Genomic DNA, 98244 nt, shown 5'->3' with positions numbered 1-98244 from the left:
AAAACGCTCGGCTGGGACACCCCAGCCGAGCGCCTCGCTAAGCTCCTAACCGTCACCGACTAACCACCGTGTTGCAACGACCCCTGGAATCCGCCGCGATAACAAGGGGCCCTTCCTTACATCTCAGGGGTGGGTCATGCGGAGGACGTCGAGGGCCTGGTCGAGTTGTTCCTCGGTGAGTTTTCCGGCATCGACGTGGCCCCGGGCGAGCACCACGGACTTGATGGTCGACTCGGTCGCCAGCGCCTCCTTGGCGATCGAGGCCGCCTCGTCGTACCCGAGGTAGCGGTTGAGTGGGGTGACCACCGAGGGCGAGCCTTCGGCGTACGCCAGGGCCACCTCCGCGTTCGCGACCAGGCCGGCCACGCAGCGGTCGGCCAGCAGGCGGCTCGCCGCAGCCAACAACCGGATGGATTCCAGCAGGTTGCGGCCCATCACCGGGAGCATCACGTTGAGTTCGAAGTCGCCCTGCGACCCGGCGAAGCCGACCGTGGCGTCGTTGCCGATCACCTGTGCGCTGACCTGGCGGACCGCCTCGCAGACCACCGGGTTGACCTTGCCGGGCATGATCGACGAGCCGGGCTGGAGGTCGGGGATCTGCAACTCGCGCAGCCCGGCCCGGGGGCCGGAGCCCATCCACCGGATGTCATTGGCGATCTTGTAAAGGCCGACCGCGATCGTACGAAGCTGCCCGGACGCCTCCACCAGCGCGTCCCGCGCTCCCTGCGCCTCGAAGTGGTTGCCCGCCTCCGTCACCGGCACACCGGTCTGCTCACGCAGCTTCGCGATCACCGCCGGGGCGAACCCGACCGGGGTGTTGATCCCGGTGCCGACCGCCGTACCGCCGAGCGGCAGCTCAGCCAGCCGGGGCAGGACCGACCGCATCCGCTCGACGCCGTACCGGACCTGGGCGGCGTAACCGGAGAACTCCTGGCCCATGGTGATCGGGGTGGCGTCCATCAGGTGGGTACGACCGGCCTTCACCACGGTCGAGAACTCCTCCACCTTGGAACGCAGCGTCTGCTCCAGGTGCTCCAGTGCCGGCAGCAGGTCCTGGAGCACCGACTGGGTCGCGGCCAGGTGGATCGACGAGGGGAAGACGTCGTTGCTGGACTGGGAGGCGTTCACGTCGTCGTTGGGGTGGACGTCGCGACCCAACTCACGGGTGGCGAGGGTGGCGATCACCTCGTTGGTGTTCATGTTCGACGAGGTGCCGGACCCGGTCTGGAAGACGTCCACCGGGAACTGGTCGTCGTAACCACCGTCGGCCACGTGCGCCGCCGCGACCGCGATCGCCGCGGCGACCTCGGCGTCGATCACGCCAAGATCCGCGTTGACCTGGGCCGCCGCACCCTTGATCTGGGCCAGGGCGCGGATGTGTGCCGGCTCCAGTCCCCGCCCCGAGATGGGGAAGTTCTGCACCGCCCGCTGGGTCTGGGCCCGCCACAACGCCTCGGCGGGGACCTCGACCTCGCCCATGGAATCCCGCTCGACGCGGAAACCCGCTGTCCCTGGTGTGCTCACGTATCCCATCCTGCACCGCGATGCGACGTCCCGCAGGAAGGAGCCACAGTTGGCGCGGTCACAGAAGAGAAGCCGGGGGGTGCCGACCCCAAGTCGGACCGACTTGTTGGGCGCAAGGAAGGAAGGTAGGGTAAAACCGCCAGGAGCAGTAGTTCCTTGGAAGTGAGCCCGGCAGCCTTCCGGACGGTAGGTGGGCCGGGTTTCGCGTATCAACGACCAGAGAGCCTCAGACCTCTCGTACGTCCGTGACGATCTGGTTCACGGTCGCACGCCATCGGCCGCCTTTCGCCCAGCACCAGGCCACCGCATCAGGTATCGCCAGCAGTTCCTCCTCATGGGCACGTAGGTGGTAGTACCGGAACGGCTCGACCATGCCCGCCATTCGTACCTGACAGAACAGCAACTGCCGGTCGGCATCGAGAGTCGAGTCGTCACGTTCCAGCACTAGGCGTGCTGCGTTGATTTTCGCGAGATCGGCCACCAACTCGACCAAGCACGCATCCCTCGCAGCCTTGGTATTCCGTTGACCGGTCGCGTCGTAGACGACGGCTCGAACACCCAGTTCGACGACAGCAGCCAGAATCTGTCGCCGCCGCGCGTCGCTTTCCTTGTGGAAATGGATCCTGCGCTGCCCCGGCAGGACCAGTCGTTGGATCGCCTGGCGGGCGGGGGCAAGGTCGGCGGGCAGCACCACGGCGGCGGCGACCAGCAGCCCTCGCTGCTTCGTCTCATCCACGAACACATGCGCGTGCAGGCGACTCCCCCCTTTCAAGGTCATCTGTGCCGATCGCGACGGGTCTCCCACCTCGCGGTCCGACGGGTCACGACGCGCGGTGCCGCAGGCTCTGCAATGACGCTCCGGTCGCGCTCACCAGGAAGAAGGCCCAGCCGTTGCGGTGCGGACTGACGCCAGGGTTGTAGTGCGCGACGATCGCCCGGGCGGCTTCGCTGGGAGTCCGGAACGCGCGGTCGGCCAACGGACCCGAGGTGATCTCGATCCGGTTCGGCCCCGGGATGAAGAGCGCCTGTGTGCGGTGGCCGGCGTAGTCGGCGTGGACCCGCACCGGGTTCGGTTCTCCGTCGGCGACGGCTGGTGGCAGGGCGGCTGCCGGTTGGCTCTGCTCCACCAACCGGGCCACTACCTGCCCCTTGCTCAACCCGGCGATGCTGGCCGCGAACTCCAGCAGCCGATCCGTGGCGTCGTCAATCTCGATCTGCGGCACGCCATCACCCCCTCGTCGGACATGACGATACCAGCCTTGAGCATCTACACAAGCAACAAGTCTGCCAAGATCTCTCAACTCCCAAGTTCTTGGGAAACTTTGGAGAATCAGCGCCGACCGACGGTGAGGACCGGCTTGGTGACCTCGGCGAAGAAGTCGTTGCCCTTGTCGTCGACGACGATGAAGGCGGGGAAATCCTCGACCTCGATCCGCCAGATCGCCTCCATGCCCAGCTCCGGGTATTCCAGCACCTCGACATGCTTGATGCAGTCCTGAGCGAGTCGGGCGGCCGGGCCGCCGATCGAGCCGAGGTAGAAGCCGCCGTGCTCGTGACAGGAGCGGGTGACCTGGCCAGACCGGTTGCCCTTGGCGAGCATCACCTGCGAACCACCAGCCGCCTGGAACCGCTCCACGTAGGCGTCCATCCGGCCGGCCGTAGTCGGCCCGAACGAACCGGAGGCGTAGCCCTCGGGGGTCTTCGCCGGACCGGCGTAGTAGACCGCGTGATCGCGCAGGTACTGCGGCATCGGCTCACCGGCGTCCAACCGCTCGGCGATCTTCGCGTGGGCGATGTCCCGGGCGACCACCAGCGGACCGGAGAGCGAGAGCCGGGTTTTCACCGGGTACTTCGACAGCTCGGCCCGGATCTCGTCCATCGGCCGGTTGAGGTCGATCCGAACCACATCGGCGCCGGCTTCGAGCTGGGTGTCGGTGACGTCGGGCAGGAACCGCGCCGGGTCGGTCTCCAGCCGCTCCAGCCAGACCCCGGAGGGCGTGATCTTGGCGACCGCCTGCCGGTCCGCCGAGCAGGAGACCGCGATCGCCACCGGGCAGGAGGCGCCATGCCGGGGCAGCCGGACCACCCGTACGTCGTGGCAGAAGTAGCGGCCACCGAACTGGGCGCCGATGCCGAACTGGCGGGTCAGCTCCAGCACCTCCGCCTCCAGCTCAACGTCACGGAACCCGTGCGCGAGCATCGAGCCCTCGGTGGGGAGCGCGTCCAGGTACTTCGCCGAGGCCAGCTTCGCGGTCTTGAGCGCGTACTCGGCCGAGGTGCCGCCGATCACGATCGCCAGGTGGTACGGGGGGCAGGCGGCGGTGCCGATCAGCCGCAGCTTCTCCTCCAGGAACTGCATCATCCGGGTCGGATTGAGCAGCGCCTTCGTCTCCTGGTAGAGGTACGACTTGTTGGCCGAGCCACCGCCCTTGGCCATGAAGAGAAACTTGTACGCGTCCGGGTGCCCGTCCGGGTCCTCGGCGTAGATCTCGACCTGGGCCGGCAGGTTGCTGCCGGTGTTGCGCTCTTCCCACATGGTGAGCGGGGCGAGCTGGGAGTAGCGCAGGTTCAGCCGGGTGTACGCCTGGTAGACGCCCCGGGAGACCGCCTCGTGGTCCGAGCCGTCGGTCAGCACATGCCGGCCGCGCTTGCCCATCACGATCGCGGTGCCGGTGTCCTGGCACATCGGCAGCACCCCGCCGGCCGCGATGTTCGCGTTGCGCAGCAGGTCGAGCGCGACGAAGCGGTCGTTCGGCGAGGCGGCCGGGTCGTCGATGATGGCCCGTAGCTGGGCCAGGTGTGCGGGGCGGAGAAAGTGGGCGATGTCGTGCATCGCCTCGGCGGTCAACGCGGTCAGCGCGGCGGGCTCCACGGTCAGGAATCGCCGGCCACCCGGCCCGTGTACCACGTCGACGCCCTCGTCGGTGATCAGCCGATATTCGGTCTGGTCGGCGCCGACGGGGAGCAAGGGAGCGTAGGAGAACGCGGCGGCACTGCTCATGAGCGGAAAGCCTAGGCCAGTGGACCGGAACCGTCCTAGCCGCCGGTCACCTCCCGCATCGTCCGGGTCGTCCGTCGTGCGCTTTCCACGCTCCGGGCGGGGGCTGACCGGCTCAACCGTCCTTGCCGGAGCCGGCCGGTCCGCACTCTTCCATCTTCGGTCCACCGCAGGTCGGGCCCGTGTCGCCGGGACCGGCACCCGGCCCCGGGGAGGTTCCGGGAGCACCCGGGCCGGGTCCGGGTACACCGGCCGCCGAGCCGAACTGGACATAACCGATGTCTCTGCCGTCGCCAATCACCAATCCGGCGGGACCGACCGCGAGCACCTTCGCCGACGTGGCGAGGTCGAGCAGTTCGCGTCCACTGAGCGGATCGAGCGCGAGCACCCGGTTCGGTTTCTCGTCGACCAGCAGCGCGGCGGCGCGGGTGAGCATGGCGCCCCCCTCTGGGCCCAGCGGGCGGTTCCAACGTGGCGCGTCCCGGGCCAGTTCCCGCCCGATGAGGGACTGGTGGTCGGCGGAACGCACCAACGCGTACCGGTCGTCGACGGCGAGCAGCTTTTCACCTTCGGCACCGGACCAGAGCAGCCGTCCGTCGTACCCGTCGATGACCGTTTCCCGGCCGTCCGGGCCGACGCCGACCAGGACGCTCTGCCCGCCCTGCGGGTCGTCGCGCTGTACGCAACCGCCCGCGTTGGCGGTGCGCAGGTTGATGCCGGACCGTCGCCACACCTCCTGCCCGGTGATCGGATCCCGGGCCAGCACGGTGAAGTAGCAGCTTCCGTCCTCGGCGCGGGCCTCGATCCGCAGCATCCGACCGCCGACCACCACCAGCCGGTCGGCCCGGCCCGGCTGTACGTCGCGGAGCACCCGTCCGGTAGCGGTGTCCACGATGTGCACCCGACCGTCGACCGGGAAGCCGAGCAGGGACGGCATGGTCTCCGGTCCGCTCGCGTCGTCGGCGACGTGTGTGGTGGTCAACCGTCGGGTGCCGAGCACCTCGGGGTTGTCGGCGAAGAGGCCGGTGCCGACTCCGGGCAGGAAGGCGGTCCAGACCGGTTTGGTGCCGCGCGGGTCCCACCGGCTCAGGGTGCACTCGCGCGGGTCGCGACAGTGGACGTCGAGCAGCGCGTTGCGGTACGTCCAGACCCCGCTGGCCTCGGTGTCGCGGCGCCGTACCGCCCCGGTTTCGGGGTCGATCAGCTCGTACCCCTTGGTCAGCAGTTTGCCGGTGGCGACGACCGGGTCGGTCTCGCTCCCGGCGACCGCCGCCCAGTCGGCCTTGCGTTCCCAGAGCTTGCCGCCGGTGGCGAGGCTGCGCGACTCGACGAACGTACGTTGCTCGACCACGACGGTGCTGCCGGCGACGGTCACGCTCTTCGGGGTGCCGCCGACCCGCTGTTGCCAGACCACGTCCGGCTCGGAGAGGGGCTGGCTGCGGTTGACCCAGGCGAGCACGTTGGGGAAGGGGTTCCAGATCCCGGTGGCCGAAAGCACGATGACCGCGACCAGCATGAAGGCGAGGAACCACTTCGCGCTCCGCCCGGCGCTCCCCTTCGCCATCGGGCTACCGTAACGACGCGCGGGGGTCAAACGCGGGAGGGCTCGCCGCCGGGATCTTCCGGAGTTGCCCGCGTCACGCCGACTGCCGCCGACCGGACCAGCGGCAGCACCCGGTACGGGATCTGTTCGGCGAGCGCGATGATGGTCGAGGCGCGGGCGATTCCGTCGTACGACACGATCTCGTCGATCACCCGTTGCAGGTCCGCGTTGGAGCGGGCGACGATCCGGCAGAGCATGTCGCCGGTGCCGGTGATCGTGTGTGCCTCCAGCACTTCGGGGATCGCCCGCAGGTGCGCCGCGACCGGGTCGTGGCCGTGCCGCTGGCTGATCTCCAGAGTGACGAAGGAGGTGACGCCGAATCCGATCGCGGCCGGCGCGAGTTCCGGACCGAAGCCACGGACGACTCCCCGGGCGACCAGTTTGTCGAGCCGGGCCTGGACCGTGCCCCGGGCCACCCGGAGCCGGCGGGAGCACTCCAGTACGCCGATCCTCGGCTCCTCGGCGAGCAGCTCGATCAGCCGAGCGTCAAGCCGGTCGAGCTGTACAGCCTGTACATCAGTCACGGTGGTTGACCATACCGAATGTGCAAGCTGACCAGCCAAACATCTGACAGTTGCCCAGCCGGGGCGGAGACGAGATCCTCGCCACAGGACCGCCGCCGAGCAGACGGGCGGCCGGCACGGAGGGAGTTCGACCATGACCCAGGCGATTGACCGACCGTCGCCCGACACCACCGACGTCGACGTCGACGTTCTGGTGGGCGCGGTCGACCACGACATCTCGGCCGACCCGTTCCCGGTCCGGGGCATCGACCACATTCAGTTCATGGTCGGCAACGCGAAGCAGGCGGCGCACTACTACTCGACCGCCTTCGGCATGACCTGCGTCGCCTACCGGGGTCCGGAGCAGGGTTTCCGCGACCACGCCGAGTACGTGCTCACCAGCGGCTCGGCCCGGTTCGTGCTGACCGGTGCGGTGCACGCGGGAGCCGCCGGCAGCGAGCACGTGGCCAAGCACAACGACGGGGTGCAGGACATCGCCCTGGAGGTGCCGGACGTGGACGCGGCGTACGCACACGCCCTCACCCAGGGTGCGACCGCGATCGTCGGCCCGTACGACGTGACCGACGAGCACGGCACCGTCCGGATGGCGAGCATCGCCACCTACGGCGACACCCGGCACACCCTGGTCGACCGGTCGAAGTACGCCGGCCCGTTCCTGCCCGGCTTCGTGGCGCGCGGTCCGATCGTGGACCGGCAGCCGATGATCGACGCCGGGGTCCAGCCGAAGCGGTTCTTCCAGGCTGTCGACCACGTGGTGGGCAACGTGGAGCTGGGCAGGATGGACGAGTGGGTCGAGTTCTACCGGCGGGTGATGGGCTTCACCAACATGGCCGAGTTCATCGGCGACGACATCGCCACCGACTACTCGGCGCTGATGTCGAAGGTGGTGGCGAGCGGCACCCGCAAGGTCAAGTTCCCGCTGAACGAGCCGGCGGTGGCGAAGCGCAAGTCGCAGATCGACGAGTACCTGGAGTTCTACGGTGGTCCCGGCCCGCAGCACATCGCGGTGGCGACCAACGACATCCTGCGCAGCGTGGACGCGATGCGGGCGGCCGGGGTGGAGTTCCTGGACACGCCGGACTCGTACTACGACGACCCGGAGCTGCGGGCTCGGATCGGCGAGGTACGCGCGCCGATCGAGGAGCTGAAGGCGCGCAAGATCCTGGTCGACCGCGACGAGGACGGCTACCTGTTGCAGATCTTCACGAAGCCGGTGCAGGACCGGCCGACCGTCTTCTTCGAACTGATCGAGCGGCACGGATCGCTCGGTTTCGGCAAGGGCAACTTCAAGGCGCTGTTCGAGGCGATCGAGCGGGAGCAGGAAGCGCGCGGGAACCTGTAACACTGTCCGCGTGACCGAGCCGCCCCCGCACTCGACGCCGCCGCCCGGCGGGCCCGTGACCCCCAACCCCCAGGGGCCGGTCCCGCCGGGCGGCCACCTCCCGGCCCAGGCCGGGCCGCATCCCGGACCTCCGCTCTGGTACGCCGGACCTCCCGCCCAGGTACGGCCGGGTGGCTTCCCGGACGCACCGCCGCCCGGTTGGCGACCGGGTTACCCGCCACCGCCGCCGCTGAGCCCGGCGGGTCAGCCACTGGCCGAGTTCTCCGACCGGTTCCTCGCCGGCCTGGTGGACCACGGGATCTATCTCCTGGTCAGCCTGGTGTTCACGGTGCCGGCGATGATCTACTACTTCACCCGGGTCCTGCCGGACATGTTCGTGCTGACGCCGGACGGCACCCTGCGGGAGCCGGACTTCCTCGCCGTCATGGTCCCGATGTTGCTGTTGCAGTTCGGCCTCATGGTGGTGCTCCTGGCCGTTCTGTACGTCTACCACGTGGAGATGATGTTCCGAACCGGGCAGACACCGGGCAAGCGGATCATGAAGATCCGGGTGGTGCCGCTCGACCCGTACGCCACCCTCACCCGTGGTGCCACGGTCAAGCGTTACCTGGTGCAGTTCGCCGCTGGCGCGCTCGTACCCGGCCTCAACTACCTGGACGGGCTCTGGCAGCTTTGGGACAGGCCGTTCCAGCAGTGCCTCCACGACAAAGCCGCCCGTACCGTGGTCGTTAAGGTTCCCAGGGTGAACGAACTGAGGTTGGCGCCATGACGGTGCAACCGGGCTGGTACACCGACCCTGCCGAGCCGAGCACCCAGCGCTACTGGGACGGCGACGGTTGGATCGGCGCGCCACTGCCCGCCGACACCACCCCGCCCCCGGGGCCACCGCCCGCCGAGCCGGAGCCGTCCAGCGCTCCGCCGGCCGTGCTGTCGGCGCCGCAGGGTTCCGGGACGACCACCACGGCCACGTCGCCGACCAGCCCGTCCGGCGGGTTGCCGGGTCTGCCGGGCGCCCCGGTCCCACCCGGATCTCCCGGGGCTCCGCCGGCCAACGGCGTACCTCCCTGGCCGGGCGCGACGGGTCCGATGCAGCCCGGTCAGGCCGGTCTGCCGTCCCCGGGTCCGGTGCCGCCGGCCTGGGGTTACCCGCCGTACCCGTTCCCGCCGGGCGAGCCCCGGCCGCATGGCAAGGCGTTGGCCCCGCTCGGTACCCGGATCGCCGCCCGCCTGATCGACATCGGCGCGGTCCTGCTGCTCAACGTGGTCGTCAACGGCTGGTTCGTCTGGCGGTACGCGCAGGAGGTCGGCCCGGTCTACCGGGAGATCGTGCGCCGGTCGGTGGAGGGCAACTCGTCCACCGAGGGGTTGCCACCGGTCAGTCCGCAGGCCGACTGGCTGCTCCTGGTCATCCTGGTGATCGCCGCCGCGCTCTGGTTCGCGTACGAGGTGCCGGCGATGGCGAACACCGGGCAGACGTTCGGCAAGCGGCTGCTTGGCCTCCAGGTGGTCTCGCTCGGTGACAGCGAGCACCTCGGCTTCGGCCGCGCCGCCCGGCGCTGGAACACCCTTGGCCTGCCCACCTTCTTCTGGTACTGCTGTGGTCTCGGTTTCCTGCTGCAACTCGTCGACTGCGCGTTCGCGCTCTTCGACCGCCCGCTGCGGCAGGCGTTGCACGACAAACGCGCGCAGACCGTGGTGGTACGCCTCGACCGGAAGACCAGTACAGCGTCGGTGCCGCCCACCGCGGGCGACCGATCGGACACCTCAGGAGGGCCCACGTAATGACCGGCCGCGACCGCAGCCAGCCCAACCGGCTGACCCGACCCGACCTGGCCTCGCTGCCGAGCTACGTACCGGGGCGCAATCCCGCTGACCTGGCCCGTGAGCTTGGCATGGCCGAGGCGATCAAGTTGGCCAGCAACGAGGTGCCGTTCGGCCCGTTGCCGGGTGTGGTGGAGGCGGTCGCGGAGGCCGCCGCGCTGGCGCATCGCTACCCGGACCCGGCGGCGACTGCCCTGCGTGCGGCCCTCTCCGAGCAGTACGGCATCTCCGCCGACCGGATCGCGACCGGCTGTGGCTCGGTCGCGCTCGCCGAGCATCTGGCCCGGGTCACGAGCCTGCCCGGCGACGAGATCGTCTACTCGTGGCGCTCGTTCGAGGCGTACCCGATCATCACGGCGACCAACGGCGCGACCAGCGTACGGGTGCCGAACACCGCCGGGCATGGCCACGACCTGACGGCGATGGCGGAGGCGGTGACCGACCAGACCCGGTTGGTGCTGGTCTGCAATCCGAACAACCCGACCGGCACCAGCGTGCGCCGGGCCGAGCTGGACCGGTTCATCGACGCGGTCCCGGACGACGTGCTGGTGGTGCTGGACGAGGCGTACCGGGAGTTCGTGACCGACCCCGGGGTGCCGGACGGGCTGACCGCCTACGGTGACCGGCCGAACGTGGTGGTTCTGCGGACGCTCTCCAAGGCGTGGGGGCTGGCCGGGCTGCGGATCGGTTTCCTGGTTGCCCACCCGGAGGTCGCCGCCGCGGTGCGTAAGGTGGTGACCCCCTTCTCCAGCAGCACGGTGGCACAGGCGGGTGCGGTCGCCGCGCTGGCACAGGCCGAGGAGGTACGTCGCCGCTGTGCCCTGGTGGTGGCGGAACGTGACCGGGTCACCGTGGCGCTGCGCAAGCTGCTACCGGAGGTGCCGGAGAGCCAGGCGAACTTCGTCTGGTTGCCGCTGGGCGACCGGTCGGTCGAGTTCGCCCGCTCCTGCGAGTCCCATGGCGTGATCGTCCGGCCGTTCCCCGGCGAGGGCGTACGGGTCACGATCGGCGCTCCGGTCGAGAACGACGCCTTCCTCGCGGTGGCGGAGACCGCCCTTCTTACCGACTAGGCGGGCATAAAGCCCTTATTTGCTACTTTTGCCACCAACACGGGCATACTGCCCTAGCTTTCGAAGTAGCCCCGTAATGCCAGCCAACCGGCATTGCGACCAGCCCGCTACTTCGAGACCATAGGGGTATAACTCGTGCGTTTTGCCAAAATCTTCGTGGTGGGTGCTGCCGCCGCCGCAGCGGCGGTAGCGCTCACCGGCATGCCGGCGGCGGCGGCTCCGACCGACGACACGGAAGTAACCTTCGAGATCCTCGCCGGCACCCTCGACATCACCGCACCCGCCACCGCCGACCTCGGTACCGGTGAAGCCGGCACCGTGATCGACGGGCAGATCGGTCCGGTCACCGTCGATGACTCCCGGGCCGAGCCGGACGCGTCCTGGGAAGCGACGGTGACCTCGACCGACTTCACCACCGGAACGGCGACGCCGACCGAAACCGTGCTGGCCTCACAGGTCGACTACTGGTCCGGTCCCGCGACCGCGACCACCGGTAACGGCACGTTCACGCCGGGGCAGGTCAACGCCGCAGCCGCGGCGCCACTCGACGACACCACGCCGCTCACCGCGTTCACGCACACCGGCGGCACCGGCAACAACACCGCCACCTGGAACCCGACCCTGGAGGTGAACGTACCGCTGGCCAACGTGGCGGGCGTCTACACCGGGACGGTGACACATTCGGTGGCGTAGCCGCCGGGGCCGGTCGGCCCGACGCGTAGCACTCGCGCTGCTCTGCCTCGCTGGCCTGGGCTTCTCCGCCCAGGCCAGCGCGGCCGAACCGGACCCCGGACAGGAAATGATCGGCATTCAGCTACTCGAAGCGCCGACCGACCGCCGCGGCGACCCACGTGCCCTCCGGTACATCGTCGACCACCTTCCGCCCGGCACCGTCATCAAGCGGCAACTGCTGGTGGCGAACAAGACCGCCAAGACACAACGGGTCGATCTCTACCCGGCCGCCGCCACGATCGAGGAGGAGCGGTTCGTGTTCGGTGCGGCACGGACCCCGAACGAGCTGACCTCCTGGATCTCGCTGGACCGGGAGACGCTGGAACTGGAACCCGGCGGCAAGGCCCGGTTCCGCGCGACGATCACGGTGCCGCCCCAGGCGTCGGCAGGCGAACGGTACGCCGTGATCTGGGCCTCGGTCTCGTCCGCGCCGGATCCGACGGCGAACGTCAACAAAATCCACCGGGTGGGCGTACGGACCTATCTCAGTGTCGGGCCCGGTGGCGAACCCCCGTCCAGCTTCACCATCGGTGAGCTGTCCCCGGCCCGGGACACCCTGGGCGTCCCCTCCGTGCGCATCGCGGTCCGCAACACCGGCGAGCGCGCCCTGGACCTGACCGGTTCGGTGAGCCTCTCCGACGGCCCCGCCGACCTGCGCGCCGGACCCTTCGACGTGGTGGACGGGACGACGATCACCCCGGGTGAGTCCGGGACGGTCCTCGCACAACTCCCCCGCGAACTGCCGAACGGCCCCTGGCAGATCGACGTCGCCCTGGCGAGCGGGCAGGTGAAAGAGAGCGCCACCGCGCGAATCACCTTCCCGGACCCGGGACGGGTCGGCGAACCCGGCTCCCCACTGAGTCGACTCGGCCCGCTCTGGGCGCTGGTCGCCGGGTCACTCGTGGTGGGGCTGGTCGTCCTCACCGGCCTGCTGCTCCTGATCCGTCGGTCCCGGCGCCGTACCGCCGTGTCGGGATGAGTGACCCGGAACCCGGGTGGCGCCGGTCAGCTCTCCCGGTCGGTGGCGAGTTGACGACGACGGCGTGACCGGAACACCAGCGCCAGGCCGGACAGGAGGACCACCACGCCGACGGCGAGCGAGCCGCTGAACCACACGGTCGGGTTGCGGATCAGGGAACCCGGGGACCTGGGCACGTCCGGCGCTGGGAAGGCCACCTCGGCCGCGGCGGTACGCCGTACCAGGCCGCTGGCGAGTGCCACCTCCGCCTGACGCGTCCCGCCCGGCAGGTCGGGCGGGAGTGCGACCTGCACCGACCCTGATTCGCCGGGGGCGAGTGTGGTGCCGTCTACCACGTCGAACGGGCCGGCCGCTGTGCCCGGCCCGCCGACGAACGACACCTTGCCGGTCATGTCGAGTGCGCGGCCACCGGTGTTGCGTACCCGCACGGTGAGGGAGGGCTGACCGCCGGGAGCCCGTCCGGGGACGAATTCGTCGATGTCGAAGGAGGACGGTGGTTCGCCACCGGTGCCGACGCCAAGGTAGAGCCGGACACCGGCCCGGTGCACCTCGGTCACCAGGCTGCCCGGCTCCGGGGCGGAGGTGGCCGATGCCCAGATGACCGCGTACCGCTCACCGGCCGAGGCGTTGCCCGGCACCTTCACGGTGGCGATCACCTCGACGGTCCTGCCGACGGCCATGTCGATCTCGTCCGTGTCGAGAGAGATCCATGAGGCAAGCTCGTTGACGGCCCGTCCGTCGCCGGACCGGAACCGCTCGCCTTCGACGGTCGCGGCTCCGGCGTAGAGCTGGACCCGTTGCCGGCGGTCCGTCCGATTGCTGACCTTGAGCTTTCGCTGGATCTCACCGCCGGCCGGCAGGTGGTCGACAATGGCGGTCCGGGCCCGTGGGTCGTCCTTGCGGTCGAGCGGCGTCTCCATCAACTGGATTCCGACGGCGTTCTCGGAGTCACCGGGGTCGGCGCCGACCGGTGCGGGCGGGGCTACGAGGCAGATCAGCGCCAGCGTCATCGACCAGGCTGGCACGAGGATCGCCCAGGCACGTACGCGATGCATGAATCTTCCCCACTTTCGCTGAACGTCGAACGGTGGAGTCAGTCGCTACGTGAAGATACTTCTACTTATGCCCTGATAAGTGCGGATTGCGGGCGCTACTGATCGACCCGGTGGTTTCTGGTCAATCACCTCCCGACCCCCGCCCGCCAGCGGTAAGGGGGCTCAGGTGGCGGCGAGGATGACCGGCTGCGGAGCCGCGTAGAACTGTGGGTCGGCCGCGTCCGGCGGGGCCGCCGCCGCCAGCCGTTCCACCGCCACGAAACCGTCGGCCGCGTACACGAATCCGGTCCGCCACGGCACGACCTCGTCACCGGCGACGAGGGGGAAGCTCGACCGTTGCGCACCGGTCATCGAGTTGAGCGTGATCAACTCGTGCGCGTCGGTGAGCAGGTGCAACCGCCCCGGCTGCACGGCCACGATCCGGGCCATCTCGGGGCCGGTACGCCGCCACAACTCGGTGCCGTCGCGTACGGAACGGGCCACCAGCTCCCGCCCGCTCGGGGTCAGCGCCACGTCGCCGTCGAGCACCACATCCGTCGGGTCCAGCACCGGAACCGGCACCGGCTCGTCCCCGTCCACCAGCCAACCCCGGCTGGTCCCGGCGCTGGTGGTACGCATTCCCGGGCAGTTCGACTCGCCGTTGCCGCAGCCGAGCGGCACCAACCCCAACTCCGAGCCGGCATCCTCAGGTCGCCACCGCCGGACCAGGTCACCGGTCTCCACGTCGTGGAACTCCACCGTCTGCGGAGCCGCGCAGGCGTCGACCGTGGCGAGTTGGCCGGCGGTGGTGGTGAGTGCACCGGCCCGACAGGCGCCGTCGATGTCGACCCGCCACAACTGCTCGCCGTCGGCCAGGTCCAGACCACGCAGCCCGGAACCGCCGATCACCACCAGCACCGTCCGACCGCTGCGTCCGGTCGCCAGGATCAGGCCGGCGGGGGTGTAGTTGACGCTGGCCCCGGTGCGGCGCCCGTCGTACCCGTGTCCCGGCGGAGGGCCGTCGGCCCGCCACCTGATCCGGCCGGTACGGGCATCCTGCGCGACCAGGTCCCCGTCCGACCAGCGGCTGACCACGGTGGTGCCACTGGCCACGATGCCGATCAGCTCCGCCGGCCAACGCCGGTACGACCAGTACGGGGTTCGTCGGGTCCGGGCGTCGACCGGCTGGTCGGCCCGGACCTGGCGGTCGGTGGCATAGATCCGCAGCCGGCCGTCCACGATCAGCGGGGCCGAGGCGAGCGTGCCGACGACCCCGGTTGCCGCGCTGACCGGGGCAGGGTAGCCGGTGCGAGCGGGGGTGAGCACCTCGGCGGGCGAGAGGACGCGGTACACGATCACGGCGACCGCCGCGACGACCAGCGCCGCCGCGATCACGGCGGCGGCCGGCCTGCGCCGTAACAGCCCACCGCTGCGAGATCGCATCGAGCACCTCCGCCCGCGACCCTACCGAGCCTGCGCGGACCGAAATCCGGCAGGTCAGGCGGCAGCGGCCGGGCCGCCCCGGCGCTCCCGGCCATCGGCGGTGACCGCCGCGGCCAGGTCGGCGAGGTCGCGACGCAACACGCCCTCGACGGTACGGGCGGCCAGCCCACCGAAGACCAGCGCCAGCAGCCGCCCGTGCGGGGTGGTGACCGTCCCTTCCTGCACCACGCTGACCGCCGTCCGGCCGGTACGTCGACGCCGCCGTCCTTCGATCGGGGTGAAGGTGTACGCGGTCCGGTACTCGACGCCGATGCCGGCGGAGGTGACGGTGAGCCGGTGGGGCGGGACCGCTTCCTCGACCTGGAACTCCTCGGCCAGTTCGGTCCCGTCCGGCAGCCGGTGCCCCTCCCGCCAGGTGCTGCCCACCCGGAGTGGGCCTGGGGTGAGCACGTCGATCCCGGTGACCGTGGAGAGCCAGCCGCCCCGGCCGGGCAGGTCGGTGAAGACCCGCCACAACTCGTCCGCTGACGCGTCCACCACCCGGGTCACCGCCACCGTCGCCATCGCACCTCCCGAGCCTCCACGGTAAGGCGAGTGGCCGACGATCGGGGCGAAGTTTGGTGGACGGCGAGGAGAACGTGACGCTGGTGACGGGCTCCCCGTCCCGAGGCCGTCCACCCGTCCGGTGCCGCTATTGTGCGCGGTGGCACAAACGTTGCGAGGTGCCCCGCGCGAGCGGGGAGAATCGGGAAGCCGGTGTGAATCCGGCACGGGCCCGCCGCGGTGACCGGGGAGCTGCCACCCACGCGTACCAGACGCAGCCACTGGCCCCTGAGGGGCTGGGAAGGCGGGTGACCAGCGTAGATCCGGGAGTCCGAAGACCGGCCTCGCGTCACCGGCCCCGTCAGGGGCGCGAGCGCAGCGGGAGCCTGCCTTGAACACCGGACTTTACGAAACCATCCACCGTCGCCGGGACGTACGTGCCCAGTTCACCGGCGCGCCGATCCCCGACGAGACGCTGGACCGAATCCTGACGGCGGCGCACGCCGCGCCGAGCGTCGGTCTCTCCCAGCCGTGGGATTTCATCCTGGTCCGCGATCGGGAGCTGCGGGAGGAGTTCCACCGGCACGTGGAGCGGGAACGGGACACCTTCGCGGCCACTCTCGACGGTGCGGCGGCGGAACGGTTCGCCCGAATCAAAATCGATGGCGTACGCGAGTCGACGTTGTCGGTCGTGGTGACGTACGACCCGGAACGGGGTGGGCCGGCGGTGCTGGGCCGCCACGCGATCGCCGACGCCGGCCTCTACTCGGTCTGTCTGGCGATCCAGAACCTCTGGCTGGCTGCGACCGCCGAGCAGGTCGGGGTCGGCTGGGTCTCGTTCTACCGGGAGCCGTTTTTGCGCGACCTGCTCGGCATCCCGGCCACCATCCGTCCGGTGGCGTGGCTCTGCCTCGGCCCGGTCACCCATCTGGAGCAGACGCCGGACCTGGAGCGGCACGGCTGGCGCCAGCGACGCCCGGTGTCGTCGGTGATCCACCAGGACCGCTGGGCGTCTGGTCACCGCCCCTCCTGACCAGGACTGGAGCGGGCTATGCGCTCGCTCTTCGAAGACCACGACACCTCCTCAAGAACACCTAGCCATGATCATTGCGCCGCTGGCTGTTCTGGCGGCGGTCCGCAGAACAGCCAGCGGCGCATGGATCATGCACTCCCTCGTCCAACCTCACGGGCTGACAGGTTCCTCACGTTTGGTGGCTACAGTCCCGGCGTGACATCCACCCCCACCCGTCGCATCCTTTCCGTACTCCCGCTTTTGGCCCTGCTGACGTTGAGCGCCTCTGGTGCCGGCGCCCACCCCACGTTCGACGCGGCTCCGACCACCGCAGGCCGACCGAGCCCGTCCGCCCCGCCCTCGGTCGGCGCACCGGCAACGCCGTCAGCAACACCGTCGGCTTCGCTGTCGGGGGCGGGCACACCCGCGCCGAAGAGCTTGGCCTGGTATCTCGCCCAGGTGCCGGACTTCCCCGAGGCGCCGCCACCGCAGCGGGTGCAACTGCCCAAGGACGGTTCGGCCCCGTTCTGGTTCCGGGTGCCGACCGACCAGAAGGTTGCCTTCATCACCATCGATGACGGCGGGATGGCCCGTCCACCAGCGGTCATCGATTTCATCCGGGAGGCGCACATCCCGGTCACGATGTTCCTGAACTCGCCGGCAGCGGCCGAACACACGCCCTACTTCAAGCAGATCGAGTCGGCGGGCGGGGTGGTGGAAAACCACACCATCACCCATACGTCACTGAAGGGCAGGTCGTACGCCTTCCAGAAACACGAGATCTGCGGGGCGGCGGACAAGCTGGAGCAACTGTTCGGCAGACGGCCGGTCCTGTTCCGCCCGCCGTTCGGCAACCGTGACGCGACCACGTTGAAAGCCGCGCACGACTGCGGCATGAAGGCGGTCTTCCACTGGACCGAGACCGTCAACGAGGGGATCGTGCGCTACCAGACCCCGACGAAGGTGGTGAAGCCCGGCGAGGTGCTGCTGATGCACTTCCGACCGGCGCTCATGGACGATCTCCTGGCGGCGCTGAAGGCGATCCACCGTTCCGGGCTCACCCCGGCGCTGCTGGAGGAGTACGTGGAGTGACCGTAGCTGTCAGCGAACGCCGCTCCTTATATCAAGTTGGCGAAAACTTGATATCCTGGGTGCCTGACGGCCAGGCAAGGCGAGGTGGACATGTCCCGAACCATCCTTGATGTCGATGATGCCCTGCTCGATGAGGCAGCGACGATCCTCGGTACCACGACGAAGAAGGCAACCGTCAACGAAGCACTCCGGGCCGTCGTGAACCGTGAGAAGCGCCGCGAGTTCGCCGACTGGCTCAAGTCCGGCGGCCTCCCCGACCTGACAAACCCCGCGTCCCACTCGGATGCGGCGTGAGGCGTGAGTGTTACCTGCTCGACAAGTCGGCGCTGGCCCGTTGGCCCAAGCCCGAGGTCGCACCAGTTCTCGACGAATTGTCCGATCGCGGTCTACTCGCCGTCTGTGGTGCGATAGAAATCGAAGTCGTCTACAGCGCACGTACTGCGGCCGACGCCCAACGCGCTCGCTGGTTGCTACACGGCTTCGAATGGTTACCCATGCCTGACGACATCTGGGATCGAGCGATCGAGGTCCAGATTCAGGCCCTACACAAAGGCAATCACCGCGCGTTGTCGATGGCAGACCTGCTGATAGCGGCAACTGCCGAGCGTCATGGCGCCGCGGTGCTGCACTACGACAGCGACTTCGACATGATTTCCGCGATCACTGGCCAGCCGACCAGTTGGGTTGTTCCCACCGGCACCGTCAACTGACTGTCGATTCTCGACCACTTGGCTGTCGGACAACAGGTCCTTGACACCGGAGCCGCGCATCCAGGCCGAGTAAGTCGCGTGCGAGTTCATCCTTGGCCAGGCGCGCTGCCGCCAAGCATCAAGAACGCCGGACACCCACAACGGCTCTCAGTAACGAAAGCTGCCGGACTTCACCCCGACGACAAACGCCGCCCACCCGGCCCGCCCCACCATCAGGGTCGGACCGGCAACATCCTTCGAATCCCGTACGCCGACCACACCCACCAGGTTGTCCGCCACCTCGACGCACTGACCCTGGCTGTTGGAGCGGCTGCTCTTGCGCCAACGGGCGCCGGCCAGATCACCCACGACTCATATCCCTTCGCGGTGTGAAGGAGCAGGTCCGGGGTGGCGCTCTCGCTCAGAGACACCGACAGGAGATCATCGAACGCCGAAGTGTATCGATCCGCCTCGGCCGGCTTGTCCAGGAAGAGCGCGCCCGTGAAGCCTTCGACGTAGACGGTGGTCGGCTCCTGACGCCGGGCGAAGTCCAGGACGGTATAGGCGCCGGTGGTGACCACCCCACCGTGGTGAATGACGGCGGGGCTGACTCCCGTACCAGTGGCGCTTGATCGGGTCCGGCCCGGCGGCAACCGGTGCCGGACATACAGAAGGGCGGCCCCGCCTTGCTCACCGATCGGGCGGGGCCGCCCGAAAACCACACTCTGACGTTGTCTGAATCAGCCGTCGAAGGAGCCGGACCGCGCTGCGCCGATGAAGGCGGACCAGTCGGCCGGGCTGAACGCCAGCACCGGTCCGGTGATGTCCTTCGAGTCGCGAACCCCGACGACGCCGGTCAGGTTGTCAGCCACCTCGACGCACCAACCTTGGTCGTTCGACCGGGTGCTCTTACGCCACTCCGCGCACACGAGATCGATCTGCATTTCAGCCCCTTTGATGCGAGTTATGCACATAAACGTGCGTTCGCCGGTATTGTTCCATGACGAACGGTGCGACACGCCTTACCGAGTGCAACATGCAGGAGGAGTGCGGCGGGGGCTCGCACGTTCTGTGCGATCTCCGCGACGGACAGCGCACCCAGGGGTGTTCCACTGTCGATAGACGCTCTTGGAGGAGGCGCTCGGGGCCCGGGTGACGAAGGATCCGGGTGGCCAAGGATCCGGCCGGCTACGGCACCAGTCGGAGTCGCGGCTAGTGCCGGGCCGGTACGACCGTCCCGGTGACCTCACCGAGGCTGACCGTACGGCCGTCCGCGCCAGCGGCGGTGGCGCTGATGGTGACCGTGTCGCCGTCAGCGAGGAAGGTGCGAACCGTGCCGTCGGCCAGCGTCACCGGCTCCGCCCCGCCCCAGGTCAGCTCCAGGAACGAGCCCACCTGGTCACGCCGTGCACCGGAGACGGTCCCCGAGGCGTAGAGGTCACCGGAGCGCACCGAGGCGCCGTTGACGGTCAGGTGTGCCAACTGCTGGGCCGGGGTCCAGTACATGTCGGCGAACGGTGGCTCGCTCACCCGGCTGCCGTTCCAGTCGACCGCGAGCCGCAGGTCGAGACCGAGGTGCGGCTCGTCGCGCAGATAGTCGAGGACCGGCGGGTCCTGCACCGGTGCCGGCACCCAGGCGTGCGCCAGCGCGTCCAGCGGCACCACCCAGGGCGAGATCGAGGTGGCGAACGACTTGCCCAGGAACGGCCCGAGCGGTCGATACTCCCACGCCTGGAGATCCCGCGCCGACCAGTCGTTCAGCAGCACCACGCCGAAGACGTACTCGGAGAAGTCCTCGACCGACACCCGGTCGCCGAGCGCGGTGGGGGGCCCCACCACGAAACCGACCTCGGCCTCGATGTCGAGCCGGACCGACGGGCCGTAGACCGGACCGTCCGGAGTCGAACGCTGCCCGCACGGGCGGACGATCGGCGTACCGGAGGCGACCACCGTGCCGGACCGCCCGTGGTAGCCGATCGGCAGGTGCTTCCAGTTCGGCAGCAACGGCGGCTCACCGGGCCGGAAGATCTGGCCCACGTTCGACGCGTGCTGCTCCGAGGAGTAGAAGTCGACATAGTCACCGACCTCGAACGGCATCCGCAGGGTGACCTCGGCGAGCGGGTGCAACAACGGCGTCACCACGGCCCGGTGGGACGGATCGGTGAGCAGTTCGACGATCCGCTTCCGTACCGCGCCCCACTGGGCGTGTCCGAGCGCCATGAACTCGTTGAGCGTGGAGGCGCGCAACGCGCCACCGGCCAGGATCAGGCCGCCGGCCTCGGCGCCGTCGAGGTCGAGGACGAATTCCCCGATCCGTACGCCGATCCGGGCCGGCGCGTCCGCGTGCGTGAACACCCCGTACGGCAGGTTGTGCGTGTCGTACGACGAGCCTGCCGCGCCCTCGACCCAGCTCACGTGCTCTCCCCGTGGTTGATCAGTCCCAGTTGGACCAGGTCGGTCAGTGGTTCGTCGATGCTGCACGAGCCGAAGCCGCGCCAGAGCGCCCGGTCCTGTTCACGCCGGACCCGGGCCGGTTCGACCATCCGTAGTGGGTCGCCACTGGCCAGCAGTTCCGCGATCTCGGCCACCTCGGCGCCCTCCGTCGCGGCGGCGGTGGCGACCAGCACGTTGACGAATCCGTGGTGGGTGAAGCCGGTCTCCGGGTCGGTGTGGCGCAGTGCGTGGTGCAGTCCTGCGGTGAGCTTGAACGGCAGTGCCCGTTCCCGGCAGGCGCGGATCACGGCGGCCAGCTCGGCCGGGCTGGGGAAGAGTTCGGCGGCGAGGCCGCCGGTGCGGAACTTCGCCGCGACCGGGATGCCGGCGGCACGGGCCTCGGCGATCCGGTCCAGCGCGGCGAGCAGCCCCCAGGTCAGCGGGACCTCGGCGTAGAGGTCCGGTGCGGGCGCTCCGGCGCGGAGTGTGGCGGTGTGCTGGTCGAGGAGTGCGGTCAGACCGGGGGTCGGGTCCTCGCCCCGTTTGGCGACCGCCGCCTCCACCTGCCGGGGGCACACCCGGGGGTCGACCGCCGCGAGCAGGTCGGGGAGGCGACCGATCGGTACGTCGCCGATCACGCCGACCTCGATCCGCTCGTCGGGTCCGAGCAGTGCCGGCAGGTGGGGCAGGGCCGTGGCCGGGACGAGCAGGGGTCCGACCAGGTCGGCGTACCAGGCGGTGCGGTGTTGGCGGTGGGCGGCGACGGCGTCGTGCAGCGACGCGTTGCCGGGCGGGAAGACCGCCGCGTCGTCGACCAAGCCGGCGAAGAGCCGGGGCACCTGCGTTGACACGAACAGAGAACTTACGGGACGCTACGACTAACGGACAACAGCGTCCGATTATCGGACGCTGTCGGCCGCTGAATGGGACAAATGCGGAGGTCAAAGTGCCGTACTACCGCAGCGTCGGTGAGCTGCCCCGGAAACGCCACACCCAGTTCCGGCAGCCCGACGGGAGCCTCTACGCCGAGGAACTGATGGGCCAGGAGGGCTTCTCCTCCGACTCGTCGCTGCTCTACCACCGCTACCTGCCGACCGCGATCGTGGCGGCCGAACAGTTCACCCCACCAACCTGGTCCCGGGTGCCGAACCTGCCGCTCAAACCCCGGCACCTGCGCACCCACAAGCTCGACACGGGCGGCGCGGACCCGGTGCTGGGCCGGCAGCACCTGCTCGCCAACGACGACGTCCGGATCTCCTACGTGGTCGCCGACCAGCCCTCCCCGCTCTACCGCAACGCCATCGGCGACGAGTGCCTCTACGTCGAGTCCGGCGCGGCCCAGATCGAGTCGACCTTCGGCATACTCGGGGTGACCGCCGGCGACTATGTGATCATTCCGACCTCGGTGGTGCACCGGATCGTGCCGGTGGCACCCGAACCACTGCGCCTGCTCACCATCGAGGCGACCGGTCACATCGGACCGCCGAAGCGCTACCTCTCCGCCCGGGGGCAGTTCCTGGAACACTCCCCCTACTGCGAACGCGACGTACGCGGCCCGGCCGAACCGCTGCTGGTCGAGGAGTCCGACGTCGAGGTGTACGTCCAGCACCGCCGAGGCTGGACCCGGTACGTCTACGCCAACCACCCGTTCGACGTCGTCGGCTGGGACGGCCACCTCTACCCGTGGGCCTTCTCCATCCACGACTTCGAACCGATCACCGGTCGGGTGCACCAGCCCCCGCCGGTGCACCAGACCTTCCAGGGTCCGAACTTCGTCATCTGCTCGTTCGTCCCGCGCAAGGTGGACTACCACCCGCTCGCGATCCCGGTGCCGTACAACCACCACAACACCGACTCCGACGAGATGCTCTTCTACACCGGCGGCAACTACGAGGCCCGACGCGGCTCCGGCATCGAACAGGGCTCCATCTCCCTGCACCCGGCCGGTTTCACCCACGGCCCGCAGCCCGGCGCTGCCGAACGCTCCATCGGCGTCGAGCACTTCGACGAACTCGCCGTCATGGTCGACACCTTCCGCCCGCTGGACCTCTGCGACCCGGCGCTGACCGTCGAGGACCCGGGATACGCCTGGACCTGGGCCCGCCGCACCCTCTGAGCACCCGTCCGGGCGGACGTCTCGGAACCCGTACCCCGACAGGGAAGGCGTGCCCCCCGCGCGGGAGTGGGCACGCCTTCCCTGTCGGGGTACGGGTCCGGGCCGGCGAGCACCCGCGCCGGGTCAGCGTGCGGCAGGACCGTAGCGGCGGAGCACCGCCAGTTCGGCCACAGCGGTCGCGACGATCGCCAGCACCAACGGCCACGGGGTGCCGACCAGGGTGTAGAGCAGGAGGAACGCCGGGGCGGCCAGGGTGGCGTACACCGACAGCCCCAGGACCCGGTCCTGGCTCATCAACGTCGGCAGGACCGTCCTGGTCAGGCCCGGCACCTTCGAGGCGAACCGCCACACCAACACCGCGCCGACGATCGCCAGCAACGCCGCCCAGACCCGGGAGGCGCCACCGTTCGCGGCGGCCATGAAGGCCACCAGCACCGCTGCGGTGATCGAATAACCGGCGCCGTACGTCACCAGGCGGAGCACGCTCTCCGCGACCGAGCGGTAGCTGTCCACCCGTACCGGCTGGATCGAGACGCTGGCGGCGACCTCCTCCAGCGCCTGCGCGTAACGGCGCCGTTCGAGCCGGCTCTGTCCGACGTCGTCACCGGCCGCGTCCAGCGTCGGGTCGAGCCGCAACGCCTCCTGGTATGCCCGCTCGGCCAGGTCGAAGAGGTTCAGTCGGGCCGCGACCATGCCCAGCACCAGGTGCGCCTGCGGCTCCTGCGGGGCGAGTTCGACCGCGCGCCAGGCCGCGTTCAGCGCCGGCTGGCCGTTGCGCGCGTCGGCCAGGATCCCGGCCGCGCTCCGCTGGGCGTACGCGTCCGCCGGGCCCCGGCCGAGAATCTCGTCGGCGACCTCGGCCGCCTCCCGGAACCGCCGCAGTTCGACCAGCGCGATCCCCCGGGCGACCAGTGGTGGAGCCCAGTCGGGCGCGGCGCCCGGGATGGCGGCCGTCGCGGTCGACAGGGCTGTCGCGGTGTCGGCGGCGGCCAGCGCCTCCTCGGGTCGCTCCGCCGCCAGGTGGGTCCGGGCGAGCATCGTCCAGGCCCGCACACTGGCCTGGTCGAGGGTGATCGCGAAGCCGAGTTCGGTCACCGCGTCGTCGTAGCGGCCGAGCTCGGCCATCAGGTCGGCGCGCTGGAGGTAGTCGTCGGCGGAGGCCTGGTGCTCGGGTGCTGCGTCGCTGGACACCGTTCGAGCCTAGGCCATGCCTCGTCGGCGCCCGGTCCGAGACGGGTCGGTGTGGATGGATGTACGGGCGGCGCCGCCCGGCGGCGTCGACGGTTGGGGACAGTTGGCGCTCGACGGCCGTCAGCGCGAGTGGATGAGTGCGGTGGCGATGCCGGCGAGCCCTTCGGCACGGCCGGTGAGGCCGAGTCCGTCGGTGGTGGTGCCGGAGACCGAGACCGGGGCGCCGACCGCCTCGGCGAGCACCCGTTGCGCCTCGTCGCGCCGTGGCCCGATCTTCGGTCGTACGCCGATCACCTGGATCGAGACGTTGCCGATCTCGAAGCCGGCGGCCCGGACCCGGCGCGCGGTCTCGGCGAGCAGTACCACCCCGGCGGCACCGGCCCACTCGGGGCGGTCGGTGCCGAAATTGGCGCCGAGGTCGCCGAGCATCGCCGCCGAGAGCAGCGCGTCGCACGCGGCGTGGGCGGCGACGTCACCGTCGGAGTGTCCGGCCAGCCCGTCGACGCCCGGCCAGTGCAGGCCGGCGACCCAGCAGGGCCGACCAGCTTCGAACGCGTGTACGTCGGTGCCGATGCCGACCCGGGGAACGATCACGGGGACAGGTTACCGAGCGGGTGTGGCGGGGTGCCCGGTCAGGCGACGCCCGGCTCCGGTGCCGTCGCGAGCAGGTGCTCCGCCAGGGCCAGGTCGAACGGCTGGGTGATCTTCATGGCGTACGGCGATCCGGGCACGCAGGTGACGCGTACGCCCTGTTTCTCCACCAGACCCGCGTCGTCGGTGAGCGCGTCGACGGCGCAGGCGTGCGCGGCGGCGAGGACCGCCCGGCGGAATCCCTGCGGGGTCTGTACGGCGCGCAGCGCGGAGCGGTCGACGGTGCCGAGCACCGTGCCGTCGGCGGAGACTTCCTTCACCGTGTCGATCACGGGCAGGACCGGGATGGCGGCGTCGTGCCCGGCGCGGATGGTCGCGGCGACCGACTCGACCAGGACCGGCGGGATCAGTGCCCGAGCGGCGTCGTGCACCAGGACGATCTCCGGTCCCGCCGGTACGGCGGCGAGCGCGGCGGCGACCGACGCCTGCCGGGTGGAGCCACCGACGACCACGATCGACTCGGTGACCGGGGCGAGCAGGTGCCGGACCGCCTCCACCTCGGCGGAGGGCGCGGCGACGACGATGGTGCGTACGGAGGGGGCGGTGGCGATCCGGCGCACCGCGTGCACCAGCAGCGGTTCGCCGGCCAGCAGGCGGAGCGCTTTCGGGGCACCGGGGCCGAGGCGTACGCCGGCACCCGCCGCAGGAACGAGGACCGCGACGTCACCGCGCGGATTGAGCTGCGCGGTCACGTCGCGGTCCTCGTTCTCTTCTGTGGTTAGTTGGGCGCGATTCGCCAGGATTGTCCCTATCCGGGCGTTACGCCTCGGTGAGCACCTTGTCGAGGAGGTTCTCCGCCTCGTCCTTCGTGCTCTTCTCGGCGAGCGCGACCTCGCCGACCAGGATGTCACGGGCCTTGGCGAGCATCCGCTTCTCGCCCGCCGACAGGCCCCGCTCCCGCTCCCGGCGCCAGAGGTCACGAACAACCTCCGCCACCTTAAGGGGGTTCCCGGAAGCCAGCTTTTCCAGATTCGCCTTGTAACGCCGCGACCAGTTGGTCGGCTCCTCGGTGTGAGGGGCGCGGAGGACATCGAAGACCTTGCCTAGGCCCTCTTCACCGACCACTTCGCGGACGCCGACGATCTCGGCATTCTCAGCGGGCACACGGACCGTCAGGTCACCCTGAGCGACCCTCAGCACGAGGTACTGCTTCTCCTCGCCCTTGATGACCCGAGTCTCGATTGCCTCGATGAGTGCGGCCCCGTGGTGGGGGTAAACAACGGTCTCGCCGACACTGAAAACCATAGGTTCGAAACCCCTTTCGCTGTGTCTAGGGTAACACGCTCAGGCACTGATGTCCCACCTCAGTCCTGACCATTAGCGCAGCTCAGAGGCCCTGTGAGAGGTCTTTCTTCCGCTTGACAGGCCGCCGGTCCACGAGTTTCACCACGCTGCGTAACCTCCGGATCACCGGACGGCGGGGTCAGTCGGAAGAATCGGATGTAGGGCGTTGCGGTGCTTCAATCATATCTCTCCCCCTTAGGGGGCGTCAGAGACTAGCGGTACAGGCCCCGGTACGGGACGCTGAACGAAGAGCCCGACCCACTATCACGTGACCGCCCGGGGGGCACGATGGGCACGCCGTGGAACACCGAAGGATGGCCGGAGAACAACGGCCCCTACGACGGGCTGCCCGAACTCCCGCCCGAGTGGGGGCCGGTCGTCATCCCGAACGACCCCGCCGAGCTCGCCGCCGAAGCCGCTCTGATCCGCCGCGAACTGCGCCAAGACGCCCGCCGGGCGGCCTGGCGCCGGCACCTCGGCCTCTCCCGCAGCGGCCACTCCGCACTCCGGATCACTCTGCTGATCATGCCGCTCGCCGTACTCGCCGCGCTGGGCAGCCTCATCGCCGTGGTCTGGCCCGGCCAGCACCGCCAGCCACCCGCCCCGCGCGTCAGCACCGGCGGCACCCCGGGACGTACGCTGCCCGCCCTCGACCTGGTCGACTCCGAAGCCTCCCCGGTGGCCCTACGCGGGCTGCTCCCGGCGGTGATCCTGCTCACCGACGGCTGTGCCTGCGCCAACCAGGTCGCCGCCGCCGCCGGAGCCGCCCCACCGGGAGTCACGGTGATCGTGGTGACCAGCGACCGCTCCCGACCCAGCCCGCTACCGAGCCCACCGGTCGCCGCCGGCTCGGTACGCAACCTGGCCGACCCGGCCGGCGAACTCCGCGGCCTGGTCCAGGTGGCCCCACAACCCGACCACCCCACCGCCGTGCTGGTCGACCACACCGGTCACATCGTGCGGATCCTGCCCGACCTGATCTCACCAGCGGACTACCAGGCCAACCTGCCGCAACTCACCCACCGCTGACCAACGGAACCTCAAGCAACGTCGCGTACAGGGTGAGGCCCGGACCGAATGCGAGCAGAACGACCCGCCGAGGCGGCCGTGGCAGGTTCCGCAGCCGCTCCAGAATCAACAGCACCGTCGGCGACGAACAGTTACCGTGCTCGGCCAGGACCGCACGCGAATCGGCCAACGCCTCCGGCGGCAGCCCCAGCTCCCGTTCGACCACGTTCAGGATCCGTGGCCCGCCGGGGTGCACCGCCCAGCCGTCCACCTCGTCGAGTCGCAGACCGTGCCGCCCCAACAGCTCCGCGACCAGGTCCCGGACGTGCGCCGCGAGCACCTGCGGCACCCGGGGCGACAGCCCCATCCGGAACCCGGTGTCGGTGACGTCCCAGGTCATGTGGTCGGCCGTCGAGGTGTCCGTGACAGCGGCAACCTCGCGGACCGCGTACCCGGGGCGTCCCCCCGGAGTGACCACGACGGCCACCGCCGCGTCCGAGAAGAGCGCGTGCGAGACGATCTGCTGGGTGTCCACCCGGGCCGAGGAGGGCTGCATGTGCAGGCTGGTCAACTCGGCGCAGAGCAGCAGCGCCGGGCGCCTCCGGGCCGCCACGAAATCCCCCACTGTGCCCAACCCGGGCAGCGCCGCGTAACAACCCATGTGCCCGATGAAGACCCGCTGGGTGGCCGCGGACATACCCATGTCCCGGGCGAGCAGGATGTCCAGTCCCGGCGTGGCGTATCCGGTACAGGAACAGACCGCGAACAGGCCGATGTCACCGGCGGAGAGCCCCGCGTCGGTCAACGCCCGGCCGACCGCCTCCTTGCCCAGCGGCAGCGCCTCCACCAGGTACCGGCGCATCCGGCGCTCGGTCGACCAGGTGGAGACGTCCTCCAGCAACGGGTTGACCGCCGCCTGACGGGTGACCACCCCCGAATTCGCGAAGATCCGCTGCGCCAGCGCACGGGTGGCGCCACCGAAATGCTGCGCGAAGAAGCCGGACCAGAGATCGGTCTGGGCGGCCCGGGGCGGCAACGCGATACCGATGCCGGCGATCACCGGCAACCAGCCCTCGTTCTCGGCGCTCACCATCGGGGGGCCGACCCGTCCCGGTCCGGGTCCCCGCCGATCGCCGCCACGCCGAGCCAGTCCGCGCAGACATCCGAGGTTGCCGGATGCAGCGACCCGCAGCGGGCATCGCGGTAGAGACGCTCCAGCGGATGACCCCGACGGGTAGCGGAGGTGCCCGCCGCCTCCAGCATCGACGCGGCGACCTCCGCCGCGGTCGTGCCCGCGAGCAGCTTGGCCCGCCACACCCAGCGGTTCGTCTCCGCCTCACCGGGCTCCTCGTCCACCCGCCGGGCGGCCTCGGCCACCACCAGCCGTGCGGCGGCCACCGCCGCGTCGGCCCGGCCGATCCGCGCCCGAACCGCCGGCAACTCACCCAGGTTGCGCGCCTCGACGTGCGCGACCGCCGCGTCCACCGCCGCCTGGGCCACCCCGACGTAGACCGCCGCGTAGCTCGCCACCAGCCAGTGCGGCATCAACTGCGCCACCACCAGGGCCAACCCTTCCACCCCGCCGAGCAACCGGTCCGTCGGCACCGTCACGTCCAGGTGCAGGTCGTGCGAGGAGGTCGCACGCATACCGAGCGAATCCCAGGTCGGCTCGACCCTCAGCCCCTCCGCCGAGGCGGGCACCAGAAACTGCGACACCATCGACTGGTCGGCCACGCTCCGGGCGGCGACCAGATAGCCGTCCGCGTGCCCGGCGCCGGAACAGAAGGTCTTCGCGCCCTTGATGTGGAAACCCCCGTCGACCTCCTCGTACACGGTGGAGAGCTGGGACAGCCGGGCACCGGCGCCGCGTTCACTCATCGCCACCGCGTACCAGGTCCCGGCCGCCGCGTCGGCGAGCAACCGGTCCCGCGCGCTCAACGCCTCGTCCGGCACACCGAGCGCCTCGGCCAGTTCCTCGGTCACCGCGCCGAGTGCACCGGTCACCGAGGCGTGCATGTTGAACACCAGCGCGGTCGCACCGTTGCCCCGGCCCAGTTCGGTGGCGACGGCGGCATACTCGGCGAACCGGGCGCCCATGCCGCCCAGCTTCGCCGGCACCATCAGCCCGAACAGGCCGGCGTCCCGGAGGTCCACGAAGTCATCAACGGGAAAACTTCCCTCGCGGTCGTGCTCTGCCGCCCGCGCGGCCAACCGCGGCGTCAACCGGCGCGCGGCTCCGAGCGCATCCACCGACATACCTGCCCCCTCTGCCCCGTGACCCGTACCGGCTACCGCCTGCCTACCCGCGCTTCACCCCACGGCCCTGGTAGAGCACCGCCGTCGACCAGGTCGGCACGATCCGGGGCGCGCTCCGCCTCCGACCCGCCCCACCGTCGCCCGCACCACCGATCCGGCCGCTGCCGTTGAGGGCGGCCTGGTGAACCAGCCAGCGCAACAGCCCCGGCACCGCCGGACGGATCCCCCGGACCCGCAACGCCACCCCGTGTCGAGCACACTCCGCCACCAACGCCCGCGCGTCGACGAACAACCTCGGGTCGTGGATGCCGCGTGGCACCCCGCGCACCCGCTCCGCCAGGCGCACCGCGACCAACCGGCTCAGCACCGTGTCGTTGAGCGTGTCCAGGACCAGGGTCCCCCCGGGCTTCAGCACCCGGCACGCCTCGGCCACCGCCGCCCGCCAGTCCGGTACGTGTTCCAACAACTCACCGGCGGCCACCACATCGGCACACCGGTCCACCAGCGGCAACGCGGCAGCGTCACCGTTGACCGCCGCGACACCGTGCCCGGCCGCCTGGGCGAGCGCCGACCGGGTCAGGTCCACCCCGACGTGCCGGTAACCCCGGTTCGCCACGTGCGGGGCGAGCAGACCGGCACCGCAACCCACGTCCACCAGCACCGCTCCCGGCCGGGTCGCCGCCGGCACCAGCCCCGCCCGCGCGGCGGCCAACCAGTGCAGCATCGCGAAGACGCCGTCCGGCCGCCACCACTCGTCGGCCAGGTCGTCGTACTGCCGCGGATCGTTACGCGGCCGGACCGGGGCACCGGCGTGCGTCTGGACGTCGCCCACCTCGGGATCCTCACCCGCCATGGGCTTGAGCCTGGCACGACTCGCCGGTAACCAACAGACTTCCTCTATGTCGCGAATGGTGTTAGGGCTGGTCCGGGCGAGTCACCCAGAACCAGCTTTCGCGGTGACGGGCGTCGCGGCACTGCTCGCCTGGGGGGTCGGACACTCGCCCACCGGCATCGCGACGGTCGCCGGGACCGTGCTGGCGAGCCAGCTCGCCGTCGGCTGGTTCAACGACCGACTCGACGCCGATCGGGACGCCGCCGTCGGGCGGACCGACAAACCGCTGGCAAGCGGCGCGTTGAGTCGCCGCCTGGTGCTGCTGTGCGGGGTCGTCGCCGCACTCGCCACCCCGGCGCTGGCCGTACCGCTCGGCTCGGCGGCGACGGTGGCGATCAGCGTGGCCCTGCTGAGCGCCCTGCTCTACAACTGGCCGCTGAAGTTCACCCCGGTCTCCGTACTGCCGTACGCGGTCTCCTTCGGCGCGCTGCCGGCGTTCGTGGTGCTCGCCCTGCCGGGCGCGCCAGCGCCGCCGGGCTGGCTGATCGCGGCAGGCGCGCTACTCGGGGCGGGCGCCCACTTCGCCAACGTGCTACCCGACCTCGACGACGACGCCCGTACCGGGGTCCGGGGACTACCGCACCGGCTCGGTCCGGCCGGTTCCCGGGTCGCCGCCGCCGGACTGCTGCTCGCGGCGACCGCGATGCTCGTCTTCGGCCCCTCCGGGCCACCGTCGTGGGCCGGTCTCGCGGCCATCGCAGCCGCCGTCGTGGTCCTGCCGACCGGCTGGTACGCGAGCCGCGCGGCGAACCACCGGGGGGACCGCGCGGTCGGCGTGTTCCGGGCGGTGATGGTGGTGGCCGTGATCGACGTGGTGCTCCTGGTCGTCAGCGGACGGGTGGTGTGACCGCGTATTCGCTGGCCGTCTCCGTATGCACCGGTTAACCGGGTCGGCGTACGGCAGCCGACCACACCCCACTACCCTGGAGGCCGGTCTGCGCGGGTATGGCCACCACGCCCGGTGACAGCTGGGCGAGGATCGCAACGAGGAGGACCGACGTGACGCGCTCGATCAGGCGACCCCGGCGGGTCGCACTGCTGCTGGGCGGTGCGGCGACCGCTAGCGCCCTGCTGCTCTCCGGGTGCGGAACGGGCCAGATCGCGGAAACCGCCGCCATGCGGCCCACCGTCTCCGGGATCAACACCCAGACCGGCGACAACAACTTCAAGATCCGCAACCTCGCGGTCGTCTACAAGGACACCAAGGGCTACCCAGCCGGTTCCGACGCGCCGCTCGAGGTTTCGATCTACAACGACTCGATGAAGCCGGTGACGGTCACCGTGACCACCACCAGTGCGAGGGCTGTCGTACTCGGCGGCAAGCTGGCGCCGAGCCCGCAGCCCAGCCCGTCGAGCGCCTCCCCGTCGGCATCCGGCTCGCCGAGCGTGGACCCGTCCGGTAGCGCCAGCGGCACCCCGTCCGGCGCGGCCTCGCCGAGCGCGAGCGCGACCAGCGCGGCCCCGGTCGACAAGCCGGCGAGCATCCAGATCCCGGCGCACGAGTACGTGGTGCTCAACCCGACCAACGGCAGCTTCCTGCAGCTCGCCGGGCTCAGCAGCGACCTCAAGCCGGGTCAGTCGGTGCAGCTGATCTTCGATTTCGGCGGCCAGCGGATCGAAACCGCCGCCCCGGTCGCGATCCCGCTGACGCCCGCGCCGGTCGCCACCCCGGTGGTGCCTGAGGGCGAGGGCGAGGGGCACGGCGGCTGACCGTACGGCCGGCGCGACGCCGACCACGATCAGATCACCGAATTGGGCCGGCGTGGCAGTGACCACGACCGGCCCGATTCGTCGTACGGATTGGCTAACGTCGCGGGGTGACCCCGCCCCCCGTTCCGCGCGCGACCCCGACCCGCTCCCGAGCCAGCACCCGCGAACCACGCCCCACCTACCAGTGCGACGCCTGCGGACACCAACCACCCAAGTGGGTGGGGCGGTGTCCCGAGTGCGGCGAGTGGGGCGCGGTCATCGAGACCACGGTCAGCGGCCCGACGGTCGCCGGCCGGGTGGTCAGTTCGCGGGTGCCGGGCGAGCCGGCCCGGCCGATCGCGACCATCAGCGCGGCCCCGGCGAAGGCCCGACCGACCGGCATCGGCGAGTTGGACCGGGTGCTCGGCGGCGGGCTGGTGCCCGGTGCCGTGGTGCTGCTCGCCGGTGAGCCCGGTGTGGGCAAGTCGACCCTCCTGCTCGACGTGGCGCAACAGTGGGCGGCGGTCGCCGGCAGCCCGTCGCTGGTGGTCAGTGGCGAGGAGTCGGTCAGCCAGGTGCGGTTGCGGGCCGAGCGGATGGGCACCCTGCACGAGCAGCTCTACCTGGCTGCGGAGAACGATCTGGGGGCGGTGCTCGGCCACCTGGACGCGGTCAAACCCGGCCTGCTGGTGCTCGACTCGGTGCAGACCATCGCGACCCAGGCCAGCGACGGCGTCCCGGGCGGTGTGACCCAGGTCCGGGCGGTGACCGCCGCCCTGGTGTCGGTCGCCAAGGAACGTGGGATCGCCACCGTGCTGGTGGGGCACGTCACCAAGGACGGCCAGGTCGCCGGCCCACGGGTGCTGGAGCACCTGGTCGACGTGGTGCTCCACTTCGAGGGCGACAAGCACTCCTCGCTGCGGATGGTGCGCGGGGTGAAGAACCGGTTCGGCGCCGCCGACGAGGTCGGCTGCTTCGAGATGCACGAGGGCGGGATCAGCAGCCTGGCTGACCCGTCCGGGCTCTTCCTCACCCGCTACACCGAGCCCGTCCCGGGCACCTGCGTGACGGTCGCGATGGAGGGACGGCGGGCCCTGCTCACCGAGGTCCAGGCGCTGATCGGCGCGACGGTTGCCGGTTCGCCCCGGCGGACCGTCTCCGGGCTGGACTCGGCCCGGCTGGCCATGGTCCTCGCCGTCCTGCAACGTCGCACCGAGCGGCTCACCCTGCACGACCGCGAGGTCTTCGCGGCCACCGTCGGCGGAATCCGGGTGGTGGAGCCGGCGGCTGACCTGGCGGTCGCGCTCGCGGTTGCCTCCGGCGGGCTCAACCTCGCCATCGCGCCCACGCTGGTGGCGATCGGCGAGGTCGGCCTCACCGGTGAGGTGCGCCGGGTGGGGGCGGTGCCCCGGCGGCTGGCCGAGGCGGCCCGGCTGGGGTTCCGATTCGCCCTCGTCCCGCAGGGTTGCGGCCCGGAATCGACCGGTGTCAGCCAGGACAACATGCGGGTATTGGAGGTCACCGACGTACGATCGGCCCTGCAACAGGCCGCTCGGGTCTCGTCCGAGTGACCGGAAAGTCCCAGAGAGCGCTCGTACGGAATGAATGTGACAGACACCTGGATGGTCAGCGCCCCAGTGGCGTCGACCCCGATCGCGGCGGAGGGAACGGACGACGTGGCACATCACAGTAACCGCGGCAGCACCGAGTGCATGCCGATCCGTAGACTGTCCGGGTGCCGACCGACCGCGACGCGAGCAAAAGCGCTGGCGCGAGTGCCCCTGTCCGCGGCAGTGCCGTGGGCTCGCTGGCACGTACCGTCAGCGCGGGGGTGACCGTGAACGTTCCCGGATCCACCGGCGACCCGCTGCGCGCCAATCTGGCGCTGATGGCACCCGGCACCGCCCTGCGTGACGGACTGGAACGCATTCTGCGCGGCCGTACCGGTGCGTTGATCGTGCTCGGCTACGACAAGGTCGTCGAGACGCTCTGCACCGGGGGCTTCCCGCTCGACGTCGAGTTCTCCGCCACCCGGGTCCGCGAACTGTGCAAGATGGACGGTGCGGTGGTGCTCTCCAGCGACGGCACCCGGATCGTCCGGGCCGCCGTACACCTGATGCCGGATCCGTCGATCCCGACCGAGGAGTCCGGCACCCGGCACCGGACCGCGGAGCGGGTCGCCCGGCAGACCGGCTACCCGGTGATCTCGGTCAGCCAGTCGATGCGGATCATCAGCCTCTACGTCAACGGTCAGCGGCACGTGCTCGACGACTCGGCGGCGATCCTCTCCCGCGCCAACCAGGCACTCGCCACCCTGGAGCGTTACAAGCTGCGACTGGACGAGGTCTCCGGCACCCTCTCCGCGTTGGAGATCGAAGATCTGGTCACCGTACGGGACGCCGTCGCCGTGGTGCAGCGGTTGGAGATGGTGCGCCGGATCGCCGACGAGATCGCCGGATACGTGGTGGAACTCGGCACCGACGGTCGGCTGCTCGCCCTGCAACTCGACGAGCTGATGGCCGGGGTCGACGCCGACCGGACCCTCGTGATCCGCGACTACCTGCCCAGCGGGCGCAAGGCACGGACCCTGGACGAGGCGCTGGTCGAACTCGACCTGCTCACCGCGACCGAGCTGATCGACCTGGTGGCAGTGGCGAAGGCGATCGGCTACCCGGGCGCCTCCGACGCGCTGGACGCGGCGGTCAGCCCGCGTGGCTTCCGACTGCTGGCCAAGGTGCCCCGGCTGCCCGGTGCCGTGGTGGACCGTCTGGTCGGTCACTTCGGCAGCCTGCAACAACTACTCGGCGCCACCGTCGAGGACCTCCAGGCGGTCGACGGTGTCGGTGACGCACGGGCCCGTGGCGTACGGGAGGGACTCTCCCGGCTCGCCGAGGCGTCCATCCTCGAACGCTACGTCTGACACCGGACCCACCCCACCCGACCCGGCCGCTGTCTCCGCCAACGGAGACAGCGGCTCAGTTGGTGATGGTGAACGTCACCGGGTCGCTGTGCTTGGTGCCGAGCCGGGCGAAGATCTGGTACTCGCCGGGTTCCGCGTCGGGCCCCGACGCCGCCGTCCCGCTGCACTTGGTGTCCCGGTTACCGTTCCAGTCGGCCTGGAAGGTGTGCTCCACGTTCGGCACCAGCGACACCACGCTGGTGCCCTTGATGCCGCAGGTGTCGGAGGACCAGACCTTCTCCGCACCGCGCTTGATGAAGAGTTCCTGAAGGTCGGCACCGAGGTCACGGCTACAGGTACGGTCCGAGATGTTCTTGACCTTCAGTTGCAGCCCGACCGTGTCGCCCTGCCGGATCGACTTTGACAACGCCGCCGGTACCACCGAGATCTCCTCGTCCGTGCACGAGCCGGCCGCAGGCGGCGGCACCTCCGGCACCGTACCGGCAGGCGGCGGGCCAGGGTCACCGGCGGGGAGCCCCGGGTCGCCAGCCGCCGACGGATCGGTGCCACCGGGGCCGGGATCCTCGGCTCCCTCGGAAGGGGGTGGTGTGCCGGTCTGTGGAGTGAGCACCGTCGCGGTGGGCGAGGGCGTACCCGTGGGCGTGGTGTTCGGTGTGCCCTTCCCCGCGTTCGGATCGGTATTACCCGGCCCGGTGCACGACCAGAGCACAACGATCAGGAAGAGCAGAGCCGCGCCGAGCACGACGGCTCGACGCCGCCAATAGACGGCGGGTGACAGGGGGCCAACCGTCAAACGCATGATGCCCACACCGTATCGGGACGCACTCGACGTACTCCCGCGACGCGCCGGAATCCAGCGGCCCGGAATCGGCGCGGGCACGCCCGATCCCCTGCCCGGCAAGACAATCCGTTGTGGATCACAGGTAGACCTTGCGTTGGTAGATCGCGTGGGCACCGGCCACCCGGTCGAGAAAGAGCAGGCCGGCGCAGTGGTCGATCTCGTGCTGCAGAGCCCGCGCCTCGAAACCGTCGGCAACCAGCCGGACCGGGTGGCCCGTACCGGGTAGTTGGCCGGTCACCACGAGGCGGCTGGCCCGCTTGACGTCACCGGTCAGGTCCGGAACCGACATGCAGCCCTCGCGACCGGGTCGCCAACGACTCGCCTCGACCACCACGGCGTTGCAGAGCACGAAGGTCCCGTGCACGGTCACCGCCTTCGGATGACCGGTCACATCGACCGCGAAGACCCGCGCACCGACCCCGACCTGCGGCGCCGCGAGCCCCACACAACCAGGCGAGGACCGCATCGTGACCACGAGGTCGGCGGCGAGACGTACGACGTCCGGGTCGGTCGGGTCAACCTCGGCACCGGCCCGACTCAGCACCGGGGCGGGTGCGGCGACGACCGGGCGTACCCGGCCCGCGTCACCGAGCACCGCCACGGTCCAGTCCCCCAGCCCGCCGTCCTCGGCCTCCGCCGCGACCCCTTGTGCCGTCGCCTGAGCGTCTGGTCCGGCCAGCACCGGCTCCACCGCCGGCAGCCGAGTCTCCGGGCCGCTCTCCCGCCGATCGCCCCGGTCGGTGCGCTCGCGGGTCACAACAGGTCCGAATCGGCTCGCCGCAGGGTCACCTCGACGCCCAACCCGGCGGCCACCTCGGTCAACCGGGCGGCGAGCGGGCCGGCGCTCTCCGGTGGCAGGTCCACCTCCGCCACAATCAGGTAGAGCGCCCCGCTGAGCCGGGTGGTCAGGTCGGTGACGTTGCCGCCGTACTCCGCCAGCACACGGGTGATCGTGGCGACGATGCCGAGGCGGTCCGCCCCGTGCACCGCCAGCACGTACGGCTCCCCGGCCGGCGGCTGCTCCCCGTCGGCCCGCACCGCCCGTACCGTGGTGAGAAGCTGGCCATCGGCGCTGAGCGGGTGGAGTGCGGCCTCGACCTCGTCGGCGGCCGGGCCGACACAGATCAGGGTCATCGCGAAGTGGCCGCGCAACCGGGTCATGGTGGAGTCGGTCAGGTTGGCACCGAGCCGGGCGAGCACCTCCGCCACTTCGGCCACGATGCCGGGCCGGTCGGGACCGATGACGGTGATGGCAAGCTGACTCATCCGGGGCATTCTGCCCGACCAGCGCCCCGCTGCCGCCCCGCACCGGCCCGCCGGTCCACCTTCCGGGACGACGGCCGGCGAACCCGCTACGGCCCGCTGGGACGGCCCGCTGGGACGGCCCGCTGGGACGGCCCCGGCGGCCGTGACAGGATCGGGTCCGATGTCCGAACCAACACTCGCCGCCGTGGCCACCCGGTGGTACGACGAGAACGCGCGCGACCTGCCGTGGCGTGAGCCCGGAGTTAGTGCCTGGGCGGTGCTGGTCAGCGAGGTCATGCTCCAGCAGACCCCGGTGGTACGGGTCCTGCCGGCCTGGCACGCGTGGCTGTCCCGGTGGCCCGGGCCGGCCGAACTCGCCGCGGACCCGCCGGCCGAGGCGATCCGGATGTGGGGGCGGCTCGGCTACCCCCGTCGCGCGTTACGGCTGCGGGACTGTGCGGTGGCGCTGGTGGAGCGGCACGCGGGAACCGTCCCGGCCGATCTGCACGCACTGCTCGCCCTGCCCGGCGTCGGTGACTACACGGCACGGGCGGTGCTGGCGTTCGCGTACGGACAACGCCATCCGGTGGTGGACACGAACGTACGGCGGTTGGTGGCGCGTGCGGTGGCAGGTGCGGCCGACGCCGGCCCGACCACTCGCCCGGCGGACCTGGTCGCGACCGAGGAACTGCTGCCGGCGCAACCGGCCGCGGCGGCTCGGGCGAGCGCCGCGTTCATGGAGCTCGGGGCGTTGGTCTGCACTGCCCGTACGCCCCGCTGCGTCGACTGTCCGCTCGCCGCCCGCTGCGCCTGGCTCGCCTCCGGGGAACCGGCGCCAACCGGGCCGTCCCGCCGTCCTCAGCGGTACGCCGGCACCGACCGTCAGGTACGCGGTCTGCTGCTGGCGGTGCTGCGGGAGTCCACCGACCCGGTTTCCCGGGATCGGCTCGACCTGGTCTGGTCCGACGACGTACAACGTGCCCGCGCCCTGGCGACCCTGGTTGAAGACGGCCTGGTCACCAGCCATGGCGACACCCTCTACACCCTCCCCGGCGCCCTTGCCCACACCCCACCCAACGCCCCACCCCTCTAGCCCACTCCCGACCCCCGCTCCCTCCCCACCCTTGCCCCACCACCCCCTCCGCCCTCCCCCTCTCTGGCCCACAGCCCGCCCCGCCTCGCCTCACCCCGCCTCACCCCGCCTCGCCCCGCCCCGCCTCGCCGATCTGGGGCCAATCAGCGCTAGTTGATCTACGACCATGCGGATTTGCCCTAGACCAGGGGCGGGTGTGGGTGGGGGCGGGCGCGTGGGAGGGCGAGGGTTGGGGATGCGCGAAGCGGCTCCGGTCGGGAGATCCCGACCGGAGCCGCTTGGTGGTGCGTGGTGGTGCTTGGTGCTTACTCGTCCGCGCCAGCGGCTGCCGTGTTGCCGAGGTCGGCAGGCACCGCGTCGGGCACCGGCACCGGCTTGTCAGCGCCACGGAACACCAGCTTGGACTTGTCGATGTTCTCCGGGTCGCCTTCGCAGTCCACCACCACGATCTGACCGGGGGTCAGTTCGTTGAAGAGGATCCGCTCGGACAGGTTGTCCTCGATGTCGCGCTGGATCGTCCGACGCAGCGGCCGGGCGCCCAGCACCGGGTCGAAGCCCTTCTTCGCCAGGTACTTCTTGGCGTTGTCGGTGAGCTCCAGCCCCATGTCCTTGTTGCGGAGCTGAGTTTCGATCCGCTGGATCATGATGTCGACGATGTGCAGGATCTCGTTCTGGTTGAGCTGGTGGAACACGATCGTGTCGTCGATCCGGTTGAGGAACTCCGGCCGGAAGTGCTGCTTCAGCTCGTCGTTGACCTTCTGCTTCATCCGCTCGTAGTTCGAGTCGGAATCCTCGGAAGCCTGGAAGCCCAGCGACACCGCCTTGGCGACGTCCCGTGTGCCCAGGTTGGTGGTCAGGATGATGACCGTGTTCTTGAAGTCCACGATCCGGCCCTGACCGTCGGTCAGCCGACCGTCCTCCAGGATCTGCAGGAGGGTGTTGAAGACGTCCGGGTGAGCCTTCTCGATCTCGTCGAAGAGGACCACCGAGAACGGCCGCCGACGTACCTTCTCGGTCAGCTGGCCACCCTCGTCGTAGCCGACGTATCCGGGGGGCGCACCGACGAGCCGGGACACCGTGTAGCGGTCGTGGAACTCGGACATGTCCAGCTGGATGAGGGCGTCCTCGCTGCCGAAGAGGAACTCGGCGAGCGCCTTGGACAGCTCGGTCTTACCCACACCCGACGGGCCGGCGAAGATGAACGAGCCGGAGGGCCGCTTGGGGTCCTTCAGACCCGCACGGGTACGCCGGATCGCCTTGGAAACCGCCTTGACCGCGTCCTCCTGGCCGACGACCCGCTTGTGCAGCTCGTCCTCCATGCGGAGCAGCCGGGAGGTCTCCTCCTCGGTGAGCTTGTAGACCGGGATACCGGTCCAGTTCGCCAACACCTCGGCGATCTGCTCGTCGTCGACCTCGGACACGACGTCGAGGTCGCCGGCCTTCCACTCCTTCTCCCGCTGGGCCTTCTGGCCGAGCAGCTGCTTCTCCTTGTCCCGGAGTTGCGCCGCGCGCTCGAAGTCCTGCGCGTCGATGGCGGATTCCTTGTCCCGACGCACCTGGGCGATGCGCTCGTCGAAGTCCCGCAGGTCTGGCGGCGCGGTCATCCGGCGGATGCGCATCCGGGCACCGGCCTCGTCGATCAGGTCGATCGCCTTGTCCGGCAGGAAGCGGTCCGAGATGTACCGGTCGGCCAGCGTGGCCGCCGCAACCAGTGCGGCGTCGGTGATGCTCACCCGGTGGTGGGCCTCGTACCGGTCACGCAGACCCTTCAGGATCTCGATGGTGTGGGCGAGCGAGGGCTCACCGACCTGGATCGGCTGGAACCGGCGCTCAAGCGCGGCGTCCTTCTCCAGGTGCTTGCGGTATTCGTCGAGCGTGGTCGCACCGATGGTCTGCAGTTCGCCACGGGCCAGCATCGGCTTCAGGATGCTCGCCGCGTCGATCGCGCCCTCGGCGGCACCAGCGCCGACCAGAGTGTGGATCTCGTCAATGAACAGGATGATGTCCCCGCGGGTGCGGATCTCCTTGAGTACCTTCTTCAGGCGCTCCTCGAAGTCACCGCGGTAGCGCGAGCCGGCCACCAGGGCACCCAGGTCAAGCGTGTAGAGCTGCTTGTCCTTGAGCGTCTCCGGGACCTCGCCCTTGATGATGCGCTGGGACAGCCCCTCGACGACCGCGGTCTTACCGACCCCGGGCTCGCCGATCAGGACAGGGTTGTTCTTGGTACGGCGGGAGAGCACCTGCATCACCCGCTCGATCTCCTTCTCGCGCCCGATGACCGGGTCGAGCTTGCCCTCCCGGGCGGCCTGGGTCAGGTTCCGGCCGAACTGGTCCAGCACCAGGCTGGTCGACGGCGCGGCCTCACCCGGCGCGGCTCCGGCGGCGGCCGGCTCCTTGCCCTGGTAACCGGAGAGGAGCTGGATCACCTGCTGGCGGACCCGGTTCAGGTCGGCGCCGAGCTTGACCAGCACCTGGGCGGCGACGCCCTCACCCTCACGGATCAGCCCGAGCAGGATGTGCTCCGTACCGATGTAGTTGTGGCCGAGCTGCAGCGCTTCGCGCAGCGACAGCTCAAGCACCTTCTTGGCCCGCGGCGTGAACGGGATGTGCCCACTCGGCGCCTGCTGACCCTGGCCGATGATTTCCTCGACCTGCTGGCGGACGCCCTCCAGGGAGATGCCGAGGCTTTCCAGTGCCTTGGCGGCGACGCCTTCACCCTCGTGGATGAGGCCCAGCAGGATGTGTTCCGTACCGATGTAGTTGTGGTTGAGCATCCGGGCTTCTTCTTGAGCCAGGACGACAACCCGCCGCGCTCGGTCGGTGAACCGCTCGAACATGCCCTCGTGCTCCTCACGTGCCGTGCGCCATTGATCTTGGCGGGGCCAGCGCCCGGGCGTCCAGGTGACACCCGTGCCATCACTCTATCGCCGCGAACCGACTCTTCTGAGGTCGTGTGTTGCTGGAATGCGCCACGTCCGCGACGTTTTTTCCCAACTGCCCGCGCTCAGAGCATGTTCCCCGGCCCCCGGCTCTACGCGTAGAGCGAAATCCAGTCCGGCGGTCCGACGTCCACAGGCAGTCCCCGAGTTCATCCACAACTTGTGGATAACTCTTCCACTGGTTGTGGACAACGCCGCCGCCCCCGGGTCTCTTCCCGGCTCTGCGGACGATCTTCATCGACCCGCCGGCCCGGCCCGGCCATCCCCGGTCCGACCTCGGCGTTCGTCAGCCGGGCGACCCCTGCGACCATCCCTGCCAGACGCTCTGCGTGCCCGTCCCGGCGCCCTGGCGTAGCGGCCACCGGCCCACCTCGGGGTGGTCGGAACGGCCACAGGTGGCGCGTCGACCGGACCGGAGGGGTCCGGGTCGGGGTCGAGACGCCCAGGTCATCGACAAAACCAGACATTAGCGCATAAAAGTGCAGCGCCGGGCCGGAAGCATGTTAATCGCTCCAGACCCGGCGCAGAGAGCCGGTGGACCAGCACGTCAGCGGCCGGGCCCCTTGGCGTGGAACTCGTCAACGATCTCCTGGGGGATACGCCCACGGTCCGAGATGTCCCGGCCTTCCTTCTTGGCCCAGGCCCGGATCGCCTTGTTCTGCTCCCGGTCGGCAGCGGCGCCACCGCGCCCACGCGCGGCCCGCCCACCGACGACCACACCGCCGCGACCGACCTTCGAACCAGCCGCCACGTACGGGCTGAAAAGGTCCCGCAATTTGCCGGCGTTCTTGTTCGACAGGTCGATCTCGTACTGAACGCCGTCGAGCGAGAACTTGACAGTCTCGTCCGCGTCGCCGCCGTCAAGGTCATCGACAAGCTTGTGAATGATCTGCTTGGCCACGTGCCGTAATCCTCTCGAGCAGGGTGTTCCGCAAACAAGAGCACAATAGCCCGTAACGCGCTCGTTGCGTCAATAGGACCCGGAAATTACTCAACCGACTTACGCGACTACTCCGCGCGGATCAGGGGGAACAGGATGGTTTCCCGAATTCCAAGGCCGGTGAGGGTCATCAGCAGCCGGTCGATTCCCATTCCGACGCCCCCGGTCGGCGGCATTCCGTACTCCAGAGCGCGTAGGAAGTCCTCGTCCAGGCTCATTGCCTCATCGTCACCCTTGGCTGCCAGTTGCGCCTGGGCGATCAGCCGGGCTCGCTGCACGACCGGATCCACCAGTTCCGAGTAGCCGGTGCCGAGTTCGAATCCGAGGACGTACAGGTCCCATTTCTCGGTGAGTCCTGGCTGCTCACGGTGGGCGCGGACGAGCGGACTCGTCTCCTCCGGGTAGTCCCGAACGAACGTCGGTTCGCGCAGACCGGGAACCACCAACTCCTCGAACAGCTCCTCGGCGAGCTTGCCCGGGCCCCACTTCGGGTCAACTCCGAGGCCGACCTTTTCCGCGTACCGCACAAGCTGCGCCCGATCGGTGGAGACCGTCACCTCCTCGCCGAGCGCCTCGGAAATCGAACCGAAGAGGGTCGTGGTACGCCACTGGCCGCTCAGGTCCAACTCGGTGCCGTCGGCGTGGGTGACGACATGGGAGCCACCCACCGCGTACGCCGCCTCCTGCACCAGTTCCCGGGTGAGCTTGGCCATAGTGTCGTAGTCGCCGTATGCCTCGTACATCTCCAGCATCGCGAACTCCGGGGAGTGCGACGAGTCGATCCCCTCATTACGGAAGTTACGGTTGATCTCGAAGACCCGGTCGATCCCGCCGACGACGGCGCGCTTCAGATAAAGCTCGGGGGCGATTCGCAGGTACAGATCGGTATCGAGTGCATTGCTGTGCGTCACGAATGGCCGCGCGGTGGCACCACCGTGCAGCAACTGCAGCATCGGGGTCTCGACCTCGACGAAACTGCGGCCATGCAGGGAATCGCGCAGGCTCCGAACCGCGGCGGCCCTGGTCCGTACGGTTTCACGGGCCTGGGGCCGGACGATCAGGTCGACGTAGCGCTGCCGGACCCGCGCCTCTTCACTCAGTGGCTTGTGTGCCACCGGCAACGGCCGCAGTGCCTTCGCCGTGATGGTCCAGGACTCCGCCAGCACAGACAACTCGCCACGCCGGCTGGTAATCACCTCGCCGGTCACGCCGATGTGGTCGCCGAGGTCCACCTGACGCTTCCACTCGTCCAGCCGCTCGGCGCCGACCCGGTCCAGCGAGATCATCGCCTGCAACTCGGTGCCATCACCGTCACGCAGGGTGGCGAAGCAGAGCTTGCCGCTGTTCCGTACGAAAATGACCCGCCCGGTCACCGCGACGGTGTCGCCGGACTGACTGTCGGTGGCGAGTTCGGCATATCGGGCCCGGACCTCGGCCAGCGTCGCGGTCCGCGAATAACCCACGGGGTACGGCTCGACGCCGTCGGCAAGCAGACGGTCCCGCTTCTCCCGCCGTACCCGCATCTGCTCCGGAAGGTCGTCCACGGGGTCGGCGGGGGCGGGGATGTGCTCGGTCACGGCAGGCTTCCTCAGGACAGTGGGTTCGGCAAAGTTCCCCGAGCCTACTCAAGTGCCTGACGACCGGTCAGCGGATAACCCGTCAGCGGGTAACCAGGGGTTAGCCGGTGGCTAGCATGAACGGCATGGCCGATCTTGAACAGGCACTCTCGTTCGGAACTGCCGCCGCGACCTATGACCAGTTTCGTCCGAGCTATCCGTTGGCCGCGCTGACCTGGGCCATCGACACGGACGCCCCGAGCGATCTGGTCGACCTCGCCGCCGGCACCGGCATCCTGACCCGACAACTGCTCGGACTCGGGCATCGGGTCGTACCCGTCGAACCCGACCCTGGCATGCGGGCGCAACTGGCCGCCGCCACACCGGGCACGACGGCGCTGGCCGGCAGCGCGGAGGCGATCCCGCTGCCGGACGGCGGGGCGGACGTGATCATGTCCGGGCAGGCGTACCACTGGTTCGACCGTGAACGCGCGCACGCCGAAACGGCCCGGGTGCTGCGGCCCGGTGGTCGCTTCGCGCCGATCTGGAACAGCCGGGACGAGTCGGTGCCGTGGGTGGCCGCCCTCAGCGCCCTGTTGGCCGACTTCGCTGGCAAGCCGAGTGTCGACACAGCCCCGGACCTGACCTCGTTCGGCGACGCCTTCGAACCGCTGGAGCGGGCCGAGTTCCGGCACGACACCAGCCACACCGCCGACACCCTGGTCGGCCTGGTCAGCACCCGCTCGTACTACCTGACCGCGTCCCCGGTACGACAGCGGGAGCTGGAGACAGCCGTACGCGACCTCGCCGCGCACCACCCTGACCTGGCTGGCCGGCCGAGCTTCGACCTGCCGTACCGCACCACCGTCTACCGCGCCCGCCGCCGTCCCTAACCCCCGCCCACGCCGGGGGCACCGACGGAAGTTAGGAAGGGGCCCTTGTTATACAGAAAGCGATAACAAGGGGCCCTTCCTTACACCGGCTCAGGTGTTGCGCTCGTAGACCATGCGGAGGCCGATCAGGGTGATCATCGGCTCGTGGTGGGTGATGGTGGCGCACTCCCCGATCACCAGGGAGGCCAGGCCACCAGTCGCGATCACCGCGCGTACCTCGCCCAGTTCCTGGGTCATCCGCTCGACGATCCGGTCCACCTGCCCGGCGAAACCGAAGTAGAGGCCGGCCTGTAGGCACTCGACGGTGTTCTTGCCGATCACCGAACGAGGGCGGGTCGGCTCGACCTTGCGCAGTTGGGCGGCACGGGCGGCGAGCGCGTCGAAGGAGATCTCGATGCCGGGCGCGAACGCACCGCCGAGGAACTCTCCCCGGGCGCTGATCACGTCGAAGTTGGTGGTGGTGCCGAAGTCGACGACGATCGAGGGGCCGCCGTAGAGGGTGTGCGCGGCGAGGGTGTTCACCACCCGGTCGGAGCCGACCTCCTTGGGGTTGTCGATGGCGAGTTGGACGCCGGTCTTCACCCCGGGCTCCACGATCACGCTCGGTACGTCGGCGTAGTAGCGAGCCAGCATGCTGCGCAACGAACGCAGTGCCGCCGGTACGGTCGAGCAGGCGGCGACGCCGGTGATTTCCACCGCGTCACCGGCGAGCAGTCCCCGGAACTTCAGCCCGAGTTCGTCCGCGGTCGAGCGGGCGTCAGTCTTGATCCGCCAGGAGTGGACCAGTTTGTCGCCGTCGAACGTCGCCAGAACGGTGTTGGTGTTGCCGATGTCGATGCAGAGCAGCATTCGTCAGCCCCGGGGGAGATCCGTACCCGCTTACCGGCCGGAATCCGCCGGCCGGAGGTCTAGTGCGATGTCCAAGATAGGCGACGAGTGGGTGAGTGCCCCAACCGAAAGGTAGTCGACCCCGGTGGCGGCGTATTCGGCCGCGACGTCAAGGGTGAGCCCGCCGGTCGCCTCCAGTTCCGCCCGGTCGCCGACGACCTCCACCACGTCGGTCAGCAGGGCGGCCGACATGTTGTCGCAGAGCAGGAACTTGGCGCCCGCCTCGACCGCCTCGATCGCCTCCGCGACGGTGGTCACCTCGACCTGGATCGGGACCTCCGGGAACGCCTCCCGCACCCGCCGGTACGCCGGGCTGATCCCACCCGCTGCCAGCTTGTGGTTGTCCTTGATCATCGCGACGTCGTAGAGGCCCATCCGCTTGTTGGTGCCGCCGCCGGCACGTACCGCGTACTTTTCCAGCACCCGCAGGCCGGGCGTGGTCTTGCGGGTGTCCAGCACCGTGGTCTTGCTGCCGGCGAGAGCATCCGCCCAGGCCCGGGTGTGGGTGGCGACCCCGGACATCCGGGTGAGCAGGTTCAGCGCGGTCCGCTCGGCGGTGAGCAGGGTCCGCGTCGGCCCGGTGACCGTCGCCAGGACGTCGCCGCGGGCCACCCGGTCGCCGTCGCGGGCGAGCAGTCGGACCTCCACCGTACGGGCCGAGGCAGCCTCGTCGGCCAGCTCGAACACTGCCGCCGCCACGGCCAGCCCGGCGAGCACGCCGTCCTCGCGGGCCACCACGTCCACCGTGTCGATCTGCTCCGCTGGCACAGTTGCCGCGCTGGTGACGTCGATCCGGTCCGGTCCGAGATCCTCCTCCAGTGCGGTCTGCACGATCCGGGTCACGTCGACCGGATCGAGTCCGGCCGCTCGCAGGGCGTCCTCGGTTGCGGTCCTCACAGCGCCTCCCACATCTCCACCAGATCGCCGGCCGGTCCGATCGAACCGGCCAGATGGCCACGCCATTCGTCGCGTACGGTCGGGAAGTCCTCCCGCCAGTGGCAGCCCCGGGTCTCCTGTCGGGCGTACGCCGCCGCCACCAGGGCGGACGCCACCGTGATCAGGTTGGTCGCCTCCCAGCTCGCGGTACGGGGGGTGCCCCGGCTCGACCCGACGGTGGCCAGTTCCGTCGCGGTCGCCCGCAGCGACTCGCCCGACCGGAGTACACCGGCGCCCCGGGTCATCGCCCGTTGCAGGGCGTTGCGGGTCTCCGGCTCGACCACCCAGCCGACGCCGCCCTGCCAGGCCCCACCGGGTGCCGGCTGCACCTGCGGCGGCAGGTTCTGGGCGATGTCCTCGGCGATCCGGCGCGCGAAGACCAGCCCTTCCAGCAGCGAGTTGCTGGCCAGTCGGTTCGCGCCGTGCACGCCGGTGCAGGCGACCTCGCCGCAGGCGTACAGGCCGGGAATCGACGTCCGACCGTGCAGGTCCGTACGGACGCCGCCGGACGCGTAGTGCGCGGCCGGAGCGACCGGGATCAGGTCGACCGCCGGGTCGATGCCGACCGCGAGGCAGGAGGCGACGATGGTCGGGAACCGCTGGTTGAGGAACTCCGCCCCGAGGTGCCGGGCGTCCAGGTAGACGTGGTCCGCCCCGGTGGCGAGCATGACCCGGTGGATGCCCTTCGCCACCACGTCCCGTGGGGCGAGTTCAGCCAGTTCATGCTGGCCAACCATGAAGCGCTTCCCGTCCGCGTCGACCAGGTGCGCGCCCTCGCCGCGCAACGCCTCGGAGACGAGCGGCTGCTGGGCGGCGCCGAGCACACTGCCCGTGTCCGCGGGGCTGATCAGCGCGGTCGGGTGGAACTGGACGAATTCCAGGTCGGTGACGGCGGCACCGGCACGTATCGCCAGCGCCACACCGTCCCCAGTGGAGACGGCGGGGTTCGTGGTGGCGGCGAATACCTGACCCATGCCGCCGGTGGCGAGTACGACGGCGCGGGCCAGGATGGCGCCGACCCCGTCCTCGCTTCCCTCGCCGAGTACGTGCAGGGTGATGCCGCAGGCCGGGCCGGGGGCGTCGCCCCAGCCGGGCGACCGGAGCAGGTCCAGCACCAGTGCGTGCTCGACCAACCGGATCCACGGGTCCCGGCCGACCGCCTCGTGCAGGGCGCGCTGCACCTCGGCCCCGGTGGCGTCACCGCCGGCGTGCACGATCCGGTTGGTTCGGTGTCCACCTTCGCGGGTGAGCATCAACGAGCCGTCCGCGTTCCGGTCGAATTCGGCGCCGACCCGGATCAGTTCCCGCAGCCGGGTCGGCCCCTCCTCGACCAGTACCCGGACCGCCTCGGGGTCGCAGAGTCCCACCCCGGCCACTTCGGTGTCGTACGCGTGCGCGGCGGGGGTGTCCAGCGGGTCGAGGACCGCGGCGATCCCGCCCTGCGCCCAGCGGGTGGAGCCGTCATCGATATTGACCTTCGTGACCACGGTGACGTGCAGGCCGGCCTCCCGCAACTGGAGTGCGGCGGTGAGCCCGGCGATGCCCGACCCGACCACCAGCACGTCGGTGGTCTCCACCCAGCCCGGCGCGGGTGCGGCGAGCAGCGGGGGCAACACCGGCAGTTCCAGGGTCGGCAGACGCATCAGCACAGTCAACCTCGCTCGATCCGAGGCCCGACGCCGGGGGGCGGTGAGGGTGATCTGGAACTGATCGCCGGTCCTGCCGTGCGATCGTCGGGGAGCGAGGTTGCGCGGTCAGCGGGGCAGCGGGAGTCCGGCAAGGCCGAGGCCCTTGACCGAACGCGTGACCGTCTTCTCTCCGGAGAGCCGCAGATAGCAGCGGGCGCCCCGGTTGCCGGCCTGCCATTCCGGCTGGGTGGCGGGGAGCACCAGGATGCCGGACCGGTAGCGGAGGTTGACGTCATCGGGCGCGCCGACGTACGCCGACACCAGTTTCCAGCACTCGTCGTAGAACCGGATCCAGTCGACGTCCTTCGTGGGGTAGGCGATCTCGGGCGCGTTCCACACCCCGACGAACTCGCCGTTGTGCGGCTTGGCGCAGTCGACGGCGGGCATCGCGGTGAGCTGCCGGTTCCCCGACCGTTCGATGGAGTAGCAGGTGAGGCGGAGCGGCGTCGCGGATTTCAGAACTCCGCGCACGCTCGCCGTACGGTTCACCACGTCGCCGTTGAACTCGACGTTGGTTACCTCGGCCATGTCGCACCGGTACCACCGCGCACCACCTGTCCAGGCCACCGGGGACGGAAGCGCGACCCCCAACCGGAGGCGGCCTCCGCGCCATTCGTCGCCGACGTATTCCCGTGCTTTCCCGTCGCATTCGCCGAAGGCGGCACGAATCTCCGGCGCGTCGGTGGCGGGTGGCGCGGGTCGCTGCGCGACGGCCCCGGCGAGGGTGCCGACGTGTACGGTCTCGGCCCGGTGCGGGGCGGCACAGTCGACCGCTTCGAACTGGTCGAGCGGTACCGCCTTGCCCAGGTCGGTGCCGTGGCAGGCGCCGATCGGTGGGACCCAGACCGTGGGCTCGCCGAGCGGCTCCCAGTCGTCGAAGAGGGCTCCGTCGATCCCGGCCGGTTGCCCGCACCCGGCCAGCAGCAGGCCCGTCAACCCCGTCACAGCCAGTACGCTCCACCAACGACGCATCGCGTCCCTCCCCCGGGGCGACACCAGTATGGACGGCTGAGACATAGGGTAGCCGTCCGACGCCGCTGCGTCGCTTCACCGAAGGGGTGGAGATCACTGCCGATCCCGGTTGACCGGTCGGTCAGGTGGCCTCAGCGGGAGCCGGCCACCAGGTCTCCACGGATCAGCTCGTCGGCCATGCCCGGCACCACACCGGCTGGGTCGACGCCCAGTTCGATCACCCGGTTGTCGGCGTCGACGTGCACCACCCGGGGCTGGTACGTCCGCGCCTCGGCATCCTCGAACTGCCCGTACGCGATGATGATGACCAGGTCACCAGGGTGTACCAGATGCGCGGCGGCGCCGTTGATGCCGATCACACCGCTGCCTCGGGTGCCGGGGATGACGTACGTCTCCAGCCGGGCGCCGTTGGTGACGTCCACAATGGCCACCTTCTCGCCCGGCAGCAGGTCGGCGGCGTCGAGCAGCTCCTCGTCGATGGTCACCGAGCCGACGTAGTGCAGGTCGGCCTGGGTGACGGTGGCGCGGTGGATCTTCGACTTGAGCATGGAGCGGAACATCAGATCTCTTCCTTTGAACCGGGGGTCCGGGACGGGGGTTCGGCCAACTGGACGGGGAGGTTGTCGATCAGGCGGGTGCCGCCGACCCATGCCGCCACCAGCATCCGGGCCGGGCCGGCGAGCGGGTTCGGGTTCAGTGCGGGGTCGGTCAGCACCAGGTAGTCCAGCTTGGCGGGCGTACCGCTGGCCTGGAATGCCTGGTGGGCGGCGGTCAGGGCGGCGGCCGGACCGGAGCCACCCGCGGCGGCGCTCGCGCCGGCCCGCAGGGCAGCGGAGAGGCTGAGCGCGGTCACCCGCTCTTCGCCGGAAAGATACCGGTTACGACTGGAAAGGGCGAGACCGTCCGATTCCCGCACCGTCGGTACGCCGACCACCTCGACCGGCACGTCGAGATCGCGGGCCATCCGCCGTACCAGGGTGAGCTGCTGGTAGTCCTTCTCGCCGAAGAAGGCGAAGTCCGGGCGGACCAGGTGGAGCAGCTTGAGCACCACGGTCAGTACGCCGTTGAAGAAGCCCGGCCGGCTGGCCCCCTCCAACTCCGCGCCGAGCGGCCCGGGGTCGACCCGGACCAGCGGCTCCCCGGTCGGGTACATCTCGTCGCGCGAGGGCGCGAACACCAGGTCCACCCCGGCCGACCGACAGATCTCCAGGTCGGCGTCGAAGGTGCGCGGATACCGGTCGAAGTCCTCGTTCGGTCCGAACTGCAACGGGTTGACGAAGATCGTCGCTACCAGGTGATCGGCCCGCTCGCGGGCCGCACGCAGCAACGCCTCGTGCCCGCTGTGCAGCGCACCGAGCGTCATCACCACCGCCACCGTTCCCGGCAGCGCGGCCCGCGCCTGCGCCAGCTCGGCCCGGGTACGTACCACCTCGGTCATGCCTGCCCCTCGCTTCCCCACCGGTCCCGACCACTCGTCGGACGACTGCCGCCGCCCATCAGACCGACTGCCGTTGCCGGTCGGCCAGCACACCCAGCAGCGACACCGCGTCGACCGGTCGGAGCCGGCCGGCCGCGATCGCCCGGTCAGCGGTCCGCCGGGCCAGCGCCAGGTAACCGGCGACCGACTCGGGCGCGGTCGCCGCGAGCCGGTCCAGATGCCGCGCCACGGTGCCCGCGTCACCCCGGGCAACCGGACCGGTCAGGGCGTCGTCACCGAGCCTCAACGCGTTCTCCAGGGCGGCACGCAACAGCGGGGCGAGTACCTTCTCCGGTGTCGCCACGCCCGCGTCCCGCAGCCGGTCCATCGCCTCGTTGACGAGCGTGACCAGGTGGTTCGCGCCGTGCGCCAGAGCCGCGTGGTAGAGCGGCCGGTCGGTCTCGGCCACCCACTCGGGCACCCCGCCGAGATCGGTGACGAGCCGGGCCGCGAAGGCGCGCAACTCGGCCGGGACTGTCACTCCGTACGAGATGCCGGGCAGCCGCGCCAGATCGTCGGCGGTGCCGGTGAAGGTCATCGCCGGGTGTACGGCGAGCGGCCGGGCCCCGACGGCGGCGGCCGGCGCGAGTACGCCCAGCCCGTGCGCGCCCGAGGTGTGCAGCACCAGTTGGTCGGGGTGGAGTGCCCCGGTCTCGGCCAACCCGGCCACCACGGCCGCGAGCGCGTCGTCCGGGACCGCGATGATCAGCAGGTCGACACCGGTTCGGGCCACCTCGGCGGCGGGCAGGTTGGTGGCGGCGGGCAACAGTTCGGCGATGCGGGCCTTGGCCGCCACGGAGACGCCGGAGGCGGCGATCACCTGGTGGCCGGCCCGGGTCAGCGCGGCGCCGAGCACCGCTCCCACCCGACCGGTGCCGATCACGCCAACGGTGAGCAGTCGGGGGACGAACGGTCCCCCGGCGGGTACGGCCGCGGCGCCAGAACGGCCAGCCGGCGCGGGCGCCCTCACCGGGGTGGCCGCACGCGGGCGCGACGATGCGCTCATAACATCGATCCAGTCCTCGATAAGTGGTACCGGTCGATCGCAAGTATGCGCCGGTGTTACAGATCCACGACAAGCATGTGTGAAAACCTTCACCGCAGCGCCGTATGCCCGCCGACCGTAGGGTTTGTGACGTGACGTGCCCTGAATGGCGGTTGAACTGAGATGTCGATGACCTGGCGGGCCGCGATGACGACCGCTCTCTACGGTCCCGATGGGTTCTTCGTCGCCGGGAGCGGACCCGCCGCCCACTTCCGGACCAGCGCGCACGTCACCACGGTGCTCGGCACGGCACTGATGCGCCTGCTCGACCGGCTCGACGCGGCGCTCGGCCGGCCGGACCGGCTGGACGTGGTGGACGTCGGGGCGGGGCGCGGTGAACTGCTCCGTACCCTGGCCAAGCTCGCCCCGGAGGAGTTGGGGCGCCGGCTCCGGCTGACCGCGGTCGAACTCGCCCCCCGACCCGAATCGCTGCCGCCCGCCATCGACTGGCGGGACACCCTGCCGACCGGCGTGGTCGGGCTGCTGGTCGGCACCGAGTGGCTGGACAACGTACCGCTCGACCTGGTCGGCACCGGCCCGGCGGGCTGGCACCGCCTGCTGGTCGACCCGGTGACCGGCACCGAGTTCACCGGGGCCCCGGTCACCGGCCCCGACCTCGACTGGCTGAGCACCTGGTGGCCACCGCAGCCCGAACTGGCGGGGTCGACCGCGCTGCCCGGCGCCCGCGCCGAGATCGGGCGCCCTCGGGACGTCGCCTGGGCGGAGGCGGTCGGCGCGCTCGACCGTGGGCTGGCCCTGACGGTCGACTACGGCCACCTCAGCGCCGACCGCCCGATCGGCGGCACACTGACCGGCTTCCGCGCCGGCCGCCAGGTGCCACCGGTCCCGGACGGCACCTGCGACCTGACCGCGCACGTCGCCATGGACTCGGTCGCGGCGGCCGGGGAGGCGGTCGCGGGTCGGCCGTACACCCTGGTCGGTCAGCGGGCGGCGCTGCGGGCGCTCGGGGCCGACGGTGGCCGACCACCGCTCACCCTGGCCAGCACCGACCCGGCCGGGTACGTCCGGGCGCTCGCCGCCGCCTCGACGGTCGCCGAACTGACCGATCCGGCCGGGCTCGGCGGGCACTGGTGGCTGCTGCAACCGGTGGGGCTCGACCCGGCCGGCCTGCTTCCCCAACCGCTCAACGTCCCGTCAGGGCCGGTTCCGTCCCCTCCGGTCGGACGGGCAGCCGGAGGGTGAAGACCGAGCCCCCGCCGAGCACGCTGGTGACCGAGACCGTGCCGCCGTGCGCCTCGACCAGTTTGCGCACAATCGGCAGGCCGAGCCCGCTCCCGCCGGTCTGCCGGTTGCGTGACTTCTCGGCCCGCCAGAACCGGTCGAAGATCCGGGGCAGGTCGGCGGCGGCGATCCCGGACCCGGTGTCGGTGACCTCGATCGACAGCCCGTCGCCGGTGCTACGGGCGCCGATCGTCACCGTGCCGCCGGCCGGGGTGTGCCGTACCGCGTTGGTGACCAGGTTGCCGACGGCCTGCCGCAACCGGACCGGGTCGGCGTACACCTCGGGGTCGGCCTCGGCCCGGGTCGTCAGGGTGACCCCGGCACGCTCCGCCCGCGCCTGGTTCGCGCTGGCCACCTGGGTCAAGAGGTCGGCGACGTAGACCTGCTGGTGGTGCAGCCGCAACTCACCCGCGTCGGCCGCCGCCAGGTCCTGAAGGTCGTCGATCACGTGCTGGAGCAGCAGCGCCTCCTCCAGCAGCGACGTCATCAGCTTCCGATCGGGCTCGACCACCCCGTCCTCGGCCGCCTCCAGCCACCCCCGGATGTTGCTCACCGGGGTACGCATCTCGTGTGCGACGTCGCTGACCATTGCCCGCCGCAGCTCCTCCAACTGCTCCCGCCGCGCGGACATGTCGTTGAACACGGTCGAGAGCCGGGCGATCTCGTCCCCGCCGGTGACCTTCACCCGGGCCGATCCGTCGCCATCGCGCATCCGCTGCGCCGCCCCGATCAACGCGTGCAACGGCCGGACCAGGCGTACGCCCGCCAGCACGGTGACGCTCACCGTCACCAGTAGGACGAGTCCGGCGACCCCGGCGATCCGGGCCCGGTTCGCCGGGGACAGATCGAAACCGCTCGCGGTCTGGGTGTCGGGGCTGGTGACGAAGAGCAGTGCGGCCGGTGCGACGTACGGGGTGAGCTGTTCGCGGCGGCTACCGCCGAGGCAGTCGTTGACCTGTTGACCGTGATCCGGATTGGACCGTTGCGACACCTCGCTGCTCCCCCTTTGCGCGGATGCCGGTGCCGGTGCCGGTGCCGGTGCCGGTGCCGTGGACGGCAAAAGCCAGTCCCAGGTCCCACTGAGCGTGAGCGTCACCGGTGGCAGTTTCCGACGGATGAGACAGGTGTTCACCAGCCCGTTGAGCTGGTTGAGCGCCTTGCCCTCGGTCGGCGTCGGCGCCGCCAGTGCGTCCCGGGGCCCGAGGCAGACGATGCTCGCGGCAAGATCGGTGCCGGGTGCCTCAAGGTACGGCCGGCCACTGGGCCGGTCCACCACCTCGGCCCCGACCCCGGCCCGGCCGCGTAGGCACTGGACGGCCTCGTCTGCGAGGTCGCGCAACGCCGCCCGTTCCCGCTCCGGCACCAAGAACGGGCCGACGGCCCGGGGGTCGATCCGGTCGGCGCCCGCCTCCGGGGCCAATGCGACGTCGACCGCGAGCGGGTCGACGGTCGCCGAGGCGCTGGCCGGCAACTTCCCGGCACCGGGGCCGGGGGTGGCATTGGAGTTGGGGCCGGGGACAGAGTCGGCGATCGGCGTACGGTCGTGCCTGGTCAGGGTGATCCGTCGCCCGGTCTGCGCGGCCAGGGTGCGTACGGTCTCGCCGACCCCGGTCCAGTCCGGGTGGGTGGCGGCGTAGCCGAGCAGCGCGTCGTAGATCCGGGCGTCGTCGGCGAGCGCCTGCCCCTGCTCCTGCCGGATCGCCCCGGCGGTGGTCCGGACCGAGAGCCACGCGGTGGCCGCGATGGAGCAGATGGAGACCAGGGCGGAGAGGGCCAGCAAGCGCACCAGTAGACTCCGGTGCAGCCGGAACCTACCGGGCACGGCCGGGCCCGTCGCCGTCTTCGACGAGCTTGTAGCCTACGCCGTATACGGTGACCAGCCGCCTCGGCTTGCGCGGGTTCGGCTCGATCTTCTTCCGCAGGTTCATCACGTGTACGTCGACGGTGCGGCTGGTGATGTAGCGGTCGAAGCCGTGCAGGTGGCCGAGGAGCTGTTCCCGGGTGAAGACCCGACCGGGCTGGGCGGCCATCGCGTGCAGCAACGCGAACTCCCCCGGGGTGCAGTCAACCCGGCGGGCGTCGCTGCTGACCTCGTGCCGCTCCGGGTCGATCCGGAGGCCACCCACCCGGAGCACCGGGTCGATGCCCGGCTCGTCCCGTCGGACTCGCCGCAGCAGCGTACGGACCCGGGCGACCAGCTCCCGAGGGCTGTACGGCTTTGTCATGTAGTCGTCGGCGCCAAGATCGAGTCCGAGCAGCAAATCGTCCTCGGCCGACCGGGCGGTGAGCATCAGCACCGGCAACTCGGACTCCCGGCGCAGGATGCGACAGACGTCCCAGCCATCGACCTTCGGCATCATCACGTCGAGGACGAGCAATTCGGGCGGCTGCCGACGGATCTCGTCGAGCGCCGCCCGCCCGTCGCGTACGACGACGACGGAGTGACCCTCGCGCTCCAGGTAGCGGCGGGCCAACTCAGCCTGCTTCTCGTCGTCCTCGGCGACCACCACGTGCGCACACACGTCCCCGACTGTAGGTCCGTCCCGGCCCGGTGGCCCCCTTCGATCGGCTGATCGGGCGGGACACCACGGAACCGCTACCGGTTCCTGACAACTTCCTCACAACTCGTCGCGACGCTCGGCCGCATGTCTCCGCTCCGCCATCTACACGCTGGTTCGAGTACCCTGTCCGGCCGGCCCGCAAGGTTCGTCTCCACCACCCTGCTCGCCCCCGCCGCCCTGCTCCTCTCCGTCGCCCTCGCCGGCTGCGCGGGAGGTGGCGGATCCGGTGGCGCCACCAACACCAGCACCACCGACCGGGTGGCCACGCTCACCACGGTCGCGCCCTCGAACACCGCCGGACCGGGTGAGGACAGGGGGCGCCCACAGTTACGTCTGGACATGTCCGAGGAGGAGAAGGACCGGTACTGGACCACCTACAAGGTCTGCCTGAGGGATCACGGCGTGCAGCCGGTCAGGCAGGGCGCGGGGGCTCCGGGTCCGTTCAGCCCGACAGACGGGGAGGACAGTCTCAACCTGGACCAGAGCGGCGAGCCCAAGGCGGCGTACGTCGCGTGCGCCGGCAAGCTGCCGCTCCAGCCGGTGGAACTCGACCCGGAGAAGAACCCGCAGTACGCGGACCAGTGGAACAACTACATCCACTGCCTGCGCGAGCACGGCATCAAGTTGCACGCCACCTCGCCCGGGAACGCGACCTGGGACGACGACGTGAAGGAGGCGCCGAGCAGCGGGGACTACAACAAGTGGGATAAGCAGTGCACGATGGAGGTCTTCGGTGGCAAGAAGTAGCGACCGCGATCAGCCACATCGTGCAGGGCGGAGGGTCCGACGGCGCGGGCGGCCAGTCCGGCCCGTCCAAGTGGACGTGGCGATCACCCCGACGAAGGCCGCCGACGTGGCAGTTCTCCCACCCCCGGGTCGGAGTCAGCGATCGTCGTACGGTCGTGCCCGGTCAGGGTGATCTGGCGCCCGGTCTGCCCGGCCAGGCTGCGTACGGTCGCACCGACGCCGGCCAGCCGTCGACCTTCGGCATCATCAATCACGTCGAGGACGAGCAATTCGGGTGGCTGCCGACGGATCTCGTCGAGCGCCGCCCGCCCGTCGCGTACGACGACGACGGAGTGACTCGCGCTCCAGGTAGCGGCGGTCAAACTCAGCCTGCTTCTCGTCGTCCTCGGCGACGACGACGTGTGCACACATGGGCTCGACTGTGGGTCCGTGTCGGACCGTCGAACCCCCCGCGAAGGCTGGTCGGCTGGGCACCACGGGACCGCTACCGGTTTCTGACAACTTCCTCACAAGTCGCGGCGACGCTCGGCCGCATGTCTCCCTCACCGCGTCGGGGTGCCGGTTCGGGCACCCGTTTCCGCCGGCCCGCCGCGCTGCGCGCCGCTGTCCTGATCGCCTGTGTCGCCCTCTCCGGCTGTGTCGACGGTGCCGGCGGTGCCGGGCCCGGTGGTACGACCGGATCCGGCAGCTCCGACGAGGTGGCCTCGCTCGCCTCGGTCGCACCGTCGCAGACACCCACGTCGGGCGGGAACGCGTCCGATACGGGCCGCCCGCAACTGCGTCTGGACATGTCCGACGAGGAGGAGGAACGGCTCTGGACAACGTACAAGGTCTGCCTGAAGGACCACGGGGTGCCGGTGATCAGGCGAGGTGAGGGTGGGCCCGGAGCGGTCAACCAGGACGGCAGCCTCAACGACCTCTCACTGGACCAGAGCGGCGAACCGAAGTCCGCGTACGTGGCGTGCGCGAACAAACTGCCGCTCCAGCCGCCGGAACTCGACCCGGACAAGAACCCGCAGTACGCCGACCAGTGGAACGACTACATCCGCTGCCTGCGCCTACGCGGCTTCAAGCTGCACGTCACCTCCCCGGGGAACGCGACCTGGGACGACGACGTGAACGAGGCGCCGTCCGGCGGGGACATCGGCAAGGCGGAGAAGGAGTGCACGATGGAGGTCTTCGGTGGCAAGAAGAAGTAACGACACCGAGGCGCCGGGGCGGCACGACGGCACCGACGGGTCGCGGCGGGGCGGTCGGAGCGTGCTGCACTGGGTGCTGGTCCTGATGGTCGTGGGCGGCCTTGGCGCGAGTGCGGTCGTACTCGCCGGCAGGGGCGGCGCCACGGAGGCCCCGAAGGACACCGCCCCGGTCGCGGAGACCATCACCGTGGCCAGGACCGACCTCACCGAGAGCCAGACGCTCGGCGGCACGCTCGGTTTCGGCACCGAGCAGGTGGTGAAGGGCACCGGCACCGGTGTCGTGACGAAGCTGCCGGAGGTGGGTTCGTCGGTGGCCCGGGGCAGACCGCTGTACTGGGTGAACGACCAGCCCGTGCTGGTCCTCTTCGGAGACACCCCGTTCTTCCGCGCGCTGGACAAGCCGGGCATCCAGGGCAGCGACGTGAAGATCCTGTTGGACAACCTGAAAGCGCTCGGTTACTCCACCGGATCGCAGCCGAAGCCGCCGAAGGAGCCGAGGAAGTACGCCCCACCGCAGGCGACGCTCACCCCGGCGCTGGCGGCGGCGTTGAAGAAGTGGCAGCAGGAGAGCGGGCTCGCCCCGACCGGCACGCTCGCCCTCGGCCAGGTCGTGGTCCTGCCCGGGTCGGTACGGGTCAGCGCGCTGCGGGCGCATCCCGGCGCCGACGTCGCGACGGAACTGCTGACGGTGACGAGCACGGCCAAGTCGGTGACCGTACCGGTGGCCGCCACCGAGGTCGGGACCATCAGCGTCGGCGCGGACGTGACCGTCACCCTGCCCGACGGCACCGAGATCCCCGCCAAGGTGAGTTCGATCAGCCACATCGTCCAGGACGGCGGCGCGGGTGCCCCGCTCGGTCAGTCCGGGCCGCCGAAGGTGGACGTCACGGTCACCCCGACAAAGGCCGCCGACGTGGCGAAGCTCGACGCGGCGGCGGTCCAGGTGCGCTTCACCACCACTGTGCACAAGGGGGTGCTCGCTGTTCCGGTCGGCGCCCTGGTGGCGTTGCGGGAGGGCGGCTATGCGCTCCAGCACCCCGACGGCACGTTGACCGCGGTCGAGACCGGGATGTTCGCCAAGGGCCTGGTGGAGATCAGCGGGCCGGCCGTGGCCGAGGGCCTCGAGGTGGTGACCAGCTCATGACCGGCGCCTCGGTGCTCGACGTCGACCGGGTGGTCAAGGCGTACCCGGGCGGGGTGACGGCGCTCGACGACGTGTCGCTGACCGTACGCGAGGGCGAACTGCTGGCCATCCTCGGCCCGTCCGGCTCCGGCAAGTCGACCCTGCTCAACATCATGGGCACCCTGGACCTGCCGACCAGGGGCACCGTACGGGTCGGTGGCCAGGACGTCGCCGCCCTCTCCGACCGCAGGCTCTCCGCGCTGCGTGGCCGCTGGCTGGGCTTCGTCTTCCAGCAGTTCCACCTCACCGACGGGCTGAGCGCGGCGGAGAACGTCGCCACCGGGCTGCTGTACGCCGGGGTGCCGCGCCGGCAACGGCGTGGGCTGGCGCTGGCGGCACTGGACCGGGTGGGGTTGGGGCACCGGGTGGGTCATCTGCCGCATCAGCTCTCCGGTGGCGAACGGCAGCGAGTGGCGATCGCCCGCGCGCTGGTCAACGACCCGGCGCTGGTGCTCGCCGACGAACCGACCGGCGCCCTGGACACCGCGAACGGGGAGGCCGTACTCGCCTTGCTGACTCAGTTGAACCGCGAGGGCACCACCATCGCGGTGATCACACACGACCGCGACATCGCGGCCCGGATGCCCCGTCGGGTGGAGATCCGGGATGGCCGCATCGTGACCGACACCCGTTCCGGGAGCGAGCAGTGACCGACACGTCCACACCATCGGCCGCCCCGGACCGGTCCGCGTCATTCCCGACCCGGACCAGACCCGTACGGCTGGCGCCGGCCGACGTACTCCGGCTCGGCCTGCTCGGCATCCACACCCGGAAGATGCGGGCGGCCCTCTCCGCCCTGGGCATCTCGATCGGCATCGCCACGATGATCATCGTGACCGGCATCCCGGCATCGAGTCAGCAGGCGGTGCTGGACCAGCTCTCCGCCCTCGGCACCAACATGCTGCGGGCCCAGCCCATCCCGGACCAGGATCCGCCGATGCTGCTGCCGGCGGAGTCGGTCGGGATGGCGAGCCGGATCGGACCGGTGACCAGGGCGAGTGCGGTCGCCAACACGCACGCCGTGGTGCGCCGCTCCGACCTGGTGAACCCGAACGACAGTTCGGGCCTGAGCGTGCTGGCCAGCCGGACCGATCTGCTGGAGGCGGTCAACGGGCGGGTACGCAGCGGCCAGTTCCTCGACCCGTCGACGGAGGAGTTTCCGACTGCGGTACTCGGTTATCTCGCCGCGAGCCGGCTCGGGATCACCACGCTGGTGCCGGGGCAGCCGCCACCGCAGATCAACATCGACGACCACTGGTTCACTGTGATCGGCATCCTTGACCCGCTGCCGCTCGCCACCGATCTCGAACGTTCGGTGCTGGTCGGCTGGGATGCGGCGGGTACGGTGCTGGGCTTCGACGGCCATCCCACGGTGATCTACGTGCAGGCCAGGGAGGACGCGTTGGAGGACGTACGGGCGGTGCTGCCGGCCGCGCTGAATCCGCAACTGCCCGGGTTGGTGCAGGTGTCCCGCCCCTCCGACGCCCTTGCCGCGAAGCGGGTCACCGAGAGCACCCTCTCCGCGCTCTTCGTCGGACTGGCCGGGGTCGCGTTGCTGGTCGGGGGGATCGGCGTGGCGAACACCATGTTCATCTCGGTGCTCGAACGCCGCCGGGAGATCGGTCTGCGGCGGGCGCTCGGCGCGAACCGGGGCCAGATCAGGGGGCAGTTCCTCACCGAGTCCGTACTGCTCTCCACGCTCGGCGGCGTCGCTGGGACGGTGCTGGGCGTGCTGACGACCATCGGGTACGCGAGCTACCAGGGTTGGCCTCCGGTCATCCCGGTGCTGGCGGTGGCCGGTGGTATCGGCGGCGCCCTGCTCGTCGGGGTGGTCGCCGGGGTCTATCCGGCGATCCGGGCGTCCCGCCTCACCCCGACCGAGGCACTGGCAACGGTGTGAGCCGACTTCCTCCAGTTCTCCCCATTTGCCCGCGTGCCGAATAGGGACAAAGGGGCAATAGCACAGCATCCTAAGGGGATGCATCAGACGGATCTGGAAACAGCCGAGCCGCCAGTTGCCGACACCGTCGGCCCACTCGTCGGTCGCGCGGCACCCACTCTCGCCGCCACCATCGCCCTGTACGCGCTGGTCGCCGCGGTAGCCCGGCCCCTCACCCTGCCCGCCGCCGGGGTGGTCCTCGCACCCGGCCTGGCCCTGGTGTGGTGGGGGGCCCGGCGGGTGCCGCAGCGGTCGATCGTGGCCGGACGGCCCACCGCCATCGCCTGGTACGGGCTCGGCGGCATCTTCTGCGTCTGGGAGCTGGTCGCCCTCTTCACCGGCAACGACGCCGCGCACCCGACGCTCAGCATCCTGGCCGACCCGTTCCTCGACACCTACCCGGGCCGGGTCGCCGGATATGTCCTCTGGTTGAGCACCGGCGCCTGGCTGGTGACCCGATGACCGCTCGGAACACGCTGATCGCCGGTTTCGCCGTCATCTTCGCCGTGATGTTCCTGGTCGACCTCGCCGGCCGGCGCCCGGACAGCACGGTCGCCCCGCTCGGAAACGCCCTGATTGCTGCGATGCGTACCGGTACGGGGCGGCTGATCGTACTCGGAACCTGGCTCTGGATGGGTTGGCACTTCCTGGCCAGATGAACCCGGGCCGCCCGACCATCCGACCGGACCGGTCCGCCCTGTTTGCCGCGCTTCGGGGCGGGAAGCCAGCGATTCGTCGGACACGTCAGTAGCCAGGACGTGGCAAACCTCGTCATCCGAACTCCCTGGGCCGGACGAAACGGCTGATTGCCCCATCGGAGGAAAGATGCCAGTTTTCGTCAAGAAAGTGTTTGCCTGGGGAGGGCTGGCCTTCCTGATCTTCTTCATCGCCTTCCGGCCGGACAGTGCCGCGCACACCTTCAGGACCATCGGGGGCGGCCTGATGCTCATCGCCCAGGGCTTCGGTGACTTCCTCACCAGCCTGATGACCTGACCCCCGCCCGGGGTCAGGTCAGGGCGAGCGCGACAACGCTGCCCAGGATCAGGAACGGGCCGAACGGCAGATGCCCGGACCACTGGACCCGGTGGGTGGCCAGCAGCACGACGCTGGTCAGCGCGGCAGCGGCAAAGGCCACCATCAGCCCGAATGCCACCATCGGCCAGCCCAGCCAGCCCAGCACGGCGGCGCTGCTCAGCACCAGCTTCGCGTCGCCCAACCCGAAGCCGCGCCGGCCCAGCAGCAGTGTCGACGCCACGAAGAGCGACGCCACCGCCGCACCGGCGAGCAGGGCGCGCAACCAGGCGCCGCCACCCGGGGCGGGATCGTCCGCGGTGCCCGTACCGCCGACGAGCGCGGCGAGACCGAGCAGCACCACGGTGCCGCCGGCGGCGGCGTACGTCAACCGGTCCGGCAGCCGGTGCACCGCCAGGTCGACAAAGAGCAGCGGCACCGCACAGAGTGCCCACCAGGCGAACGCGACCGTCTCCAGCGCCGACCGGTCAGCCAGTATCAGCACCACCGCCACCGCGACCAGGGCCAACTCGACCGTCAGGGGCGGGGCGCCGATCCGTTGGCGACAGGCACCACACCGGGCCAGCGGGGAGAGTGTCCGCAGTGGCCCGTCGAGGCCGAACGGCGCACCGCAGGCGTCGCAGGTGGCGCGACGGCCGGTGCCGGACGGAACAGAGTCGGCGGCCACGAGCCACCGGATCAGAGGGGCGACCGTCGCGGCAGCCAGTAGCCGCGATGACCAGTTCGTCCCGATGCGTGATTCATTCCCGGGGCTCGCCCGGCGCTCGGTCAGCGACACGATGACCTCCGTACACGGTCGGCGGGACCCCACTGGTCCCGATAGCGAACAACACGTTCCGTAAGTTCATGATCGGCAAAGAGCGATCTTCGATCGACGGGCGTCGGCCTCGAAACCCCGACATCAGACCACCCCGACCACCGAGCGGAAGCGGCCGGCGACGCGCCGAAACCGGCCCGAGACCGGGGTACGGAAACGGCCAGATCGCCGCCATCCGCCGTATAACGCAGTGCATCCGAACATGCATCAGCACGCGCAGAAGAGCGATCAACCCCGCCAAGGGCCCACTGGTCGAGTCGATACACATCGAGCATCATCAAAGAACCTCAATGGATATTGGATCGAGAGACGGTAACCGTACGTGTTCTCTGCAATTGCCCCTGTTGCATCGTCGACGGTCAGCCTATGCTCGCCCCTTGGGTGACGCACAACCGTCGGGCGACAACAGGTCAACCCACCGATCCGGCAGTGAAATACAAAAAGGACAAGATCGGCACAGATCCATACAAGTAAATGTTTGTACGGCGGCACCAGACTCTGGCACGAGTCACGTACGCCTGCCGTAGCGTGCCAGCACCACCGGCACGGCCCACCTCACCAGGCCAGATCGGCTGATCCAGCCCTCCGGTGTTCCGACGGCGAGCGACGGAAAGAGAGGAAAAACCGTTGCGCGCAAAGCGATTGGGCAGCCTCCCCGCCGTCCTCGTCGCGATCGCGATGGTCGCCTTGGGTGCCGGCTGCTCAAAGGACCAGGAGTCCGGCATACCGGCGTCACCGGACGCCACTCCCGCCGCCACGGAGCCTCTCGGCCCGGAGCAGGCAGCGGCGTCGAAGGCCGCGCTCGCCGCCTATGCCGGCTATATCGACGCCTCCCTTGAGGCCGAAAAATCGTCGAACCCCCTCCACCCGGCGCTCAAGAAGTATCTGGGCGATCCACTGCTGACCCAGGTTCGGCTCGCCATTCGTGACGCGAAGGAGCACGGCGCGATGCGTACCGGCACGCTCATCTCCGATCCGCAGGTGACCGACGTCCGGCTGGACACCGTCCCGGCCAGCGCCTCGATCCAGGACTGCCTGGACGGCACCGGATACCGGCTGATCTACATCAAGGACAAGTCGGTGGTCCCCGGCTCCGCCAGTGGCCGCTACCTCGCGACCGCGACCGCCACCCGCTACCCGGACGGCCGCTGGCTGATCAGCTCCGGCACCGCACACCGGGACCAGCCATGCTGACCCGGCGCACCGGCCCCACCCGGCGACTGCTCACCGTCGGCGCGCTCGCGACCCTGACCCTGGCCCTGGGACTCACCGGTTCGGCCTCCGCCAACCCCGGCGCGATCTGCCCACCCACCCAGACCAACTGCTACGTCTGGGACGGCCGCGGAGACAACCCGGGTGGGCCCGGAGACGACGACTCCGGCGGCGGCAACGGCGGCACGGCCCGCAAGTGCACCCGCAACGGCCAGCCGATGCGCTGCTACGACCCACTGCTCGGCTGGTTCAGCCAGGCCGACGGCTGCTACTACAAGCTCCAGGAACCCCAGCCCGACGGCGTACCGGAGGGCTGGGACTCGTACCTGCGCAGTTGTGGCGACGGCGGCGTCGGCGGCCAGGAGCCGATCGACCTGGACGAACCGCCGCCCGGCTTCGGCGACGCCCCGGACCCGGCCGACCTCGCCGCCCAGGCCCTGGCTGACATCGACCTCGTCGCCGTGGAGGTCAACGTCGCACCCAAGCCCAGGGGAAAGCCCGGCCTGGTCGGACTGCCGATCTGGCTCTGGGTCGAGGATCGCGGGCTGAACAACTGGGGCCCGATCCCCAACTCGGCCGAGGACCGGGGCGTGGTGGTCTGGATCAGCGCACAGGTCGAGAAGGTCGTCTGGGACATGGGCAACGACGCCTGGATCACCTGCACCCGGCAAGAGGTCGAGCACGGGAAATTCGACCCGGCCACCGACGCCAACGCGGAACCGCCCTGCGGATACATGTCCGGTTATCCGAAGCCGACCGTGGGCACGCCATACGAGATCAGCGCCACCACCCACTGGAAGGTGACCTGGGAGAGCAACAGTGGCGCGAGCGGCGTCCTCACCACCGTCCGGTTCAGCGAGCCCGTAGCAATCGAGATCGACGAACTTCAGGTGGTGACCCGGTGACCGTCGCACCCGCCCGCAACGTCCCTGGACCGGTCGACGCACCGGTGGCCCCGCCGAAGGTGGTCCGCCAACGGCGCATCCGCCCCGGTCTGCTCGGCCTGGCGGTGCTCCTCGTCGCGCTCGGCGGACTCGGCTCCGCCTTCGCGATCACCTCGGTACGCGCCACCGGCAGCTACCTCGCGGTCGCCCGGCCGGTCGCCGTCGGCAGCCTGCTCACCGCCGACGACGTCACCCGGGTCGAGGTGGCCGGTGGCCAGGGTCTGGCCCCGATCGCGGCGAGCCGCCTCCGGGACGTGGTCGGCAAACGCGCCGCCGTGACGCTCACCCCCGGAACGCTGCTCACCGCGAACCAGCTCACCGACAAGCCGATGCTCGGCCCCGGTCAGCAACAGATCGCGATCAGCCAACGGATCGGCGCGGTCCCGGCGAAGAAGCTCCGCCCCGGCGACAAGCTGCTGCTCATCGGCCTGCCGGACAAGAGCAAGAGCGAGGCCGACGCGGCGACCACCCGGTTCGAGACCACGGTCATCGACACCTCCGTACCGGACAACAACACCGTGGTCCTCTACCTGGCACTCGCGGTCCGCGACGTACCGGCGGTGGTGGCCCTGAACGCCAACAACCGGATCGCCGTCGTACTCACCTCGGCGGCCTGAACATGGCCGTGGTCGCCTTCGTCTCCGCCAAGGGCTCCCCCGGAGTCACCACCGCCGCCCTCGCCTGCACCCTCTCCTGGCACCGGCGGGTGATCCTCGCCGAGTGCGACCCGGCCGGCGGTTCGGTGCTCGCCGGTTACCTCGGCGGCGCGCTCGACGGGCCACGCGGCATCGGTGAACTGGCCGTCGGCGAGCTGCGCGACGGCAACCTGGAGACGTCGTTCTGGTCCCAACTGGTCGACCTGGACGCACCCAAGCGGGAACGACTGCTGCTGCCCGGGGTGGTCGACCCAGCCCAGGCCGGCAGTGTCACCCCACTCTGGCAACGCTTCGCCGACTTCTTCCAGGAACTGGAACGCGGCCAGCCGGCGTACGACGTACTCGTCGACTGTGGACGGTTACAGGTCGTCGCGCCACCGTGGCCGGTCCTGCGGGCGGCGGCGATCGTGCTGGTCGTCACCGGCGCCCATCTCTCCGACGTCTCCAGCGCCCGCTCCACGATCAAGGCGATCGAACGGGACTTCGCCGAGCACCGGGTGCCTCCCGGTTCGCTACGGCTGCTGCTGGTCGGCAACGGCCACAGCCGGAGCGAGGTGAGCAAGGCGCTGGGCCTGCCGGTGATCGCCCACCTGCCGCACGACTCGCGTACCGCCGAGGTGCTCAGCCACGGCGGCACCGTACGGGCGAAACGGCCGCTGATGAACGCGGCCGGCGCCCTGGAGGTGCCGATCCGCACCCTGCTGGACCGTCGCCGGGCCCGACTCACCTGGCCGATGACCGTCCAGGAGGTTCCGCATGCGGTTTGAGCCCGTCTCCCACGACCCCCGGCAACGGGACAACGGCGTCACCTCCACGGTGCCGCCGATCCCCACCAACGGTCGGCACCAACGCCCGCCGGCTCCCCCGCCGAACGGCAATGGCACCCCGGTCCACCAGAACCCGGCGTACCCGGTCGTGGGTCTCGGCGTGCCACCCACCGCGCTCCCGCCGCCGGCCCACCGCCCACGGATCGACTTCGCGGTCGTCCGCGAACTCCGGCGCGAACTCAGCGAACGACTCACCCTCTGGCAGCGCGGTCGGGAGTTCACCACCGCCGAGGAGGACACCGAGCGGGCCAGGCTCGCGGTCGCCGTGGTGGGCGAGTACGCCGACGGTGCCCGCCGGGCCGGTACGCCGATGCACGCTGGCGAGGAACGCGCCCTGCTCGACCAGGTCACCGCCGAACTGGTCGGGTTGGGGCGGTTACAGACCCTGCTGGTCGACCAGACCATCGAAGAGGTGCACATCCTCGGCTGCGACCTGGTCCGGATCACCCGGCACGGCGGTGGCGTCGACTGGGCCGACCCGATCGCGGACAGCGACGAGGAGTTGGTGGAGATCCTCCAGGCCGCCGCCCGCCGGGCTGGCTCCACCGAGCGGTCGCTCTCCACCTCGAAGCCCACGCTCGACCTCCAGTTGCCCGACGGCAGCCGGCTCGCCGCGGTCTACCTCGTCAGCCACCGCCCGTACGCGGTGATCCGAAAGCACAACACGCTGGACGTGAGCCTCGACGAGATCGCCGGTGAGCGGGGCGACCTGGACGAGATGATCGACCTGCTGATCCGCGACTTCCTCCGGGCGGCGATGGCTGCCGGTCTGAACATCATGGTTGCCGGGCTGGCTGGCGCCGGGAAGACCACCGTCATCCGGGCGCTGATGGACGAGATCCCGGCGGACGAGCCGTACGTGGTGTTGGAGGAGAGTCGGGAACTGCTCCCCACCCGACGCGGGATCAAACACCGCGCGGTGATGAGCTTCGAGTCCCGCGAGGGACACGGCGAACGCGGGCTCGACGGGCGCCCGGCCGGTGAGGTGACCATCGCCGACCTGATTCCGGTGTCGCTGCGGATGGGCGTACTCCGGATCATCGTCGGCGAGGTCCGGTCCCGCGAGATCGTGCCGATGTTGCAGGCGATGACGACCAGCCGTGGCTCGATGTGCACCATCCACGCCCGTACCCCGGCGGGGGTGAGCGAGCGGATCATCGAGCTGGCGCTCTCCCACGGCCGGGAGATGACCGTCGACCAGGCCCGCCGGATGGCCGGCAACGCGCTCGACCTGATCGTCTACGTCACGGTCGAGGACGAGACCGCGATCGGGGGGCGCAAGCACCGGTTCGTCTCCCATATCGAGGAGGTCATCGGTGCCGGGGAGAGCGGTCGGATCACCACCACCACGATCTTCGGCCCAGGACCGGACGGCCGGGCCGTCCCGAAGCACCTGCCGGAGCGGGTCCGTGACCAACTGCTCCGGATCGGGTACGACGCCCGGCTGCTGAGCCGCTACATCGAGGCCGGCCAGGGTGCCTGGCGCCGGCCACGCCGTAGCCAACTGAGGCGGCGCGGATGAACAGCGCAGCGCGGATGAGCAGGGTGGTCCGGATGAGCGGGGTGGTCCGGATGAGCGGGGTGGTCCGGTGATGCCGCTGGGCAACGTCGAACTGATCGCGGTCCTCGCCGGGGCGGCCTGCGTGGCCGGCCTGATCCTGCTGGTCGTTGCGCTGATCGGCACCACCCGGCCAGCCCGGATGCCGGGGAGCGACTCGAACCAGTGGCTGCAACGGCTGTGGCGGGGCAGCGGCACCACCCGGTCGGAGCAACTCCGGCACCAGGCGTTCCTCGGTGCCGCGGTGCTGCTCGGCGCCCTCTCGTTCCTGCTGACCGGGCTGCCGGTCGCAGGCTTGCTGATCACGGTGGCGGTGCTCGGCACCCCGTGGCTCTTCTCCGCCGGCAAGGCCGAACAGCGGGCGATCGCCCGGATCGAGGCGGTCGGCGAGTGGACCCGGCGCCTGAAGGACATGTCCGGCACCGGGCAGGGCCTGCAACAGGCCATCATCGGCACGGTCTCCACCACCCCGGTCGAGATCGAGGAGGAGGTACGCCTGCTCGCCGCCCGACTCCAGGCCGGCTGGATGGCGAGGCCGGCGCTGCTCGGGTTCGCCGACGACATCGCCGACCCGGTCTGCGACCAGGTGGTGGCGGCACTGATCCTGCACCTGACCGATCGCGGTGAGCGGCTCGGCGACGTACTCGGCTCGATCGCCTCGGCGGCGGCGGCCGAGGTGGCCACCCGACGCGAGGTGGAGGCGAAACGTACCCAGCCCCGGTTCGCGGTCCGCTTCCTGACCGGCATGACCCTGCTGGTCCTCGGCTACGGGCTCGTGAACCCGGACTACATGCGCCCGTACGGCAGCGCCTCGGGCCAACTCGTGATGATCGTGCTGGGGAGCGCCTTCATCGCGCTGCTGGCCTGGGTACGGGCGATGAGCCAACCGCCCCGCCCGGCCCGCTTCCTCGCCGCCCCGACACCGGACGAGGTGCTGGCGTGATCCTCAACTGGCAGCTCACCATCGGGGTGCTCGGCGGTTCGGCGGCCGGACTGGGTGTCTTCCTCCTGCTCCGGGAGGCGCTACCGGCGACTCCCGCACTCGGACCAGCCCTGCGGAGGCTGCACCAGCCGGCCGCGCCCGTACGGAGCACGACCACGTCGAGGGATCTGGAGTGGATCAGCGGGGTCACCCGGTGGCTCCGCCCGCCCACCCGCGAGTTGGCCCTGATCGGTCAGACGTCGGAGCAGTACACGCTCTCGGTGGTGGTCAGCGGCCTGATCGGACTGGCACTGCCGGTGGTCACGGTGGCGGCCCTGTTCATGGCCGGCGTACGGCTGCCGATCGTCGTGCCCACGGTGGCCGGTCTGCTGCTCGGCGCGCTCGCGGCGTACATGGCGCACCGCAGTGTCCTGACCAAGGCCGACAAGGCCAGCGGGGAGTTCCGGCAGGCGGTCTGCGCCTATCTGGACCTGGTCGCCCTGCAGCTCTCGGCGGCACACGGGCCGGTGCAGGCGCTCGAACGTGCTGCCGCCGTCTGCGACGGCTGGGTGTTCGAACGCATCCGCGAGGCGTTGCGGATGGCGCAGTTGCAGATGCACTCGCCCTGGGACGAGTTGCGGGACCTCGCCGAGAAGATCGGCGTCGCCGAACTCGGCGACGTGGGGGCGATCATGCAGTCCTCCGGGACCGATGGCGCCCAGGTGCACGACACGTTACGTGGTCGCGCTGATTCGTTGCGCGACCAGATCCGTACCGACAGCCTGGCCAAGGCCGAGGCGGTCACCAGTCGACTGGACATTCCCGGCGCGCTGCTGGTGTTCGTCCTGATCGGCTTCATCCTCTACCCGTTCATCGCCCGGATCTGACCCCCGACCCCCGATCGAAATGAATCCACCAGGAAAGAGGAGTACGTCATGAGGCCCGTCCTCTATCTGTCCACCGCCATCGCGCTGCGCTGGGCCGAGATGCGCGATGTCAAGGAGCGGGATCGCGGCGACAGCCCCGTCCCGACCGCCGTGATCATCCTGGGCATGGTGGTCATCGCCATGGCCGTGACCACCTTCATTTTCACCATGACCAACGCGTGGCTGGACGACATCCCGGACCCGGCCGACCCGGTCGGTGGGAACCCGCCGGGCGTCGACAACTGACCCGATGCGCGCTGTTCCGGCGATCCTCCGGTTCCGGACCACCCCGGTGGCCCGGAACCGGAGCGCGCCCGGAAACGGAGACCGGAGCGCGCCCGGAAACGGAGACCGGGGGGCGTCCGGGAACGGGGACCGGGGGGCGTCGCCGGTGGAACTGGCCGTCGTCCTCCCCGCGATCTTCGTGCTGGTCTTCGTCTCGCTCCAGGCGGCGATCTGGTACATGGCCCGCTCGACCGCGCTGAACGCCGCCCAGGAGGCGGTGAACGCACAACGGACCTACGAGGCCGGTGCCGGCGTCGGCGAAACCCGGGCCTGGGTGTTCCTGGACCGGGCCGGTGACTGGTTGGTCGACGCGGAGGTCGAGGTCACCCCGGTCGGTCCCGGCGACACCGAGGTGAGCGCGACCGTGACCGGGCAGGCCATCCGCGTGGTGCCGTTGATACCGCTCCCCCCGATCAGCGAGACCTCGCACGGCACGGTGGAACGGCTGACGGACGTGGTCCCATGAGTTGGCGCACCCGACGACAGGAGAGCCGAGGGTCGGTCTCGGTGGAAACGGCCGTGCTGGCACCCGCCTTCATCGGGCTGCTCCTGCTCGCCGCCATGGCCGGTCGGACCGCCCTCGCGGACGAGGCGGTCGGGGCGGCGGCCCACGACGCCGCCCGTGCCGCGTCCATCGCCCGCTCTCCCGACGAGGCGCAGCAGGGCGCGGCGGCGGCTGTGACAGCACAACTGGCCTGGTCGGACCTCACCTGCTCGTCCATCACGATCGCGCTGGACGGCATCGTCGGCGACAACGAGACGTCGCTCGACAACGCGTTCAACCAGCCGCTCGGGTCGGACGTGTCGGTACGGGCAACGGTCAACTGCCTGGTGGTCTACGAGGACCTGAGCATGCCCGCGCTGAACATGATCGCAAGCGACTGGCGCGAGTCGACCTTCGTCTCCCCTGTCGACCGCTACCGCAGCCGGAGCGGGAGTGGCACGTGATGGCCAGGGCTGACGGACGGGACGCCGGCCGGGTCAGCGCCTTCCTGGCGGTGGCGGCGACCGGGCTGATCGCGGTCATCGGCCTCTCGCTCGACGGGGCCGGGCAGCTACGCAGCATGCAACGGGCGGACAACCTGGCGGCCGAGGCGGCCCGGGTCGGCGGCCAGCAAATCAACCGTGGGACCGCCATCGGCGGTAACGGCATCGTGGTGGACGAAGGCGACGCGGAAACCGCGATCGCGGATTACATCGAGGACGTCGACGACGCCACCCTGGTCGACGTCACCTTCGACACCGTCGCCGACGGACAGGACCTCACCGTCGTCGTCGACGTCCAGTACAACCGGATCATGCTCGGCCTGTTCGGACTCGGTAACACCGTCACCGTACGCGGCACTGCCACCGCTCTGCTCCGTACGGAACCGTAGCTAGGGAGGCGACGTCATGCCCGCAGCGCGCGTATCGGCGGCCCGGCGTACCGGGCAGATCCTCACCGGTCTCTGCTCGCTCCTCATTCTGGTCGGACTGGTGGTCGGCGCGCCGATCGCGCTGCTCACCGTCGCGGGCAACCCGCTGCCGGACCACGTGCCGACCCTCGCCGAGATCGGGGACACCCTCACCAGCCGCGACGACGGGCAGCTCTTCCTGCGCGCACTGGCGATCGTCGGCTGGTTGGGCTGGGCGACGTTCGCGCTCTCCGTACTCGTGGAACTGCCCGCCCGAATTCTGCGCCGGCCGGCGCTCCGACTGCCCGGTCTGCGCCGGCAGCAGCGGGCGGTGGCGGCCCTGGTCGGGGCGGCTGCCCTGATCCTGGTGACGAGTCCGGCGGCGACCGCGGCCACGTCGGTGGCGGCCGGCACCGTCGCCGCCGCGTCCTACGCGCCGGTCACCGCGACGACCGCGGGGTACGCGCCGGCAGCGATCGCCGCCGGGCCGTCGACGACGACCGAGTACGCCCCGAGCGCCTGGGCGGCGGCACCGTACGGGCAGACCGGCGGGGCGCCACTCGCCCAACCGGTCGCCGCCACCGGAGCCGCACCCCGTTCGCTGGCGGCGCCGAGCACCCCCGCGGACGCACCAGCCCCGGTGTACCGGGTGGAGGAGGGCGACTACCTCGGCACGATCGCCGATCGCTACCTCGGTGACTTCAACCGGTTCCGGGACCTGGCTCGGGCCAACGAGATCCGCAACCCGGACCGGATCAAACCCGGCCAGCTACTGCACCTGCCGGCGGACGCCGAAGACCGGGGCAGACGCGAGCACGCCACCGGCCTGGTCGCGACCCCACCGGCGGCGAAGCCGGTCGAACCGCCCACCAACGGCTGGCCGGAGCCGGAGAAGCCGACCCCGCCGCCGGCTCAGGAACAGCCTCGCCAACAGCCGGCCGAGGTCACCACATACGCGGTCGGCGCCTCCCGGGCGAGCGTGGTGAGCAGCGTCAACCGGCCGTTGGCGGTGTCGGCGGTGATCGCGGTGGCAAGCATCGTCGGGGCCCAGATCGGCGCCGTGCTCGGTTTGCGACGCCGACCGGCGACCAGCACTACCGGCACCGTCAGTGACGGCGGTCGACACCGCAGGGACTGAAGCCCCCGACAGGTTCGGACACGTGCCCGGTCAGGGGAGCCGGATCTCCAGCACCCCGCCCATCACCCGGGTGGGCAGGGTCTGCTGGTCGGTGGCGCTCGGGCCGTGCACCACCTCGCCGTTGTCCAGTCGGAACGTGCTGCCGTGCCACGGGCAGACGACGCAGACCAGCCCGTCGACCTTGGTGACGTCCCCCTCGCCGAGCGGCCCGCCCTGGTGGCCGCAGTGTTCGAGCATCGCGGTGACCCGGTCACCGTCCCGGTAGATCAGCACCGGGACGTCGTTGACCTTCCGGGTCACCAGGCTCGCCTCGGGTAACGCGCCGAGGTCGGCGACCGGATGCCAGCCCTCGTCGAGGCGGTGCAGTTCGGGGACGGCCTGGTTGACCCCGGCGCCCATCTTGTACGCGAGGTGTCCACCGAGGAAGGCACCGCCGCTCGCTGCGGAGAGGCCCGCCCAGCCGAGGATGCGGCCGATCCCGTGCATGCCGCTCAGCCGGGTGCCGAGGGAGGCACCGTAGAGCGCCACGCCGATCCCGTTCGCGATCGCGTGGACGAGTCCGACCCGCCGCTGCGCCTGGGAGAGTGACGCCCAGTCGTTCCATCCGGCGATCGCCGCTGGTACGGCGCCGATCGTGCCGACCGCTACCAATGTGGTCGCGGCCCGACGCTGGCCGGGCAGCAGGTCGAGAATGGCGCTGGCGGTCCAGGCGCCGACCGGCACCTGGACCAGCACCGGGTGCAGTGGATGTCCGAGCCAGACCCCGTGCAGCAGGTCCCGCATCCAGCGACGGGGCAGCGCGGACCAGATGCCACGCTGGATCTGGTCCCCCACCCGGTCCAGCTGGTTCGCCTGTTCGAGTCTTGTCAGCACCGCTCGCATCGGCGAGGGATTCCCGGATCGACACGGAGCAAACCGGGCCGGTGGAACAGGTATGACGGGACGTCGGGCGGGTAGAGACGGGGATGCGGATCGCCATCACCGGAGCCACCGGCAACGTCGGAACCGCGCTGCTGCGCCGGCTGGCCGACGAACCGGACATCGAGCTGATCGGCATCGCCCGGCGGCCACCGCCGCCCGACGCCGGTCACCCGTACGACCGGGTGCGGTGGCACGCACTGGATCTCGGAGAACCCGACAACGTGCCCCGGTTGACCGACGTGCTGCACGGCGTCGACGCGGTGGTCCACCTGGCCTGGCAGATCCAGCCCAGTCACCGCCGGGCACTGCTGCGGCGTACCAATCTGACCGGTACGCGGCACCTGCTGCACGCGATCGACGGGGCCGGGGTGACGACCCTGGCGTACGCCTCGTCGATCGGCGCGTACGCCCGGGGGCCGAAGGATCGTCGGGTCTCGGAGAGCTGGCCGGCGACCGGGGTCGGTGGTTCGGGTGACAGCACCGACAAGGCTGCGGTGGAGGCGCTGCTCGACGGGGTCGAGCACGACCACCCCGAGCTGCGGTTGATCCGGATGCGGCAGGCGTTGGTGTTCCAACGGGACGCGGGTGCCCAGATCCGGCGCTACTTCATCGGCCGGGTGCTGCCGGTCTCCTGGTTGCGCTCGGGACGGCTGCCGGTGGTACCCCGGAACAAGCGCCTACGCGCTCAGGTGGTGCACGCCGACGACCTCGCCGAGGCGTACCGGTTGGCCTTGCGCGGCAACGCGTCGGGTGCCTTCAACATCGCCGCGGAGCCGGTGCTCGACGGGCCGGTACTCGCCGAGAATCTGGGCGGCCGGGCGATACCGATGCCGATCTTCCTGCTCCGGATGCTGGCGAAGGCGGCGTGGCGGCTGCGGCTGCTCCCGACCGAACCTGGGTGGATCGACCTCACCGCCGGGGTGCCGCTGGTGGACTGTTCCCGGGCCGAGCAGGAGTTGGGTTGGCGCCCCCGGCACGATGCGCGGGAGGCGGTACGCGACCTGTTCGACGGGATCGCGGTCGGCGCAGGCACCGGGAGTACGGCACTGCGGCCGGAGCCCCGGGCGATGGGACAACGCCTCAACCGCCGCCCGGCACCCGGGTAGGAGCACCGCTCAGCCCAGGTCCTTCTCGTCGTCGGCGACCGGACCACCGAGTTCGCCGGTCCCGTACGGGTCGAGCACCTGACGTACGCGCCGTCCCCAACGCTCGTGCGCGGCCTGGCGGCTGATTCCGGCGGCACGCGCGATCAGCTCCCAGGTCACTCCCCAGCGGCGGAGCCCGATCAGGCTGCCGGTCGGGTCGATGCCCGTCCTCAGCTCGATCCGGAACCGGAGGAGCTGGGCCGCCACCTCCCGTTGCGCGCCGACGGGAGTGTCCTGTTCGGCCTGCCACCGCGCGGAGCCGGGCACCGGTCGCCCGCCGAGCAGCAGGTCCGCCTGCTGGCTGGCCTCGTTCGCCGCCGCGTGCTCGGCGGCGCGGGCAGCCGGGGTCACGTCCACGGTCAGCGCGGTGTTCATCAACTGATCCACTACGTCAAGCTATCCCTGACGAAGCTGCCTGTCCACCAGTTTGGAGCGCCCAACCGACCCTCGCCGCCGACCGGCGCCAGGGCTCAGCCGAGTTGCCACTTCTGATTGGCCTTGCCTGAGCAGTCCCAGATCTGCAACTTGACGCCGTTGCCGTCCCTGGAGTCGATCACGTCGACGCACCTGTCCGCCCGCACGTTGACCAGGTCCTCCGCCTTGTTCAGGGTGAACTTCTGGGACGCGTTGCCGTTGCAGTCGGCGAGGATGACCGCCGTCCCGTTGCTCGTCGAGCGCCCGGCCACGTCGAGGCACTTGCCCAGTGAACGGACCGTACCGTCGCTGGGAAAGGTGAAATGCTGTCCCGCCACGTGCGCACAGCTCCACATCTGCAACCGGACGCCCGAGGTGGCGACGCTGTCCGGGATGTCGATGCACCGCCCGTTGCCCTTGTTGACGATCGCGTCCCCGACCACCGCCGGGGGCTGCGGCTTGGTCGGAGACGGAGGAGCAGCCGGAGGTGCCGCCGGCGGTGCCGCCGGAGGTGCCGGGGTAACTCCCTGCTGGCCGGTGTTCCCCGGACTCGGCGTGGGCGTACCCGCGACCGGCGGCGGGAGCTGCTGTCCCGCGCTCGGTTGACCTGGCGTCGGCTGGCCAGATGCCGGCCGACCCGGTGCCGACGAACTTGGCGGCGAGGTGATCTGGAAGCCCCCGAGCGCCAGCGAAAAGGCTTCCTGGCTGCTGACCCAGACGTCGTCCGGCGTGATCCAGCCGATCGCGTACGCCTGGCCGTTGGCGGTGACGAACGTCCGGCTGATGGCGTGCATCCGTACGTCGCCCTTCGGGGTGTACGTCCACTCCCACTCGGCGGCCCGTAGGTGATAGACCACCGCATCAACCCGCACCTGGCGATACTCGGGGTACCGCCCGCTGCCACGCTCGGACTTCTCCCGCTCCCGCACCTGGGCCACCAGGTCCGGCATGACCTGACCCACCTCTTCGACACTGAGCGTCCGCGAGCCGTTCGGCTCGCGGAACTCGACCCGATTGCCGTCACGGTGCCACGGCCACCCGTCCGGCACGAGCATGGAAAAGTTCGGATTGTCCCGGAAGTAGTGCCAGCCGGCCGCGGGCGGAGGGAGGGTTCTCGACACCGCCGCCTCGGCGAGCACGGACTGACTGTCGCCCGGCGCCGGCTCTGTCCCCGACCCTCTACCACCACCGAGGTGACCGCTCAGCGCGAGGCCAACCATGAGCACGAGCAGTACCGCGGCGCTGACCGTTCCGATCACCAACCCTCGTCGCTGCCGCTTCGGCGGTAGGGCATCAACGCCAGGAGCGCCGCCGCTCCCGGCTTTCGCGAATCCCCCTGCACCCACCCCGACTGGTGTGGCGGTGGGCATCGGCGCCGAAGGCGTCACGCCGGCGGCCGGGCCGGCAACGGCCGCGGTCCCGGTACCGGTGCCGGTGCCGGTGCCGGTCGTGGCCGCGGTCCCGGTGCCGATGGTGGCCGGGGTGCCGCTCAAGGTCGCGCTGCCGGCCACGGCGGCGGTCGCGGTCGGCACGAGTTCCGGCACGACCGGGGGGTAGGGCTCCTCGGCCGGCCCGGTCGGTGTACCCGAGTTGGTCTGGGCGCCCGGGGCTCCTGCTCGCGGCAGGCCCGCCGGCACCACCAACTCCGCCGGACCCGCCGGCCCGGGTGGGCGGATCGCGTACGCGGCGGCGGCCCTGTTCAGCAGACGTTCCGCCTCCTCGGCGTCGATCCGCTGCTCGGGGTCGCGCCGCAACAATCCTTCGAGCAGGTCGGCCAGGAGACCGGCGCGCTGGGCCGGCGGCGGAATCTCCGTGGCCAGCGCGACCAGCGTCGCCATCGCCGAAGACCGGTTGTACGGGGTGCGCCCCTCCACCGCGGCGTAGAGCGTCGCACCGAGCGACCAGAGATCGGCGGCGGGGCCGACGAGACCGTCTGTCGCCCGCTCCGGGGCGAGGTACGCGGGCGAGCCGAGCACCATGCCGGTCTGGGTCACGTGGGGGTCACCGGGAATCGTGGCGAGGCCGAAGTCGGTCAGCACCACCCGACCGTCGTCGGCGAGCAGCACGTTGGCCGGCTTGACGTCCCGGTGCAGTACGCCGGCGCGGTGCGCGGCGCGCAACGCGGCCAGCACGCCCTGTCCGATCCGTGCCACAAGAGCCGGCGGCATCGCACCCTCGGCCCGGAGGACCTGGTGCAGTGAACGCGACTGCACGAACTCCATCACGATCCACGGGTCGCCGCCGGCGTGTACCACGTCGAAGATGCGTACCACGTTGTCCTGGTCGAGACGGGCGACCGCGCGTGCCTCACGCATCGAGCGCTCGCGCATCTCGCTGCGCTCGTCGTCGGTCAGTCCCGGCGGGGGCACCAACTCCTTGATGGCGACATCCCGTTCGAGCGTTTCGTCACGGGCCTGCCATACGCGGCCCATGCCGCCCTGTCCGAGCGGATGTACCAGTCGGTAGCGGTCGGCGATCAACTGTCGGGGGGCGTCGGGCACGACAGGACCGTACCTGGCGATGTTATCGCTCCCCATTCTCGGGGCCGGCGGATACACGACAGTTGGAACCGTCACACTCGCTTGTGTCACTTTTCCGCTCGACAATTCCGGATACATCTCCACTTCCGAAGCACCCACTGTCGCCCATCGCGATGTTACCGATACGTAGATAGATGTTCGACGATATACATCGAAGGGACTCGAATTACCGACAGCACGACCCGGCGGACGCGAGCCGGTCAGGGCTGGTCGATCCCGGACGCCGGCGGATGTGGCGTCCAGCCGGTCTAAGGTGCCGACCCGGTTCGCCTGGCGCCCATCCTGCACGACCGGGGTGACACTTCTGACGTCACCGGTTCCACAACCAACGGAACCGGGGCATCCTGGACCGATGGTCGTACGGGTGGAACGCAGCGGTCCGGTGACAACGGTGATCCTCGACCGGCCCGAACGCCGTAACGCGGTCGACGGCCCCACCGCCCGCGCGCTCGCTGACGCGTTCCGTGCCTTCGACGCCGACCCCAACGCCTCCGTCGCGGTGCTCTGGGGCGCCAACGGAACGTTCTGCTCCGGCGCCGACCTCAAGGCCATTGGTACGCCGAGCGGCAACCGGGTGGAGCCGGACGGCGACGGCCCGATGGGACCGACCCGGATGCGGCTGCGCAAGCCGGTGCTCGCCGCCATCTCCGGGCACGCGGTCGCCGGTGGCCTGGAACTCGCCCTCTGGTGTGATCTGCGGATCGCCGAATCCGACGCGGTCCTCGGTGTCCTCTCCCGACGCTGGGGAGTTCCCCTGATCGACGGTGGCACCGTACGGCTGCCCCGGCTGATCGGCGAAAGCCGGGCCATGGACCTGATCCTGACCGGCCGCCCGGTGCCAGCCGTCGAGGCGTACGAGATGGGGTTGGTGAACCGCCTCGCAGCCCCGGGCGGTGCCCGCGCCGAGGCGGAGGAACTCGCCGCCCAACTCGCCGCTTTCCCCCAGACCTGCCTGCGCAACGACCGGCTCGCCCTGCTCTCCGGTGCCGGCCGAACGGAACCGGACGCACTCGCCGCCGAACTCCGGTACGGCATGCACTCGCTCGCCGCTGACGCGGCTGCCGGCGCGGCCCGCTTCACCGCGGGCGCGGGCCGCCACGGCACGCCCGCCTGAACCAGCGCGGGGGGGTACGCACCACGCAACGGCGGCGGACCACTCCCGCCGTTCGGGGAGCCGTCCGCCGCCGTCTGGTGGCGCAGGGTGACCTTCGGCCTAGAAGTTACCGGCCGAGTTGCACTTCGCCTTCTGGTTCAGGCAGTTGCGGACCCGCGACGCCAGGGCGTCGTCGTCCCACGCGTTGAAGAAGTCGGCGTGCATCGAGAAGGAGGTGCCGGACGCCAGGGTGATGCCGTCGGTGTTCGCGCTCAGCGGGTAGCCGATGACGAACGACACCGAGGGGATCGGCACCGGGTGGCTCTTCGGGCAGGCGCCGGTGTGGTCACCGTTCGCCACGTGCGCCTTGTGGTCGGGGCTGTCCAGGTGCTTGCCGTCCCAGCAGTCCGGGAAGGTGATCTGGCGGACGATGTGCGCGGTCGGGGCGCAGACCGGGAAGGTCTTGTCGGCGCTGCGGCCGACCTCACCGCCGATGCCGGCGCACCAGAAGTGGTTGCCCTGCTTGTCCGGGGTGTCGACCTGGTTCTTCGCGTCGCCGACGACCATGCGGAAGCCGAACGGGAATGGCTGCGTCTTGCTCGGGTCCTTGAGGCGGGAGCCGTAGTAGACGGTCACGTCCTCGGGGTCGACAACCTTGCCGTTCTGGTACATGGTCGGCACCCAGTAGGCGGAGCGGTCCTGGGGCGAGTTGCAGGTGGTCGGTGCGGAGGCCCGCAGCGAGTCGGCGGTCGACTTGGCGTTGGTCGACTTGTTGCCCCAGAACGTGTGGTTGTGCGAGGCACCCGCCAGACCCGGCAGCACGATCGGGTCGTCGCTGTTGTGGTGGCTGGTCTTACAGCCGACGTTGAACTCGGCGACCCGGACCGGGTTACCGGTCACCGGCTTCGGCGTGCGCGCGAAGAATGCCTTGGTCGCGGCGGCCTGAGCAGCCGCGTCGATGGTGATCCAGCCACCGGACGAGGTGGGCGGCGGTGCGGCGGCGGTGGTGGTGGGGGACTTCGGACCGCTGCCCGTAGCCGAGGGGCTCGGCGAGGCGGAACCACCGGGGGTGGCCGAGGGGGCACCGGGAGTGGCGGACGGGTCGGTGGGGCCGGTGGGGCCGGTAGAGCCCATGCCGGTCGAGCCGGATGGTCCGGACGCGCCGGGCGTGGTCGGCAGTTCCTTGCAACCACCGGCGAGCGCGACGCTCAGCAGCAGCAGTGCGGTGACGGACCGACGTTGTCTGGGGGTGGGTCGCAACTTCATCTGGAGGCACACCTTTCTTCCAAGCAGGAAGAGTACGAGTGCGCCGGTGCGTTATTCGAGCCGGGACGATTATTTCTGCCTTAAATCTCGGCTGGACGCCTACCAGATCAGCTTACGAAAATCGCCCGACTGTCGGACGGATCTCATTTTCCTAATCTTTGCCTAAAAACCGTAATGGACGGCGTGCCGCCCGCTCGGGGAGGCGTCACGGCTCGGTGAACAAGGCTCGGACCAGCACTGCCCGGCGAGAGTACGCCGACACGCCGCGCCCAGGCGATCCCATCCCTCCGAGAATGCCCATCTTCTGCCCACCGTACGCGCGATTTGCGGCGCGATCCGTCCACTCCGGAATTGCGCGCCCGCCCCGCCCATTGGTGCGACCATTCGGTCGTCCGTTCGGTCATCCGTTCATCGTGGACGGATAGGAGTGGACGGCTCGGGTCCGGCCCTCTCACCGGACCCGCCCAATACCGTCAGCGCCACCCGTACGTGGCGCGCAACGCCTCGCTGACCCGCTCGAACCGGGCCCGGTCGAGCACCGCGCCCTCACGACGGATGCTGTCCTCCCGCATCGTCAGCACCCGGTCGAGCCGCAGGAAGCTCGGTCGGTTGTCCCGGTCCCACTCACCGGGTCCGAGCGCGAACCAGTGCCGCTGGCCGTGGCGCTCACTCTGGCTGGAGAGCATCAGGCCGTACAGGGTGCGGCTCTGCCGGCCGACGACCAGCACGGGGCGGTCCTTGCCCTGACGCGGATCGTCCTCGTACGGCACCCAGGTCCAGACAATCTCGCCCGGATCGGCCTGCCCGTCCAGCTCCGGTGCGTACGTCAACTGTCGCCGTTGCAGCGCCGCGAGCTGCCGCCGCCGTGCGACCTGGGCGGGAGTGGGGCCCGGAGTGGGGGTGGTGGACCGTCGTCGGGCAATCTGGCCAACGCGTGTCGCCACGTTTCTCAAGAGATTTGCCACGCCGGCACCCTACCCCCGGTACGGCGTCCGCCCCTTACCTGGCGCTGGTCGTCCCCACCCGGGGTTCCCGGTTAGGGACTTGCGTTGTCCCGAGCGGTCCGCCGGTCAACCGCGTCCGGCGGAGAGCCTCAACCGCGTTGGGATCGACGCAGTGATCACAGAAGTCGACCCGCTCGGCCAACCGTCTGATCCCGGATACCTGGTACAGCTCCTCGACCACAACGTCCACGTCAGACCGCATCGTTCCAGACTGGGTTCGACCCGGAAGTGTCGGTGGGCTGACTTACTTTGAGTCATCGGACCCAGACCGAAAGGTGACATCATGACCACGCCGACCAGCACTCTCACCGGAGAGCGCGCGGACCTGCTCGAAGCCCTGGGTAAACAGCGCTACTTCCTCCGCTACACCACCCGCGACCTCGACGACGAGCAGGCGGCGCTCCGCACCACCGCGAGCGAGCTGTCCCTGGGTGGCCTGATCAAACACGTGACCCTGACCGAGCAGGGCTGGGCGCGGTTCATGGTCGGCGGCGCCGAGGCGATGGAGCACGGGGGCGAGGCAGAGCCCACCGAGTGGGCGGACACCTTCAGGATGGTCGACGGCGAGACCCTCACCGGCCTGCTCGACGCGTACGAGCAGGTGGCGCGGAAGACCGACGAACTGATCGCCACACTCGACCTGGACCTGTCCCACCCGCTGCCGGCAGCGCCCTGGTTCGAGCCGGGCAAGACCTGGTCGGTACGGCGAGTGACGGCACACCTCATCGCCGAGATCTCCCAGCACGCCGGCCACGCGGACATCATCCGTGAATCGCTCGACGGCTCGAAGAGCATGGGCTGAACCGGCTAGGCCAACTCGCCGGGCCGGTAGCTGACGGGACGGTCAGGGCTGCGGGATCGGGTCAGGGCTGGCGGAAGAGCGGGGCGTAGTTCGCCCGGAACATCCGCCGGCCGACCCCGGCCATGACCGTGTCCCGCAGCACCGGCGCCAGCCCGAGGGCGTGATCCCGGCGGTGGGTCTGGCCGAGCACCCAGTCCGTACGCGGACGACGGCGCAGTTCGTACCCGCGCAGTGCCTCGCCGACCGTACCTGCCGTACGCAGGGACTCGGCCAGCACGAGCGCGTCCTCCAACGCCATCGCGGCGCCCTGCGCCATGTTCGGCGACGTGGCGTGTGCGGCGTCGCCGATCAGCAGGACCGCGCCCCGGGTCCACGAGTCGAGCACGACCTCGCGGTTCGGCCCGGCGTACACCGCGTCGGCCCCGGCGTCGTCGAGCGCGCCCAGCAGCGTCGCCGCCGGCTCGCCGAACCCGACCCGGATCTCGTCCCGCCAACCGGGTCGGTCGCCCCCCTTGCCGGCGTTGTAGTAGCAGTAGACCTGGTCGGCGCTGATCGGAATGGTCAGGAACTGGGTTCCCGGCCCGAACCTCACCGACCAGACCGGTTCGGAGTCGATCCGAGGGGCGAGGAAACGGTAGGCGTACTGGTCGAGGGATCGCGGCTGCGCCCCGTCGAAGGCCAGCCGTCGTACGGTCGAGTTCACCCCGTCGGCACCGATCACCAGGTCGTAACGCTCGGTGCTGCCGTCGTCGAACTCGACCGCGACCTGCTCCCCCTCCGCGACCAGCGTGACCGGGTGCCGACCCCAGCGGACCGGTTGCTCCTCGATGCCGGCGAGCAGCACCCGGTGCAGTTCGGCGCGGTGCAGCGAGAGGCAGGGGCCCACGCCGCGCCACAGTTGCGCCACGTCGACCTCGAAGAGACGTCGACCCCGGCTGTTCGCGGTGCGCTGCCGCTCGATCTCCACGGCCGCCTCGGCGACCGGCTTGAACAGGCCCAGCGTCCTCAGCGCGCGGGCCGCGTTGCCGGGCAGGTAGAGGCCGGTGCCAGTGGTGGTGAGGCCGGCGGAGCGCTCGACCAGGTCGATCGTCGCCCCCCAGTCACGCAACGCTCTGACGGTGGCCAGACCAGCGATGCCGGCTCCGACGACCAGTACCCGGATACCACGACCCCGCACGTCCAGCTCCCCACTCCTGCCGACCGGCGGTCCCCGCACCGACCCGGGCCGCCGGGGGCCACTGTAGGGCGGAACCGGTTTCCGAGTCCCAGCCGAGTGAGCATGCTCTCGGCCGAAGGCCGGTCTCCGGCCCTGTCGGCCGGGACGGCGGTCGCTGCTGGTCCCGGTCAGCCCGGCACGACGACGGGGCCGAGAATCCAGCGCAGAACGTACGTCAGCATGGTCAACGCGAGCCCGAGGCCGATGCCGATCAGGAAGCCCTCGTAGCCGCGCCACCGCTTCCAGCCCGGCCCGTCGACGCCGGGCAACCTCTGCGCCAGTGCCGCGCGCGGATCGGGCCGCCACCGTTCCCGTCCCACCCAGGCGAGCACCCCCAGCCCGTACGGGATCAGCGAGATCCAGAACCAGAACCACTTGGTGCCGTGGACCGGAGCCGCTCCGGGGACCAGGGTGAACAGGAAGACCACCATCGCCACCGTGGCGATCGACTGGGCGGCGAACCCGATCCAGTGCAGGTTGATTCCGCTACCTCCGCGTCCCACCGCGGACGTCAGGTCCGCGATCAGGCGGCGTTGCGGCGGGATGTCGCCGACGGTCTGGTTGCCCGACTGGTCGATCGTGCTCTGCGGACCGGCGTCGGTGTAACGGACCCGACCGGACGTCGTCGTCCAGGCCACCACGCTGCCGCCGTAGTCGCCCCGCATGTCGGGGGTCGCACCCCAGAAGTCGCCGGGGCGAATACCCCAGCCGGTCCGGACGGAGGTCACCGCACCGGCGGCGATGTCCCGTCGCGCCTGGTCGGCGTCGCTCGGACGGGGTGCCGACCACCAGGCCAGCATGGCCCAGACGAACCAGAGCAGCACGACGAATCCGCCCACGGTCGGCGTGAACCGTGCCCGTCCCTCACCTGCTCGGGGTCGCCGCCACGGCACCACCGACCCGAACGACATCACGCGAACCCCATCCCCGCTGGGCTTCCAGACATCGGTCAGCGTCTCACGATTATGCGAGGTCGAGCACCCGGCCCTCGATCGCGCTGGTCCGGGCCGCGGCGAGCACCTCAAGGCTGGCGACCGCGTCCCACGGGTCGACCGGCACCGGGCCGGCTCCACGTACGGCGGCGGCGAAGGCGGGGTAGAACGTGTCCCACCGGCCGCGTTCGGTCGGTACGGTGCTGCGGGTCGTACCGCGCTGGAGACGACCCCAGCGCACCTCGGGTTCGACCCCCCAGCGCTCACCCTCGGTGGCCGGTGACCGACCCGCGATCAGGTCGTCCTCCTGTCCGCCGGCGCCGTCGATGACGTAACTGCCGGTGGTGCCGGTCACCCGGAACCGCGGGCCGGGCGCACCCTGGACCCAACTGCCCCAGAGCTGGGACCGTACGCCGCCGACGTGCTCCAAGCTGACGAAGAAGTCGTCGTCGAGACCGCCGAGGTCGTCCCGTACCCGCATCTCGGCGTAGACCCGGGCGACCGGGCCGAAGAGCAGCATGGCCTGGTCGACCAGGTGGCTGCCGAAGTCGCGCAGGGTGCCGCCGCCCGCCGCCGGCGGTCCCGGATCCGGGTCGAACCGCTCGAACCGCGACTCGAAGCGGGTGACCGCGCCCAGTTCCCCGTCCGCGATGAGCCGGCGCACGGTCAGCAGGTCCGCGTCCCAGCGACGGTTCTGGTAGACGCTCAGTACGACTCCGGAGCGCTCGGCCAGTTCCACCGTCTCCCGCGCTGACACGGGGTCCAGCGCGAACGGCTTGTCGACCACGACCGCCAGCCCGAACCGAATCGCCTCCTGGGCCAGCGCCACGTGGGTGTCCGCCGGGGTGGAGATCGCGACCGCCTCCACACCCGCCTCGACCAGCGCCGCCAACGAGTCGTACGCGGCCGTACCGGGCCGGTCCCGGGCCAGTTCGTCCCGGCGTGACGGGTTCGTGGTCACCACTCCGACCAGCTCGCAGCCGGGGGCCGAGGCGATCAGGGGGGCGTGGAAGTACCGCCCGCCGAAGCCGTACCCGACGAGTCCGAACCGTACCGCTGATGTTGACATGAAATGATCATATGACTGGCCGTGCCAGCAGGGACGGGGGTCCGGACAGTGATCGACGTCAGTGACCCGGACATGACAGTGCCGCCGGGAGAACGAGCCTCCCGGCGGCACCTGTCACCGGTTACCTGCTACCGCCTGCCGACGTACCGCGTCACCCTCACGGGTTGACGGTGATGGTGAAGGTCGACGTGGTGTTGCGGATGTTCTGGAAGTTGTTGCTGAACCGGACGTTGTTGAAGGTGGCGGAACCGACCACCGGACCCTGGCCGGGCTCGGGCAACTCGTTCGCCCAGATACCGAATCCGGACTTGGCGTCGAAGGCGTCACCGCTCTTCTGCGCGCCACTGATCGAGATGTTGGTGAGAACGGTGTCGGTCACCGCCTGGGTGGCCTGACCACCGCTGTAGTTCGACTGGAACATGATGCCGTGGTACGTCGGGTCGACGATGTCGACGTTGTTGATACGGATGGCGCGTAGCTCCTTCGACGCGGCAAAGATCCAGATCGCGGGGAATGTCTGCGCGCCCCAGAAGTGACCACCGGCCCGGACGATCGAGGCGTTCTCGATCGTCGTGAGCCCCGGACCGAACCCGATGAACGGATAACCGAAGTCGAGCGAGCTGATCGTGATGCCGGAGTAGGTCAACATGTCGGCGATGTACATGTTGCGGAAGATGTTGTTCTGTCCGCCGTACACCGCGACACCCGCCGCACGCCAGGTCAGCGTGGCGGTCAGGTTCTCGAACACGTTGCCGGTGTTGGCACCGCCACCGCTGTCGGTCGCGGAGAAGAGCGCGAACGCGTCGTCACCGTTGGTCCGACCCTCGACGTTGCTGATCAGGTTGTTGTTGCTGCCGTTGGTCATGTTCGTGCCATCGGCGTACGTGTTCCGGATCCGGGAGTTCTTGATCGTGGTGTTGGTGACCCCCAGGCCCCAGAACATGCACATCTGGTGCTCCACCCAGATGTTGTCGAACGTCATGTTCGAGGTGCGGGAGAGGTTGAACACCTTGCCCGGCCCGTCGATACGGGAGGTGTAGTTCCCGAAGTACGAGAAACCGGTGAAACTCGACCCGTTCGCCGACGCCTGCGCGTCGAAGCCGACATCGGTGTTCTCCTGGTTTGCCGGCGCGGCGAACCGGGTGTACCAGGGACCCGCGCCGACGATCTGGAGCGCCTTGCCGTACACGTTGAACTTCGACTGCGTCTGGTAGGTGCCCGCCGGCAGGTAGACACCGATCAGGTTGGCGTCCTGCCGGGCCCGGTCCAGGGCATTCTGTACGTCCTGGTGGGTGAAACCGGTCGGCACCGCGAACCGGGCCGGGTCCGGGTTCGCCACCGCGGCGACCAGTTCCGTGTTGATGAAGTCGATCGCGTACGTGGTGGTGTTCGCGGCGTCCTTCTGGAGCTTGATCTTGCTGCCCGCCGGGATGGTGGCGTCCAGGAAGATGTTCGCCTCGTCGTAGATGTGCCGAGGCGCACCCGCACCCGGGGAGTTGCTCGGGCCGGCCTCGGCCCCGTAGAGCCAGATGTACTTCGAGGTCAGCGGGATCGCCTTGTGGAACACGTTGTCGACGTAGACGTTGAGCGTCGAGTTGATCCCGCCACCACCCGGCGCGTCCGGGATGGAGAAGCGGGTGACGAGCGTGTTCGTACTGGCCTTGGTGGTGAACTCGACGAAGTTGCCGGTCGAGTTCAGGGTCACCGCGCGGCGCCCGGACGCCTCACCGGCCAGGTCACCGATGACCCGGTTCGGCCCGACCACCTGCGCGCCGCCGCCGACCAGGCCGTCCTCCGCCTCGTACATCTCGTACGGCAGGTTCGCCCCACGACCGACGAAGAACCCGGTGGTGCTGGTGTTGTTGACCCGCTTCACCGGCAGCTCGTTGGCGTCGTCGGCGAGCACGACGCGTACGTCGTACCGGCCGTTGACGGCGGTCCAGGTGCCGAGGTTGACCGGGGCGGTGGTGGCACCGGCCGCGATCGTGCCAGTGTAGGAACCGGTCAGGGTACGCAGCACCGCGCCGTTGGCCGGGTTGACCACCGTGAGCGTGATGCCGTGGGCGCCACCGGCGGAGGCGACCGTGCCCTGGTTCTTGATCGCCACCGTGAAGGTGACCGTGTTACCGGCGGCCGGGTTGCTCGGCGACCACGCCACCGGCGAGACGACCAGGTCCGAGCTGGCCACCGGCGAGACGACCAGCGAGGACGGGTTGGTGAAGCTGTTGTTCGTGTCGTTCTGCTCGATCACCGTGTTCGCCTCGTCGACCTTGGCGCTCAGCGGGTAGGTTCCCGCGTTGCGCGGACCGACGTTCGCGGTGACCGTGGTGGAGGCACCCGCCGCCAGCCCACCCACCGAGGCGGTGCCGGCGAGCGTCGTACCCAGGTAGAAGTTGACGTTGCTCGCGGGTGAGGCGGCGCTGCCGCCGTTGCGGACCGTGGCCGACAGGGTGACCGCGTCGGTCTCCACCGGCGAGGTCGGGGTGAACGCCATCCCGGTGATGGTCAGGTCCGGGTTCGGCGCCGGCACGCCGATGATCTGGATCTCGGCCACCTGCCCGCCCGGAGCGCCGCTGTTCGAGGCGATCGAGAGCCGGACGTCGGCAACCGTGGCACTGACCGGGATCGTCACCGTGTTCCCCGTCGCCGGGCTGAAGTTGTAGCCCTGCGCCCCGGAGATGCTGGTGAACGAGGTGCTGCTCTGCTCCCGGCCGAGCACCTGGATGTTCTGCGTACGCGGACCCCAGGCAGCGTCCGGGTTCAGCTTCACCACGATCTGGTTGACCGTGGCGTTCGCGCCCAGTGCGACCGTCAGCACGCTCGGGAAGTTGTTCCCCTCCCAGTAGGTGGCGACGTTGTTGTCGTTCGCGTTGGTCGGCACGAAGGTGAAGGTCGATCCCGAGGCGGTGACCGGCTTGCCGACGGCCAGGTTCGAGCCACCGGGGGTGCTTCCGGTACGGGTCACCGTGTTGCTGTTGCCCGACTGGTTCCCGGCCGCGTCCTTCGCCCGAACGTAGTACGACACCGTCGCCGTCGCCGGCTGACTGTCGGTGTACGTCAACACGTTCCCCGCCACGCTGGTACGCAACGCGCCGTTGGCGTAGACGTCGTACCCGCTCACCCCGACGTTGTCACTCGACGCACCCCAGGCCAGCCGAATCTGCCCCGACCCCGGCTCGGTGAAGGTGAGGTTCCCCGGCACGGTCGGCGCCTGGTTGTCTCCACCCGGCGTGCCGGTACGGGTCACCGTGTTGCTGTTGCCCGACTGGTTCCCGGCCGCGTCCTTCGCCCGAACGTAGTACGACACCGTCGCCGTCGCCGGCTGACTGTCGGTGTACGTCAACACGTTCCCCGCCACGCTGGTACGCAGCACGCCGTTGGCGTAGACGTCGTACCCGGTCACGCCCACGTTGTCGGTCGAGGCGTTCCAGGTGAGCCGAATCTGCCCCGATCCCGGCTCGGTGTAGGCGAGGCTCCCGGGCGCGGTCGGCGCCTGGGTGTCACCCTCCGTCGGCCCGTACACCTCGAACTCGGAGAGTTGCCCGGCCGGCCAACCGGTGTTGGCGGTGATGTTCAGCCGCACGTAGCGGGCGGCGGCGGCGTTGAAGTTGATCGTCACGGTGTTGCCGGTGGCCGGGTTGAAGGTGTACCCGGCCGACGCCACGATGGTGGAGAACGGCCCACCGCTGTTGTTACTGCCCTGCACGCTGAGCGTCTGCGTACGGGTCTGCCAGGCGGAGGCCGGCGGCAGCTTCAGCACCAGCCGGTTCACGCTGACGGCAGAGCCGAGGTCAGCCTGGATCCACTGCGGGAACGCGTTGTTGGCGCTCTCCCAGTAGGTGTTGGCGTTGCCGTCGTTCGCGTTGCCCGCCCCGTAGACGTCGGCGAAGCTGCTCGCGGACACGGAGACCACCGCCGCAGCGGCGGCGAGGTTGACGTTCGAGACCGCCGCCTCGTGCGCCTCCAACTCGGCGAGCTGCGCGGCGCCAGCACCGCTGTTGGCGGTGACGTCGGCCCGGACGTACCGGGTGTTGGTGGCCGGGAACTTGACCGTCACCAGGTTCCCGGCCGACGGGCTGAAGGTGTAGCTGGCCGAGCCGACGATGGTGCTGTATGCCGTACCGTCGGGGCTGCCCTGGATGGCGAGCGTCTGGGTCCGCTTCGACCAGCCCTTGGGCAGCTTCAACGTGACCCGGTCGATGGTGGCGCTCTTGCCGAGGTCGACCGTGGCGGCCTGCGGGAAGGCACCGCTGCCCTGCCAGTAGCTCCCCTGGTCACCATCTTTGATCTTGGCGGCGTCGTGGCCGGCGGCGGCACTGGTCGCCGCGGCGGCTCTGCCTGCGGCGAGGTTGGTCGGGCTCGTCTGGTCGACGGGCGCGGCTGATGCTGGCAGGGCTGGCGCGAGCGACACGACCAGTCCGGTCGCGAGCGTCGCCGCCAGCGGACGCCAGGGGACGGGGTTGGTTCTCATTGCGTTCCTCCAACTTCGGGCTGGAACGTCAGAAGGGGTGGCGCGAAAGCCCTACGGGCCGACGGGACGGGCAACATCACCCGCACCCAATTAGTGCCGACGGGAGGGAAGGAAGGGCCCCTTGTTATCGCTTTCCGTTGTACAAGGGGCCCTTCCTAACCTCAGGAGGCGTAGACCTCGTACTCGGAGAGCTGACCGGCGGGCCAGCCGGTGTTACCGGTGAACGTCAGACGCAGGTACCGCTGCGAGGTCGCTGGGAAGGTGACCGTGGCGGTGTTGCCCGAAGACGGGTTGAAGGTGTAGCCCGCCGATGCCTTGAGGGTCGCGTACGGCACCTGACCGGTGGTGGAGCCGAGCACCGACAACGTCTGGGTACGCGTCTGCCACGCCGCCGCCGGTGGGAGCTTCAGTACCACCCGGGACACCGACCGGACCTGCCCGAGATCGACCGTGATCGACTGCGGGAAGGCGTTGTTGGCGCTCTCCCAGTAGGTGTTCGGGTTGCCGTCGACCGCGTTCGCGCCGCCGTACACGTCGGCCACGGTGGTCACCGTGATCGGCCGACCGAGGGCCAGGTTGCTGTTGGCCGGCGGCGGAGTGGTGGGCGGAGGTGTGGTGGGCGGGGGCGTCGTCGGCGGAGGCGTGGTGGGCGGCGGAGTGCTGCCGCTGCCGTACACCTCGAATTCGGAGACCTGACCGGCCGGCCAGCCCGTGTTGCCGGTGAAGGTCAACCGGAGGTAGCGACGGTTTGCCGACGGCAGGACGATCGACACCGCGTTACCGGTGGCCGGGTTGAAGGTGTATCCGGCCGACGGGACGATCGCGGGGAAGCTCCCGTCCGCCGAACCCTGGACCGTGAAGGTCTGGGTACGGGTCTCCCAGCCCGGCGGCAGCTTCACCACCACCCTGTTGGTGTTCACCACCGTACCGAGGTCGACAGTCAACGACTGTGGGAAGGAGCCGTTGGCGCTCTCCCAGTAGCTGGTGGCGCTGCCGTCGTTGGCGTTCGACGCCACGTACCCCTGGGAGGTGCTGGTCGCCGTGATGGTCCTACCCTGCGCCAGGTTGCCGCCCGGGGGCGTGGTCGGGGGCGTGGTGGGCGGGGTCGTCGGCGGTGTGGTGGGCGGTGTGGTGGGCGGCGTGCCCGTCGGCGGCGGACTGGTCGGTCCGTTGTTCCAGACCGGCGTCGGCCAGGGGCCGCAGTCCGGGGTGTCGGTGTACCAGCCCGAGTTGCCGGAGCCCTGGGTGATCTGGAACCCGCTGCCGACACAGTTGTGGATCGGCTTGGGCTGGGCGATCCCGCTGGCTCGTACGTTGGTGAAGGAAACCTGGCTGTTCGCCTGCACCTGGAGCGCGTACGTCCCGGCCCCGACGATGTTGACGTTGTTGAAGTTGATTCCCCGGGTCTGGCCCTCGATCCAGTGCAGCGCGGCGTACGAGCTGTCCAAAATGTCAGTGTCGGTGATGTTGATGGTGGGGTTCTGGAACGCCTCGTTGAGTGCGGAGAACCAGATCGCCCCAACCCCGAACTGCCAGTTGTAGTCGGAGTTGCCGTTGCGGATCAGGGTGTTACGGGCGATCGTCCAGGTGCCGAGCACCGCGGTCTGCCCTTGCACGCCGGGGTATCGGTTGGCGACGTGGATGCCGCCACCGTTGGTGAGCGAGTCGGCGGTCACGTTGTCCGTGATCTTGATGTCCCGGCCACCGTAGCTGACCAGGTGGTTCGCCAACAGCGTCACACCGATGGTGTTGTGGGTGAAGGAGTTGTTGACGTTCGGCACGTTCTGCGCCCACATCGCCAGCGCGTCGTCGCCGGTGTTGCGGACGAACGTGTTGGTGACCGTGGAATTGGTGACCCCGGTGTGGAAGTTCACCCCGTCCGCGGTCTGGTCCAGGATGCGGCTGTTGCGGATGGTGAAGTTGTCCATCGGGCCGTCCATCCAGGCCCCGACCTTGGTGTGCTGCATCCAGATGTTGTCGATGACCGAGTCCGTCATCGCCCCGCCGAACGCGTTCACCTGGTCGTCGTCGACCCGCTCCCGGATGTCGCCGATGATGGCGAAGTCCCGCACGGTGACGTTGCGGCTGGGACCGTTCGCCTCGTGCGGGCGTACCGGACCGGTGTAGCCGCCACCCGGGACGTACTTGCCGTAGATGCCGACGGCCCGGTTGCGCTGGGTCGGGTGCCGCCCGCCGAGCACCGAATACCACGGGCCGGCGCCGCGCAGCGTCACTCGGTCGACCACCACGTGGTCCCAGAGGGTGAAGTTGCCCTGCGGAATCCACACCGCCCGGCCCTGCGCCGCTCCGGCGTCGACCGCCGCCTGGAAGTCGGCGGTGGAGTCGGTCGCACCGGTCGGGTCGGCACCGAAGTCCGTCACCACGTCGATCACGTTCGCCGGCTTCTCGATCGGTCCGCCGACCAGCTCGAAGTCGGCGAGGTCGATGGTGAAGCTGGGCGACTGGGCGGTGGAACTGACCTGGAGCCGCACCTTGGTGCCGGCCGGGTAGGTGGACCCGAACAGGGTCCGGGCCTCGTCGTAGAAGTGGTGCGGATTGGTGTCACCCGGGTTGTTGTTGAACGGGTAACCGCCGTAGTACCAGCCGTACTTCGAGGTCACCGGCACGGCCTTGACCACATTGCCGTTGATTCGCAGGTCGATGGTGGCGTCCCGGCCGGTGCCGGCCGGGCTGTCCGGAATGCTGTACCGGAAGGTCACCGCGTCGGCTGGCCGGGTCAGGGTGAACTCGACGTACTCGCCGACCCCGTCCAGGGTCACCGCCTCCCGGCCCGAAGCCTCGGAGGGGAGCTGACCGTAGTAGCGGGTCGGGCCAATCTTGGAACCGTTGTGGGCGACGTTCTCCGCTTCCTGCTCGACGAAGGGCACGGTGGCGCCGCGGCCGACGATGTCGAACGGGGAGAGGCCGGCGGCCTGGGCGGGCGCAGCCGACGTGAACGTGAGGACGCTGATCGACGCCGCGGCCATCGCGGTGCTGGCGAGAACTGCCAGCCCGACCCGGGCGCGGTGGGTGCGAGGTGCGGTGGTGGTGCCGGGCGTGGGCGCGCCGGCAGCATGGATGGCCATGGGATCCCTTTCGTCAGGAAAACCAATTCCCCTGTACGTGGAGCCGCGTGGAGCCGCAATCAGCAATGGATCAGGGCGCGTAGACCTCCCCTTCGAGCGAACCGGCCGGTGGAGCGGCCGGTGTTGAGGGTGGCGACGGAGCCGGGACGTCCGACCGCCGCCGGAAGAAATCGGGGGTACGGCATGTCCGCCGGAAGAAATCGGGGGTACGGCATGTCCGCCGGGAGACGGGGTCGGCGTCCCCTCCACCGGCGGACACCACCGTGCCGTCGCGGGTTTGGAAGGGGCCCTTCCTCTACAAAAAGCGATAACAAGGGGCCCTTCCTTACCCCCGGCGGTGTCTCGGCGGGGCATGACTACGCCGTTCCGGTCCGGAGCCAGACAGCGGTGTCCGGGGGGAGTAGATCCCCGTCGAGCGGCCCGCTGGCGAGCAGCCGCGACCGGTGCGCCGGCAACGGCACCGGGGCGTCCGAGAGGTTCACCACGCAGGCGAACTCCTCGCCACGGGCGAAGGCGAGCACCTCGGCCGGGGTGTCGAGCCAGCTCATCGGGCCGTCACCGAGACCGGCCTCGGCCCGACGGATCCGGAGCGCCTCCTGGTAGAGCGTCAGCATCGAGGACGGATCCCCTATCTGCGCCTGGGCGGTACGCCCCTTCCACTCCGCCGGCTGCGTCAACCAGGGCGAGGTGGTGGCCCCGTCCGGGCTGAAGCCGAACGGGGGCGCGTCCCCGGACCAGGGCAGCGGCACCCGGCAGCCGTCACGACCCGGGTCGATGTAACCGGAGCGCGGCCACATCGGGTCGGTACGCTGCTCCGGCGGGACGTCGACCTCCCAGAGCCCCAGCTCCTCGCCCTGGTAGACGTACGCGGCACCGGGCAGGGCGAGCGAGAGCAGGGCTGCCGCGCGGGCCCGTACGGTCCCCAGTTCGAGGTCGGTGAAGATCCCCTCGCGCTTCTTGGCGAAGCTGAACGTGGTGTCCTCGCGGCCGTACCGGGTGACGTGCCGGGTGACGTCGTGGTTGGAGAGAACCCAGGTGGCAGGTGCACCGACCGGCTCGTGTGCGTTCAGGGTGCCGTCGATGCTCTCCCGCAGTGCCGCCGCGTCCCAGGCGCAGCCGAGGAAGTCGAAGTTGAACGCGGCGTGCAGTTCGTCCGGGCGCAGATAGTTGGCGAACCGTTGCCGGTCCGGCATCCAGACCTCGCCGATCAGGGCGCGGTCGCCCGGGTACTCGTCGGCGATCCGCCGCCAGCTCCGGTAGATCTCGTGCACTCCGTCGAGGTCCCGGAACGGGTGTGGTCGGTCGGGCAGCGTCTCCGGCAGGGTTCCGTCCTTGACCAGCAGCCCGGCGGAGTCGATCCGGATGCCGTCGACGCCTCGGTCGAACCAGAACCGCAGTACGTCCTCGAACTCGGCCCGTACCAGTGGGTGTTCCCAGTTGAAGTCGGGCTGTTCGGCGGTGAACAGGTGCAGGTACCAGTCGCCGGGGGTGCCGTCCGGGTTGGTCGTCCGGGTCCAGGTCTCGCCGCCGAACTCACCGACCCAGTCGGTGGGCCGCTGGTCGCCGTTCGAGCCCCGACCGGGGCGGAACCAGAACAGCTCCCGTTCGGGTGCGCCCGGCCCACCGGCCAACGCCGCCTGGAACCACGGGTGCTGGTCCGAGCAGTGGTTGGGGACCACGTCGACGATAGTCCGGATGCCGAGCACGTGGGCCTCGGCGATCAACGCTTCGACCTCGGCCAGGGTGCCGAACACCGGGTCGATGTCCCGGTAGTCGGCCACGTCGTAGCCGGCGTCGGCCATCGGCGAGGGGTACCAGGGACTGAACCAGATCGCGTCGACGCCAAGCGCGGACAGGTGATTCAGCCGGGACCGGATGCCGGCGATGTCGCCGATGCCGTCGCCGTTGCCGTCGGCGAAGCTACGTGGATACACCTGGTAGATCACCGCTCCACGCCACCACGGACTGTTGTCTGCTGTGGACACGAGCACCTGCTTTCTGGGTCAGTACGTCGGCGGGTTCGCCAGACCTGGATGTGTGCCGGGCGAACGTTCGTTGTCCGCCACTGGGGATGACGCGCAGCTATCCCTTGAGGCTGCCCGTGGTCAGACCGGACATGATGTTCCGTTGGAAGACCAGGAAGATGATGACGGTCGGGATCGCGGCGATAACCGATGCGGCGATCACCACGTTCATCGGCGTACCGCCCGAGAAGGCGTAGATGCCGACACTGACCGTCCGGGTCTCGGGTGACGGCATGACCAGCTTCGGCCAGAGAAAGTCCTTCCAGACCGCGGTCACGGCGAAGATCGAGACTACGCCGAGGATCGGACGCGACATCGGCAGAATGATCGACCAGAGCGTACGGAGCGACGTCGCCCCGTCCATCAGGGCAGCCGCGATCAGGTCCTCCGGGATCGAGTCGAAGAACCGCTTCAGCAGGAAGATGTTGAACGCGTTCGCGACCAGGGGCAACCAGATCGCAAACGGCGAGTCGAGCAGGTTGATGTGCAGGATCGGCAGGTCGATCACGGTCACGTACTGCGGGACGATGAGCACCATCGCCGGGATCATCAGCGTGGCGAGCATCGCGCCGAGGATCACGTTGCCGAATATCGGGCGAAGTTTCGACAGGGCGTACGCCGCCGCGGTGTCAAAGACGAGTTGGAATAGCACCGCGCCGGCCGCGTAGTAGAACGTGTTGAACAGCAGCTTCGCGAGGTCCAGGTTGTTCCACGCGTCGGCGTAGTTCCGCCACTGCGGATCCTGCGGGAGCAGCGTCGGCGGGGTCTGCGCGATCTCCTGGCCGGACTTGAGCGCGCCGGTGACCATCCAGTAGAGCGGGCCGAGGAAGACGAGGGTGAACCCCACGACGACGACGGTGAGCAGCGTCCAATAGATCACCCTGCCGCGCCCCCGGCTGAGCTGGGCCTGGGAGATGAGTGTGCGGGTCCCGGAGTCCTGTGCCATGGGTCGCCCTACCTAGTCCTGTTTCGCAGTCAGTCGCACGTAGACGGCGGAGAAGCCGGCCAGCACCACGAGCATGATCACGCCGAGCGCCGCAGCGCCGTTGAGGTCGTTCTGGAAGAAACCGTGCTGGTAGATGAGGTACGCGACCGAGGTCGCCGAGTCCTCCGCACCCGCGCCGTTGGCGAGGATCAGCGGTTCGATGAAGAGCTGCATCGTGGCGACGATCTGGAGCATCGCCAGGAGCGCGAGGATCAGCCGGGTCTGCGGGATGGTCACGTTGACGATCCGACGCCAGAGCCCGGCGCCGTCGAGTTCGGCCGCTTCGTACAGTTCGCCGGGGACGTTCTGCAACGCCGCCAGGTAGATCAGCACCGCGCCACCCATGTTCATCCAGGTCGACGCGATCACCATCGCCGGCATCGTCATCTCCGGCGACTGCATCCACTGCGACGTCGGCAGGTGCAGTGCCTTGAGGATCGCGTTGAAGAGTCCCGCCTCACTGGGGTCGTACGCGTAGAACTTGAAGAGGAACAGCGCCGATGCGGGGGGCAGCATCACCGGCAGGTAGACCAGGATCCGCAGGTAGCCCTTGGCGTGCCGGAACTCGTTGAGCAGGATCGCGACGAAGAACGGCAGCACGTACCCGAAGACGAGGGCGAGGAGCGTGAAGTAGATCGTGTTCTGCCAGGCGGTCCAGAAGCTGGGGTCGGCGACGATGCGGACGTAGTTGTCCCAACCCACCCAGGTGGTCTCGCCGCGCCGGGTGCGTTGGAAGCTCATCACGACGCCGCGGATCATCGGGTACCAGGAGAAGACGACGAAGCAGAGCACCGCCCCGATCAGGAACGCGTGACCGGTGAGGTTGTCCCGTACCTTGCGGCCGAGGCTCGTGCGCTTCGGCCGGGTCCGGTACGGCGATGTCGGACGCCCCGGTCTCCTGATGGTCTCCGGGACGGTGGTGATCGCCAAGGCAACTCCTGGGTGAGTCAGTGACACCGACGGTGCGGCGAGGTTGGTGTGGGGGCCGGCGCGCCGGCCCCCACCCGCCTCGGATCAGCTCTCGGCGGCGAGGAGCTGGTTGACCTTCTCTTCGGCTGTCTTGAGTAGCGCGTCGATGTTCGAGTTCGGGCTGGTCAGCACCCCGGACATCGCGGCGTCGAGTACCGCGTAGATCGCCTGCGCGTTGCGGGGCTCACCCTTGATCGGCACCGGGGTCGCCTCGAAGAGCGCGAAGTTGGTGGTGTCGACGTTCGCGTTCGCCTTGCGCAGCTCCAGTTCCTGCTTCTGCACCTCGCTGCCGTTGGCGAAGAGCAGCGGCTGGGGCAGGCCCACCGGGTAGTTCTGCGGCTTGAGCCGGACGTAGTCGAACTGGCCCTTGCCCGGCAGCAGCTTCTGGTATTCGATCCACTTCAGGCCGGCCTTGACCTGCTCCGGAGTGAGGTCCTTCTTGAAGAAGTAGCCCTCGCCACCACCGAGCGTCCCCTTCGCCAGGCCGTCCTGGCCGGGCAGCGGGGCCATCGCCCAGTCCTGGAACTTGCCCTGGAACTGGCTGACGATCGCCTGGGTGCTGTCCGGGGCGCCGATGAACATGCCGACCTTGCCCGCGCCGGCGTTGGTCAGCAGGTCACCCCACTGGAGCAGTTGGCGGTCGCCCATGCTGTTGTCGCCGTACCGCATGTCCTTGAGGTTCTGCAGGACCTGCTTGCCCGCCGCGTCGTTGAACGCGGCCTTCTTGCCGTCCGGGGACAGCACCTGGCCGCCCTGGGAGTAGAGCAGGGAGGTGAAGTGCCAGCCACCGGTGTTGCCGGCGCTGTACTCCGAGTAGCCGGCGATGCCGTTGCCGAGCGCGGAGATCTTCTTGGCGGCGGCCCGGACCTCGCCCCAGGTCTTGGGCGGGTTGTTCACGTCGAGGCCGGCCTGCTGGAACAGGACCTTGTTGTAGACCAGGCCCATCGAGTAGTTCTTCACCGGTACGGCGTAGAGCTTGCCGCCGTCGGTGAAGACCTCCTTGAGCGCCGGGTCGACGCTGTCCCAGGTCGAGACGTTCTCCTTGTTGGCGAACTCGGTGATGTCCTTTGCCTGACCCGAGTCGAGCACCTGCTGGAGGTCGGTCATGTACCCGTAGAACAGGTCGGTCACGGTGCCACCGGCGAGGCGGGCGGTGAAGTCCGGCGGGTTGTTGCACTGCTCGCCGACGCTCACGCTCTTGACCACGATGTCGGGGTTCTGCTTCTGGAACTCCACGACATCTTCGTTCCAGTTCTGCAGCAGCTCTTTCTGGGCGCCGACCGGCTGGCAGTCGACAGTGATGGTGACCTTGCCGCTCGCATCGTTCGACGAGTCGCCACTCTTCGTGGAGCACGCTGTAAGGCTGAGCCCCAGGCCGGCCGCGAGCGCGAACGCCGCAGCCTTCCGGTACTGCGGTACGGACATCTGTCCATCCCTTCGGGGAACGAGAGTCTCGATGACCTGCGCTGATCTGCGGTGATCTCCACCGCCGCGATGCTCTGCTACTGATCTGTATGCGCCAGCTGACTTGACCCCTGGAGCTGCGGTGGGCCAGGTGAGCCAATGTTTCGTGGCGATGACGATACAAAGTCGAATCGCTTCCCGCAAGAAGTCGACTGAAAATCGAAAGACTACGACTGTTTTCCCGAGAGCCTCGCACGGGTGACCCGGACCGCCGCTCCACGCCTGGTCGGACGCGTCCCACCTGGTCAGCGCCGTTCCCCGGGCAGCGTGGATGGACGCGACCCGATCAACTGGGCGGTGTACGCGTGGCCCCGGCGGACGCCGCAGGTGCTGCCCGCAGGACGTCGGACATCGGCCGCCGGACGCCACCCGCCCATCCGACGCCGGCACGCCGGACGACGAAACGGCCGCCGACCGCAGGCAGCGGTCGACGGCCGGAGCGCCGTTGCAGGGCACGGGACGGTCCCGTGGCCGGATGGTGGTCAGTGGCCGGGCAGGTTGGTCAACGATCTGGCGAGCTGGTCAGCGATTCGGCGAGCTGGTCAGCGACCGGGAACGGGGGCGGTCGAGCCGCGTACCACCAACTCGGGCTCGAAGAGCAACTCGTCGTGCAGTACGCCGACCCCCTCGATCATGGTGACCAGGAGGTCCACCGCCGCCTGACCCATCGTCTCGATCGGCTGCCGAACCGTGGTCAGCGGCGGGTCGGTGCAGGTCATGAACGCGGAGTCGTCGAAACCCACCACCGAGATGTCGGCCGGCACCGACCGGCCCAACCGTCGCGCGGCCCGGATCGTCCCCAGGGCGAGTACGTCGCTGGCGCAGATGACGCCGGTGACCCCCCGCTCGACCAGCTTGGTCGCGGCGACTCGCGCCCCTTCCATGGAGAAACTGGAGCGCTC

General features: G+C 70.0%; 94 protein-coding genes, 1 pseudogene and 1 riboswitch (1 of these 96 cut by a window edge). Of the genes and pseudogenes, 42 read left to right on the top strand and 53 right to left on the bottom strand.

The features are described from left to right. Window positions 1-123: 123 nt before the first annotated feature. From ACIBF5_RS05170 to ACIBF5_RS05145, 6 genes are all read right to left on the bottom strand, one after another. Window positions 124-1533: a class II fumarate hydratase gene (locus ACIBF5_RS05170; protein WP_396808244.1), complete on the bottom strand. Its 1410-nt coding sequence runs from the start codon at window positions 1531-1533 to the stop codon at window positions 124-126. Between the two features lie 217 nt (window positions 1534-1750). Then, on the bottom strand, window positions 1751-2302 hold the full coding sequence (locus ACIBF5_RS05165; RefSeq protein ID WP_396808243.1) for a hypothetical protein: 552 nt from the start codon (window positions 2300-2302) through the stop codon (window positions 1751-1753). 43 nt (window positions 2303-2345) lie between these two features. After that, window positions 2346-2747: a hypothetical protein gene (locus ACIBF5_RS05160; protein ID WP_396808242.1), complete on the bottom strand. Its 402-nt coding sequence runs from the start codon at window positions 2745-2747 to the stop codon at window positions 2346-2348. A 107-nt stretch (window positions 2748-2854) separates the two neighbouring features. Next, the gene (locus tag ACIBF5_RS05155; protein ID WP_396808240.1) at window positions 2855-4525 is read right to left on the bottom strand and encodes a fumarate hydratase; all 1671 of its coding nucleotides are present in this window, start codon (window positions 4523-4525) and stop codon (window positions 2855-2857) included. A gap of 112 nt (window positions 4526-4637) precedes the next feature. After that, window positions 4638-6086, bottom strand: a complete 1449-nt coding sequence (locus ACIBF5_RS05150; RefSeq protein ID WP_396808239.1) for a PQQ-binding-like beta-propeller repeat protein — start codon at window positions 6084-6086, stop codon at window positions 4638-4640. A 26-nt stretch (window positions 6087-6112) separates the two neighbouring features. Continuing rightward, window positions 6113-6649, bottom strand: a complete 537-nt coding sequence (locus ACIBF5_RS05145) for an Lrp/AsnC family transcriptional regulator (protein WP_396808237.1) — start codon at window positions 6647-6649, stop codon at window positions 6113-6115. Window positions 6650-6782: 133 nt separating this feature from the next. On the opposite strand from ACIBF5_RS05145, the gene hppD reads away from it, so the two are divergent. The 6 genes from hppD to ACIBF5_RS05115 all read left to right on the top strand — a co-directional run bounded on the left by hppD (window position 6783) and on the right by ACIBF5_RS05115 (window position 12593). Beyond that, on the top strand, window positions 6783-7991 hold the full coding sequence (hppD, locus tag ACIBF5_RS05140; protein ID WP_396808236.1) for a 4-hydroxyphenylpyruvate dioxygenase: 1209 nt from the start codon (window positions 6783-6785) through the stop codon (window positions 7989-7991). Window positions 7992-8001: 10 nt separating this feature from the next. Beyond that, window positions 8002-8760 (top strand): RDD family protein, encoded by a 759-nt coding sequence (locus ACIBF5_RS05135; RefSeq protein ID WP_396808234.1) that lies wholly within the window; start codon window positions 8002-8004, stop codon window positions 8758-8760. Beyond that, window positions 8757-9773, top strand: a complete 1017-nt coding sequence (locus tag ACIBF5_RS05130) for an RDD family protein (RefSeq protein ID WP_396808232.1) — start codon at window positions 8757-8759, stop codon at window positions 9771-9773. Before ACIBF5_RS05135 ends, ACIBF5_RS05130 begins: the two co-directional genes overlap by 4 nt. Beyond that, the gene (gene hisC, locus ACIBF5_RS05125; RefSeq protein WP_396808230.1) at window positions 9773-10882 is read left to right on the top strand and encodes a histidinol-phosphate transaminase; all 1110 of its coding nucleotides are present in this window, start codon (window positions 9773-9775) and stop codon (window positions 10880-10882) included. Before ACIBF5_RS05130 ends, hisC begins: the two co-directional genes overlap by 1 nt. Window positions 10883-11017: 135 nt before the next feature. Continuing rightward, window positions 11018-11575 (top strand): hypothetical protein, encoded by a 558-nt coding sequence (locus ACIBF5_RS05120; RefSeq protein ID WP_396808228.1) that lies wholly within the window; start codon window positions 11018-11020, stop codon window positions 11573-11575. 106 nt (window positions 11576-11681) lie between these two features. Then, window positions 11682-12593, top strand: a complete 912-nt coding sequence (locus tag ACIBF5_RS05115) for a hypothetical protein (RefSeq protein ID WP_396808227.1) — start codon at window positions 11682-11684, stop codon at window positions 12591-12593. Between the two features lie 26 nt (window positions 12594-12619). On the opposite strand, the gene ACIBF5_RS05110 is transcribed toward ACIBF5_RS05115, so the two are convergent. From ACIBF5_RS05110 to ACIBF5_RS05100, 3 genes are all read right to left on the bottom strand, one after another. Further along, window positions 12620-13648 carry a hypothetical protein gene (locus ACIBF5_RS05110; RefSeq protein WP_396808225.1) on the bottom strand — a complete coding sequence of 343 codons (1029 nt, stop codon included), beginning with the start codon at window positions 13646-13648 and terminating at the stop codon, window positions 12620-12622. A gap of 162 nt (window positions 13649-13810) precedes the next feature. Next, a complete protein-coding gene (locus ACIBF5_RS05105) occupies window positions 13811-15070 on the bottom strand; it encodes a PQQ-binding-like beta-propeller repeat protein (RefSeq protein WP_396808223.1) in 1260 nt (419 codons plus the stop codon). 54 nt (window positions 15071-15124) lie between these two features. Then, the gene (locus ACIBF5_RS05100) at window positions 15125-15634 is read right to left on the bottom strand and encodes an SRPBCC domain-containing protein (protein ID WP_396808221.1); all 510 of its coding nucleotides are present in this window, start codon (window positions 15632-15634) and stop codon (window positions 15125-15127) included. A 139-nt stretch (window positions 15635-15773) separates the two neighbouring features. Then, window positions 15774-15975, top strand: a riboswitch (cobalamin riboswitch). Between the two features lie 29 nt (window positions 15976-16004). On the opposite strand from ACIBF5_RS05100, the gene bluB reads away from it, so the two are divergent. The 4 genes from bluB to ACIBF5_RS05080 all read left to right on the top strand — a co-directional run bounded on the left by bluB (window position 16005) and on the right by ACIBF5_RS05080 (window position 18427). Next, entirely contained in the window at window positions 16005-16646 is a 642-nt protein-coding gene (gene bluB / locus ACIBF5_RS05095; RefSeq protein ID WP_396808219.1) for a 5,6-dimethylbenzimidazole synthase, read from the top strand. 195 nt (window positions 16647-16841) lie between these two features. Further along, window positions 16842-17717, top strand: a complete 876-nt coding sequence (locus ACIBF5_RS05090; protein WP_396808217.1) for a polysaccharide deacetylase family protein — start codon at window positions 16842-16844, stop codon at window positions 17715-17717. Window positions 17718-17807: 90 nt separating this feature from the next. Beyond that, window positions 17808-18011, top strand: coding sequence for a type II toxin-antitoxin system VapB family antitoxin (locus ACIBF5_RS05085; RefSeq protein WP_396808215.1), 204 nt, complete (start codon window positions 17808-17810; stop codon window positions 18009-18011). Then, window positions 18008-18427, top strand: a complete 420-nt coding sequence (locus tag ACIBF5_RS05080) for a PIN domain nuclease (protein ID WP_396808213.1) — start codon at window positions 18008-18010, stop codon at window positions 18425-18427. The genes ACIBF5_RS05085 and ACIBF5_RS05080 overlap by 4 nt, the downstream gene beginning before the upstream one ends. A gap of 147 nt (window positions 18428-18574) precedes the next feature. Here the strand turns inward: ACIBF5_RS05080 and ACIBF5_RS05075 are convergent, their stop codons facing one another. From ACIBF5_RS05075 to ACIBF5_RS05055, 5 genes and pseudogenes are all read right to left on the bottom strand, one after another. Beyond that, a complete protein-coding gene (locus tag ACIBF5_RS05075; protein ID WP_396808211.1) occupies window positions 18575-18775 on the bottom strand; it encodes a DUF397 domain-containing protein in 201 nt (66 codons plus the stop codon). Between the two features lie 86 nt (window positions 18776-18861). Further along, window positions 18862-18987 (bottom strand): annotated as a pseudogene (locus ACIBF5_RS05070) (XRE family transcriptional regulator); the annotation flags it as partial. Between the two features lie 159 nt (window positions 18988-19146). Beyond that, on the bottom strand, window positions 19147-19350 hold the full coding sequence (locus ACIBF5_RS05065) for a DUF397 domain-containing protein (protein WP_396808209.1): 204 nt from the start codon (window positions 19348-19350) through the stop codon (window positions 19147-19149). A gap of 268 nt (window positions 19351-19618) precedes the next feature. After that, the gene (gene fahA, locus ACIBF5_RS05060; protein WP_396808207.1) at window positions 19619-20821 is read right to left on the bottom strand and encodes a fumarylacetoacetase; all 1203 of its coding nucleotides are present in this window, start codon (window positions 20819-20821) and stop codon (window positions 19619-19621) included. Beyond that, window positions 20818-21690 carry a hypothetical protein gene (locus ACIBF5_RS05055; protein WP_396808205.1) on the bottom strand — a complete coding sequence of 291 codons (873 nt, stop codon included), beginning with the start codon at window positions 21688-21690 and terminating at the stop codon, window positions 20818-20820. Before ACIBF5_RS05055 ends, fahA begins: the two co-directional genes overlap by 4 nt. 95 nt (window positions 21691-21785) lie before the next feature. Here ACIBF5_RS05055 and ACIBF5_RS05050 point away from each other — a divergent pair, with 95 nt between their 5' ends. Further along, complete coding sequence (locus ACIBF5_RS05050; RefSeq protein WP_396808203.1) at window positions 21786-22955, top strand: homogentisate 1,2-dioxygenase; 1170 nt, start codon at window positions 21786-21788, stop codon at window positions 22953-22955. 123 nt (window positions 22956-23078) lie between these two features. Here the strand turns inward: ACIBF5_RS05050 and ACIBF5_RS05045 are convergent, their stop codons facing one another. The 4 genes from ACIBF5_RS05045 to ACIBF5_RS05030 form a co-directional block, all read right to left on the bottom strand. Beyond that, window positions 23079-24146 (bottom strand): tetratricopeptide repeat protein, encoded by a 1068-nt coding sequence (locus tag ACIBF5_RS05045; protein ID WP_396808201.1) that lies wholly within the window; start codon window positions 24144-24146, stop codon window positions 23079-23081. Between the two features lie 120 nt (window positions 24147-24266). Then, window positions 24267-24740 (bottom strand): 2-C-methyl-D-erythritol 2,4-cyclodiphosphate synthase, encoded by a 474-nt coding sequence (gene ispF, locus ACIBF5_RS05040; protein WP_121157496.1) that lies wholly within the window; start codon window positions 24738-24740, stop codon window positions 24267-24269. Between the two features lie 38 nt (window positions 24741-24778). Beyond that, complete coding sequence (gene ispD, locus ACIBF5_RS05035; RefSeq protein ID WP_396808198.1) at window positions 24779-25489, bottom strand: 2-C-methyl-D-erythritol 4-phosphate cytidylyltransferase; 711 nt, start codon at window positions 25487-25489, stop codon at window positions 24779-24781. Between the two features lie 67 nt (window positions 25490-25556). Then, on the bottom strand, window positions 25557-26042 hold the full coding sequence (locus tag ACIBF5_RS05030; protein WP_396808197.1) for a CarD family transcriptional regulator: 486 nt from the start codon (window positions 26040-26042) through the stop codon (window positions 25557-25559). A 327-nt stretch (window positions 26043-26369) separates the two neighbouring features. Between ACIBF5_RS05030 and ACIBF5_RS05025 the strand changes: the two genes are divergently transcribed. After that, entirely contained in the window at window positions 26370-27110 is a 741-nt protein-coding gene (locus tag ACIBF5_RS05025) for a hypothetical protein (RefSeq protein ID WP_396808195.1), read from the top strand. Here ACIBF5_RS05025 and ACIBF5_RS05020 read toward each other — a convergent pair. The 3 genes from ACIBF5_RS05020 to ACIBF5_RS05010 are packed head-to-tail and all read right to left on the bottom strand — an operon-like array spanning window position 27097 to window position 30198. Then, window positions 27097-28182 (bottom strand): type III polyketide synthase, encoded by a 1086-nt coding sequence (locus ACIBF5_RS05020; RefSeq protein ID WP_396808193.1) that lies wholly within the window; start codon window positions 28180-28182, stop codon window positions 27097-27099. The two genes, ACIBF5_RS05025 and ACIBF5_RS05020, sit on opposite strands and share 14 nt — an antisense overlap. Further along, entirely contained in the window at window positions 28176-29345 is a 1170-nt protein-coding gene (locus ACIBF5_RS05015; RefSeq protein WP_396808191.1) for an acyl-CoA dehydrogenase family protein, read from the bottom strand. The genes ACIBF5_RS05020 and ACIBF5_RS05015 overlap by 7 nt, the downstream gene beginning before the upstream one ends. A gap of 43 nt (window positions 29346-29388) precedes the next feature. Beyond that, complete coding sequence (locus tag ACIBF5_RS05010; protein WP_396808190.1) at window positions 29389-30198, bottom strand: methyltransferase domain-containing protein; 810 nt, start codon at window positions 30196-30198, stop codon at window positions 29389-29391. Here ACIBF5_RS05010 and ACIBF5_RS05005 point away from each other — a divergent pair. The 4 genes from ACIBF5_RS05005 (at window position 30197) to disA (ending at window position 34846) form a co-directional block, all read left to right on the top strand. Continuing rightward, window positions 30197-31084 carry a UbiA family prenyltransferase gene (locus tag ACIBF5_RS05005; protein ID WP_396808188.1) on the top strand — a complete coding sequence of 296 codons (888 nt, stop codon included), beginning with the start codon at window positions 30197-30199 and terminating at the stop codon, window positions 31082-31084. The two genes, ACIBF5_RS05010 and ACIBF5_RS05005, sit on opposite strands and share 2 nt — an antisense overlap. 152 nt (window positions 31085-31236) lie before the next feature. Continuing rightward, complete coding sequence (locus ACIBF5_RS05000) at window positions 31237-31947, top strand: hypothetical protein (protein ID WP_396808186.1); 711 nt, start codon at window positions 31237-31239, stop codon at window positions 31945-31947. Window positions 31948-32054: 107 nt separating this feature from the next. Next, entirely contained in the window at window positions 32055-33497 is a 1443-nt protein-coding gene (gene radA, locus ACIBF5_RS04995) for a DNA repair protein RadA (RefSeq protein ID WP_396808184.1), read from the top strand. Between the two features lie 164 nt (window positions 33498-33661). Then, window positions 33662-34846, top strand: a complete 1185-nt coding sequence (gene disA / locus ACIBF5_RS04990; RefSeq protein WP_396808182.1) for a DNA integrity scanning diadenylate cyclase DisA — start codon at window positions 33662-33664, stop codon at window positions 34844-34846. Window positions 34847-34901: 55 nt separating this feature from the next. Here disA and ACIBF5_RS04985 read toward each other — a convergent pair whose 3' ends face one another. The 3 genes from ACIBF5_RS04985 to ACIBF5_RS04975 all read right to left on the bottom strand — a co-directional run bounded on the left by ACIBF5_RS04985 (window position 34902) and on the right by ACIBF5_RS04975 (window position 36953). Then, on the bottom strand, window positions 34902-35645 hold the full coding sequence (locus ACIBF5_RS04985) for a hypothetical protein (protein ID WP_396808180.1): 744 nt from the start codon (window positions 35643-35645) through the stop codon (window positions 34902-34904). Window positions 35646-35763: 118 nt separating this feature from the next. Further along, window positions 35764-36366 (bottom strand): peptide deformylase, encoded by a 603-nt coding sequence (locus ACIBF5_RS04980; RefSeq protein ID WP_396808304.1) that lies wholly within the window; start codon window positions 36364-36366, stop codon window positions 35764-35766. A 74-nt stretch (window positions 36367-36440) separates the two neighbouring features. After that, a complete protein-coding gene (locus ACIBF5_RS04975) occupies window positions 36441-36953 on the bottom strand; it encodes a glycine cleavage system protein R (RefSeq protein ID WP_396808178.1) in 513 nt (170 codons plus the stop codon). 160 nt (window positions 36954-37113) lie between these two features. On the opposite strand from ACIBF5_RS04975, the gene ACIBF5_RS04970 reads away from it, so the two are divergent. After that, window positions 37114-38025, top strand: coding sequence for an A/G-specific adenine glycosylase (locus tag ACIBF5_RS04970; RefSeq protein ID WP_396808176.1), 912 nt, complete (start codon window positions 37114-37116; stop codon window positions 38023-38025). A gap of 305 nt (window positions 38026-38330) precedes the next feature. On the opposite strand, the gene ACIBF5_RS04965 is transcribed toward ACIBF5_RS04970, so the two are convergent. The 3 genes from ACIBF5_RS04965 to lysS all read right to left on the bottom strand — a co-directional run bounded on the left by ACIBF5_RS04965 (window position 38331) and on the right by lysS (window position 43427). Next, window positions 38331-40862, bottom strand: a complete 2532-nt coding sequence (locus tag ACIBF5_RS04965) for an ATP-dependent Clp protease ATP-binding subunit (RefSeq protein ID WP_121157508.1) — start codon at window positions 40860-40862, stop codon at window positions 38331-38333. Between the two features lie 649 nt (window positions 40863-41511). Then, the gene (locus ACIBF5_RS04960; protein WP_121157509.1) at window positions 41512-41865 is read right to left on the bottom strand and encodes an Lsr2 family protein; all 354 of its coding nucleotides are present in this window, start codon (window positions 41863-41865) and stop codon (window positions 41512-41514) included. A 107-nt stretch (window positions 41866-41972) separates the two neighbouring features. Continuing rightward, window positions 41973-43427: a lysine--tRNA ligase gene (gene lysS, locus ACIBF5_RS04955; protein ID WP_396808302.1), complete on the bottom strand. Its 1455-nt coding sequence runs from the start codon at window positions 43425-43427 to the stop codon at window positions 41973-41975. A 179-nt stretch (window positions 43428-43606) separates the two neighbouring features. Between lysS and ACIBF5_RS04950 the strand changes: the two genes are divergently transcribed. Then, on the top strand, window positions 43607-44353 hold the full coding sequence (locus ACIBF5_RS04950) for a class I SAM-dependent methyltransferase (protein WP_396808173.1): 747 nt from the start codon (window positions 43607-43609) through the stop codon (window positions 44351-44353). A gap of 90 nt (window positions 44354-44443) precedes the next feature. Here the strand turns inward: ACIBF5_RS04950 and ACIBF5_RS04945 are convergent, their stop codons facing one another. From ACIBF5_RS04945 to ACIBF5_RS04915, 7 genes are all read right to left on the bottom strand, one after another. Beyond that, window positions 44444-45202, bottom strand: a complete 759-nt coding sequence (locus ACIBF5_RS04945; RefSeq protein WP_121157510.1) for a type III pantothenate kinase — start codon at window positions 45200-45202, stop codon at window positions 44444-44446. Between the two features lie 30 nt (window positions 45203-45232). Then, on the bottom strand, window positions 45233-46138 hold the full coding sequence (gene nadC / locus ACIBF5_RS04940; RefSeq protein WP_396808171.1) for a carboxylating nicotinate-nucleotide diphosphorylase: 906 nt from the start codon (window positions 46136-46138) through the stop codon (window positions 45233-45235). Continuing rightward, complete coding sequence (locus ACIBF5_RS04935) at window positions 46135-47820, bottom strand: L-aspartate oxidase (RefSeq protein ID WP_396808169.1); 1686 nt, start codon at window positions 47818-47820, stop codon at window positions 46135-46137. Before ACIBF5_RS04935 ends, nadC begins: the two co-directional genes overlap by 4 nt. A gap of 111 nt (window positions 47821-47931) precedes the next feature. Beyond that, complete coding sequence (locus ACIBF5_RS04930; protein ID WP_396808167.1) at window positions 47932-48810, bottom strand: septum formation family protein; 879 nt, start codon at window positions 48808-48810, stop codon at window positions 47932-47934. A gap of 158 nt (window positions 48811-48968) precedes the next feature. Further along, the gene (gene panD / locus ACIBF5_RS04925; RefSeq protein ID WP_396808165.1) at window positions 48969-49397 is read right to left on the bottom strand and encodes an aspartate 1-decarboxylase; all 429 of its coding nucleotides are present in this window, start codon (window positions 49395-49397) and stop codon (window positions 48969-48971) included. Further along, the gene (gene panC / locus ACIBF5_RS04920; protein ID WP_396808163.1) at window positions 49397-50275 is read right to left on the bottom strand and encodes a pantoate--beta-alanine ligase; all 879 of its coding nucleotides are present in this window, start codon (window positions 50273-50275) and stop codon (window positions 49397-49399) included. The genes panD and panC overlap by 1 nt, the downstream gene beginning before the upstream one ends. 58 nt (window positions 50276-50333) lie before the next feature. Then, the gene (locus ACIBF5_RS04915; RefSeq protein WP_396808161.1) at window positions 50334-51320 is read right to left on the bottom strand and encodes a DUF2520 domain-containing protein; all 987 of its coding nucleotides are present in this window, start codon (window positions 51318-51320) and stop codon (window positions 50334-50336) included. 162 nt (window positions 51321-51482) lie between these two features. Here ACIBF5_RS04915 and ACIBF5_RS04910 point away from each other — a divergent pair, with 162 nt between their 5' ends. Beyond that, complete coding sequence (locus tag ACIBF5_RS04910; protein ID WP_396808159.1) at window positions 51483-52562, top strand: SAM-dependent methyltransferase; 1080 nt, start codon at window positions 51483-51485, stop codon at window positions 52560-52562. On the opposite strand, the gene ACIBF5_RS04905 is transcribed toward ACIBF5_RS04910, so the two are convergent. Together ACIBF5_RS04905 and ACIBF5_RS04900 are read right to left on the bottom strand one after the other, a co-directional pair. After that, window positions 52504-54387, bottom strand: coding sequence for a sensor histidine kinase (locus tag ACIBF5_RS04905; RefSeq protein WP_396808157.1), 1884 nt, complete (start codon window positions 54385-54387; stop codon window positions 52504-52506). The two genes, ACIBF5_RS04910 and ACIBF5_RS04905, sit on opposite strands and share 59 nt — an antisense overlap. A 25-nt stretch (window positions 54388-54412) precedes the next feature. Then, complete coding sequence (locus tag ACIBF5_RS04900; protein ID WP_396808155.1) at window positions 54413-55123, bottom strand: response regulator transcription factor; 711 nt, start codon at window positions 55121-55123, stop codon at window positions 54413-54415. 123 nt (window positions 55124-55246) lie between these two features. Here ACIBF5_RS04900 and ACIBF5_RS04895 point away from each other — a divergent pair, with 123 nt between their 5' ends. Beyond that, window positions 55247-55909 carry a hypothetical protein gene (locus ACIBF5_RS04895; protein ID WP_396808153.1) on the top strand — a complete coding sequence of 221 codons (663 nt, stop codon included), beginning with the start codon at window positions 55247-55249 and terminating at the stop codon, window positions 55907-55909. Window positions 55910-55992: 83 nt separating this feature from the next. On the opposite strand, the gene ACIBF5_RS04890 is transcribed toward ACIBF5_RS04895, so the two are convergent. Beyond that, window positions 55993-56271, bottom strand: a complete 279-nt coding sequence (locus ACIBF5_RS04890; RefSeq protein ID WP_396808151.1) for a hypothetical protein — start codon at window positions 56269-56271, stop codon at window positions 55993-55995. A 171-nt stretch (window positions 56272-56442) separates the two neighbouring features. On the opposite strand from ACIBF5_RS04890, the gene ACIBF5_RS04885 reads away from it, so the two are divergent. The 7 genes from ACIBF5_RS04885 (at window position 56443) to ACIBF5_RS04855 (ending at window position 61223) form a co-directional block, all read left to right on the top strand. Beyond that, the gene (locus ACIBF5_RS04885) at window positions 56443-57108 is read left to right on the top strand and encodes a hypothetical protein (RefSeq protein ID WP_396808150.1); all 666 of its coding nucleotides are present in this window, start codon (window positions 56443-56445) and stop codon (window positions 57106-57108) included. Further along, entirely contained in the window at window positions 57092-58252 is a 1161-nt protein-coding gene (locus tag ACIBF5_RS04880; protein ID WP_396808148.1) for an efflux RND transporter periplasmic adaptor subunit, read from the top strand. The genes ACIBF5_RS04885 and ACIBF5_RS04880 overlap by 17 nt, the downstream gene beginning before the upstream one ends. Continuing rightward, on the top strand, window positions 58249-58941 hold the full coding sequence (locus tag ACIBF5_RS04875; protein WP_396808146.1) for an ABC transporter ATP-binding protein: 693 nt from the start codon (window positions 58249-58251) through the stop codon (window positions 58939-58941). The genes ACIBF5_RS04880 and ACIBF5_RS04875 overlap by 4 nt, the downstream gene beginning before the upstream one ends. Next, window positions 58938-60191 (top strand): ABC transporter permease, encoded by a 1254-nt coding sequence (locus tag ACIBF5_RS04870; protein WP_396808144.1) that lies wholly within the window; start codon window positions 58938-58940, stop codon window positions 60189-60191. The genes ACIBF5_RS04875 and ACIBF5_RS04870 overlap by 4 nt, the downstream gene beginning before the upstream one ends. 78 nt (window positions 60192-60269) lie before the next feature. Beyond that, window positions 60270-60692 carry a hypothetical protein gene (locus ACIBF5_RS04865; RefSeq protein WP_396808142.1) on the top strand — a complete coding sequence of 141 codons (423 nt, stop codon included), beginning with the start codon at window positions 60270-60272 and terminating at the stop codon, window positions 60690-60692. Then, window positions 60689-60889, top strand: coding sequence for a DUF6186 family protein (locus ACIBF5_RS04860; protein WP_396808140.1), 201 nt, complete (start codon window positions 60689-60691; stop codon window positions 60887-60889). The genes ACIBF5_RS04865 and ACIBF5_RS04860 overlap by 4 nt, the downstream gene beginning before the upstream one ends. A 166-nt stretch (window positions 60890-61055) precedes the next feature. Then, complete coding sequence (locus ACIBF5_RS04855) at window positions 61056-61223, top strand: hypothetical protein (protein ID WP_170208597.1); 168 nt, start codon at window positions 61056-61058, stop codon at window positions 61221-61223. 13 nt (window positions 61224-61236) lie between these two features. On the opposite strand, the gene ACIBF5_RS04850 is transcribed toward ACIBF5_RS04855, so the two are convergent. Beyond that, window positions 61237-61995 carry a prepilin peptidase gene (locus ACIBF5_RS04850; RefSeq protein ID WP_396808300.1) on the bottom strand — a complete coding sequence of 253 codons (759 nt, stop codon included), beginning with the start codon at window positions 61993-61995 and terminating at the stop codon, window positions 61237-61239. Between the two features lie 762 nt (window positions 61996-62757). Between ACIBF5_RS04850 and ACIBF5_RS04845 the strand changes: the two genes are divergently transcribed. The 12 genes from ACIBF5_RS04845 to ACIBF5_RS04790 all read left to right on the top strand — a co-directional run bounded on the left by ACIBF5_RS04845 (window position 62758) and on the right by ACIBF5_RS04790 (window position 71941). Further along, on the top strand, window positions 62758-63273 hold the full coding sequence (locus tag ACIBF5_RS04845) for a hypothetical protein (RefSeq protein ID WP_396808298.1): 516 nt from the start codon (window positions 62758-62760) through the stop codon (window positions 63271-63273). Further along, window positions 63267-64196, top strand: coding sequence for a hypothetical protein (locus ACIBF5_RS04840; RefSeq protein WP_396808138.1), 930 nt, complete (start codon window positions 63267-63269; stop codon window positions 64194-64196). Before ACIBF5_RS04845 ends, ACIBF5_RS04840 begins: the two co-directional genes overlap by 7 nt. Then, a complete protein-coding gene (locus ACIBF5_RS04835) occupies window positions 64193-64852 on the top strand; it encodes an SAF domain-containing protein (protein WP_396808136.1) in 660 nt (219 codons plus the stop codon). The genes ACIBF5_RS04840 and ACIBF5_RS04835 overlap by 4 nt, the downstream gene beginning before the upstream one ends. Window positions 64853-64854: 2 nt before the next feature. Next, window positions 64855-65658: a ParA family protein gene (locus ACIBF5_RS04830; RefSeq protein WP_396808134.1), complete on the top strand. Its 804-nt coding sequence runs from the start codon at window positions 64855-64857 to the stop codon at window positions 65656-65658. Next, entirely contained in the window at window positions 65648-67240 is a 1593-nt protein-coding gene (locus ACIBF5_RS04825) for a CpaF family protein (RefSeq protein ID WP_396808133.1), read from the top strand. The genes ACIBF5_RS04830 and ACIBF5_RS04825 overlap by 11 nt, the downstream gene beginning before the upstream one ends. Window positions 67241-67310: 70 nt before the next feature. Continuing rightward, on the top strand, window positions 67311-68219 hold the full coding sequence (locus tag ACIBF5_RS04820; protein ID WP_396808131.1) for a type II secretion system F family protein: 909 nt from the start codon (window positions 67311-67313) through the stop codon (window positions 68217-68219). After that, entirely contained in the window at window positions 68219-69085 is an 867-nt protein-coding gene (locus tag ACIBF5_RS04815) for a type II secretion system F family protein (RefSeq protein WP_396808296.1), read from the top strand. The genes ACIBF5_RS04820 and ACIBF5_RS04815 overlap by 1 nt, the downstream gene beginning before the upstream one ends. Window positions 69086-69133: 48 nt before the next feature. Then, on the top strand, window positions 69134-69370 hold the full coding sequence (locus tag ACIBF5_RS04810) for a hypothetical protein (protein ID WP_396808129.1): 237 nt from the start codon (window positions 69134-69136) through the stop codon (window positions 69368-69370). A gap of 4 nt (window positions 69371-69374) precedes the next feature. After that, window positions 69375-69875, top strand: coding sequence for a TadE/TadG family type IV pilus assembly protein (locus ACIBF5_RS04805; RefSeq protein WP_396808127.1), 501 nt, complete (start codon window positions 69375-69377; stop codon window positions 69873-69875). Beyond that, complete coding sequence (locus tag ACIBF5_RS04800; RefSeq protein ID WP_396808126.1) at window positions 69872-70357, top strand: TadE/TadG family type IV pilus assembly protein; 486 nt, start codon at window positions 69872-69874, stop codon at window positions 70355-70357. Before ACIBF5_RS04805 ends, ACIBF5_RS04800 begins: the two co-directional genes overlap by 4 nt. Further along, window positions 70357-70785, top strand: a complete 429-nt coding sequence (locus ACIBF5_RS04795; RefSeq protein ID WP_396808124.1) for a hypothetical protein — start codon at window positions 70357-70359, stop codon at window positions 70783-70785. Before ACIBF5_RS04800 ends, ACIBF5_RS04795 begins: the two co-directional genes overlap by 1 nt. 16 nt (window positions 70786-70801) lie before the next feature. After that, the gene (locus tag ACIBF5_RS04790; RefSeq protein WP_396808122.1) at window positions 70802-71941 is read left to right on the top strand and encodes a LysM peptidoglycan-binding domain-containing protein; all 1140 of its coding nucleotides are present in this window, start codon (window positions 70802-70804) and stop codon (window positions 71939-71941) included. 30 nt (window positions 71942-71971) lie between these two features. Here the strand turns inward: ACIBF5_RS04790 and ACIBF5_RS04785 are convergent, their stop codons facing one another. Next, window positions 71972-72823 carry a Rieske 2Fe-2S domain-containing protein gene (locus tag ACIBF5_RS04785; RefSeq protein ID WP_396808121.1) on the bottom strand — a complete coding sequence of 284 codons (852 nt, stop codon included), beginning with the start codon at window positions 72821-72823 and terminating at the stop codon, window positions 71972-71974. An 83-nt stretch (window positions 72824-72906) separates the two neighbouring features. Here ACIBF5_RS04785 and ACIBF5_RS04780 point away from each other — a divergent pair, with 83 nt between their 5' ends. Further along, window positions 72907-73968: an NAD-dependent epimerase/dehydratase family protein gene (locus tag ACIBF5_RS04780; protein WP_396808119.1), complete on the top strand. Its 1062-nt coding sequence runs from the start codon at window positions 72907-72909 to the stop codon at window positions 73966-73968. Between the two features lie 9 nt (window positions 73969-73977). On the opposite strand, the gene ACIBF5_RS04775 is transcribed toward ACIBF5_RS04780, so the two are convergent. Together ACIBF5_RS04775 and ACIBF5_RS04770 are read right to left on the bottom strand one after the other, a co-directional pair. After that, window positions 73978-74394, bottom strand: coding sequence for a hypothetical protein (locus ACIBF5_RS04775; protein ID WP_396808117.1), 417 nt, complete (start codon window positions 74392-74394; stop codon window positions 73978-73980). 83 nt (window positions 74395-74477) lie between these two features. Continuing rightward, the gene (locus ACIBF5_RS04770) at window positions 74478-76922 is read right to left on the bottom strand and encodes a protein kinase (protein WP_396808115.1); all 2445 of its coding nucleotides are present in this window, start codon (window positions 76920-76922) and stop codon (window positions 74478-74480) included. Between the two features lie 391 nt (window positions 76923-77313). On the opposite strand from ACIBF5_RS04770, the gene ACIBF5_RS04765 reads away from it, so the two are divergent. Then, window positions 77314-78075: a crotonase/enoyl-CoA hydratase family protein gene (locus ACIBF5_RS04765; protein ID WP_396808113.1), complete on the top strand. Its 762-nt coding sequence runs from the start codon at window positions 77314-77316 to the stop codon at window positions 78073-78075. A gap of 99 nt (window positions 78076-78174) precedes the next feature. Here the strand turns inward: ACIBF5_RS04765 and ACIBF5_RS04760 are convergent, their stop codons facing one another. Both ACIBF5_RS04760 and ACIBF5_RS04755 read right to left on the bottom strand, forming a co-directional pair. After that, window positions 78175-79320, bottom strand: a complete 1146-nt coding sequence (locus tag ACIBF5_RS04760; RefSeq protein ID WP_396808111.1) for a DUF1996 domain-containing protein — start codon at window positions 79318-79320, stop codon at window positions 78175-78177. A gap of 473 nt (window positions 79321-79793) precedes the next feature. After that, complete coding sequence (locus ACIBF5_RS04755; protein WP_396808109.1) at window positions 79794-80264, bottom strand: type II toxin-antitoxin system PemK/MazF family toxin; 471 nt, start codon at window positions 80262-80264, stop codon at window positions 79794-79796. 343 nt (window positions 80265-80607) lie between these two features. Here ACIBF5_RS04755 and ACIBF5_RS04750 point away from each other — a divergent pair, with 343 nt between their 5' ends. Then, the gene (locus ACIBF5_RS04750) at window positions 80608-81126 is read left to right on the top strand and encodes a DinB family protein (protein WP_396808107.1); all 519 of its coding nucleotides are present in this window, start codon (window positions 80608-80610) and stop codon (window positions 81124-81126) included. 61 nt (window positions 81127-81187) lie between these two features. Here ACIBF5_RS04750 and ACIBF5_RS04745 read toward each other — a convergent pair whose 3' ends face one another. From ACIBF5_RS04745 to ACIBF5_RS04700, 10 genes are all read right to left on the bottom strand, one after another. Continuing rightward, window positions 81188-82303: an FAD-dependent monooxygenase gene (locus ACIBF5_RS04745; protein ID WP_396808105.1), complete on the bottom strand. Its 1116-nt coding sequence runs from the start codon at window positions 82301-82303 to the stop codon at window positions 81188-81190. Window positions 82304-82470: 167 nt separating this feature from the next. Further along, window positions 82471-83253 carry a hypothetical protein gene (locus ACIBF5_RS04740; protein ID WP_396808103.1) on the bottom strand — a complete coding sequence of 261 codons (783 nt, stop codon included), beginning with the start codon at window positions 83251-83253 and terminating at the stop codon, window positions 82471-82473. A 52-nt stretch (window positions 83254-83305) separates the two neighbouring features. Continuing rightward, window positions 83306-84343 carry a Gfo/Idh/MocA family oxidoreductase gene (locus ACIBF5_RS04735; RefSeq protein WP_396808101.1) on the bottom strand — a complete coding sequence of 346 codons (1038 nt, stop codon included), beginning with the start codon at window positions 84341-84343 and terminating at the stop codon, window positions 83306-83308. Between the two features lie 157 nt (window positions 84344-84500). Then, complete coding sequence (locus tag ACIBF5_RS04730) at window positions 84501-88814, bottom strand: discoidin domain-containing protein (protein ID WP_396808099.1); 4314 nt, start codon at window positions 88812-88814, stop codon at window positions 84501-84503. A gap of 161 nt (window positions 88815-88975) precedes the next feature. After that, window positions 88976-91900 carry a discoidin domain-containing protein gene (locus tag ACIBF5_RS04725; RefSeq protein WP_396808097.1) on the bottom strand — a complete coding sequence of 975 codons (2925 nt, stop codon included), beginning with the start codon at window positions 91898-91900 and terminating at the stop codon, window positions 88976-88978. Between the two features lie 356 nt (window positions 91901-92256). Next, a complete protein-coding gene (locus tag ACIBF5_RS04720; protein WP_396808095.1) occupies window positions 92257-93885 on the bottom strand; it encodes a glycoside hydrolase family 13 protein in 1629 nt (542 codons plus the stop codon). A 97-nt stretch (window positions 93886-93982) separates the two neighbouring features. After that, window positions 93983-94870, bottom strand: a complete 888-nt coding sequence (locus tag ACIBF5_RS04715) for a carbohydrate ABC transporter permease (protein ID WP_396808093.1) — start codon at window positions 94868-94870, stop codon at window positions 93983-93985. Between the two features lie 12 nt (window positions 94871-94882). Beyond that, window positions 94883-95839, bottom strand: coding sequence for a carbohydrate ABC transporter permease (locus ACIBF5_RS04710; protein WP_396808091.1), 957 nt, complete (start codon window positions 95837-95839; stop codon window positions 94883-94885). Window positions 95840-95923: 84 nt separating this feature from the next. Then, the gene (locus ACIBF5_RS04705; protein WP_396808089.1) at window positions 95924-97303 is read right to left on the bottom strand and encodes an ABC transporter substrate-binding protein; all 1380 of its coding nucleotides are present in this window, start codon (window positions 97301-97303) and stop codon (window positions 95924-95926) included. Window positions 97304-97884: 581 nt separating this feature from the next. Beyond that, window positions 97885-98244: the 3' portion of a LacI family DNA-binding transcriptional regulator gene (locus ACIBF5_RS04700; protein ID WP_396808087.1), read on the bottom strand. 642 nt of this gene lie beyond the right edge of the window; 360 of the gene's 1002 nt are visible here — the last part of the coding sequence; its start codon lies off the right edge, out of view; it ends in the stop codon at window positions 97885-97887.

The sequence above is a fragment of the Micromonospora sp. NPDC050417 genome (assembly GCF_044458865.1).
Classification (GTDB): domain Bacteria; phylum Actinomycetota; class Actinomycetes; order Mycobacteriales; family Micromonosporaceae; genus Micromonospora_G.
The sequence above is the reverse complement of the archived record's forward strand: the minus strand, read 5'-3'. Positions and strand labels throughout refer to the sequence as shown.

Coding starts and splice junctions, on each gene's coding strand:
- ACIBF5_RS05170 (WP_396808244.1), bottom strand. CDS start 1,533: ATGGGATACGTGAGCACACCAGGGACAGCGGGTTTCCGCGTCGAGCGG.
- ACIBF5_RS05165 (WP_396808243.1), bottom strand. CDS start 2,302: ATGACCTTGAAAGGGGGGAGTCGCCTGCACGCGCATGTGTTCGTGGAT.
- ACIBF5_RS05155 (WP_396808240.1), bottom strand. CDS start 4,525: ATGAGCAGTGCCGCCGCGTTCTCCTACGCTCCCTTGCTCCCCGTCGGC.
- ACIBF5_RS05150 (WP_396808239.1), bottom strand. CDS start 6,086: ATGGCGAAGGGGAGCGCCGGGCGGAGCGCGAAGTGGTTCCTCGCCTTC.
- hppD (WP_396808236.1), top strand. CDS start 6,783: ATGACCCAGGCGATTGACCGACCGTCGCCCGACACCACCGACGTCGAC.
- ACIBF5_RS05130 (WP_396808232.1), top strand. CDS start 8,757: ATGACGGTGCAACCGGGCTGGTACACCGACCCTGCCGAGCCGAGCACC.
- hisC (WP_396808230.1), top strand. CDS start 9,773: ATGACCGGCCGCGACCGCAGCCAGCCCAACCGGCTGACCCGACCCGAC.
- ACIBF5_RS05115 (WP_396808227.1), top strand. CDS start 11,682: ATGATCGGCATTCAGCTACTCGAAGCGCCGACCGACCGCCGCGGCGAC.
- ACIBF5_RS05110 (WP_396808225.1), bottom strand. CDS start 13,648: ATGCATCGCGTACGTGCCTGGGCGATCCTCGTGCCAGCCTGGTCGATG.
- ACIBF5_RS05105 (WP_396808223.1), bottom strand. CDS start 15,070: ATGCGATCTCGCAGCGGTGGGCTGTTACGGCGCAGGCCGGCCGCCGCC.
- ACIBF5_RS05100 (WP_396808221.1), bottom strand. CDS start 15,634: ATGGCGACGGTGGCGGTGACCCGGGTGGTGGACGCGTCAGCGGACGAG.
- ACIBF5_RS05085 (WP_396808215.1), top strand. CDS start 17,808: ATGTCCCGAACCATCCTTGATGTCGATGATGCCCTGCTCGATGAGGCA.
- ACIBF5_RS05065 (WP_396808209.1), bottom strand. CDS start 19,350: ATGCAGATCGATCTCGTGTGCGCGGAGTGGCGTAAGAGCACCCGGTCG.
- ACIBF5_RS05030 (WP_396808197.1), bottom strand. CDS start 26,042: ATGGTTTTCAGTGTCGGCGAGACCGTTGTTTACCCCCACCACGGGGCC.
- ACIBF5_RS05025 (WP_396808195.1), top strand. CDS start 26,370: ATGGGCACGCCGTGGAACACCGAAGGATGGCCGGAGAACAACGGCCCC.
- ACIBF5_RS05020 (WP_396808193.1), bottom strand. CDS start 28,182: ATGGTGAGCGCCGAGAACGAGGGCTGGTTGCCGGTGATCGCCGGCATC.
- ACIBF5_RS05015 (WP_396808191.1), bottom strand. CDS start 29,345: ATGTCGGTGGATGCGCTCGGAGCCGCGCGCCGGTTGACGCCGCGGTTG.
- ACIBF5_RS05005 (WP_396808188.1), top strand. CDS start 30,197: ATGGGCTTGAGCCTGGCACGACTCGCCGGTAACCAACAGACTTCCTCT.
- ACIBF5_RS05010 (WP_396808190.1), bottom strand. CDS start 30,198: ATGGCGGGTGAGGATCCCGAGGTGGGCGACGTCCAGACGCACGCCGGT.
- ACIBF5_RS04985 (WP_396808180.1), bottom strand. CDS start 35,645: ATGCGTTTGACGGTTGGCCCCCTGTCACCCGCCGTCTATTGGCGGCGT.
- ACIBF5_RS04975 (WP_396808178.1), bottom strand. CDS start 36,953: ATGAGTCAGCTTGCCATCACCGTCATCGGTCCCGACCGGCCCGGCATC.
- ACIBF5_RS04970 (WP_396808176.1), top strand. CDS start 37,114: ATGTCCGAACCAACACTCGCCGCCGTGGCCACCCGGTGGTACGACGAG.
- ACIBF5_RS04965 (WP_121157508.1), bottom strand. CDS start 40,862: ATGTTCGAGCGGTTCACCGACCGAGCGCGGCGGGTTGTCGTCCTGGCT.
- lysS (WP_396808302.1), bottom strand. CDS start 43,427: ATGCGGGTACGGCGGGAGAAGCGGGACCGTCTGCTTGCCGACGGCGTC.
- ACIBF5_RS04950 (WP_396808173.1), top strand. CDS start 43,607: ATGGCCGATCTTGAACAGGCACTCTCGTTCGGAACTGCCGCCGCGACC.
- ACIBF5_RS04945 (WP_121157510.1), bottom strand. CDS start 45,202: ATGCTGCTCTGCATCGACATCGGCAACACCAACACCGTTCTGGCGACG.
- ACIBF5_RS04935 (WP_396808169.1), bottom strand. CDS start 47,820: ATGCGTCTGCCGACCCTGGAACTGCCGGTGTTGCCCCCGCTGCTCGCC.
- panD (WP_396808165.1), bottom strand. CDS start 49,397: ATGTTCCGCTCCATGCTCAAGTCGAAGATCCACCGCGCCACCGTCACC.
- panC (WP_396808163.1), bottom strand. CDS start 50,275: ATGACCGAGGTGGTACGTACCCGGGCCGAGCTGGCGCAGGCGCGGGCC.
- ACIBF5_RS04915 (WP_396808161.1), bottom strand. CDS start 51,320: ATGAGCGCATCGTCGCGCCCGCGTGCGGCCACCCCGGTGAGGGCGCCC.
- ACIBF5_RS04910 (WP_396808159.1), top strand. CDS start 51,483: ATGTCGATGACCTGGCGGGCCGCGATGACGACCGCTCTCTACGGTCCC.
- ACIBF5_RS04895 (WP_396808153.1), top strand. CDS start 55,247: ATGTCTCCGCTCCGCCATCTACACGCTGGTTCGAGTACCCTGTCCGGC.
- ACIBF5_RS04885 (WP_396808150.1), top strand. CDS start 56,443: ATGTCTCCCTCACCGCGTCGGGGTGCCGGTTCGGGCACCCGTTTCCGC.
- ACIBF5_RS04875 (WP_396808146.1), top strand. CDS start 58,249: ATGACCGGCGCCTCGGTGCTCGACGTCGACCGGGTGGTCAAGGCGTAC.
- ACIBF5_RS04865 (WP_396808142.1), top strand. CDS start 60,270: ATGCATCAGACGGATCTGGAAACAGCCGAGCCGCCAGTTGCCGACACC.
- ACIBF5_RS04860 (WP_396808140.1), top strand. CDS start 60,689: ATGACCGCTCGGAACACGCTGATCGCCGGTTTCGCCGTCATCTTCGCC.
- ACIBF5_RS04855 (WP_170208597.1), top strand. CDS start 61,056: ATGCCAGTTTTCGTCAAGAAAGTGTTTGCCTGGGGAGGGCTGGCCTTC.
- ACIBF5_RS04845 (WP_396808298.1), top strand. CDS start 62,758: ATGGTCGCCTTGGGTGCCGGCTGCTCAAAGGACCAGGAGTCCGGCATA.
- ACIBF5_RS04840 (WP_396808138.1), top strand. CDS start 63,267: ATGCTGACCCGGCGCACCGGCCCCACCCGGCGACTGCTCACCGTCGGC.
- ACIBF5_RS04830 (WP_396808134.1), top strand. CDS start 64,855: ATGGCCGTGGTCGCCTTCGTCTCCGCCAAGGGCTCCCCCGGAGTCACC.
- ACIBF5_RS04825 (WP_396808133.1), top strand. CDS start 65,648: ATGCGGTTTGAGCCCGTCTCCCACGACCCCCGGCAACGGGACAACGGC.
- ACIBF5_RS04820 (WP_396808131.1), top strand. CDS start 67,311: ATGCCGCTGGGCAACGTCGAACTGATCGCGGTCCTCGCCGGGGCGGCC.
- ACIBF5_RS04810 (WP_396808129.1), top strand. CDS start 69,134: ATGAGGCCCGTCCTCTATCTGTCCACCGCCATCGCGCTGCGCTGGGCC.
- ACIBF5_RS04805 (WP_396808127.1), top strand. CDS start 69,375: ATGCGCGCTGTTCCGGCGATCCTCCGGTTCCGGACCACCCCGGTGGCC.
- ACIBF5_RS04800 (WP_396808126.1), top strand. CDS start 69,872: ATGAGTTGGCGCACCCGACGACAGGAGAGCCGAGGGTCGGTCTCGGTG.
- ACIBF5_RS04795 (WP_396808124.1), top strand. CDS start 70,357: ATGGCCAGGGCTGACGGACGGGACGCCGGCCGGGTCAGCGCCTTCCTG.
- ACIBF5_RS04790 (WP_396808122.1), top strand. CDS start 70,802: ATGCCCGCAGCGCGCGTATCGGCGGCCCGGCGTACCGGGCAGATCCTC.
- ACIBF5_RS04785 (WP_396808121.1), bottom strand. CDS start 72,823: ATGCGAGCGGTGCTGACAAGACTCGAACAGGCGAACCAGCTGGACCGG.
- ACIBF5_RS04780 (WP_396808119.1), top strand. CDS start 72,907: ATGCGGATCGCCATCACCGGAGCCACCGGCAACGTCGGAACCGCGCTG.
- ACIBF5_RS04765 (WP_396808113.1), top strand. CDS start 77,314: ATGGTCGTACGGGTGGAACGCAGCGGTCCGGTGACAACGGTGATCCTC.
- ACIBF5_RS04760 (WP_396808111.1), bottom strand. CDS start 79,320: ATGAAGTTGCGACCCACCCCCAGACAACGTCGGTCCGTCACCGCACTG.
- ACIBF5_RS04750 (WP_396808107.1), top strand. CDS start 80,608: ATGACCACGCCGACCAGCACTCTCACCGGAGAGCGCGCGGACCTGCTC.
- ACIBF5_RS04740 (WP_396808103.1), bottom strand. CDS start 83,253: ATGTCGTTCGGGTCGGTGGTGCCGTGGCGGCGACCCCGAGCAGGTGAG.
- ACIBF5_RS04735 (WP_396808101.1), bottom strand. CDS start 84,343: ATGTCAACATCAGCGGTACGGTTCGGACTCGTCGGGTACGGCTTCGGC.
- ACIBF5_RS04730 (WP_396808099.1), bottom strand. CDS start 88,814: ATGAGAACCAACCCCGTCCCCTGGCGTCCGCTGGCGGCGACGCTCGCG.
- ACIBF5_RS04725 (WP_396808097.1), bottom strand. CDS start 91,900: ATGGCCATCCATGCTGCCGGCGCGCCCACGCCCGGCACCACCACCGCA.
- ACIBF5_RS04715 (WP_396808093.1), bottom strand. CDS start 94,870: ATGGCACAGGACTCCGGGACCCGCACACTCATCTCCCAGGCCCAGCTC.
- ACIBF5_RS04705 (WP_396808089.1), bottom strand. CDS start 97,303: ATGTCCGTACCGCAGTACCGGAAGGCTGCGGCGTTCGCGCTCGCGGCC.